This window comes from Pseudomonas koreensis (assembly GCF_012986595.1).
In the GTDB taxonomy this organism is placed as follows: domain Bacteria; phylum Pseudomonadota; class Gammaproteobacteria; order Pseudomonadales; family Pseudomonadaceae; genus Aquipseudomonas; species Aquipseudomonas koreensis.
This window is the reverse complement of the sequence record NZ_JAAQYM010000003.1, coordinates 115344-230686: the sequence shown is the minus strand read 5'-3', so window position 1 is coordinate 230686 and position 115343 is coordinate 115344. Positions and strand designations below refer to the sequence as shown.

The 115343-nt window shown below is 61.0% G+C and carries 96 protein-coding genes, 1 pseudogene and 1 riboswitch (2 of these 98 cut by a window edge); of the genes and pseudogenes, 56 read left to right on the top strand and 41 right to left on the bottom strand.

Annotation, left to right across the window (positions count from 1 at the left end; all coding sequences use genetic code 11):
- The 11 genes from HBN98_RS10545 to madM form a co-directional block, all read left to right on the top strand.
- A protein-coding gene (locus HBN98_RS10545) for an Hpt domain-containing protein (RefSeq protein WP_083367668.1) crosses the window boundary here: on the top strand, window positions 1-3024 show its 3' portion. The gene continues 2889 nt to the left of window position 1, outside the view; the window shows 3024 of its 5913 coding nt (coding positions 2890-5913); its start codon lies off the left edge, out of view; it ends in the stop codon at window positions 3022-3024.
- Window positions 3017-3487, top strand: coding sequence for a chemotaxis protein CheW (locus HBN98_RS10540; protein ID WP_083367669.1), 471 nt, complete (start codon window positions 3017-3019; stop codon window positions 3485-3487). The genes HBN98_RS10545 and HBN98_RS10540 overlap by 8 nt, the downstream gene beginning before the upstream one ends.
- 740 nt (window positions 3488-4227) lie before the next feature.
- On the top strand, window positions 4228-5898 hold the full coding sequence (mdcA, locus tag HBN98_RS10535; protein WP_083367670.1) for a malonate decarboxylase subunit alpha: 1671 nt from the start codon (window positions 4228-4230) through the stop codon (window positions 5896-5898).
- Entirely contained in the window at window positions 5898-6770 is an 873-nt protein-coding gene (locus HBN98_RS10530; protein ID WP_083367671.1) for a triphosphoribosyl-dephospho-CoA synthase, read from the top strand. The genes mdcA and HBN98_RS10530 overlap by 1 nt, the downstream gene beginning before the upstream one ends.
- Window positions 6770-7069: a malonate decarboxylase subunit delta gene (locus HBN98_RS10525; protein WP_003229075.1), complete on the top strand. Its 300-nt coding sequence runs from the start codon at window positions 6770-6772 to the stop codon at window positions 7067-7069. The genes HBN98_RS10530 and HBN98_RS10525 overlap by 1 nt, the downstream gene beginning before the upstream one ends.
- Window positions 7062-7913, top strand: a complete 852-nt coding sequence (locus tag HBN98_RS10520) for a biotin-independent malonate decarboxylase subunit beta (RefSeq protein WP_083367672.1) — start codon at window positions 7062-7064, stop codon at window positions 7911-7913. Before HBN98_RS10525 ends, HBN98_RS10520 begins: the two co-directional genes overlap by 8 nt.
- Window positions 7910-8695, top strand: coding sequence for a biotin-independent malonate decarboxylase subunit gamma (mdcE, locus tag HBN98_RS10515; protein ID WP_083367673.1), 786 nt, complete (start codon window positions 7910-7912; stop codon window positions 8693-8695). The genes HBN98_RS10520 and mdcE overlap by 4 nt, the downstream gene beginning before the upstream one ends.
- Window positions 8689-9309, top strand: a complete 621-nt coding sequence (locus tag HBN98_RS10510; protein ID WP_083367674.1) for a malonate decarboxylase holo-ACP synthase — start codon at window positions 8689-8691, stop codon at window positions 9307-9309. Before mdcE ends, HBN98_RS10510 begins: the two co-directional genes overlap by 7 nt.
- Window positions 9306-10226: a malonate decarboxylase subunit epsilon gene (mdcH, locus tag HBN98_RS10505; protein ID WP_083367675.1), complete on the top strand. Its 921-nt coding sequence runs from the start codon at window positions 9306-9308 to the stop codon at window positions 10224-10226. Before HBN98_RS10510 ends, mdcH begins: the two co-directional genes overlap by 4 nt.
- A 66-nt stretch (window positions 10227-10292) precedes the next feature.
- Window positions 10293-10709 carry a malonate transporter subunit MadL gene (madL, locus tag HBN98_RS10500; RefSeq protein WP_003229065.1) on the top strand — a complete coding sequence of 139 codons (417 nt, stop codon included), beginning with the start codon at window positions 10293-10295 and terminating at the stop codon, window positions 10707-10709.
- A gap of 1 nt (window position 10710) precedes the next feature.
- On the top strand, window positions 10711-11475 hold the full coding sequence (gene madM / locus HBN98_RS10495; protein ID WP_083367676.1) for a malonate transporter subunit MadM: 765 nt from the start codon (window positions 10711-10713) through the stop codon (window positions 11473-11475).
- Window positions 11476-11665: 190 nt separating this feature from the next.
- On the opposite strand, the gene HBN98_RS10490 is transcribed toward madM, so the two are convergent.
- Entirely contained in the window at window positions 11666-12586 is a 921-nt protein-coding gene (locus HBN98_RS10490) for a LysR family transcriptional regulator (protein WP_083367677.1), read from the bottom strand.
- A gap of 212 nt (window positions 12587-12798) precedes the next feature.
- Between HBN98_RS10490 and trhA the strand changes: the two genes are divergently transcribed.
- Entirely contained in the window at window positions 12799-13416 is a 618-nt protein-coding gene (trhA, locus tag HBN98_RS10485) for a PAQR family membrane homeostasis protein TrhA (RefSeq protein ID WP_083367678.1), read from the top strand.
- A 93-nt stretch (window positions 13417-13509) separates the two neighbouring features.
- Here the strand turns inward: trhA and HBN98_RS10480 are convergent, their stop codons facing one another.
- Together HBN98_RS10480 and HBN98_RS10475 are read right to left on the bottom strand one after the other, a co-directional pair.
- Window positions 13510-14229: a 16S rRNA (uracil(1498)-N(3))-methyltransferase gene (locus tag HBN98_RS10480; RefSeq protein ID WP_083367679.1), complete on the bottom strand. Its 720-nt coding sequence runs from the start codon at window positions 14227-14229 to the stop codon at window positions 13510-13512.
- A 152-nt stretch (window positions 14230-14381) separates the two neighbouring features.
- Window positions 14382-15788, bottom strand: a complete 1407-nt coding sequence (locus tag HBN98_RS10475; RefSeq protein WP_083367680.1) for an adenosylmethionine--8-amino-7-oxononanoate transaminase — start codon at window positions 15786-15788, stop codon at window positions 14382-14384.
- Window positions 15789-16011: 223 nt separating this feature from the next.
- On the opposite strand from HBN98_RS10475, the gene HBN98_RS10470 reads away from it, so the two are divergent.
- The 3 genes from HBN98_RS10470 (at window position 16012) to HBN98_RS10460 (ending at window position 19353) form a co-directional block, all read left to right on the top strand.
- On the top strand, window positions 16012-17799 hold the full coding sequence (locus HBN98_RS10470; protein ID WP_083367681.1) for a flavin monoamine oxidase family protein: 1788 nt from the start codon (window positions 16012-16014) through the stop codon (window positions 17797-17799).
- A 391-nt stretch (window positions 17800-18190) separates the two neighbouring features.
- Window positions 18191-18742 (top strand): cytochrome b, encoded by a 552-nt coding sequence (locus tag HBN98_RS10465; protein ID WP_025109173.1) that lies wholly within the window; start codon window positions 18191-18193, stop codon window positions 18740-18742.
- Window positions 18743-18774: 32 nt separating this feature from the next.
- A complete protein-coding gene (locus HBN98_RS10460) occupies window positions 18775-19353 on the top strand; it encodes a YceI family protein (RefSeq protein ID WP_083367682.1) in 579 nt (192 codons plus the stop codon).
- A gap of 332 nt (window positions 19354-19685) precedes the next feature.
- Here HBN98_RS10460 and HBN98_RS10455 read toward each other — a convergent pair whose 3' ends face one another.
- The 4 genes from HBN98_RS10455 to ahcY form a co-directional block, all read right to left on the bottom strand.
- The gene (locus HBN98_RS10455) at window positions 19686-21560 is read right to left on the bottom strand and encodes an RNA helicase RhlE2 (protein WP_083367683.1); all 1875 of its coding nucleotides are present in this window, start codon (window positions 21558-21560) and stop codon (window positions 19686-19688) included.
- A gap of 222 nt (window positions 21561-21782) precedes the next feature.
- On the bottom strand, window positions 21783-22595 hold the full coding sequence (locus HBN98_RS10450; protein WP_083367684.1) for a substrate-binding periplasmic protein: 813 nt from the start codon (window positions 22593-22595) through the stop codon (window positions 21783-21785).
- A gap of 169 nt (window positions 22596-22764) precedes the next feature.
- On the bottom strand, window positions 22765-23610 hold the full coding sequence (gene metF, locus HBN98_RS10445; protein WP_047297145.1) for a methylenetetrahydrofolate reductase [NAD(P)H]: 846 nt from the start codon (window positions 23608-23610) through the stop codon (window positions 22765-22767).
- A 189-nt stretch (window positions 23611-23799) separates the two neighbouring features.
- Window positions 23800-25209 (bottom strand): adenosylhomocysteinase, encoded by a 1410-nt coding sequence (gene ahcY / locus HBN98_RS10440; RefSeq protein WP_064589610.1) that lies wholly within the window; start codon window positions 25207-25209, stop codon window positions 23800-23802.
- A 23-nt stretch (window positions 25210-25232) separates the two neighbouring features.
- A riboswitch (S-adenosyl-L-homocysteine riboswitch) is annotated at window positions 25233-25331 on the bottom strand.
- Window positions 25332-25527: 196 nt separating this feature from the next.
- Here ahcY and HBN98_RS10435 point away from each other — a divergent pair.
- Window positions 25528-25935: an acyl-CoA thioesterase gene (locus tag HBN98_RS10435; RefSeq protein ID WP_003229043.1), complete on the top strand. Its 408-nt coding sequence runs from the start codon at window positions 25528-25530 to the stop codon at window positions 25933-25935.
- Between the two features lie 198 nt (window positions 25936-26133).
- Window positions 26134-27039, top strand: a complete 906-nt coding sequence (locus tag HBN98_RS10430) for a formate/nitrite transporter family protein (protein ID WP_064589609.1) — start codon at window positions 26134-26136, stop codon at window positions 27037-27039.
- Here the strand turns inward: HBN98_RS10430 and HBN98_RS10425 are convergent, their stop codons facing one another.
- Complete coding sequence (locus tag HBN98_RS10425; protein ID WP_064589608.1) at window positions 27040-28305, bottom strand: cation:proton antiporter; 1266 nt, start codon at window positions 28303-28305, stop codon at window positions 27040-27042. It abuts the gene before it with no gap.
- Window positions 28306-28462: 157 nt separating this feature from the next.
- Between HBN98_RS10425 and HBN98_RS10420 the strand changes: the two genes are divergently transcribed.
- Complete coding sequence (locus tag HBN98_RS10420; RefSeq protein ID WP_064589607.1) at window positions 28463-29296, top strand: EamA family transporter; 834 nt, start codon at window positions 28463-28465, stop codon at window positions 29294-29296.
- A gap of 40 nt (window positions 29297-29336) precedes the next feature.
- On the top strand, window positions 29337-29720 hold the full coding sequence (locus tag HBN98_RS10415) for an MAPEG family protein (RefSeq protein WP_064589606.1): 384 nt from the start codon (window positions 29337-29339) through the stop codon (window positions 29718-29720).
- 116 nt (window positions 29721-29836) lie between these two features.
- Here HBN98_RS10415 and mltA read toward each other — a convergent pair whose 3' ends face one another.
- Window positions 29837-31015 carry a murein transglycosylase A gene (gene mltA / locus HBN98_RS10410; RefSeq protein ID WP_083367685.1) on the bottom strand — a complete coding sequence of 393 codons (1179 nt, stop codon included), beginning with the start codon at window positions 31013-31015 and terminating at the stop codon, window positions 29837-29839.
- A 128-nt stretch (window positions 31016-31143) separates the two neighbouring features.
- Here mltA and HBN98_RS10405 point away from each other — a divergent pair, with 128 nt between their 5' ends.
- The gene (locus HBN98_RS10405; RefSeq protein WP_083367686.1) at window positions 31144-31593 is read left to right on the top strand and encodes a c-type cytochrome; all 450 of its coding nucleotides are present in this window, start codon (window positions 31144-31146) and stop codon (window positions 31591-31593) included.
- Window positions 31594-31770: 177 nt separating this feature from the next.
- Here HBN98_RS10405 and HBN98_RS10400 read toward each other — a convergent pair whose 3' ends face one another.
- The 4 genes from HBN98_RS10400 to HBN98_RS10385 all read right to left on the bottom strand — a co-directional run bounded on the left by HBN98_RS10400 (window position 31771) and on the right by HBN98_RS10385 (window position 36372).
- Entirely contained in the window at window positions 31771-32166 is a 396-nt protein-coding gene (locus HBN98_RS10400; RefSeq protein ID WP_064589603.1) for a DUF1090 domain-containing protein, read from the bottom strand.
- Between the two features lie 95 nt (window positions 32167-32261).
- Window positions 32262-33938, bottom strand: coding sequence for an NAD-dependent DNA ligase LigB (ligB, locus tag HBN98_RS10395; protein WP_083367687.1), 1677 nt, complete (start codon window positions 33936-33938; stop codon window positions 32262-32264).
- Between the two features lie 229 nt (window positions 33939-34167).
- Entirely contained in the window at window positions 34168-35358 is a 1191-nt protein-coding gene (gene metK, locus HBN98_RS10390) for a methionine adenosyltransferase (RefSeq protein WP_003229025.1), read from the bottom strand.
- 18 nt (window positions 35359-35376) lie between these two features.
- Window positions 35377-36372, bottom strand: coding sequence for an ArsR/SmtB family transcription factor (locus HBN98_RS10385; protein WP_083367688.1), 996 nt, complete (start codon window positions 36370-36372; stop codon window positions 35377-35379).
- Between the two features lie 257 nt (window positions 36373-36629).
- Between HBN98_RS10385 and tkt the strand changes: the two genes are divergently transcribed.
- The 8 genes from tkt (at window position 36630) to HBN98_RS10345 (ending at window position 44458) form a co-directional block, all read left to right on the top strand.
- A complete protein-coding gene (gene tkt / locus HBN98_RS10380) occupies window positions 36630-38627 on the top strand; it encodes a transketolase (protein WP_027610623.1) in 1998 nt (665 codons plus the stop codon).
- Between the two features lie 151 nt (window positions 38628-38778).
- Window positions 38779-39837, top strand: a complete 1059-nt coding sequence (epd, locus tag HBN98_RS10375) for an erythrose-4-phosphate dehydrogenase (RefSeq protein ID WP_064589599.1) — start codon at window positions 38779-38781, stop codon at window positions 39835-39837.
- Window positions 39838-39863: 26 nt separating this feature from the next.
- Complete coding sequence (locus HBN98_RS10370) at window positions 39864-41027, top strand: phosphoglycerate kinase (RefSeq protein ID WP_083367689.1); 1164 nt, start codon at window positions 39864-39866, stop codon at window positions 41025-41027.
- A 34-nt stretch (window positions 41028-41061) separates the two neighbouring features.
- Window positions 41062-41283, top strand: a complete 222-nt coding sequence (locus HBN98_RS10365; protein ID WP_064589597.1) for a hypothetical protein — start codon at window positions 41062-41064, stop codon at window positions 41281-41283.
- 57 nt (window positions 41284-41340) lie between these two features.
- Window positions 41341-41673: an MliC family protein gene (locus tag HBN98_RS10360; RefSeq protein WP_083367690.1), complete on the top strand. Its 333-nt coding sequence runs from the start codon at window positions 41341-41343 to the stop codon at window positions 41671-41673.
- Between the two features lie 306 nt (window positions 41674-41979).
- Window positions 41980-43044: a class II fructose-bisphosphate aldolase gene (gene fba / locus HBN98_RS10355; protein ID WP_003177554.1), complete on the top strand. Its 1065-nt coding sequence runs from the start codon at window positions 41980-41982 to the stop codon at window positions 43042-43044.
- A 300-nt stretch (window positions 43045-43344) separates the two neighbouring features.
- On the top strand, window positions 43345-43758 hold the full coding sequence (locus tag HBN98_RS10350) for a hypothetical protein (RefSeq protein ID WP_083367691.1): 414 nt from the start codon (window positions 43345-43347) through the stop codon (window positions 43756-43758).
- Between the two features lie 172 nt (window positions 43759-43930).
- Window positions 43931-44458, top strand: coding sequence for a hypothetical protein (locus HBN98_RS10345; RefSeq protein ID WP_151101625.1), 528 nt, complete (start codon window positions 43931-43933; stop codon window positions 44456-44458).
- Window positions 44459-44519: 61 nt separating this feature from the next.
- Here the strand turns inward: HBN98_RS10345 and HBN98_RS27900 are convergent.
- Window positions 44520-44788, bottom strand: a pseudogene (locus HBN98_RS27900) (hypothetical protein).
- A gap of 125 nt (window positions 44789-44913) precedes the next feature.
- Window positions 44914-45582 (bottom strand): polysaccharide lyase family 7 protein, encoded by a 669-nt coding sequence (locus HBN98_RS10340; RefSeq protein ID WP_083367693.1) that lies wholly within the window; start codon window positions 45580-45582, stop codon window positions 44914-44916.
- Window positions 45583-45904: 322 nt separating this feature from the next.
- On the opposite strand from HBN98_RS10340, the gene HBN98_RS10335 reads away from it, so the two are divergent.
- The 3 genes from HBN98_RS10335 to HBN98_RS10325 are packed head-to-tail and all read left to right on the top strand — an operon-like array spanning window position 45905 to window position 48908.
- Window positions 45905-48028, top strand: a complete 2124-nt coding sequence (locus HBN98_RS10335; protein ID WP_064589593.1) for a putative bifunctional diguanylate cyclase/phosphodiesterase — start codon at window positions 45905-45907, stop codon at window positions 48026-48028.
- Window positions 48029-48071: 43 nt separating this feature from the next.
- Window positions 48072-48560 (top strand): M48 metallopeptidase family protein, encoded by a 489-nt coding sequence (locus HBN98_RS10330; RefSeq protein ID WP_007969689.1) that lies wholly within the window; start codon window positions 48072-48074, stop codon window positions 48558-48560.
- Window positions 48561-48611: 51 nt separating this feature from the next.
- Window positions 48612-48908 carry a winged helix-turn-helix domain-containing protein gene (locus HBN98_RS10325; protein ID WP_003229005.1) on the top strand — a complete coding sequence of 99 codons (297 nt, stop codon included), beginning with the start codon at window positions 48612-48614 and terminating at the stop codon, window positions 48906-48908.
- Window positions 48909-49005: 97 nt separating this feature from the next.
- On the opposite strand, the gene HBN98_RS10320 is transcribed toward HBN98_RS10325, so the two are convergent.
- On the bottom strand, window positions 49006-49458 hold the full coding sequence (locus tag HBN98_RS10320) for a GNAT family N-acetyltransferase (protein WP_083367694.1): 453 nt from the start codon (window positions 49456-49458) through the stop codon (window positions 49006-49008).
- Between the two features lie 257 nt (window positions 49459-49715).
- On the opposite strand from HBN98_RS10320, the gene HBN98_RS10315 reads away from it, so the two are divergent.
- Window positions 49716-50453 carry a substrate-binding periplasmic protein gene (locus HBN98_RS10315; protein ID WP_083367695.1) on the top strand — a complete coding sequence of 246 codons (738 nt, stop codon included), beginning with the start codon at window positions 49716-49718 and terminating at the stop codon, window positions 50451-50453.
- Between the two features lie 177 nt (window positions 50454-50630).
- On the opposite strand, the gene yccS is transcribed toward HBN98_RS10315, so the two are convergent.
- From yccS to betI, 9 genes are all read right to left on the bottom strand, one after another.
- Complete coding sequence (yccS, locus tag HBN98_RS10310) at window positions 50631-52823, bottom strand: YccS family putative transporter (RefSeq protein WP_083367696.1); 2193 nt, start codon at window positions 52821-52823, stop codon at window positions 50631-50633.
- Window positions 52824-53052: 229 nt separating this feature from the next.
- Window positions 53053-54231 (bottom strand): BaiN/RdsA family NAD(P)/FAD-dependent oxidoreductase, encoded by a 1179-nt coding sequence (locus HBN98_RS10305; RefSeq protein ID WP_064589588.1) that lies wholly within the window; start codon window positions 54229-54231, stop codon window positions 53053-53055.
- A 136-nt stretch (window positions 54232-54367) separates the two neighbouring features.
- The gene (gene dbpA / locus HBN98_RS10300) at window positions 54368-55753 is read right to left on the bottom strand and encodes an ATP-dependent RNA helicase DbpA (RefSeq protein ID WP_064589587.1); all 1386 of its coding nucleotides are present in this window, start codon (window positions 55751-55753) and stop codon (window positions 54368-54370) included.
- Between the two features lie 231 nt (window positions 55754-55984).
- Window positions 55985-57412: a multidrug transporter subunit MdtD gene (gene mdtD, locus HBN98_RS10295; RefSeq protein ID WP_083367697.1), complete on the bottom strand. Its 1428-nt coding sequence runs from the start codon at window positions 57410-57412 to the stop codon at window positions 55985-55987.
- A 187-nt stretch (window positions 57413-57599) separates the two neighbouring features.
- Window positions 57600-58937, bottom strand: coding sequence for a TldD/PmbA family protein (locus tag HBN98_RS10290; RefSeq protein WP_064589585.1), 1338 nt, complete (start codon window positions 58935-58937; stop codon window positions 57600-57602).
- The gene (locus HBN98_RS10285; protein WP_083367698.1) at window positions 58937-60379 is read right to left on the bottom strand and encodes a TldD/PmbA family protein; all 1443 of its coding nucleotides are present in this window, start codon (window positions 60377-60379) and stop codon (window positions 58937-58939) included. Before HBN98_RS10285 ends, HBN98_RS10290 begins: the two co-directional genes overlap by 1 nt.
- A gap of 283 nt (window positions 60380-60662) precedes the next feature.
- Window positions 60663-62366 carry a choline dehydrogenase gene (gene betA, locus HBN98_RS10280; protein WP_064589583.1) on the bottom strand — a complete coding sequence of 568 codons (1704 nt, stop codon included), beginning with the start codon at window positions 62364-62366 and terminating at the stop codon, window positions 60663-60665.
- Between the two features lie 223 nt (window positions 62367-62589).
- On the bottom strand, window positions 62590-64062 hold the full coding sequence (betB, locus tag HBN98_RS10275; RefSeq protein ID WP_083367699.1) for a betaine-aldehyde dehydrogenase: 1473 nt from the start codon (window positions 64060-64062) through the stop codon (window positions 62590-62592).
- 89 nt (window positions 64063-64151) lie between these two features.
- Entirely contained in the window at window positions 64152-64745 is a 594-nt protein-coding gene (gene betI / locus HBN98_RS10270) for a transcriptional regulator BetI (RefSeq protein ID WP_025108530.1), read from the bottom strand.
- Between the two features lie 428 nt (window positions 64746-65173).
- Here betI and betT point away from each other — a divergent pair, with 428 nt between their 5' ends.
- Entirely contained in the window at window positions 65174-67171 is a 1998-nt protein-coding gene (gene betT, locus HBN98_RS10265; RefSeq protein ID WP_064589582.1) for a choline BCCT transporter BetT, read from the top strand.
- Window positions 67172-67386: 215 nt separating this feature from the next.
- On the opposite strand, the gene choV is transcribed toward betT, so the two are convergent.
- From choV to HBN98_RS10250, 3 genes are all read right to left on the bottom strand, one after another.
- Entirely contained in the window at window positions 67387-68565 is a 1179-nt protein-coding gene (gene choV / locus HBN98_RS10260) for a choline ABC transporter ATP-binding protein (protein WP_064589581.1), read from the bottom strand.
- Entirely contained in the window at window positions 68562-69407 is an 846-nt protein-coding gene (choW, locus tag HBN98_RS10255) for a choline ABC transporter permease subunit (protein WP_007962645.1), read from the bottom strand. Before choW ends, choV begins: the two co-directional genes overlap by 4 nt.
- Before the next feature lie 66 nt (window positions 69408-69473).
- The gene (locus HBN98_RS10250; RefSeq protein WP_064589580.1) at window positions 69474-70421 is read right to left on the bottom strand and encodes a choline ABC transporter substrate-binding protein; all 948 of its coding nucleotides are present in this window, start codon (window positions 70419-70421) and stop codon (window positions 69474-69476) included.
- A gap of 436 nt (window positions 70422-70857) precedes the next feature.
- Between HBN98_RS10250 and HBN98_RS10245 the strand changes: the two genes are divergently transcribed.
- Window positions 70858-72234, top strand: a complete 1377-nt coding sequence (locus HBN98_RS10245) for an L-serine ammonia-lyase (protein ID WP_083367700.1) — start codon at window positions 70858-70860, stop codon at window positions 72232-72234.
- Between the two features lie 607 nt (window positions 72235-72841).
- Window positions 72842-73945: a choline metabolism transcriptional regulator GbdR gene (gene gbdR, locus HBN98_RS10240; protein ID WP_064589578.1), complete on the top strand. Its 1104-nt coding sequence runs from the start codon at window positions 72842-72844 to the stop codon at window positions 73943-73945.
- Between the two features lie 153 nt (window positions 73946-74098).
- Here gbdR and HBN98_RS10235 read toward each other — a convergent pair whose 3' ends face one another.
- From HBN98_RS10235 to HBN98_RS10210, 6 genes are all read right to left on the bottom strand, one after another.
- Window positions 74099-74362, bottom strand: coding sequence for a hypothetical protein (locus HBN98_RS10235; protein ID WP_064589577.1), 264 nt, complete (start codon window positions 74360-74362; stop codon window positions 74099-74101).
- Between the two features lie 350 nt (window positions 74363-74712).
- Complete coding sequence (locus HBN98_RS10230; protein WP_083367701.1) at window positions 74713-75876, bottom strand: gamma-butyrobetaine dioxygenase; 1164 nt, start codon at window positions 75874-75876, stop codon at window positions 74713-74715.
- 24 nt (window positions 75877-75900) lie between these two features.
- Entirely contained in the window at window positions 75901-76377 is a 477-nt protein-coding gene (locus HBN98_RS10225) for a thioesterase family protein (protein WP_083367702.1), read from the bottom strand.
- 179 nt (window positions 76378-76556) lie between these two features.
- Complete coding sequence (locus HBN98_RS10220; protein WP_083367703.1) at window positions 76557-77522, bottom strand: L-carnitine dehydrogenase; 966 nt, start codon at window positions 77520-77522, stop codon at window positions 76557-76559.
- A gap of 156 nt (window positions 77523-77678) precedes the next feature.
- On the bottom strand, window positions 77679-78566 hold the full coding sequence (cdhC, locus tag HBN98_RS10215; RefSeq protein ID WP_083367704.1) for a 3-dehydrocarnitine:acetyl-CoA trimethylamine transferase CdhC: 888 nt from the start codon (window positions 78564-78566) through the stop codon (window positions 77679-77681).
- Between the two features lie 107 nt (window positions 78567-78673).
- Complete coding sequence (locus tag HBN98_RS10210) at window positions 78674-79618, bottom strand: choline ABC transporter substrate-binding protein (RefSeq protein ID WP_083367705.1); 945 nt, start codon at window positions 79616-79618, stop codon at window positions 78674-78676.
- 207 nt (window positions 79619-79825) lie between these two features.
- Between HBN98_RS10210 and HBN98_RS10205 the strand changes: the two genes are divergently transcribed.
- A complete protein-coding gene (locus tag HBN98_RS10205) occupies window positions 79826-80770 on the top strand; it encodes a GlxA family transcriptional regulator (protein ID WP_025108540.1) in 945 nt (314 codons plus the stop codon).
- A 138-nt stretch (window positions 80771-80908) separates the two neighbouring features.
- Here HBN98_RS10205 and HBN98_RS10200 read toward each other — a convergent pair whose 3' ends face one another.
- From HBN98_RS10200 to HBN98_RS10190, 3 genes are all read right to left on the bottom strand, one after another.
- Window positions 80909-81325 (bottom strand): DUF3010 family protein, encoded by a 417-nt coding sequence (locus HBN98_RS10200; RefSeq protein WP_064589572.1) that lies wholly within the window; start codon window positions 81323-81325, stop codon window positions 80909-80911.
- Between the two features lie 28 nt (window positions 81326-81353).
- Window positions 81354-81677 (bottom strand): helix-turn-helix domain-containing protein, encoded by a 324-nt coding sequence (locus HBN98_RS10195; RefSeq protein ID WP_064589571.1) that lies wholly within the window; start codon window positions 81675-81677, stop codon window positions 81354-81356.
- Between the two features lie 103 nt (window positions 81678-81780).
- Window positions 81781-82182: a lysozyme inhibitor LprI family protein gene (locus HBN98_RS10190; protein ID WP_047596500.1), complete on the bottom strand. Its 402-nt coding sequence runs from the start codon at window positions 82180-82182 to the stop codon at window positions 81781-81783.
- Between the two features lie 233 nt (window positions 82183-82415).
- Between HBN98_RS10190 and HBN98_RS10185 the strand changes: the two genes are divergently transcribed.
- The 11 genes from HBN98_RS10185 to HBN98_RS10135 all read left to right on the top strand — a co-directional run bounded on the left by HBN98_RS10185 (window position 82416) and on the right by HBN98_RS10135 (window position 99539).
- Window positions 82416-83393, top strand: a complete 978-nt coding sequence (locus HBN98_RS10185; protein WP_007962626.1) for a dipeptidase — start codon at window positions 82416-82418, stop codon at window positions 83391-83393.
- A 78-nt stretch (window positions 83394-83471) separates the two neighbouring features.
- Complete coding sequence (locus HBN98_RS10180; RefSeq protein WP_064589570.1) at window positions 83472-84002, top strand: DUF5943 domain-containing protein; 531 nt, start codon at window positions 83472-83474, stop codon at window positions 84000-84002.
- Between the two features lie 15 nt (window positions 84003-84017).
- The gene (gene dgcA / locus HBN98_RS10175) at window positions 84018-86078 is read left to right on the top strand and encodes a dimethylglycine demethylation protein DgcA (protein WP_064589569.1); all 2061 of its coding nucleotides are present in this window, start codon (window positions 84018-84020) and stop codon (window positions 86076-86078) included.
- Between the two features lie 199 nt (window positions 86079-86277).
- The gene (dgcB, locus tag HBN98_RS10170; RefSeq protein WP_083367706.1) at window positions 86278-88227 is read left to right on the top strand and encodes a dimethylglycine demethylation protein DgcB; all 1950 of its coding nucleotides are present in this window, start codon (window positions 86278-86280) and stop codon (window positions 88225-88227) included.
- Entirely contained in the window at window positions 88227-89447 is a 1221-nt protein-coding gene (gene etfA / locus HBN98_RS10165; protein WP_083367707.1) for an electron transfer flavoprotein subunit alpha, read from the top strand. Before dgcB ends, etfA begins: the two co-directional genes overlap by 1 nt.
- 15 nt (window positions 89448-89462) lie before the next feature.
- On the top strand, window positions 89463-90233 hold the full coding sequence (etfB, locus tag HBN98_RS10160) for an electron transfer flavoprotein subunit beta (protein WP_064589566.1): 771 nt from the start codon (window positions 89463-89465) through the stop codon (window positions 90231-90233).
- A 1049-nt stretch (window positions 90234-91282) separates the two neighbouring features.
- A complete protein-coding gene (locus HBN98_RS10155) occupies window positions 91283-94735 on the top strand; it encodes an alpha/beta fold hydrolase (protein WP_083367708.1) in 3453 nt (1150 codons plus the stop codon).
- A gap of 197 nt (window positions 94736-94932) precedes the next feature.
- Window positions 94933-96801, top strand: a complete 1869-nt coding sequence (locus tag HBN98_RS10150; protein WP_083367709.1) for a c-type cytochrome — start codon at window positions 94933-94935, stop codon at window positions 96799-96801.
- A gap of 25 nt (window positions 96802-96826) precedes the next feature.
- Window positions 96827-98071: a metallophosphoesterase family protein gene (locus tag HBN98_RS10145; RefSeq protein WP_083367710.1), complete on the top strand. Its 1245-nt coding sequence runs from the start codon at window positions 96827-96829 to the stop codon at window positions 98069-98071.
- A gap of 525 nt (window positions 98072-98596) precedes the next feature.
- Window positions 98597-99223: a hypothetical protein gene (locus HBN98_RS10140; RefSeq protein WP_064589562.1), complete on the top strand. Its 627-nt coding sequence runs from the start codon at window positions 98597-98599 to the stop codon at window positions 99221-99223.
- A 28-nt stretch (window positions 99224-99251) separates the two neighbouring features.
- Window positions 99252-99539, top strand: coding sequence for a hypothetical protein (locus HBN98_RS10135; RefSeq protein WP_064589561.1), 288 nt, complete (start codon window positions 99252-99254; stop codon window positions 99537-99539).
- A 69-nt stretch (window positions 99540-99608) separates the two neighbouring features.
- On the opposite strand, the gene gbcA is transcribed toward HBN98_RS10135, so the two are convergent.
- Window positions 99609-100904: a glycine-betaine demethylase subunit GbcA gene (gbcA, locus tag HBN98_RS10130; protein WP_083367711.1), complete on the bottom strand. Its 1296-nt coding sequence runs from the start codon at window positions 100902-100904 to the stop codon at window positions 99609-99611.
- 284 nt (window positions 100905-101188) lie between these two features.
- On the opposite strand from gbcA, the gene gbcB reads away from it, so the two are divergent.
- Window positions 101189-102289, top strand: coding sequence for a glycine-betaine demethylase subunit GbcB (gene gbcB, locus HBN98_RS10125; protein WP_064589559.1), 1101 nt, complete (start codon window positions 101189-101191; stop codon window positions 102287-102289).
- A 108-nt stretch (window positions 102290-102397) separates the two neighbouring features.
- On the opposite strand, the gene HBN98_RS10120 is transcribed toward gbcB, so the two are convergent.
- On the bottom strand, window positions 102398-103222 hold the full coding sequence (locus HBN98_RS10120) for an SDR family oxidoreductase (RefSeq protein ID WP_083367712.1): 825 nt from the start codon (window positions 103220-103222) through the stop codon (window positions 102398-102400).
- A 279-nt stretch (window positions 103223-103501) separates the two neighbouring features.
- On the bottom strand, window positions 103502-104542 hold the full coding sequence (locus tag HBN98_RS10115) for a threonine aldolase family protein (protein ID WP_064589557.1): 1041 nt from the start codon (window positions 104540-104542) through the stop codon (window positions 103502-103504).
- A 126-nt stretch (window positions 104543-104668) separates the two neighbouring features.
- Here HBN98_RS10115 and HBN98_RS10110 point away from each other — a divergent pair, with 126 nt between their 5' ends.
- The 8 genes from HBN98_RS10110 (at window position 104669) to fdhA (ending at window position 114752) form a co-directional block, all read left to right on the top strand.
- The gene (locus HBN98_RS10110; RefSeq protein WP_083367713.1) at window positions 104669-105388 is read left to right on the top strand and encodes a TraX family protein; all 720 of its coding nucleotides are present in this window, start codon (window positions 104669-104671) and stop codon (window positions 105386-105388) included.
- Window positions 105389-105636: 248 nt separating this feature from the next.
- Entirely contained in the window at window positions 105637-106890 is a 1254-nt protein-coding gene (gene glyA / locus HBN98_RS10105) for a serine hydroxymethyltransferase (protein ID WP_027610662.1), read from the top strand.
- A gap of 20 nt (window positions 106891-106910) precedes the next feature.
- Window positions 106911-108161, top strand: a complete 1251-nt coding sequence (locus HBN98_RS10100) for a sarcosine oxidase subunit beta (RefSeq protein ID WP_003206307.1) — start codon at window positions 106911-106913, stop codon at window positions 108159-108161.
- A gap of 14 nt (window positions 108162-108175) precedes the next feature.
- On the top strand, window positions 108176-108505 hold the full coding sequence (locus HBN98_RS10095; protein ID WP_083367714.1) for a sarcosine oxidase subunit delta: 330 nt from the start codon (window positions 108176-108178) through the stop codon (window positions 108503-108505).
- Window positions 108502-111519, top strand: a complete 3018-nt coding sequence (locus HBN98_RS10090; protein WP_064589554.1) for a sarcosine oxidase subunit alpha — start codon at window positions 108502-108504, stop codon at window positions 111517-111519. Before HBN98_RS10095 ends, HBN98_RS10090 begins: the two co-directional genes overlap by 4 nt.
- 143 nt (window positions 111520-111662) lie before the next feature.
- The gene (locus HBN98_RS10085; protein ID WP_034155013.1) at window positions 111663-112295 is read left to right on the top strand and encodes a sarcosine oxidase subunit gamma; all 633 of its coding nucleotides are present in this window, start codon (window positions 111663-111665) and stop codon (window positions 112293-112295) included.
- 199 nt (window positions 112296-112494) lie between these two features.
- Window positions 112495-113352 carry a formyltetrahydrofolate deformylase gene (gene purU / locus HBN98_RS10080; RefSeq protein WP_064589552.1) on the top strand — a complete coding sequence of 286 codons (858 nt, stop codon included), beginning with the start codon at window positions 112495-112497 and terminating at the stop codon, window positions 113350-113352.
- 200 nt (window positions 113353-113552) lie between these two features.
- A complete protein-coding gene (gene fdhA / locus HBN98_RS10075; RefSeq protein WP_064589551.1) occupies window positions 113553-114752 on the top strand; it encodes a formaldehyde dehydrogenase, glutathione-independent in 1200 nt (399 codons plus the stop codon).
- A 198-nt stretch (window positions 114753-114950) separates the two neighbouring features.
- Here fdhA and HBN98_RS10070 read toward each other — a convergent pair whose 3' ends face one another.
- Window positions 114951-115343 carry the 3' portion of an anti-sigma factor gene (locus tag HBN98_RS10070; RefSeq protein WP_083367715.1) on the bottom strand. It continues 282 nt past the right edge of the window, so the window shows 393 of its 675 coding nt (coding positions 283-675); its start codon lies off the right edge, out of view; it ends in the stop codon at window positions 114951-114953.

The following is a 115343-nucleotide window of genomic DNA, read 5'->3' as shown; positions in this document are numbered from 1 at the left end:
GCCGATCTGTTGCCGGTGGACGTGTTGTGCGAGGCCTTGCTCGACCTCTATGGCGCGGTGGAAGAAAGCAGCCTGGCGGTCAGCGAACGGTTTTTCCAGGAGGCGCAGAAGGCCCACGAAGCGCTGATCAACATGCTCGACGAACTGGCCGCCGGCCAGGAAGTCACGCCGCAGCCGCAGCGCATCCGCGCCTTGCACGAACTGCTCGACGAAAGCCTCGACCCGACGGCCATGGGGCTGATCCGCAGCGACGGCAGCCGCACCTTGAGCATCCATGAACTGGGCGCCGCAACCGCCGAACTCGCCCAAGCCAATACCGAGACCGCGCCGGACGACGAGATTGTCGAGATCTTCCTCGAAGAGGCGGTGGACATTCTCGACAGTGCCGGCCAGGCCTTGCAGCGCTGGTTGAACGACCCGGACAACAGTGCGCCGCTGTCGTCGTTGCAGCGCGATTTGCACACGCTCAAGGGCGGCGCGCGGATGGCCGAAGTCGATGCCATTGGCGATCTGGCCCACGAACTGGAAGGTCTTTACGCAGGGCTGGTGGATCGTCGCTACAGTCACAGCGAGACCTTGGGTCGTTTACTGCGCAAGAGCCATGACCGCTTGGCGGTGTTGCTGGAGCAGTTGCAGGCGCATCAACCGCTGATCCCGGCGCTGGAGCTGATCGAGGCGATCCGCCAGTTCCGTCAGGGCGCATCCGCGACTGCCGAAACGGCGCAACCGGCCGCCGATCACGACAGCGCCGCGCATGACCCGGAGCTGCTGGAAATCTTCCTCGAAGAAGGTTTCGACATCATCGAAAACTCCGGCGCGGCGTTGCTGCGCTGGCAGGCCGAGCCGGGCAATCGCCAGGAAGTCGAAACCCTGCTGCGCGATCTGCACACCCTCAAGGGCGGCGCGCGGATGGTCGAGATCGGGCCGATCGGCGACCTCGCCCATGAGCTGGAATACCTGTACGAAAGTCTCTCCACCGGGGCGTTGCAGCCATCGGCGGAACTGTTTGCGCTGGTGCAGCGCGGGCATGATCGGCTGGCCCAAATGCTTGATGGCGTGCGCGCCGGGCAACCGTGCCCGCCGGCGGACCGGCTGATCAATGCGATCCAGAATTTCAGTCATCCGGCGACGGTAGAAACGCCGCCAGTGCTAGCTGTTCCGGTCAAAACTGACGCGGCGCCGCCGGCTGCCGACGCTGGCGCGGACATGGTCAAGGTCTCCGCTGAACTGCTCGATGAACTGGTCAATCTGGCCGGCGAAACCTCGATCTTCCGGGGGCGTATCGAACAACAGGTCAGCGATGCACAAACCGCGCTGAACGAGATGGAAACCACCATCGAACGCATGCGCGATCAGTTGCGCCGGCTCGACACCGAAACCCAGGGGCGGATTCTCAGCCGCCAGCAGGTCGATGCCGAACGCCTCGGTTATGAAGAATTCGATCCGCTGGAAATGGACCGCCATTCACAGTTGCAGCAACTGTCGCGGGCGCTGTTCGAATCGGCCTCCGACCTGCTCGACCTCAAGGAAACCCTCGACCGTCGCAACCACGACGCCGAGAACCTGTTGCAGCAGCAGGGGCGGATCAACACCGAATTGCAGGAAGGCCTGATGCGCACGCGCATGGTGCCGTTCGAACGCATGCTGCCGCGGCTCAAACGCATCGTGCGGCAAGTCGCCGAAGAGCTGAACAAGGACGTCGCGTTCATCATCGACAATGCCGAAGGCGAGATGGATCGCAACGTGCTGGAGCGCATGGCCGCGCCGCTGGAACACATGCTGCGCAACGCCGTCGACCATGGCCTGGAGTCTGCCGAGGTGCGGCTGGCGGCGGGCAAACCGGCGCAGGGCACGATCACCCTCGACCTGTCCCGCGAGGGCGGCGACATCGTTTTCGATATCCGCGACGACGGCGCCGGGGTGCCGCTCGACGCAGTGCGGCGCAAGGCGATCAAACGTGGTTTGCTCGCGCCGGACGCGGAGATCAGCGATCGCGATGTGCTGCAATTCATCCTGCAGCCGGGGTTCTCCACGGCGGAAAAGATCACCCAGATTTCCGGACGCGGCGTCGGCATGGACGTGGTTCACGAAGAAGTCCGTCAGCTCGGCGGCACCATGAGCATCGACTCGGTGCCGGGGCAGGGCGTGCATTTCCGCATTCGTCTGCCGTTCACCGTGTCGGTCAACCGTGCGCTGATGGTGCAGTGCGGCGAGGATCAATACGCGATTCCGCTGAACACCATCGAAGGCATCGTCCGCGTCCTGCCGAACGATCTGGAAGGGCACTTTCGCAACGATCCACCGAGCTACCACTACGCCGGCCAGCGCTATGAGTTGTGCTACCTGGGCGAGCTGCTGAAAACCGCGCCACGCCCGAAATTGCTCGGCCAGAGCCTGCCGCTGCCGGTGCTGCTGGTGCAGTGCAACGACCGGCGCGTCGCGGTGCAGGTCGACGCGATGGCCGGCACCCGCGAGATCGTGGTCAAAAGCCTCGGCCCGCAGTTTGCGGCGGTGCAGGGGGTGTCCGGGGCGACGATTCTCGGCGATGGCCGGGTGGTGCTGATTCTGGATCTGCTGGCGCCGATCCGCGCGATGCAGGCGCGGGTTGCGCAGCGCCCGGCCCCTGCGGAAATCGACAGCGAACCGCAGAAACCGCTGCTGGTGCTGGTGGTCGATGACTCGGTGACCGTGCGCAAGGTCACCAGCCGTTTGCTCGAACGCCACGGCATGAACGTGCTGACCGCCAAGGACGGGGTCGATGCCATGTTGCTGCTCGAAGAACACATGCCCGATGTGATGCTGCTCGACATCGAAATGCCGCGCATGGACGGCTTCGAAGTCGCCACTCAGGTGCGCCACGACGAACGCCTGCAACACCTGCCGATCATCATGATCACCTCGCGCACCGGGCAGAAACATCGCGACCGCGCGATGGCCATCGGCGTCAACGACTACCTCGGCAAGCCGTATCAGGAATCGGTGCTGCTCGAAAGCATTGCCCACTGGAGCAAGAAACATGCATGAGCGCCGCCACAACGCGCGCACCAGCCAACTCACCGGCCTGCTGCTGCCACTGGCCGACCGCAACCTGATCCTGCCCAACGTCGCTGTGGCCGAGCTGATCGACTACCAGGCCAGCGCCTTCGATCTGGACACACCGCCTTGGTATCTGGGGCGGGTGAGCTGGCGTGAACGGCAGATTCCGCTGCTGAGTTTCGAGTCGGCGTGCGGGCAGAAAATCGTCATTGGCGAGCGCGCGCGAATCGTGATTCTCAATGCGCTGGGCGGGTTGCCGGAGCTGAAATTCATTGCGCTGCTGGTGCAGGGGATACCGCGTTCGTACAAGCTCGACAGCCAGTTGAGTTATGTCGATGTGCCGTTGTGTGCGCTGGAGCAGGCGGCGGTGCAGGTCGGGGAGCAGGTGGCGAAGGTGCCGGATTTGTTGGGGCTGGAGAAGTTGTTGGTGGAGGCTGGCCTCGCTCACTGATCCAGCCTTTGGGGTGCTCTGACTGGCCTCATCGCGAGCAGGCTCACTCCTACAATTGGAATGCGTTCCCCCTGTAGGAGTGAGCCTGCTCGCGATAGCGCCAGTCGCTACACTCCAATCCGACAGACAAATCCTCAATCTCTGTGCGAAATAAACGCCTTTCAGTCGCGTTGTTTAAAGACACCCGGTGTTACGGCTCCCTAGCCTACAAATCCTTGCGCCGCTGCCTACGCATGCACCAGAATCCGCCGGCTTGTGCGCCCTTGGCAGGCTGCGTAACTTGATCCCGTCACTGACTCCCAGTGATCGGGTTTAGCAGCCCGTGGTTAATCTAAGGGTGCACATACATCATCGTCAGGCTCAGTGCCTGCATTCGATGGCGGCTGTGCGCAGGGCGCTTCGGCGCGCCGGCTTCCTTAGGTTCCCCGGTCTGCTAACCTGCGTTCAGCTGCCACCCCTTCTTTTAGCAGCGGTGAATCGGGTGTTGGACAAATTGGTGCCCACAGACTGATTGATGCGGTGTTCTGACTGGCCTCTTCGCGAGCAGGCTCGCTCCTACATTGGATCTTCAGTGAGCCGGGATTTTGAGCACGACACAGAACCTTTGTGGGAGCGAGCCTGCTCGCGAATGCGGCAGTGAACGTTACGCTGAGCGTAATGATTCACCACCGCGCTTGATTGATGCCCTCCACCCCACGCGCCTACCTTAGCTCCACGACAGCGAACCCCGTGGAGTGAGCATGACAACAACAATTTCCCCCGACTCGCGCTGGACGCGGCGGCGTGACGAGAAGCAGCGGCGTCTCGACAAGGTGCGCGGGCTGGCCGACGGTGTGGTGTTGCCCACCGAGAAGATCGTCGCCGCGCTCGAAGCGCTGATCCATCCCGGTGACCGTGTGGTGCTGGAGGGCAACAACCAGAAGCAGGCGGATTTCCTTTCCCGCTCGCTGGCCAAGGCCGATCCGCAAAAACTCCACGACCTGCACATGATCATGCCCAGTGTCGGTCGCTCCGAGCACCTGGACCTGTTCGAACGCGGCATCGCCCGCAAGCTCGATTTCTCCTTCGCCGGCACCCAGAGCCTGCGCATCAGCCAGTTGCTCGAAGACGGCCTGCTGGAAATCGGTGCGATTCACACCTACATCGAACTCTACGCCCGGCTGGTGGTGGACCTGATCCCCAACGTTGTGCTCTCGGCCGGGTTCATGGCCGACCGCGCCGGCAACATCTACACCGGCCCCAGCACCGAAGACACCCCGGCACTGATCGAACCGGCCGCCTTCAGCGACGGCATCGTCATCGTTCAGGTCAACCAGTTGGTCGACGACGTCAGCGACCTGCCGCGCGTTGATATCCCAGCGTCGTGGGTGGATTTCGTGGTGGTGGCCGACAAGCCGTTCTACATCGAACCACTGTTCACCCGCGACCCACGGCACATCAAACCGGTGCACGTGTTGATGGCGATGATGGCGATTCGCGGGATCTACGAAAAACACAACGTGCAGTCGCTCAACCACGGCATCGGTTTCAACACTGCCGCCATTGAACTGATCCTGCCGACCTACGGCGAATCCCTCGGCCTCAAGGGCAAGATCTGCCGCAACTGGACGCTCAACCCGCACCCGACGCTGATCCCGGCGATCGAAAGCGGCTGGGTCGAAAGCGTGCATTGTTTCGGCACCGAACTGGGCATGGAAAACTACATCGCCGCCCGCCCCGACGTGTTCTTCACCGGCCGCGACGGCTCGCTGCGCTCCAACCGGATGTTCTGCCAACTGGCCGGGCAGTACGCGGTGGATCTGTTTATCGGCGCGACGTTGCAGGTCGATGGCGATGGCCATTCCTCGACCGTCACCCGTGGTCGTCTCGCCGGTTTCGGTGGTGCGCCGAACATGGGCCACGACCCGCGTGGCCGGCGTCACGGCACCCCGGCATGGCTCGACATGCGTCACGACGACTCGCAGCAACCGATGCTCGAGCGCGGCAAGAAACTCGTGGTGCAAATGGTCGAGACCTTCCAGGATGGTGGCAAACCGACCTTCGTCGAAACCCTCGATGCGGTGGAAGTGGCGAAGAAAAGCGGAATGCCGCTGGCGCCGATCATGATCTACGGCGACGACGTCACCCACCTGCTCACCGAAGAAGGCATCGCCTACCTGTACAAGGCGCGCTCGCTGGAAGAACGCCAGGCGATGATCGCTGCGGTTGCGGGCGTGACTGCCATCGGCCTGCGCCACAGCCCGAAAGACACCGAACGCATGCGCCGCGAAGGCCTGATCGCCTTGCCCGAAGACCTCGGCATCCGCCGCACCGACGCCACCCGCGAACTGCTGGCGGCGAAAAGCGTGGCCGATCTGGTCGAGTGGTCCGGCGGCCTCTACAACCCGCCCGCCAAGTTCAGGAGCTGGTAATGCACGCACTCAACCTGCAAGCGAAACCCCTCAGCCTGAGCGAACGCCTGGCCGATCTGGCGGTGGATGCGCTGATCGACGAAGCCGACCTGTCGCCGAAACCGGCGCTGGTCGACCGGCGTGGCAATGGCGCGCACACCGATTTGCACTTGGGCCTGATGCACGCCTCGGCGTTGTCGTTGTGGCCGGCGTTCAAGGAAATGGCCGAGGCTGCACTGGCCATTGGCGAAGTCGGATTACCGCTACGCGAAGCGATTGGCCGGATCGGCCGTGAAGGCGAACAAGCCATGCTCGCGACCACCAACGGCGTGAACACTCATCGCGGGGCAATCTGGGCATTGGGTCTGTTGGTGACGGCCGCTGCGCTGGAACCGCAATCCTCCAGCACCAATGCCGTAACCCTGCGCGCCGCACGTCTGGCCTTGCTGGATGACCGCTACGCACCAAAACCCTTGAGCCATGGCGCGCAAGTCGCCCTGCGTTACGGCGCACGTGGCGCCCGTGAAGAAGCGCAACTCGGCTTCCCGTCCGTGCTGCAACGCGGCCTGCCACAACTCAAGCGCAGCCGCGCCAACGGCCACGGCGAGCAGAACGCCCGGCTCGATGCGCTGCTGGCGATCATGACCGATCTGGCCGATACCTGCGTGCTCTACCGCGCTGGTGAACAAGGCCTGCACGCCATGCAAAACGGCGCGCAAGCGGTGCTCGACGCCGGCGGCAGCGCCAGCCTCAGCGGGCGTCGGTGCCTGCACGAACTGGATCAACAACTCATCGCATTGAATGCCTCGCCCGGTGGCGCCGCCGACTTGCTCGCCGCCACGCTGCTGCTCGACCGAATCGAGCGCGACGGCATCCTTCAGGGAGCGTTTTGATGGAAACCTTATCCTTTGAATTCCCCGCCGGGCAGCCGCCACGCGGGCGCGCGCTGGTCGGTTGTGTCGGCTCGGGCGATCTGGAAGTGCTGATCGAACCGGGTCTGGCCGGCAAGCTGACGATCAACGTGCAGACCTCGGTCAACGGCGCGCAGCAGCGCTGGCAGCATTTGTTTGCGCGGATGTTCGATGGCACCACGCCGCCGGCGATGGCCATCGATATTCACGATTTCGGCGCCACGCCGGGTGTGGTGCGCCTGCGTCTGGAACAAGGGTTCGAGGAGATCGGCCATGACTGACAGCGCAGCGTTGCTCAACAAACACAGCTTCGTCGAACTCGGTGCGCGGCAACGGGCGAAAGCCTTGCTCGACGCCGGGACCTTCCGCGAATTGCTCGACCCGTTTCAACGGGTCATGTCGCCATGGCTCGAACGCCAGGGCGTGGTGCCGCAAGCCGATGACGGCGTGGTGATCGCCAAGGGCAGCCTCGACGGTTTGCCGGTGGTGATCGCGGCGATTGAAGGCGCGTTTCAGGGTGGCAGCCTCGGCGAAGTCGGCGGGGCGAAGATTGCCGGTGCGCTGGAACTGGCCGCCGAAGACAACCGCAAAGGCATTCCGACCCGCGCCATCCTGCTGCTGGAAACCGGTGGTGTGCGCTTGCAGGAAGCCAACCTCGGGCTGGCGGCGATTGCCGATATTCATGCGGCGATTGTCGATTTGCAGCAATACCAGCCGGTGGTGGGTGTGGTGGCGGGCAGCGTCGGTTGCTTTGGCGGCATGTCGATTGCCGCCGCGCTGTGCAGCTATTTGCTGGTGACCCAGGAAGCACGCCTTGGCCTCAACGGCCCGCAAGTGATCGAGCAGGAAGCCGGGCTCGAAGAATACGACTCCCGCGACCGGCCCTTCATCTGGAGCCTGACCGGTGGCGAGCAACGTTTCGCTAGCGGTTTGGTGGATCGTTATGTCGCCGATGACGTGGCGCAGATCCGCCAGCAGGTCGGTGAACTGTTGCAACAAGGCTTGCCAAGCCAACCGCGCAGTCAGCGTGCCGAATGGTTCCTGCAACGTCTGACGAGCCTGAACACCGACCCGCAAATCGAGCCTTCGGTGGTTCGCGATCTGTATCAAGGAGAGCGCTCATGAGTGGTTATTCCGTGCGCGGTTTGAACTGGTTCAACGCCCTGAGCGCTGGTGCGCAAGCCGTGGAAGGTTTGCCGCCGTCGTTGCAAGTGGCCGATGGCGAACTCGGGCGGTTTATCGCTGTGGTCGCTGACCCGGACAACCGTTTCCCACGTGCCCGCAATGGCGAAGTCGGATTGCTCGAAGGCTGGGGCTTGGCCAAGGCTGTGGATGACGTGATCAGCGCTGACCGTGACAAAACGCAGAAGCGCCCGATCATCGCCATCGTCGACGTGCCGAGCCAGGCTTACGGTCGCCGCGAAGAAGCCCTCGGCATTCATCAGGCCCTGGCCGGTGCGGCGGACAGCTATGCCCGCGCGCGTCTGGCCGGGCATCCGGTGATTGCGCTGCTGGTGGGCAAGGCGATGTCCGGGGCGTTTCTGGCTCATGGTTATCAGGCCAACCGCTTGATCGCGCTGCGCGATCCGGGGGTGATGGTGCATGCGATGGGCAAGGCGTCGGCGGCGCGGGTGACCTTGCGCAGTGTCGAGGAACTGGAGGCGCTGGCCGCCAGCGTGCCGCCGATGGCCTATGACATCGACAGCTATGCCAGCCTCGGACTGCTTTGGGAAACCCTGGCGGTGCAACAGATCGAGCAGCCGACAGCGGAGGATCTGGCGCGGGTCAGCGAATGCCTGAAGCAGGCCATCGGCGATGTCTGCGCGACTGATTTGAGCAATCGACTCGGTGCGAAAAATCGCGAAGCATCCAGCCGCGTGCGTGAACTGTTGAGGGCGCAGTGGTGAACATGCCGCTGGCCCACGACCTGCTGTGGGGCATGACCCCTGCGCAGCTGCCGGTGGGTGCGCCGCAGTGGGCAATCGAGTCGCTGGCCGCCGGGCAACCGGTGGTGGTGCGGCGGGCGGTGAGCGCTGAAGGTCTGGTCGCGGTGGGCATTCGCGGAGTGTCGCGCGAGCAGCGCCTGGCGGCGGTCATGGAACTCGACACGATTGCGCGTCGGGTCAGTCCCGAGGCGCTGTGTCAGGTCGACAGCGCGCGTGAGTTGCCAGTGGTTCACGCGCTCAAGCAACTGCGGCCAATGCTCGATGACTGCGGTTGGGTCTGGGGTGTCAGCGGCAGTGCCGGGTTTGAACTGGCCAGCGGGGTTACCGCGATGCATACGGCCAGTGATCTTGATCTGATCTTGCGCACGCCGCAGCTGCTGACGCGCAATCAGGCGCGCAAACTGGTCGAGCGTTTCGATCAGGCGGTGTGCCGGGTCGACATGCAATTACAGACGCCGTTCGGTGCGGTCGCGTTGCGCGAATGGGCCAGCGGGTCTGCACGCGTGCTGCTGAAAAACCAGCATCAGGCGTGTCTGGTGGCTGATCCGTGGAACCCGCAGGAGCAGGCAGCGTGAGCAGCCTGTTGGTGTTTCCCGGCCAGGGCGCGCAGCAGCCGGGCATGCTCCAGCGTTTGCCTCGGGAAACCGTGGTCGAGGCCAGCAACGTGCTCGGAGAAGATGTCTCGCTGCTCGATTCGCCCGAAGCGTTGCGCAGCACCCGGGCGGTTCAGCTGTGCCTGTTGATCGCCGGGGTCGCGGCGTCTCGGCAATTGTTGCAGGACGGACTCACGGCGGATTACGTCGCCGGCCTGTCCATCGGTGCCTATCCGGCAGCGGTGGTCGCCGGGGCCTTGAGCTTCAGCGATGCCTTGCATCTGGTCAGCCTGCGCGGTGAGTTGATGCAGCAGGCTTATCCACAGGGCTATGGCATGACCGCAATCATCGGTCTGCAGTTATCCACCGTCGAAACGCTGCTGGCGCAGGTGCACAGCGCGCAGTCGCCGGTGTACCTGGCCAACATCAACGCCGATAACCAGGTGGTGATTGCCGGCAGCGACCAGGCCATGCAAGCGGTGGCCGAACTGGCGCGCAGTCGTGGCGCCGGTCTGGCGAAACGCCTGGCGGTGAGCGTGCCTTCGCACTGCCCGTTGCTGGAGGCACCCGCCAACTCGCTGGCCGCAGCCTTCACCAAGGTTGAACTGAAGACCCCGAACATCGCTTACCTGAGTGGCAGTCGCGCACGTCCGATGCTCAAGCCTGACGCCTTGCGTGACGACCTGGCTTTCAACATGTGCCGCGTGGTGGACTGGCGCGGCACCGTGCAAAGCGCCTACGAGCGCGGCGTACGGTTACAAATCGAACTGCCGCCCGGTGCGGTGCTGACCGGGCTGGCGCGCCGGGTGTTCGAATCGGGCACGGTCACTGCCTTCGACAGTGCGCGACTCGACACCTTGCAGGCGCTGTTGCGTGAGGAGGGGAACCGCCGACCATAAACCGCCGCGACTCAGGCTTCGAACAACAAAAACAACATTCGACGATGCACTTTGAGGACTACAACAATGATTATTTACGGTGTGGCGCTGTTGGCGATCTGTACGCTGGCAGGGGTGATCATGGGCGACATGCTCGGTGTGCTGCTGGGCGTCAAATCCAATGTCGGCGGGGTTGGCATCGCCATGATCCTGCTGATCTGCGCGCGGTTGTGGATGCAGAAACGCGGCGGCATGACCAAGGATTGCGAGATGGGCGTCGGCTTCTGGGGCGCGATGTACATTCCGGTGGTGGTGGCGATGGCTGCGCAACAGAACGTCGTCACCGCCCTGCACGGCGGACCGGTGGCGGTGCTGGCGGCAATCGGTTCGGTGGTGGTGTGTGGTTGCACGATTGCCTTGATCAGCCGCACCCACAAGGGCGAACCGTTGCCCGACGAACCGGTGGAAGTCACTCCGGTCGGCACCCCGGTAGGAGGTCGCTGACATGTGGGCACTCATTGAAAACGGTCTGGAACACAACGGTCTTGTCACTGCCTTCGCCTTCGTCGGCGTGATCATGTGGGTCTCGGTGGTTCTCTCCAAACGCCTGACCTTCGGACGCATTCACGGCTCGGCGATTGCCATCGTCATCGGTCTGGTGCTGGCCTGGGTCGGCGGCACCATGACCGGCGGGCAGAAAGGCCTGGCCGATCTGACGCTGTTCTCCGGCATCGGCCTGATGGGCGGGGCGATGTTGCGTGATTTCGCGATTGTCGCCACCGCGTTCGAAGTGCAGGCGACCGAGGCGAAGAAAGCCGGGTTGATCGGAGTGATCGCGCTGCTGCTCGGGACGATCCTGCCGTTCATTGTCGGCGCGAGCATGGCCTGGGCGTTCGGTTATCGCGATGCGGTGAGCATGACCACCATCGGCGCGGGCGCGGTAACTTACATCGTCGGCCCGGTGACCGGCGCGGCGATTGGCGCGACCTCGGATGTGATGGCGCTGTCGATTGCCACCGGGTTGATCAAGGCGATTCTGGTGATGGTCGGCACCCCGGTCGCAGCGCGCTGGATGGGCCTGGATAACCCGCGTTCGGCGATGGTGTTTGGTGGTCTGGCCGGGACGGTGAGCGGGGTGACGGCGGGGCTGGCGGCGACGGATCGACGGTTGGTGCCTTATGGGGCGTTGACGGCGACGTTCCACACCGGGCTTGGGTGCTTGCTGGGGCCTTCGCTGTTGTTCTTCATTGTTCGCGGGATTGTGGGCTGAAAATCAAAAGCCCCTAACCCTCTCCCGGGGGGAGAGGGGACTGACCGAGTTGGATGCTGGAGGTATGCCGACTTGAAAGTCCTGAGTCGGACTCAGGTCTTGAAACGCATGAAGATCTGCTCCCTTTCCCCCTCTACCCCTTGGGGGAGAGGGCTGGGGTGAGGGGGTAGCTCTTGATCTTGATTTTGCTCTAAATCCCAACCTGTCGATTGGCATACATCCGACACTCCGCCAACAACGCCAGCAAGTTCGGATCCCTCTCCTTGGCCTTCAAGAACACCACGCCAATGTGCTGCTGCAGTCGATACTTCTCCTGCAACGGAATCAGCTTCACCCGGTTCTCATAGACCGCCGCAATCCTTCCCGGCAGCAACGCATAACCGACCCCGGAGCTGACCATGCTCAGCAGGGTGAAGATGTCGTTGACCTGCATCGCCACCTTCGGCTCGAACCCCGCCTGTTTGAACACCCGGTTGCCGTCCTGATGGGTGGCAAAGCCCTGGGTCAAGGTGATAAATGTTTCATCGCGGACCTCGGCCAGATCGACTTCGCTGCGTTGCGCGAACTTTGAATCCGCCGGGGTGGCGAGGAAGATGTCGTCGGAGAACAGCGGGATCTGCTCGCAGTCCGGGTCGTTGATGCTGTCGTCCAGCGACACCAGGATCGCGTCGACTTCCATGTTCTTCAGCTTGTAGAGCAGGTCGATGTTCGAACCGAGGATCAGGTCGATGTTGAGTTCGCTGCGGCGGATCTTCAGGCCCATGATCAGTTGCGGTACGGTTTTCACCGTCAGCGAATACAGCGAGCCGAGCTTGAAGCGTTCAGCGGAGAATCCGGCAGCTTCGCGGGTCAGGCGCACGCTCTCGACCACGTCCTGGATCAGCTTCTGCGCCCGCTCTTCGAGCACGTAGGCGCTTTCCAATGGCGTCAGGTTGCGGCCTTCGTGCTTGAACAGCGGGCAGCGCAGGGCGCTTTCCAGCGAATGGATCGCCCGGTGCACGCTGACATTGCTGGTCTGCAACTCGGCAGCGGCCCGCGCCAGATTGCCGGTGCGCATGAAGGCGAGGAACACCTCGAGTTTTTTCAGGGTCAATTCTTCGTCGATCAGCATGGCGCGGACTCTTTTTTATGTCGGCCGATTGTGCCCGGTATGCGCCGCTCTTTGTAGGAGCTGCCGAAGGCTGCGATCTTTTGATCTTGATAAACAAAGATCGCAGCCTTCGGCAGCTCCTACAGGGATCGTGTTTAACGGAAACATTGCGCTTTTACGCTCAAGGCCCGAGCCTTGCGCGCTGCGGTAACGAATAACGAGGTGAGTGACACATGTATCACGGGGAAAGACTCAACGCCTGGACGCATCTGGTCGGGGCAGTGGCAGCGTTTATCGGCGGCGTATGGATGCTGGTGATTGCCAGCCTCGACGGCAGTCCGTGGAAGATTGTCAGCGTGGCGATCTACGCCTTTACCTTATTGGTGCTCTACAGCGCCTCGACCGTGTACCACAGCGTGCGCGGGCGCAAGAAAGCGATCATGAAGAAGGTCGATCACTTTTCGATCTACCTGCTGATTGCCGGCAGCTACACGCCGTTCTGTCTGGTGACCCTGCGCGGGCCGTGGGGCTGGACGCTGTTCGGGATTGTCTGGGGGCTGGCGCTGATCGGCATCCTGCAAGAGATCAAGCCGCGCTCGGAGGCGCGGATTCTGTCGATCGTGATTTACGCGGTGATGGGCTGGATCGTGCTGGTGGCGGTCAAGCCATTGATTGCGGCGCTGGGCACCATCGGGTTTGCCTGGCTGGCCACGGGAGGCGTGTTGTACACCGTGGGGATCATCTTTTTTGCCCTGGATCACCGGTTGCGCCATGCGCACGGGATCTGGCATCTGTTTGTGATCGCGGGGAGTCTGCTGCACTTTGTGGCGATTCTGTTTTATGTCCTCTGAAGCAAGATCAAAAGATCGCAGCCTGCGGCAGCTCCTACAGTTGAAACGCGATCCACCTGTAGGAGCTGCCGCAGGCTGCGATCTTTTAGCGCTTTAGAAGTCCCCCCAAAGTTGCTGAGCCACCGCCAGTGCAACCACCGGCGCGGTCTCGGTGCGCAACACTCGCGGGCCGAGGCGGGCAGCGTGGAAGCCATTGCCCTTGGCCTGCTCAACCTCGGCATCCGACAAGCCACCCTCCGGCCCGATCAGAAACGCCAGGGTCGCCGGTTTGGCATGACTCACCAGCGGCTCGGCGACCGGATGCAGCACCAGTTTCAGATCAGCTTCAGTCTGCTTGATCCAGTCCGCCAACAGCACTGGCGGATGAATCACCGGCACCCGCGAACGTCCGCACTGCTCACAGGCGCTGATCGCCACCTGACGCCAGTGCAGCAGGCGTTTGTCGGCGCGTTCGTCCTTCAGGCGCACTTCGCAGCGGTCGCTGAAGATCGGGGTGATTTCGCTCACGCCCAGCTCGGTGGCTTTCTGAATCGCCCAGTCCATGCGCTCGCCCCGGGACAGGCCCTGGCCGAGGTGGATCTGCAACGGCGATTCGACCTGGCCGGCCAGTTGCTCGTCGATCTGCACCACCACGCGTTTCTTGCCGACTTCCACCAACGATCCGCGGAACTCATGGCCGGAGCCGTCGAACAACTGCACCGCATCGCCCTCGGCCATGCGCAGCACGCGGCTGATGTAATGCGCCTGGGCTTCCGGCAGTTCGTGTTCGCCGGTGCTCAGGGGGGCGTCGATAAAGAAGCGGGACAGTCTCATTTCGGGTCTCTGGAAAGATGTGAATCAGTTGGATAGGTGTCGACTTCATTCGCGAGCAGGCTCGCTCCCACACTTGAAATGCATTCCCCTGTGGGAGCGAGCCTGCTCGCGAAAGCGGCAGTCCAGACACCGCAAATCTCAAGTAAGCCGAATCAGCCCGGATCGCGGAACCCCGGGTGGAAATCCTTCGGCACTGCCACGCTGACGCTGTCACGGGTGGCGATGTCGATGCCTTCGCTGGCGACTTCGGCGAGGAAGTCGATCTGCTCCGGGGTGATCACGTACGGCGGCAGGAAATACACCACGCTGCCCAGCGGCCGCAGCAACGCGCCGCGCTCCAGCGCATGCTGGAACACCTTCAGGCCGCGTCGCTCCTGCCAAGGGTAGGCCTCTTTGGTGGCTTTATCCTTGACCATCTCGATGGCCAGCACCATGCCGGTCTGGCGCACCTCAGAGACGTTCGGGTGATCGACCAGATGCGCGGTGGCCGAGGCCATGCGCTGGGCCAGGGCCTTGTTGTTCTCGATGACGTTGTCCTGCTCGAAGATATCCAGGGTCGCCAGCGCCGCCGCACAGGCCAGCGGGTTGCCGGTGTAGCTGTGCGAATGGAGGAAGGCGCGCAGGGTCGGGTAGTCGTCGTAGAACGCGCTGTAGACCTCGTCGGTGGTCAGGCACGCGGCCAGCGGCAGGTAGCCGCCGGTCAGGGCCTTGGACAGGCAGAGGAAGTCCGGGCGGATGCCGGCCTGTTCACAGGCGAACATGGTCCCGGTACGGCCGAAGCCGACGGCGATTTCGTCGTGGATCAGGTGCACGCCATAGCGGTCGCAGGCTTCGCGCAGCAGCTTGAGGTACACCGGGTGATACATGCGCATGCCGCCGGCGCCCTGAATCAGCGGCTCGACGATGACGGCCGCAACACTGTCATGATGCTCTGCCAGGGTTTGTTCCATGGCCGCGAACAGGTTGCGCGAGTGTTCTTCCCAGCTCATGCCTTGTGGGCGCCCGTAGCAATCCGGGCTCGGCACCTTGATGGTGTCCATCAGCAGCGCTTTATAGGTTTCGGTGAACAGCGGCACGTCGCCGACCGCCATCGCCGCCATGGTTTCGCCGTGGTAGCTGTTGGTCAGGGTGACGAAGCGTTTCTTGTTCGGCTGACCACGGTTGAGCCAATAGTGAAAGCTCATTTTCAGCGCCACTTCGATGCAGGACGACCCGTTATCGGCGTAGAACACCCGGTTCAGGCCCTCGGGCGTCATCTTCACCAGACGCTCGGACAGCTCGATCACCGGCTGATGGCTGAAACCGGCGAGGATCACGTGTTCCAGTTGATCGACCTGATCCTTGATGCGCTGGTTGATGCGCGGGTTGGCGTGGCCGAACACGTTGACCCACCAGGAGCTGACGGCGTCGAGGTAGCGCTTGCCTTCGAAGTCTTCGAGCCACACGCCTTCACCGCGCTTGATCGGGATCAGTGGCAGCTGTTCGTGGTCTTTCATCTGGGTGCAGGGATGCCACAGCACCGCGAGGTCGCGTTGCATCCACTGATTATTCAGGCCCATTTACAGTCTCCTCGAGGCGGCTCGCGTCAGGCGCGGGCAAACAATCGCGCAAGCCTATGAGATGCATCGCGCGGGGACAACCCATTGTGTCGATTGAGCTACTTTGTATAGGCCGATAGACGTCGCTGGCGGCGTTTTGATGGCTGACGTATTCTTCGCGGTTCTTTGGGTCGTCTGATCCGCAAAACTGCTTTTTCCTACGTGTATTTCCGGAGTTCGCTGAATGTCTGTCGGTTGGCTGCGCGCCTGTGCGCTGGTGATGTTGGGGCTGTTCAGCGTTACGGCGCTGGCCAAGGATAAAACCGCAATCGTGATCGGCGGCGGCCTGTCGGGCCTGACCGCGGCTTACGAGCTGCAGAACAAGGGCTGGCAGGTCACCCTGCTGGAAGCCAAACCGAGTCTGGGCGGTCGCTCCGGCATGGCCACCAGCGAGTGGATCGGCAACGACAAGACCCAGCCGGTGCTGAACAAGTACGTCTCGACGTTCAAGCTGAGCACCACGCCAGCCCCTGAATTCGTGCGTACACCGGGTTATCTGATCGACGGCGAGTATTTCTCCGCTGCCGATCTGGCGACCAAGCAGCCGGCCACCGCCGAGGCCTTGAAGCGCTACCAGAAAACCCTCGACGATCTGGCGCGCTCGATCGACGACCCGCAGAACCCGGCCGCGACCAACACGCTGCACGCGCTGGACCAGATCAACGTGTCGAACTGGCTCGACAAGCAGAACCTGCCGGCCACGGCGCGTCAGTTGATCAACCAGGACATCCGCACCCACTACGACGAGCCGTCGCGTCTGTCGCTGCTGTATTTCGCCCAGCAGAACCGTGTCTATCGCGGCATCTCCGACCGTGACCTGCGCGCCTCGCGTCTGGTCGGCGGCAGCCAGGTGCTGGCCCAGGCCTTCGTCAAGCAGATCAAGACCATCAAGACCAACTCGCCGGTCTCGGCGATCACTCAGGACAAGGACGGCGTGACCGTCAAGGTCGGCAGTGTTGGCTACCAGGCCGACTACGTGGTGCTGGCCGTGCCATTGCGCGCGCTGAACAAGATTGCCCTGACCCCGGCGCTGGACGCTCAGCACCTGGCAGCGATCAAGGGCACCAACTACGGCTGGCGCGACCAGATCATGCTCAAGTTCAAGACGCCGGTCTGGGAAAGCAAGGCGCGCATGTCCGGCGAGATTTACAGCAACGCCGGCCTCGGCATGCTCTGGATCGAACCGGCGCTGAAGGGCGGCGCCAACGTGGTGATCAACCTGTCTGGCGACAACGCTCGCGTGATGCAGGCGTTCGGCGACAAGCAGATGGTCGATCAGGTGCTGATCCGTCTGCACGCGTTTTATCCACAGGCCCGTGGCTCGTTCACCGGTTATGAAATCCGTCGCTACAGCACCGACCCGTCGATGGGCGGCGCCTACCTGGCTTACGGCCCGGGTCAGATCAGCAAGTTCTGGCGCATGTGGGAGCGTCCGCTGCAACGCGTAGCGTTCGCTGGCGAACACACCGACACCCTGTACCCGGGCACCCTGGAAGGTGCGCTGCGCACTGGTCAGCGTGCGGCCAGTCAGGTTGAAGACCTGGCAGCCGGCAAGTCGTTTGAACCGGTCAAAGTGGTTCCGGCAGCAGCAGCGGCAGGCGCGGCGGGTGCCGTGGCGGCGAAGAAGGGCAACTTCTTCAGCAACCTGTTTGGCGGTTCGGATGACGAGAAGAAACCAGAGCCTGTGAAGGCGCCAGAGCCAACTCCAGCACCAGCGGCACCTGCGCCGGCATCGGCTCCAGCCCCTGCGCCAGCTCCGGTGGAAGCGCCGAAACCCGCTGCCCCGGTGAAAGCTGAACCGGCGAAGAAAGCGCCAGCCAAGCCAGCGGCGAAGAAACCGGCGGCCAAAACCGAGGCGAAGAAAGCCGCGGCCAAGCCAGCAGCGAAAAAGGCTGAGCCGGCGAAGAAGCCAGCAGCAAAACCCGCTGCAACTCCGGCTCCGGCGGCAAGCACCGACAGCAAAGCGCAGTAAGGCTTTGCGGTGAACGAAAAAGCGCGGCTCAGGCCGCGCTTTTTTTTGCCTGAGCACCACCTCTGTGGCGAGGGAGCTTGTCGATCGTCGCCCGTCCCGCTCGGCCGCGGAGCGGTCGTAAACCCAGGCAGCCCGGTATTTCCCATTCACCGCGCAGGCTGTATCGGGAGTCCTTCGGCCTCCGGCGGGAGCAAGCTCCCTCGCCACAAGTGCGTATTTTATTGCGCAAGCCTTATCCACATCCCGCCACACTTTTTCCGTTTAATCTTTCCTTAACCACCATGCTCAAGACTCTTGATCGTATTTCTCGATATTTCAAAGCAAAATTTTCCGCTTTAATTCGATAGATAACTCGCTAGTCTTGGTTCGCAGTTCTCACAGGATTTGGGCAATGCAGCTACGTAACTCTTCTTCGCGCTATGGTTGGGTCAGCATCTTCATGCACTGGGGCGTGGCGCTGGCGGTCTTCGGGCTGTTCGCGCTGGGTCTGTGGATGGTGGGGCTGGATTACTACAGCAGCTGGCGCAAAGACGCGCCGGATCTGCACAAGAGCATCGGTCTGGTGCTGTTGGGTGTGATGGTGTTGCGGGTGCTCTGGCGCTTTATCAGCCCACCACCGCCGACACTGCAAAGCTACAGCCGCATGACCCGCATCGGCGCCAAATTCGGCCACGGGTTTCTGTACCTCGCGCTGTTCGCTGTGATGATTGCCGGTTACCTGATTTCCACCGCAGACGGTGTCGGGATTCCGGTGTTTGGCCTGTTTGAAGTTCCTGCACTGGTTTCCGGGCTACCGGATCAGGCAGATACCGCTGGGGTGATTCACCTGTGGCTGGCGTGGGCGCTGGTAATTTTTTCCGGCCTCCATGCGTTGGCAGCATTGAAGCACCACTTTATCGATCGTGATGCGACCCTGACGCGAATGCTGGGTCGCAAAGCCTGATGTTCAACCTCGACTCCAAAGGAAAAGAAAGCATGTTGAAAAAGACTCTGGCCGCTCTGGCAATCGGTTCTGCACTGCTCTCGGCTGGTCAGGCCATGGCTGCGGATTACAAAATCGACAAGGAAGGCCAGCACGCCTTCGTTGACTGGAAAATCAGCCACCTGGGTTACAGCTTCATCCACGGTACGTTCAAAGACTTCGACGGTACGTTCTCGTGGGATTCGGCCAAGCCTGAAGCCAGCAAGATCTCCGTGGACGTGAAAACTGCCAGCCTGTGGTCGAACCACGCTGAGCGTGACAAGCACATCGCCAGCAAAGACTTCCTGGACGTGGGCAAATTCGCTGACGCCAAGTTCGTCTCCACCGCCGTCAAATCGACTGGTGACAAAACTGCCGACGTGACCGGTGACCTGACCCTGCACGGCGTGACCAAGCCTGTGACCTTCAAGGCCACGTTCAATGGCGAAGGCAAGGATCCATGGGGCGGTGAGCGTGCTGGCTTCAACGCCAAGACCACCCTCAACCTGAACGATTTCGGGATCAAGGGCCCAGGCCCTACCTCTCAAACCGCGGATCTGGATATCTCGCTGGAAGGCGTGAAAGTTAAGTAACTTTCGCCTGACACATAAAAAACGCCCCCGGTCGAAAGGCTGGGGGCGTTTTTTATTGCCCTTCACATTACTGGTCCCTGTGGGGATGGGGTTTTGTGGCGAGGGGATTTATCCCCGATGGGTCGCGCAGCGGCCCCATGACCGTCAACTGAAGGGTATCAGGCGTACCGCGTTGAATGGTTTGCGACTGCTTCGCAGCCGATCGGGGATAAATCCCCTCGCCACGGTGTTTGGTGTAAACAGGGGGATTGGAAGGATTCAGGGATATTCTTGGCAGCATAAAAAATGCCCCGGCTCTTTCGAGTCGGGGCATTTTTCATTGCAGCGGCAAATCAGCGATTGCGGGTCAGCAAGGCTGGTTTTTCGCCGCGCGGGCGGGTCGGCAGTTGATCGAGCTGCTCAGGTGTCGGGAAGCGGTCAGCCTTGGACTCCTTGTGCATGATCTTCGGCCCGGTGCTGCGCGGGTTCTGCACGGCTGGCTCGGTACGTGGTTGATCATCACGGGCCGGACGGCGGTTGCGCGACGAGGACGACGATTCGTCACGACGGCCCTGGCCGTCACGCGGAGCACCGTTGCGCGGGCCGTTGCGTTTGGCCGGCGGGGTGCCGGTGCTCGAACCGTTGCTGTTGCGCGGACCGTTCTGGCGACCCTGCGGCTGACCGCCGCGTGGCGCGCCGGCACCAGCACCCTGACCTGGTGCGCCTGGACGGCGACCACGGCCACCGGCCGGGGCAGCTTTCGGCACGTAGTCAACGCGGTTACCGAAGTTATCGATATCGTCGTCGAGGAACTCGTCCGGTGCACGATCAGCAGCGGCGCGTGGTGGCTGGCTCGGACGTTGTTCGCGGGCCGGGGTGCCTTCGCGTGGCTTTTGCTGGCGGGCAGGGCGCTCGCCGCGTTCGCCGGCCGGTTTTTCCTTGCCCTTGTCCTTGCCTTTGTCTTTGCGACCGCCGCCACCCCCGCCGCCATTCGGACCGTCACCACGCGGGCCACGGGAATTGCGCGGGTTGCGCATGTCCGGACGCTCACGCACTTCAGGCTTCTCGGCCTCGATGGTGCTGGAATCGAAGCCCATCAGATCGCCATCGGCGATTTTCTGCTTGGTCATGCGTTCGATGCTTTTCAGCAGTTTTTCTTCGTCCGGGGCCACCAGCGAGATCGCCTCGCCCGAACGACCGGCACGGCCCGTACGGCCGATACGGTGCACGTAGTCTTCATCGACGTTCGGCAGTTCGAAGTTGACCACGTGTGGCAACTGGTCGATGTCCAGACCGCGAGCGGCGATGTCGGTCGCTACCAGAATGCGCACTTCGCCGGCCTTGAAGTCAGCCAGGGCTTTGGTGCGGGCGTTCTGGCTCTTGTTGCCGTGGATCGCGACGGCGGGCAGGCCGTGTTTGTCCAGGTACTCGGCCAGGCGGTTGGCGCCGTGCTTGGTGCGGGTGAACACCAGCACCTGTTCCCAGGCGCCTGCGGTGATCAGGTGCGCCAGCAGAGCACGCTTGTGGCTGGCCGGCAGACGGAACACACGTTGCTCGATGCGCTCGACCGTGGTGTTCGGCGGCGTCACTTCGATGCGTTCCGGGTTGTGCAGCAGCTTGCCGGCGAGGTCGGTGATGTCTTTGGAGAAAGTCGCCGAGAACAGCAGGTTCTGACGCTTGGCCGGCAGACGCGCGAGGACTTTCTTCACGTCGTGGACGAAGCCCATGTCGAGCATGCGGTCGGCTTCGTCGAGGACGAGGATTTCCACGTGGGACAGGTCAACGCTGCCCTGGCCGCACAGGTCGAGCAAACGACCCGGGCAGGCAACAAGGACGTCAACGCCACGGGACATGGCCTGAACCTGCGGGTTCATGCCGACGCCGCCGAAGATGCAGGCGCTGACGAATTTCAGGTCACGGGCGTAGATCTTGAAGCTCTCGTGAACCTGCGCCGCGAGTTCGCGGGTCGGGGTCAGGACCAGTACGCGCGGTTGGCGCGGGCCATGACGCTGGGATTTGTCCGGGTGACCGTTGGGGAACAACCGCTCCAGGATCGGAAGGGCGAAACCGCCGGTTTTACCGGTACCTGTCTGTGCCGCAACCATCAGGTCGCGACCTTGCAACACGGCGGGAATGGCCCGCTGTTGCACCGGAGTAGGCTCGGTATAGCCCGCATCTTCGATGGCACGGACTAAAGCCTCGGAGAGACCGAGGGAAGCAAAGGACATGAGTAATCCTGTTTTAGTTAGGGCTTGGCCCAATGGGAGTCTTGCCTGGCGCGAATCGCGTTTAAGAGGACGCGATCCCGTCCGGTCCTGCGGCGGTCTCGAAGGCACGTCAGGAGCGCTCGCGCGGGCTGAAAAGCTGCGCTGTAGCGGGTCTAGAGGCCTGTTACGGTTCCGGGCGTCCGGGCGTGAGCCTGGCGGGAACGCCGGAGTATAACAGAGCAATCACTGCGCGCTGCTTTCCTGCTGCTCAACGGTTTTGCTGCTGGCCGACGCGTTGCTCAGCGGCGCGGTGCCAGCCGGGGCTGCGCCGTAGCGTGCGCTGAGCTCGGCGTAGGCCGGTTCACGCTTGAAACGTTTGAGTTCGGCGCCGAAACGCTGCACCAGCAGATCCATCCCGGCATTGCGTCGAACTGCAAGATATTGGCTCTGACGACTGATGACGGTGGGGTTTTCGGTGATTTGATCGCGGATATTCAGCTGATCAAGCAAGTGCTGACCGACGCGGCGATCGGTGATCAGCAAGTCGATGCGTCCGCGCAGCAGTTTGCCGAAGTTGGCCTCGTGGGTCGGTGCCGGCTCGCGGGTAAACAGCGTCGATTCGCTGAAGTCCGGGCTGTACAGATACCCCGGCGAAGTGCCAATGGTCAGGCCTTTGAGGTCTTCGAGCTGATGGAACGGGTGCGGGCGGTCCTTGGCGTAGAACATCACGAATTCGACGTCCGACAGCGGTTCGCTGGGATAGAGCAGGGTGGCGTCGCGTTCGACGCTGTGAAAGATGTCCAGCGCGCCGTCGGCCTGGCCGGTTTCGAGCATCGACAGGCAGCGCTTCCACGGCAGGAACTGCCATTCCACCTCGATGCCCAGGCGTTTGAACACGATGGCGGTGGTTTCGTAGTCCAGGCCGAGTTTCTTGCTGTCCTCTTCGTAGACGTAAGGTGCCCACGGCTCGGTGACAATACGCAACTTCTCGCCCCGAGCGGCAAAGCTCAGGCAAGCAAAAACCAGCACCGTGAATAATTGCGCGATCAAAGGCATGGCTTGAGATTACGACGAGAAACGCGAAAGAGCCAGAAAGTGGCTGCACAAGCTCTAATTCGGGCATTTAAAAGCAAAAGATCGCAGCTGCGACACCCCTGTAGGAGCTGCCGAAGGCTGCGATCTCTTGATCTTGCTTGTCGCTTTCAGCTTGAAGCTTGCAGCTGCCTCAACGCGGCAACTTCAGGTTATTCCAGATTGCCAGGCTCGGTTCGGCCTGGTTCATGGAATAGAAGTGCAGCCCTGGGGCGCCACCCTGCAGCAGGCGTTCGCACATTTCGCTGACGACTTGCTCGCCAAAGCGCTGAATGCTCTGGCTGTCATCGCCGTAGGCTTCCAGTTGCTTGCGGATCCAGCGCGGGATTTCCGCACCGCAGGCATCGGAGAAGCGCGCGAGTTTGCTGTAGTTGGTGATCGGCATGATCCCCGGCACCACTGGAATGTCCACGCCCAGTGCCTGCAAACGATCGACGAAGTAGAAGTAGCTGTCGGCGTTGAAGAAATACTGGGTGATCGCGCTGTCGGCGCCGGCGCGAGCCTTGCGCACGAAGTTGGCGAGATCGTCTTCGTAGTTGCGCGCTTGCGGATGCATCTCCGGGTAAGCGGCGACTTCGATGTGGAAGTGATCGGCGGTTTCTTCACGAATGAATTCAACCAGCTCATTGGCGTGTCGCAGCTCGCCGCTGGTCATGCCCATGCCGGACGGCAGGTCGCCGCGCAGGGCAACGATGCGCTTGATGCCGGCCGCCTTGTACTCGTTCAGCAGGCCGCGCAGGTCGTCCTTGCTGTCGCCGACGCACGACAGGTGCGGTGCGGCCGGTACTTTGACTTCGCTTTCCAGTTGCAGAACGGTGTTGAGGGTGCGATCACGGGTCGAACCCCCGGCGCCATAGGTGCAGGAGAAGAAATCGGGATTGTACGTTGCCAACTGACGGGCAACGTTGAGCAGCTTTTCATGCCCAGCATCGGTCTTGGTCGGGAAGAACTCGAAGCTGTAGCGACGGTCTTGGGACATGGTCATACCCTTGAAAACACGTAAGCCTGCGGTATGTTTCATCTGTAGGAGCGAGCTTGCATGTGGCGAGGGAGCTTGCTCCCGCTGGAGCGCGCAGCGCTCCCAAAATCCTGGGGTCGCTTCGCAACCCAGCGGGAGCAAGCTCCCTCGCCACAACAAGTCATTCCAGCAAATGAAGCAGCCGGTTACTTAGTAGCGGTAAGCGTGCGGCTTGAACGGGCCTTCGACGGTCACGCCGATGTAGTCAGCCTGTTGCTTGGTCAGTTGAGTGACCACGCCGCCGAAGCCGCGAACCATTTCCAGGGCCACTTCTTCGTCGAGTTTCTTCGGCAGTACTTCAACGGTCAGGCGCTCGGCTTTCTGGGCTGGCGACAGGTCGGCGTACTTCTGGCCGAACAGGAAGATCTGCGCCAGTACCTGGTTGGCGAACGAACCGTCCATGATGCGGCTCGGGTGACCGGTGGCGTTGCCCAGGTTCACCAGACGGCCTTCTGCCAGCAGGATCAGGTAGTCGTCGTTCTGTGCGTCGAATGCGCCAGGGCCGGTACGGTGGATCTTGTGTACCTGTGGCTTCACTTCTTCCCATGCCCAGTTCTTGCGCATGAAAGCGGTGTCGATTTCGTTGTCGAAGTGACCGATGTTGCAGACAACAGCACGCTTTTTCAGCGCTTTGAGCATGTTGGCGTCGCAAACGTTGACGTTACCGGTGGTGGTCACGATCAGGTCGATCTTGCCCAGCAGCGCTTTATCAATGCTGGCTTCGGTGCCGTCGTTGATCCCGTCGATGAACGGCGAAACCAGTTCGAAACCGTCCATGCAGGCCTGCATGGCGCAGATCGGGTCAACTTCGGAAACCTTGACGATCATGCCTTCCTGACGCAGGGACTGCGCGGAGCCCTTGCCCACGTCACCGTAACCGATGACCAGCGCTTGCTTGCCGGACAGCAGGTGGTCGGTACCGCGCTTGATTGCATCGTTCAGGCTGTGACGGCAGCCGTACTTGTTGTCGTTCTTGGACTTGGTCACCGAGTCGTTGACGTTGATGGCCGGGATCTTCAGCTCGCCCTTGGCCAGCATGTCCAGCAGGCGGTGAACGCCGGTGGTGGTCTCTTCTGTCACGCCGTGAACGCGGTCCAGCACTTGCGGGTACTTGTCGTGCAGCAGCTGAGTCAGGTCGCCGCCGTCGTCGAGGATCATGTTGGCGTCCCATGGCTGGCCATCCTTGAGGATGGTCTGCTCCAGGCACCACTCGTACTCTTCTTCAGTCTCGCCTTTCCAGGCGAAAACCGGGATGCCGGCAGCGGCGATGGACGCAGCAGCCTGATCCTGAGTCGAGAAGATGTTGCAGGACGACCAGCGTACTTCGGCACCCAGGGCAACCAGGGTTTCGATCAGCACGGCGGTCTGAATGGTCATGTGGATGCAGCCGAGGATTTTCGCGCCCTTGAGCGGTTGCTCGGCAGCGTATTTGCGGCGCAGACCCATCAGGGCTGGCATTTCCGATTCGGCGATGATGGTTTCGCGACGACCCCAGGCAGCCAGGGACATATCGGCAACTTTGTAATCGTTAAAATCTGCAGGCGTGATAACAGCGCTCATGAAGAGCCTCCATTCGTAATGTATGCGAATGGGCGCCGTTGTGCGTTTAGTGTCCGGCCGTGGCCAGTCAACGCCCCATCCGAGCCTGACAGGTTGAACCTGCTGCAGCGCCCCTCGGACAGGTGGCGGGAAAACGGTAGCAAGTGAACGTTACCGTTTTGAAACGGGGGCGATTATAGCCGTCTAGACTGATCTTCCAAAGGGTTTCTGTCGGCCAGATGAAGATCGCTAATGGCGACCATAGTAGAAGGCTCATGGAGCATGACCGCTCGGTCTGCCAAGATGACGCCATCTTTCGGCAAACGCTCAGGAGTGAACATGAATTTCCACACCCGCAAATGGGTAAAACCCGAAGACCTGAACCCCAACGGCACCCTGTTCGGCGGCAGCCTGCTGCGCTGGATCGACGAAGAAGCGGCGATCTACGCCATCGTCCAGTTGGGCAATCAGCGCGTGGTGACCAAGTACATTTCCGAAATCAACTTCGTCAGCGCCTCGCGCCAGGGCGACATCATCGAACTGGGCATCACCGCTACCGAGTTCGGTCGCACCTCGATCACCCTGACCTGCGAGGTGCGCAACAAGATCACCCGCAAGAGCATCCTCACGGTCGAGAAAATGGTCTTCGTGAACCTGGGCGAGGACGGCCTGCCGGCACCGCACGGGCGGACCGAGATCAAGTACGTCAAAGACCAGTTCAAGGAAGATGAACTCGTTACCAAATGACATCAGGGGTATGGCTATCGCTGGCAGGCTAGCTCCCACAGGGTTGACTCTGGACCTGTAGGAGCTGCCGAAGGCTGCGATCTTTGACGGTGTTCGGGTAGAGCAAAATCAAAAGATCGCAGCCTTCGGCAGCTCCTACAGAACGTATTCCAATGGGCATAGGTCGTAGCTGAAAGCCCCCCACCTGGTTCCCGCGCCATGAGCACCCCGACAGACGGCAAGACCCCCAACCTCTCGACCGATGAAAAACATGAAGTCGAGAAAAGCCAGCCGCCTCGCGCGGCGGTTCTGCATGAAATCATCCGCACCCAGGGCGACCAGGAACTGGAGCGCAGCATCGCCGCGTTGTGGTGGTCGGCGTTGGCGGCAGGGCTGACCATGGGCCTGTCGCTGATGGGCATGGGCCTGCTCAATTCGCGCCTGCCCGAAGGCGATGAATTCAAGGTGATCGCCAGCTTCGGCTACTGCGCGGGTTTCCTTGCGGTGATCCTCGCGCGCCAGCAACTGTTCACCGAAAACACCCTGACCGCCGTCCTGCCGGTGATGTCCAAACCGACCCTGGCCAATTTCGGCCGGTTGATCCGCTTGTGGGGCGTCGTCCTGTTCGGCAATTTGTGCGGCACAATTCTGGTGGCGTACGTGATGCTCGAGTTGCCGATCTTCGACACCAAGACCGATCACGCCTTCCTCGAAATCGGCCGCAAGGTCATGGAAAACCACGCCAGCCAGATGTTCGCCAAGGGCATCGTCTCCGGCTGGATGATCGCCACCATGGTCTGGATGATCCCGTCCATGGAAAGCGCCAAGATGTGGATCATCATCCTCATCACTTACCTGATGGCGCTGGGCGACTTCACCCACATCGTGGTCGGGTCGGCGGAAGTGTCGTATCTGGTGTTTGCCGGCGAGCTGCCGTGGAGTGATTTCTGGATGGTGTTCGCCGGGCCGACGCTGGCGGGCAATATCATCGGCGGCAGCTTCATCTTCGCCCTGATCAGCCATGCGCAGATCCGCAGCGAGAGCGGCGTGCCGAAAGAGACAGGCAAGGCGAAACAGTCTGCGGATCAGGCCGACAAGCCTGACCCGCAGCAGATCAGAAAATGATCAGTGGTGTGCGGGCTCGGCCGCAGTGGCCGGCTCGTCACGGGTGGCATGCTTGACCAGTTTGCCGATGGTCAGACCCTGCAACAGGATCGACGACAGCACCACGATGTAGGTGATGCTCAAAAGCAGATCGCGCTCCGGACCCAATGGCAGGGCCAGCGCCAGTGCCACCGACACACCGCCGCGCAAACCGCCCCAGGTCAGGATGCGGATGGTGCCGCGCGGCACTGTGCGCCAGCGCCGCAGCAGGACGATGGCCGGGGCCACGGTGAGCAGGCGCGACAGCAGAATCGCCAGCGCCAGCAAACTGGCCGCCGCCACGTGCGCCCAGTTGAACGGCAGCAGCAACAGCTCCATGCCGATCAGCGCGAACAGCAAGGCGTTGAGCATGTCATCGAGCAGCTCCCAGAAGCCGTCGAGGTATTTGCGGGTCATGTCGTTCATCGCCAGGTTGCGCCCCAGGTTACCGATGATCAGACCGGCCACCACCATCGCAATCGGCGCCGAGACGTGCAGCTCGGTGGCCATCGCCGAACCGCCGATCACCAGCGCCAGGGTCAGCATCACCGTGATCTGATGCTGCTGGACGCTTTTGATCATCCGGTACACCCCATAACCGATCAGCCCGCCGAACAGCACGCCGCCGATGGCTTCGTGAACGAACAGCATGGCCGTGGCGCTGATCGTCGGCGTCTCGCCCAGTTGGGCGATGCCCAGCAGCACGGTAAACACCACCACCGCAGTACCGTCGTTGAACAGCGACTCGCCGACGATCGTGGTTTTCAGCGGCTTGGAGGCATTGGCCGTACGCAAAACGCCGAGCACCGCAATCGGGTCGGTCGGCGAAATCAGCGCGCCGAACAGCAGGCAGTAAAGGAAGCTCACGTGCCAACCGAACAGGGCAAAAATGTAATAGGCGAGGCTGCCGATCACGACGGTGGCAATCAGCACACCGAAGGTCGCCAGCAGGCCGATCGGCCAGCGATAGCTGCGCAGGTCGTTGAGGTTGACGTGCAGGGCGCCGGCGAACAGCAGGAACGACAGCATCCAGTTCATCAGCAGATCGCCGAAGTCGATCTGGCCGATCAGTTGCTGTACGCGTTCCTCCAGGCCGGGGTAGCCGAGCAGGCTCAGGCCTTGCAGCAACAGGGAGAACATCAGCGCGGTGACCATCACGCCGATGGTCGGCGGCAGGCCGATGAAGCGGTAATTGACGAAGGTGAGGAGGGTGGTGAGGCAGATGAATGCGGCTACGAGTTCAAGCATCCGGGGTCCTTTGGATGGGGGGTGGAAAGACAGCGCCCCGATTCTTCGGTGCAAAGGTTGGATGGGCTGATCCGGGGTGGGGACACAATCATCTCCCCTCGGTTGGTCAGCCGCAGACATTGGTGTAGGGTCAACCGCAAAAAACAAGGAGTAGAACATGCTGGCGACAGTTCTGGTGTTGATAGCGGCGCTGTTGCATGCGGCGTGGAATACCCTGATCAAGTTCAGCGCCGAGCGGCTGCTGGTGGTCGCGTGCATGGACACGGTGGCGCTGTTGTTTGTGGCACTGGCGTTGCCCTTCATCAGCCTGCCGCCGCTGGATATCTGGCCGTGGATTCTGGCTTCGGCGGCGTTCGAGCTGCTGTATCGCTATCTGCTGATTCAGGCCTATCGGGTCGGCGACCTCGGGCTGGTCTATCCGCTGATGCGCGGCTTGTCGCCGCTGGTGGTACTGGCGCTGACCCTGATCTTCGCCGGCGAAGTGCTGACCGCGCAGCAGATCTTCGGGATCATGCTGATTCCATTGGGCATGGCCTGCCTGCTCTGGCAGGGCGGCGGCGGGAAGCATTTGCCCTGGTCGATGCTGCCGGTGGTGGCGCTGATCGGGCTGTGCATCGGTTGCTACACCTACATCGACGGCCAGGCTTTGCGGCGCTGGTCGCATCCGCTGGATTACCTGGTCTGGGTTACGCTGCTCAGCGCCTGGCCGTTTCCATTGCTGGCGTGGGTCGCCAAACGTCCGGCGTTCCTGGTGTTCTGGCGCGAGCAGTGGAAGCTCGGGCTGGCGGTCGGGTTCTGCGTGTTGTTCAGCTACGCTCTGGTGCTGTGGGCGATGCAGCTGGGCTCGATTGCCGAGGCAGCGGCCTTGCGCGAGATCAGCGTGATTCTGGTGGTGCTGTTTGGCATGCGCTATCTGAAAGAACCTTTCGGCAAGCCGCGGCTCTTAGCCTGTGGGTTGGTGCTGATCGGCATGCTGGTGATGAAGTTCTGACTGCCCGCGATTCCGATAAATCAGAAGAAAGGACGGCGTTATGACAGTGGCTTTGTGGTGTGTGTTGATCGCGATTTTCCTGCCGTATCTGTGCACGATCGTGGCCAAGGCCACTGGCGGTTTCAGACTCAGGGACAACCATGATCCCCGGGATTTTCTTGAAAGCGTGGGGGGCGTGGCGCGACGGGCGCATGCGGCGCAACTGAACAGTTTTGAAGTGACCCCGGCCTTTGCGGCGGCGGTGATCGTTGCGCACCTGGTGGGCACGGCACAGTTGGTGACAGTGAACGTGCTGGCGGTGATGTTCATCACCAGTCGCCTGCTGTACATCATCTGCTACCTGGCGGACTGGGCGATCCTGCGTTCAGTGGTGTGGTTTATCGGGATGGGGTTGATTGCTGCGTTCTTCTTTGTGTCGGTCTGATTATTGTTGCTGATGGCTTCATCGCGAGCAGGCTCACGCCTACAGGGGGACGCATTCCAAATGTAGGAGTGAGCCAGCTCGCGATGGCTATCTAACAGTCACCGATGATCTAGTAGTTACTTCTTCTCCGTATCGGCAACCTGAGGCACTTGCGGCAATGCCGCGCCTTTGGGCCAGAGCATCCAGATCTGCCCCTGCTGTTTCATGTACCCGGCCAGTTGCCCGGCCGCATCGCCAGTGCCCCAGAACAGATCCGCACGAACCTCACCGGCAATTGCGCCACCGGTGTCCTGCGCCGCGACCGGACGAACCAGCGCCGTGCCATCCGGGCGGGTGGTCGACAGCCACAACAGGCTGCCCAGCGGAATCACCTTGCGGTCTACCGCCGCGCTGTAACCAGCAGTCAGCGGCACGTTCAGCGAGCCGCGCGGACCTTCGTTGCTGTCCGGGTTGCGGGTGAAGAACACGTAGCTCGGGTTGCTGCCTAGCAGTTCCGGAATGCGCGACGGGTTGGCCTTGGCCCAGTTGCTGATCGCGCTCATGGTCACGTCTTCTTTCTTTAACTCGCCCTGTTCCACCAGCCAGCGGCCGATCGGTCGGTACGGGTGGCCGTTCTGGTCGGCGTAGGCGATACGCAGTTGTTTGCCGTCCGCCGTCTGAATCCGCCCGGAGCCCTGAATCTGCAGAAATTGCAGATTCATCGGGTCGGTCAGGTACGCCACCACCGGGGCTTTGACGCCTTTGGATTCGATGGTTGCGGCGTCGTCGTACGGCTTGAGCACCCGACCTTCAAGGCGACCGCGCAGGCGCTTGCCCTTGAGTTCGGGGTAAATGCTGTCCAGCGACACGATGATCATGTCTTCGGGCACGCCGTACACCGGCACGTTGGCCACGTCGGTGGGCGTCAGGCTGCCGGGGTAGACCGGTTCGTAGTAACCGGTGATCAAGCCGTTGGGGTTGTCGTTCTCGGCGCGCAGACCGAACACGTCGAGGTTCTGCTTGAGGAATGCGCGGATCTCGTTGGCGCTCTGCGGCACGTTGGCTGCGGCGGCGCAGGTGCCGCCCCAGACCGGATCGGCCTTGAGTCGGGTGCAGGCGCTGCGCCATGAGCCGAAGCCGGCGACCAGATCGCTGTCGGACACGGCCGGCAAGGCTTCCCAAGTGGCGCTGGAATACGTGGCCAAGGCATGGGTTTTTGGTTTGGCAGTGTCGCCGCCGGTACAGCCGGCAAGGATCGCCAGCAGTGGCAGGGTTGCGATCAGTGGGTGACGCCAGGCCTTGGAGCGGCTGTTCATGGAGTGATTCCTGTGGCGGTTGTCCGAGTGCTCCATGCGCTCCGGCAACCCGTATTTTTAATAGGGCTATTGGTGTTTGTCGGTGACGCGAGGATACTGGCCGCCGAATTCCGTGACCTGAAGCCACCATGACTCTTAAAAGAATTTCTGTTGTATTGCTGGCCTGTCTGACCTTGTCCGCCTGCGGCGGTGTCGATCCGGATTCCCCGCTGGGTCAGCGCAAAGCGATCTTCAAGCAGATGCTCAAGACCGGCGAAGACCTGGGCGGCATGTTGCGTGGACGCATTCCGTTCGACGGGCCGAAATTCGCCGACGGCGCGGTGAAGCTTGATGCGTTGTCCCATGAGCCGTGGAAGCATTTCCCGCAGGTGCGCGAAGAAGATCACACCAGTGCCAAGGATGATGTCTGGTCGCGTCAGGCCCGCTTTCAGGAATTGGCCCGTAACCTTGAAGCCGCCACCGGTGAATTGGTGATCGCCAGCAAGGTCCAGCCATACAAGGTCAGCAACCTGGGGCCGGCGGTGCAGAAAGTTGAAGATGCCTGCAGCGCTTGCCATAAAGAGTTTCGGGATCATTGATTGTGAGGCTGCCGGACAACTGAAGACTGTGGCGAGGGAGCTTGCTCCCGCTGGGCCGCGAAGCGGCTCCAACCCCATTCAACCGAACAGACTCAACTCGATTGAATGGGTTTGCGACGGCGGCGGCGCCGAGCGGGAGCAAGCTCCCTCGCCACAGGAAATCTCCTTCAATACGGGTTACTTGTCGATCTGATCCAGCGCGTCCTGCAGCTCTTTGCGCGACTCGGCGAGCTTGTTCTTGCGCTTGTCGATCTTCTCCGGATCGCCTTTCTTCATTGCCTTATCGAGATCAGCCTGGCGCTTGCTGACTTCGTGCTTGGCTTCCAGCACCTTGTTTTCGCGTTCTTTCTTCAGGCCGGCATCGGTGCAGTTCTTGGTCACTTCATCCAGAGCGGTTTGCAGACCGGCCTGCTGCTCGGCGTTGCCACGGGATTTGGCCTGTTCGATCTGATTGATGATGCCCTGCTTCTTGGCGGCACAACCGGTCAGGCCCGGGGCGTCTTCGTCGGCCATCACAGGAGCGGCCAGGACGCCACAGAGAGTCAGCAAGGCGAGCGGTGCAAGAAATTTCATAAAAGCTCCATGTGCAAAGGCAGTCGGGTCGGGGGCACTGCGCTGTTTGAGCGTCTGACGGCCCTTGGGTTCCCGGCTGCCAGGGGATTGCGTGATCAGAAACCGTCGATTCCGGCGGCGCGTAATGTTTCACTCAAGGCCAGCACCTGCGGGTCGCGGAAGAATGCGCTCAATTGCGCCGCGCGGCCCGGGCCGATACCGGCGTGTGCCTGCCATTGTTCGGTGTCGCGTTGTGCCAGCGCCTGCCATGAATCAGCCAGTTGAGCCCCACCTGTCGGCGGCAGACCCAACGCTTTGAGCCACTGCGTGAATGGCCGTTGGCGGGCGCTGTGGAAACTGTGTATCAGGCGTGCACTGCTGCGTTCGCCGAAGCCGGCAATGTTAGCAAGCTCTGGCTCATCGAGGGTCAACCAATCCAGCAGGTTGTTCAGGCGGCCTGTTTCCAGAAGTTTCTCCCAGGTGCCTTTGCCCACATGGGGCATCGCCAGCCCTTGCTTGCTGCTGAGCCAGGTCAGGCGCGCGAGAAACTGGCTTTCGCAGCCGGGTGTCGGCTGCCAACAGCTCAAGGCGTGGAAATCACTGGCGTCGGGAATGTCGATGGCGGCGCGTTCGGTGGTGCGCAATACCACATTGTCGAGCCGTGGAATGGTCAGCCCGGCCAGACTGATTGCCACCTGGTCGCCGGGGCGGACATCCAGCGCCTGCCAGCGCTTGAGCGAACTGGCACTGACCCGTTTGATCTCCCGGTCATCGAGCATGACTGGCGTGAGCTCCAGCACCGGGGTGATGCGACCGGTGCGACCGACCTTGAAATGCACTTTGCGCACCTCGGCCAGCGCCCGGGCAAACGGGTATTTCCAGGCCACGGCCCAGTAGGGCGCGCTCGCCTGCCAGCGCTCAGCCGGTGGACGCTGGCTCTGGCGCAGGACAATGCCGTCGCTGGCGAATGGCAGCGGTGATCGATACCAGTGCTCACGCCACTTTTGAGCGTCTTCAAGGTTGGCGATGGCCTGAGTGAATGGCGCTATCGTGGCGAAACCCAAGGTCGCCAGCGTCGCTGTTCTTTCGGGCAGGCTCGCCGGGCCTTGCGGCCAGTCCCAGACGAACAGGCCGATCCCGGCTGCCTGCTCGGCGCTCAGGGTTTTACGGCTCATCAGCCCGGCAACCGTGGCGCGGGCGTTGACGCTGCCGGCTCGGACTTGCACATGTTCGGTCAGGCGCCAGTAGAGTTCGCCCTGCACCAGCAGATCAAGAGGCTGTGTAAGTTGTTGTGGAATGGCGCTGATCTTGTGCGCCGCTGCTGTCCAGTCCTGACCGCTGATGCCGTCGCCACGACTGATCGCTTGCTGCAACAGGCCGCGACGGTAGATCAGGGTCACTGCCACACCATCGACCTTGGGTTGGACCCAGACATCCCGGCGGTCCCGTAACCAGGCTTGCACCGCCGCTGCTTCGTGCAGTTTATCCAGACCGGTGTGCGCGATCGGATGGGCGACTGAACCAGATGCGCTGCGTAAAGATTCGGGTGCGGGTGGTTGCTGGAAACATTGGCGCCATTCGTTGAGCCGCAATCTGGCCTGATCATAGAGCTCATCGGCAATCAGCGAGCGGCCCTCGCGGTGATAGGCGTCGTCCCACTGGTCGATCTGTGTTTGCAGGGCGCTGATCTGGTTTTGCGCGATGGCGGCGGACCAGTCCGGGCAGGCACCGAAAGCGAGCAGGGGGGTGAAACTCAGCAGAAAAATTGAAAACAGGCGCAGCGTGGCAAGCATGATGAGCGTCCTTGCTCAGGGGAATGCTTGAAGGCTAGGTGAGGATGGCGGGTCAGGTCGCCTGGGTGTTTTACGGGGTGTTGCGCAGCGTTAAAGTCAAAAGATCGCAGCCTTCGGCAGCTCCTGCAGAATGCATTCCCATGCAGGCTGCGATCCTTTGATCTTTGCAAACATGAAAAAGCCCCGCACGGCGCGAACCGTGCGGGGCTTTTTGTAACGCCTGGGAGTCTTACAGACCGGCAGCGGAACGCAGAGCGTCGGCGCGGTCGGTTTTTTCCCAAGTGAAGGTGGTGAAGGTGTCTTCGCCAACCGTCTTGGTCTGCGGAGCGCGACCGAAGTGGCCGTAGGCTGCAGTTTCCTGGTACATCGGGTGCAGCAGATCCAGCATGGTGGTGATTGCGTATGGACGCAGGTCGAACACTTCACGCACCAGTTTGATGATCTTGTCATCGCTGATCTTGCCGGTACCGAAGGTGTTCAGCGAGATCGAAGTCGGCTGGGCCACACCGATCGCGTAGGACACCTGGATCTCACAACGCTCGGCCAGGCCGGCCGCGACGATGTTCTTGGCCACGTAACGGCCAGCGTAGGCCGCCGAACGGTCAACCTTCGATGGATCTTTACCGGAGAACGCGCCACCGCCGTGACGGGCCATGCCGCCGTAGCTGTCGACGATGATCTTGCGACCGGTCAGACCGCAGTCACCTACCGGGCCGCCAATGATGAACTGGCCGGTCGGGTTGATGTGGAACTGGGTGTCCTTGCTCAGCAGTTCGGCAGGCAGCACGTGCTTGACGATCAGCTCCATCACGCCTTCGCGCAGGTCTTTGTACGACACTTCAGGGTTGTGCTGGGTCGACAGAACCACGGCGTCGATACCCACCACCTTGCCGCCTTCGTAACGGCAAGTCACTTGCGACTTGGCGTCCGGGCGCAGCCAAGGCAGCAGACCCGATTTACGGGCTTCGGCCTGACGCTGCACCAGCTGGTGCGAGAAGGTGATCGGTGCAGGCATCAAAACGTCGGTTTCGTTGCTGGCGTAGCCGAACATCAGGCCCTGGTCGCCGGCGCCCTGATCTTCAGGCTTGGCACGGTCAACACCCTGGTTGATGTCAGGGGACTGCTTGCCGATGATGTTCATCACGCCGCAGGTGGCGCCGTCGAAGCCGACTTCGGAGCTGGTGTAGCCGATGTCGCAGATCACGTCACGAACGATCTGCTCCAGGTCGACCCAGGCGCTGGTGGTCACTTCACCGGCAACGATGGCAACACCGGTCTTGACCAGGGTTTCCACAGCAACGCGTGCGTGTTTGTCCTGGGCAATAATGGCGTCCAGCACCGCATCGGAAATCTGGTCGGCGATTTTGTCCGGATGTCCTTCAGACACGGACTCGGAGGTGAAGAGGGAGTATTCGCTCATCTCGATGTTTTCCTGAATTTACCGATGGTGAGTGTCGCCAGCCGGTCGCTGAAAGTGGCGAACCTGGATCTGGAAACCATTACGTAAGCCTACATAGAGGCTGTCCCCGGGAACGAGTCCCGCAGCGGTGGCCCAACGGGCCAAATCGTCCTGTTCAAACCCCAACCACAGATCACCGCAGGCCTCCCTGGCCCAACTCTGGTTGTGGCTACATAACTCTGTCACGAGCAGGCTACCGCCCGGTTGCAGCAGGCCGGCCATGTGCTTGAGCGCTTCGGCCGGCGCGGCGAAATGGTGCAGCACCATGTTCAGTACTACGCAATCGGCCTGAAGGCTGGTGCCATTCAATGCATCGGCCAATTGCAGGCTGACGTTAGCCAGCTGTTCACGTTCACATACCTGACGCGCCAGTTCGAGCATCGCCGGGCTGTTGTCCAGCGCGGTTACGGTGCCGAAGCGGCGGGCCAGTTCCGGCAGAAAAGCACCATCGCCGGGGCCGACTTCAATGGCCGTGGCAGCACCATTGAAGTTCAGTTTGTCGAGCAGGGCCAGCACGCTGTCACGGTACTGCGGCAGGCCTGCAATCAAGTCTTGCTGGGCGCGAAATTTCTCCGCCACCCGTGAGAAAAAGTCCTGGCTGGCAGCTTCACGTTGCCCGTGGACCTGGGCGATGCGCGCCTGCACGTCGTCCGGCAGCGCCAGATTGTCGACTTCTTCTAACAGTGCCGCATGCAACTTGCCCCCCAGCAGTTCAGTGTGGGGCAGGGCGCGGCGGTAGAAAATCGCGTTGCCTTCGCGGCGTGTCGCCACCAGATCAGCCTGGGCCAGCACCTTTAGATGGTGGCTCATGCCGGACTGACCAATGCCGAAGATCTGCGCCAGTTCCAGTACGCCGAACGAGTCGTTGGCCAGCGCGCGCAATACGTTCAGGCGCAGCGGATCGCCACCGGCCTTGCAAAGGGCCGCCAGCTCGTCGCAGTCGTCATGGCGAATGGAAGGCACGCGTAAGTTCATGGGGCAGCAGTCTAGTGATGGCGGGAAATCGCTGCAAGGTCAATATCAAAAAGTTTTGATATTGCTCGATAGATGGCACTTCTCACTGGCTGGTTAACTCTACAAACGAACAGCGGAAAGGTTTCACCTACAGAATCCACTGTTAACCACGGGAAAAACGCCTCCGTATGACTATCTGTCATTGCCCCGAGGCGCTCCGGTGAGGGAAAATGCCCTCCTTTTTTCCGTTTCAATTATTCACACCCAGGAGATCAGCGATGCCTAGCCGTCGTGAGCGTGCCAACGCCATTCGTGCCCTCAGCATGGATGCCGTGCAAAAAGCCAACAGCGGCCATCCCGGTGCCCCTATGGGTATGGCAGATATCGCCGAAGTGCTTTGGCGCGACTACCTCAAGCACAACCCGAGCAATCCTTCGTTCGCCGACCGTGACCGCTTCGTGCTGTCCAACGGCCACGGCTCGATGTTGATCTACTCGCTGCTGCACCTGACCGGTTACGACCTGTCGATCGACGACCTCAAGCAGTTCCGTCAACTGCACAGCCGCACTCCGGGTCACCCGGAATTCGGTTACACCCCGGGCGTCGAGACCACCACCGGTCCACTGGGTCAGGGTCTGGCCAACGCCGTGGGCTTCGCCCTGGCAGAAAAAGTCCTGGGCGCGCAGTTCAACCGTCCTGGCCATAACATCGTTGATCACCACACCTACGTGTTCCTGGGTGATGGCTGCATGATGGAAGGCATTTCCCACGAAGTGGCGTCCTTGGCCGGTACTCTGGGCCTGGGCAAGCTGATTGCTTTCTACGATGACAACGGCATCTCCATCGACGGCGAAGTCGAAGGCTGGTTCACCGATGACACCCCGAAGCGTTTCGAATCCTACAACTGGCAGGTGATCCGCAACGTCGACGGTCACGATCCGGAAGAGATCAAGACCGCCATCGAGACCGCGCGCAAGAGCCCGCTGCCGACCCTGATCTGCTGCAAGACCACCATCGGTTTCGGTTCGCCGAACAAGCAGGGCAAGGAAGACTGCCACGGCGCCCCACTGGGTGACGCGGAAATCGCCCTGACCCGTCAGGCGCTGAACTGGAACTACGGTCCGTTCGAAATCCCGGCCGACATTTATGCCGAGTGGGATGCCAAGGAAAAAGGTCGCGCGGCCGAAGCCGAGTGGGATCAGCGTTTCGCTGCCTACTCCGCCGCGTTCCCGACCGAAGCCAACGAGCTGATCCGTCGTCTGAGCGGCGAGCTGCCGGCTGACTTCGCCGAAAAAGCCTCGGCCTACATCGCTGAAGTGGCGGCCAAAGGCGAAACCATCGCCAGCCGTAAAGCCAGCCAGAACACCCTGAACGCCTTCGGCCCACTGCTGCCGGAACTGCTCGGCGGTTCGGCTGACCTGGCCGGCTCCAACCTGACCCTGTGGAAAGGTTGCAAAGGCGTCAGCGCTGAAGATGCCAGCGGCAACTACATGTATTACGGCGTGCGCGAATTCGGCATGACCGCGATCATGAACGGCGTGTCCCTGCATGGCGGCCTGGTGCCTTACGGCGCGACCTTCCTGATGTTCATGGAATACGCCCGCAACGCCGTACGCATGTCGGCACTGATGAAGAAGCGCGTCATCCACGTCTACACCCACGACTCCATCGGTCTGGGCGAAGACGGCCCGACGCACCAGCCGATCGAGCAACTGACCAGCCTGCGCACCACACCGAACCTCGACACCTGGCGTCCAGCCGATGCCGTTGAATCGGCCGTGGCCTGGAAAAACGCTCTGGAGCGTAAAGACGGCCCATCGGCGCTGATCTTTTCGCGTCAGAACCTGCAGCACCAGGAACGCGATGCCGGCCAGATCGCCGACATCAGTCGCGGTGGCTACGTGTTGAAGGACTGCGCAGGCGAGCCTGAGCTGATCCTGATTTCCACCGGTTCGGAAGTCGGTCTGGCCGTCCAGGCCTACGACAAACTGACCGAGCAGGGCCGCAAGGTGCGCGTGGTTTCCATGCCTTGCACCAGCGTGTTCGACGCTCAGGACGCTGGCTACAAGCAATCGGTTCTGCCGTTGCAGGTCAGCGCACGTATCGCGATCGAAGCGGCACACGCCGACTTCTGGTTCAAGTACGTGGGTCTGGAAGGTCGCGTGATCGGCATGACCACCTACGGCGAATCGGCACCGGCTTCGGCACTGTTCGAAGAGTTCGGCTTCACCCTGGAAAACATCCTGGGTCAGGCTGAAGAGCTGCTGGAAGACTAAGTCCGACAGTTGCGTCGTCTGAACCGACGCCTTCGCGAGCAGGCTCGCTCTCACATTGGAACGCGTTTCCCTGTGGGAGCGAGCCTGCTCGCGAAAGCGTTGGTTCGGGCAATATCGCACTGCCTGATTCACCACGGTAATCGAGAACCCCATGCCTCAACCGCGTCCTTACAAAGTTGCACTCAACGGCTACGGCCGGATTGGTCGTTGCGTCTTGCGTGCGTTGTTCGAGCGAGGCTCGACGGCAGGGTTTGAAATTGTCGCGATCAACGATCTGGCTGACATGGCCAGCATCGAATACCTGACACGCTTCGACTCCACCCACGGTCGCTTTCCCGGCGAAGTGCGAGTAGAAGGCGATTGTCTGCATATTAATGGCGACTGCGTGAAGGTCCTGCGCAGTGCCACCCCCGAAGGCATCGATTGGGCCGCTCTTGGCGTCGATCTGGTGCTGGAGTGCTCCGGCGCTTATCACACCCGTGAAGACGGCCAGCGTTTCCTCGACGCCGGCGCGCCACGCGTGCTGTTCTCGCAGCCGATGGCCAGCGAGGCGGATGTCGACGCCACCATCGTCTACGGCGTCAATCAGGACTGCCTGACCGGCGACGAACTGCTGGTGTCCAACGCCTCCTGCACCACCAACTGCGGCGTGCCGCTGTTGCGCTTGCTGGACAAGGCGATCGGCCTGGATTACGTGTCGATCACCACGATTCACTCGGCGATGAACGATCAGCCGGTGATCGACGCCTATCACCACGAAGACCTGCGCCGCACCCGTTCGGCGTTCCAGTCGGTGATCCCGGTGTCCACTGGTCTGGCACGCGGCATCGAGCGCCTGCTGCCGGAACTTGCCGGGCGAATTCAGGCCAAAGCCGTACGCGTGCCGACGGTCAATGTGTCCTGCCTCGACATCACGATGCAGACCGCCACGGCGACCGATGCCAACGAGGTCAACCGGATCCTGCGCGAGGCCGCTACCAACGGCCCGCTCAAAGGTCTGCTGGCCTACACCGAGTTGCCGCACGCCAGTTGTGATTTCAACCATGACCCACATTCGGCCATCGTCGATGCCAGTCAGACCCGTGTTTCCGGCCCGAAACTGGTGAACATCCTGGCCTGGTTCGACAACGAATGGGGTTTTGCCAACCGAATGCTGGACGTTGCAGAACACTATCTGCAAACAGCGATTTCAAAAAAACCTGCTCTCTAAGAACAGCTACTCAGGAAGTGCGACCCATGACCGTGTTGAAGATGTCCGACCTCGATCTGCAAGGTAAGCGCGTATTGATCCGCGAAGACCTCAACGTCCCAGTCAAGGACGGTGTTGTCACCAGCGATGCGCGTATCCTGGCTTCGCTGCCGACCATCAAGCTGGCCCTGGAAAAAGGTGCGGCAGTGATGGTGTGCTCGCACCTGGGCCGTCCGACCGAGGGCGAGTTCTCCGCCGAGAACAGCCTCAAGCCAGTCGCCGACTACCTGAGCAAGGCCCTGGGCCGCGAAGTGCCGCTGGTGGCCGATTATCTGGGCGGCGTTGACGTCAAGGCCGGCGACATCGTGCTGTTCGAAAACGTGCGCTTCAACAAGGGCGAGAAAAAGAACGCCGACGACCTGGCCCAGCAATATGCCGCCCTGTGCGACGTGTTCGTGATGGACGCCTTCGGCACCGCGCACCGCGCCGAAGGTTCGACCCACGGCGTGGCCAAGTTCGCCAAAGTCGCCGCTGCTGGCCCGTTGCTGGCCGCTGAACTGGACGCACTGGGCAAGGCGCTGGGCGCACCGGCCAAGCCGATGGCGGCCATCGTTGCCGGCTCCAAGGTCTCGACTAAACTCGACGTGCTCAACAGCCTGAGCCAGATCTGCGATCAACTGATCGTCGGCGGCGGCATTGCCAACACCTTCCTGGCGGCTGCCGGTCACCCGGTCGGCAAATCCCTGTACGAGCCGGACCTGCTCGACACCGCGCGCGCCATCGCTGCCAAAGTCAGCGTGCCATTGCCGGTTGACGTAGTAGTCGCCAAAGAATTCGCCGAAACCGCAGAGGCTACCGTCAAGCTGATCGCTGACGTTGCCGCTGATGACATGATTCTGGACATCGGCCCGCAAACCGCCGCCAACTTCGCCGAACTGCTGAAGTCGTCGAAAACCATTCTGTGGAACGGCCCGGTCGGCGTGTTTGAATTCGACCAGTTCGGCAACGGCACCAAAGTGCTGGCGCAAGCCATCGCTGAAAGCTCGGCGTTCTCCATTGCTGGCGGTGGCGACACCCTGGCCGCTATCGATAAATATGGCGTGGCTGAGCAAATCTCCTACATTTCCACCGGGGGTGGCGCGTTCCTCGAATTCGTCGAAGGCAAGGTGCTGCCGGCCGTTGAAGTCCTGGAAAGCCGGGCCAAGGCCTGAGGCCGCCCGTTTGACCAGGCAAAGGAGTGGTCACATGGTCAAGTCGTTAGCGCTGTTGCTGCTGACCGGTACGCTGGCGGCCTGCGGGAGTAACCCGAAGGCCGAGGCGACGCCTGCGCCGGGTGCGGTGCAGAAGGGCTGCTATCAGGCCGACTGGCAGGCCGAAACCAACCCGGTGCTGAACAAGCGCTCGGGGCCGGACGGCCTGGACAAATACGAGACGCAAACCCCGGCCAAGGAACATGGTTGTCCTTGACCGGTCTGACTCTTTAACTCAGGGCTGGCGGCGTTGGCTGTCAGTCGAGGAACACGGATGAAAGGCTTGATCGCCATTGCGGCGTTGGCATTGTTGGGTGGTTGCGCACAGATGAACCTGTTTCAGTCGTCTGCCCCTGCGGATAGCTGGACAACCTGGACCTGCGACAGCCAGGCCAAAGTGCTGTGGCGCTATACCGATGCCAGCCAGAAAGAAGTCGATGTGCGGCTGGGCGGCGGTGATCAGGTCTATCGCCTGAAAGAAGAGCCGGGCGCCTCGGGCGTGCTGTACAGCGATGGCATGCTGGCGTTTCACGTCAAGGGTGACGAAGGCCTGGTGTACTGGGTTGCCACCAATGACCTGATCGGCCGCGGCTGCAAGGCGCAGTAAACGAATACGCTACAGATTCATTGTGGCAATGGCCTTTGTGGCGAGGGAGCTTGCTCCCGCTGGAGCGCGAAGCGGTCCCAAAACCTTGCGGCCCGGTGTTTCAGAATGACCGTGTTTGCAGGTTTACGGCTGCTGCGCAGCCGAGCGCGAGCAAGCTCGCTCGCCACAGGTTGGTACACATACAGGTTTTGCTTTATCGAATCACCAGACCGGGCCTCGACCCCCGATCTGCAATCACTTGAATAGCCGCCGCCGCTCCGGCAGGCTGGCACGATTAACGACCCTCAACCGGGAGAGACACACACAATGGCACTTATCAGCATGCGCCAGATGCTGGACCACGCAGCCGAGTTCGGCTACGGCGTTCCAGCCTTCAACGTCAACAACCTTGAGCAGATGCGCGCCATCATGGAAGCCGCTGACAAGACTGACTCCCCGGTGATCGTCCAGGCTTCGGCCGGCGCCCGTAAATACGCTGGCGCGCCGTTCCTGCGTCACCTGATCCTGGCCGCGATCGAAGAATTCCCGCACATCCCGGTGTGCATGCACCAGGACCACGGCACCAGCCCTGACGTCTGCCAGCGCTCGATCCAACTGGGCTTCAGCTCGGTGATGATGGACGGCTCCCTCGGCGAAGACGGCAAGACCCCGACCGACTACGAATACAACGTCCGCGTTACCCAACAAACCGTAGCCATGGCTCACGCCTGCGGCGTTTCGGTTGAAGGTGAGCTGGGCTGCCTGGGTTCGCTGGAAACCGGCATGGCCGGTGAGGAAGACGGTATCGGCGCTGAAGGCGTTCTGGATCACAGCCAGATGCTGACCGACCCGGAAGAAGCCGCTGACTTCGTCAAGAAGACTCAGGTTGATGCCCTGGCCATCGCCATCGGCACCAGCCACGGCGCCTACAAGTTCACCAAGCCACCTACCGGCGACGTGCTGGCGATCGACCGCATCAAGGAAATCCACAAGCGCATCCCGAACACCCACCTGGTGATGCACGGTTCCTCGTCGGTGCCACAAGAGTGGCTGGCGATCATCAACCAGTACGGCGGCGACATCAAAGAAACCTACGGCGTACCGGTTGAAGAAATCGTCGAAGGCATCAAATACGGCGTACGCAAGGTCAACATCGACACCGACCTGCGTCTGGCATCCACCGGCGCAATGCGTCGCCTGATGGCCACCAACCCGAGCGAATTCGACCCACGTAAATTCTTCGGCGCCACTGTGACTGCAATGCGTGACGTATGTATCGCTCGCTACGAGGCTTTCGGTACTGCCGGCAACGCTTCGAAGATCAAGCCGATCTCCCTGGAAGCGATGTACCAGCGTTACCTGAAGGGTGAGTTGAACGCCAAGGTTAACTAAGCCTGAGCGTTAGACTGCGTTAATAAACCCGCCGAAAGGCGGGTTTTTTATGGGCGATTACAAAGTAAGAATTTAATGTTTTTTGCCTTTGTTTCAGTTCGTATGCATGTGTGCTGTTATGAATGTCTGACGTGTTAGCTACCAAAGCGCATAGGAAGGTGTCTGAAGTTACGTAGGAGTGTGTACGGATTGATGAAGTATCTTTCTGTATTTTCCTGTCGTGTTGACAAGCGCTCGCGCGATTTATTTCAATGCTTTCGTTTGTTGGTAAGTTAAATTCATGGATGAAGGAATGCTTTAATGCTCTATAGGCGAAATGTACTGATCAGATTGATTGCTGGTGGCTTGCTGTTGGCGTCTGGCCATAAGGTTTCAGCCGAAGCTGCGAACTTCAGTTATACCGCTTTAATCACCAGTCAAGGAAAAGTGCTTGCGCAATCGCCCGTCTGGATTTCCTACGTGAATCACGCTCCGCGAGCGGGCTACTTTTCGGATTATAAAGTTGTATTGAAAGAAGGTGTCTTTGAAGGGTCTCCGGGGTTCTGTGCAGTGTCTGTAGTGGATGTAGATACCCTGGATGATGTTTTTTATGCCCAGGCGAAATTGTCGGGGACGCCTACGCGCCATAGTGTGAAAGTCATTACGCACCAGATTGGTAGTGCGGATCCTCAAGCGAATGCTTCCAAAAGCTTCATGTTGATGTGCGCGAAGTAGGGGGCTGACACGTGTCCCCTGCGCCATGCGATTCCCCTCGCTGCGGTCTCATCACGTCCAACGTTTCTACTCTGGGAAATAACGCTTGGCATGCTCTGTCGGCGGATGACAATGACATTTTGATCAAAAGCGCCCGGGGTCCTAACTAACTCTTATCAAGGGGCAGGTGCTGATGCCGAAAGGGTATAAGTACCTGTCAGATGTTACAGGTGTGGGGAAACTAATAAGCGAATATCGTGTGATTTCACTTATTTTCCGGATAAAAGAAATGGTTGAGAAGACTAGTAGTGAGTCGTTTTATGGTTACTTGAAAATCACATATAGTCATCCTGACTTTGGTGATCATACTTTTACAGCTGAGGACGAGTATGGGTATTTGTTAGGGGATGAGGATTTTTTTCGTATCAGTCCAAGGACTCAGAAATTGGGAGGGCGTGATTATTATTTGGTGGTTAAATTTAGAAAGGGTCTTAATGTTGGTGAGCTTTACAGGCTAGATAAAACAGGTGAGACAGTGAGTGCTCATTTGGAGCTTGATGGTATCGAAGGTGATAAAAATGCCAGCGGTACGTTTCTTTTGAAAAAAGGAGGGGATTACCCGGTGGGAGAATTTAAAATCTTTGAAGAAGGCGTTTTTTCAGCATCGGGCGAATTTGAGTATAAAGAGGTCAAAGATAAGTTGAACGCTAAGGTCAATTAAGCCTGTGCGTTAAGCTACTGACTCAAGAAACCCGCCGTGAGGCGGGTTTTTTTGTGGCCGGCTATTCCTTCAATTCGACATGATCCAGTGCCTGATTCACCGCCAGTTCTCCGAGCATGACCACCTGTGCGATGCCCAGCGCTTGGCGAGGTACATGGACTCGGGCTCGCAGGTGCTGGCCATGATCTGCGCGGCCGGGTTGAGTTAGCGGCCAAGGGCGCGCTCGGCGGCGTCGTGGAGTTTGCTTGAGTCGAGGGATTCGTAGGGGGAGGCCAGGTCGGTGGCCGACCGATCTGAACAACACCGTTTAAAGGACGTCTGACTGGCAATAAATAACCCTGTGGCGAGGGAGCTTGCTCCCGCTGGGGCGCGCAGCGGCCCTGAAAAAGCGAGGCCTGCTGCGCAGTCCAGCGGGAGCAAGCTCCCTCGCCACAGGGGTTTGTGCCCATATAGCGTTATTTGTCGTGGTCGATGTCGAGTTTGCTGAAGGTCACCTGCCCACCCTCACTGGTGTACCCGGTGTTGTCCTGCACATACACCCCGGCCTTGAAGTACAGCGGCTTGTCGCGCCAGGTGGCGCTGATCTGTGAGTCCCACTGATAACCCGCCGCGCTTACACCCAGTGCGCCGCCGGGGCTTAAGTGGATCAGGTAGTTGAATTCGCGATCCAGCTTGAGGCCGGTGGCGAGGGTGATGACCCGGCCTTCGTCGTCATCCGGGTGCATGCGCACTTTGATCACCAGGTTGCCGGTTTCGGTTTTGGTCTTGTACTGGTATTCGAGTTTGATCAGCGGTTTCTGGCTTTCATAGGCGTGTATCTGGCCGATGACGATTTTGCCCGAGCTCGGCACCTTGTTCACCGCGAGGGTGGCACGCAGCAGGTTGTCGGCGTCCGGGTAATACCAGTTGCGCAAGCTGCCGTTGCTGTAGGTTTCGCGCAGTTCGGTGCGCGGGTAGATGGCGTTTTCGGTCTTGGAACCGGTGACCGGCGACCAGAAAAACAGGGTGCCGGTGTCGGAATGGAAGTATTGGTCCTTGAAGCCGTTCACCAGTTTGGAGGTTTCGACAGTGTATGGCGGGCTGCCAACGGGAACGCTGAGGTTCCAGGTTGCGAGATCGATCATGTCGGTTCTTCCACTCGATTCATCCTGCACGCGGGTACCAGAAGCTCTAGCCCGCGCCTTTTGGGGCGGCCTTTATAAGCGTAGAGGATGATTTTGTTAACGCCCGTTTGGCGGATGATTGACGTCAACATCCTGTCGAAATGCCATCTTTCCCGGTTTCAGAGGGCTGCAGGCCCGACCGTTAGTCGGCTAGACGTCGCTTTGATTAAATGATGGCGTGATGACAGCTTCTGCTTTTACCGATCCGCGACTAGAGTGAACGCTCAGTACGTGTACGGTTTTTGTCCGGAAACCGGCCTGAAGTCCCGATAAGAGAAGCAGCATGGAATGCGCGCAACCCCAGCCAGGTGAAGGCAGCTCTGTCCTTTTGATCGTTGATGATTACCCTGAAAACCTGATCAGCATGCGCGCGTTGCTGCAGCGTCAGGATTGGCACGTCATGACCGCAGCCTCCGGCTTCGAGGCGCTCAATCTCTTGCTCGAACACGACGTCGACCTGGTGCTGCTGGATGTGCAGATGCCAGGCATGGACGGCTTTGAAGTGGCGCGGCTGATGCGCGGCAGCCAGCGCACGCGTCTCACCCCGATCATTTTCCTCACCGCCAACGAGCAATCCCAGGACGCCGTGATCAGGGGTTATGCCAGCGGCGCGGTGGATTACCTGTTCAAGCCGTTTGATCCGCAAATTCTCAAGCCCAAGGTGCAGGCGCTGCTCGAGCATCAGCGCAATCGCCGCGCCCTGCAACGCCTGACCCATGATCTGGAAGTCGCCCGCGCCTTCAATGCGTCGGTGCTGGATAACGCGGCCGAGGGGATTCTGGTGCTGGGCGAGGATGGCTTGATTCGCTTCGCCAATCCGGCGATTTCGCGTTTGCTCAATGCCCCGGTGAAAGAGCTTGAGGGCAAGGAGTTTCTGGATTACCTGCAGAAACCGCACATTCCCATATGGGCCGATTCCGAGCTGTACGCCGGCTATAAGCGTGGCGAGACTCTGCGTCTGCACGACGCACTGTTACGCACGGCACCCGGCCAGCAGGTGCCGGTGGCGCTGTCTTGCGCGCCGCTACCGGCGGAGCAGCGGGCGATGGTGGTGACGGTGCTGGACATGTCGGTGGTGCGGCATCTGCATCAGCAACTGGAATTTCAGGCGGTGACCGATCCGCTGACCGGCCTGCTCAACCGCCGTGGCTTCTATCAGACGGTAGAAAATCTGCTGCTGCGCGGTGAGCGCAGTGACAGCAGTTGGGTATTGTTGTACCTCGACCTCGATGGCTTCAAGCGGGTCAACGATTCCCTGGGGCACGATGCCGGCGATCGGGTGCTGCGCTGGGTCTCCGAACAGTTGAAGGCCTGCCTGCGACCCTTCGATATTCTGGCGCGTATGGGCGGCGATGAGTTTACGGCGCTGCTCGATCTGGAGTTTCCCGAGCAGGCGGCGAAGATTGCCGAGAAGCTCATCGAGCGGGTGTCGATCTGTCAGCAGATCGAGGGCCTGGACATCGCCCTTGGCGCCAGTATCGGCATTGCCACCTACCCGGACTGCGGCTCGAACCTCGACGGATTGCTGCGCGCGTCCGACATCGCCATGTACGAAGCCAAGCGCGCCGGGCGCCAGCAATATCGCTTTTACGATCACGACATGAACGGCCGCGCCCGCTCGCGCCTGATGCTCGAAGAAAGCGTGCGCACGGCGATCGAAAACCGGGATTTCAATCTGGTGTATCAACCGCAAGTGGCGATCGGCAGCGGGCAGATCCGCGGCTTCGAGGCGTTGTTGCGCTGGCAGCATCCGAGTGTCGGCGATGTGCCGCCGGGGCTGTTCCTGCCATTGCTCGAAGAAGCGCGGCTGATCAGCCGTCTCGGCAGCTGGATCTATCACCGCGGCGCCGGTCAGCGCAAAGCCTGGGAAACCCTGTTTGCCGAAGACCTGGTGCTTGGCGTAAGCCTGAGCAACACCCAGTTCGGCCTGCCCAATCTTGCCACCGAATTGCGTCAGGTGCTGGAGCGGCATGCCTTGCAGCCACGCCAGCTGGAAGTCGAAGTCACTGAAGAAGCGTTGATGCACAACCCGGATGAAACCCGTAAGCAGTTACGTCTGCTGCACAATCTGGGGGTGCGGGTGGCGCTCGACGATTTCGGCTCGGGGCCGTGTTCGCTGGCGCATCTGCGTGATCTTGAACTCGACACGCTCAAGCTGGATCGGCATTTGATCGCCCGCCTGCCGGACTCGGCCCGGGACGCCTCGCTGGTGAGCACGGTGATCAGCCTGTGCAAGCAATACGGTTTGCTGGTGATCGCCGAAGGTGTGGAAACCATCGAGCAGTATCAGTGGCTGCAGGCCCATGGTTGCGAATACGTGCAAGGCTTCCTGGTGGCGCGGCCGATGATGGCCGATGACGCTGCCAGCTTCGTCGAACCGTTTGACTGGAGCGCGCTGCCCGGTTGAATTCGCTACACTGGCGCTCTTTGCGAACCGTGCTGCCGTGTCCATGACTGCGTTGAAATACCTCCAGGCCTATCCCGCGCAATTGCAGGATCAGGTGCGCCAACTGATCGCCGAACAGCGTCTGGGTGATTACCTGAGCCAACGTTATCCCGGGCGACACGATGTGCAGAGCGACAAGGCGCTGTACAGCTACGCACTGGACCTGAAGCAGGAATACCTGCGCAACGCGCCGGCCATCGACAAGGTGCTGTTCGACAACCGCCTCGACCTGACGCACCGCGCGCTGGGCCTGCACACCACGGTGTCGCGGGTGCAGGGCGGCAAGCTCAAGGCCAAGAAAGAAATTCGCATCGCTTCACTGTTCAAGGAGGCGGCGCCCGAGTTTCTGAAGATGATTGTTGTGCATGAACTGGCTCACTTCAAAGAGTCGGACCACAACAAGGCTTTCTACAAATTGTGTGAACACATGCTGCCAGGGTATCACCAGGTCGAGTTTGACCTGCGGGTGTACCTGACGTGGCGGGACCTGTAGAAGCTGCCGAAGGCTGCGATCTTTTGATCTTTTAATTAACGGAGCCCATGCATGGACGTCAGCAAGACCAAGAGCAGTTTCTACCGTCGCCTGTACGTGGCCTACCTGATCGACAGCGGCCTGGCTCCCAGCGTCCCGGCGCTGACCGAGGTCACCGGCATGCCACGGCGCACGGCGCAGGACACGATCGCCGCGCTGGCGGATCTGGATATCGTCTGTGAATTCGAGCAGGAAGAGGGCGCGCGCAACCATGCCGGGCGCTATCGGATTCGCGAGTGGGGGGCGATTGATCGCGGGTGGATCGAGCGGAATTTGCGGCAGATCAAGGCTGTTCTGGAATATCCCTGAGCCCTGCATTGATAGCGATGACGCCATCGCGAGCAGGCTCACTCCTACAGTGGAATGCATTGCAAATGTGGGAGCGAGCCTGCTCGCGAAGGGGCCTTCAAGCGCGGCGCATTCCGATGTGCGGAATGTCATCCTCCAGGTATTCCTCACCCGCCACCACAAACCCGTACCTGCCGTAATAGCCCTGCAAATGCGCCTGGGCCGACAGATAGATCGGCACCTGCGGCCAATGCTTCGCAGCCTGTTCCAAGGCGTGTTCCATCATCGTGTGCCCCAGCCCTTTGCCACGACCCTGCGGGGCAATGATCACGCGGCCGATCACCACGTCGCCGCCCTGGGACTCGGGATCCAGCAGGCGCAGATAGGCCATCAACTGGTCGTCTTCCCAGCCCATCAAGTGATGGGTGTCGCCGTCCAGATCCTGACCATCGAGGTCCGGGTAGGCGCATTTCTGTTCGACCACGAACACCTCTGAGCGCAGCTTTAACAGTGCGTACAACTGCTCTTTGCCCAGATCGCTGTGATGCTTGCAGATCCACTCGATTGTCATCTTCCGGCTCCTTGAACACTGTCTCCCGATACTAAGCGCACAGGCTCCGGATGTCTGTATGGCGTAAGAGTCTGTGATAAAGGTCAAAATGCCATCATTCCTTTCTCGCGGCGGCGGCTGCTTTGTGTAATCTGCTGGAAAGCGCTGTGCACTGGCTTCAATGAGCTAATGTTAGGGCCTGGGTTTCGCCGGTAAGGGGCCTTGGGGTTTTGACTGGAAAACGCGCCGGGCCGCCCGCCCGCTAAGGATTTTCAAGCATGCCGCGACTGCATCGAGCCTTTGCTTTGATCGGATTGCTGTTGCTGGCCCAACCCGCCGCAGCGGACAAGCTGCGACTGGTGTTTGATATCTGGCCGCCCTTTACCGACGACACGCTGGTCAACGGCGGCCTGGCCACCGACATCGTCAGCACCGCGCTGGCCCGGGCCGGCTATGCCAGCGACTATGAGCAGGTGCCGTGGGCGCGGGCGCTGCTGGGGGTTGGCGAAGGGCGTTATGACGTGCTGGTCAACGCCTGGTACAACGACGAGCGCACCAGAATCGGCCAGTTCTCTGGCGAATACCTGCTCAACCGCATCCGTTTTCTCAAGCGTAAGGACACGCCGCTGGAGTACGGCAACCTGGAGCAACTGCACACGTACCCGATTGCCGTGGTGCGCGGTTATGCCTACTCACAGGCGTTCGATGGCGATACCGCGCTGCAGAAAGTCCCTGTGCATAACTTTGCGATGGCGGTGCGCATGTTGGCGGCGGATCGGGTCAAGCTGACCCTGGAAGATGAATACGTCGCGCGGTATTACCTGGCGCGCGAATCATCCAAGGTGCGCAACGCCGTGGAGTTCCTCCCCAAGCCGTTGAGCGAGAACAGCCTGCATATTCTGGTGAGCCTGAAGAATCCACAGCATGAGCAGATTGTGGCGGGGTTTGATAAGGCGATTGCGGCGATGAAGGCGGATGGCAGTTATGAGCGGTTGATGCACCAGCATGGAATGTGAGGGCTGATCCAGATTCTTTGCTGTGGCCGATGGCCGCTTCGCGAGCAGGCTCGCTCTCACATGGGTTCTGTGTCATGCACACACTCACTGTGGGAGCGCCCTGTCGCGAGCAGGCTCACTCCTACAGTTTGAAATGCGTTCCCCTGTGGGAGCGAGCCTGCTCGCGAAGGCGTGCTTTCAGCCAGCGCTAATCTCATGGGTGTCTTTGATCAAATGTGCCGCCAACGTACGCAGCGGCCCCAGCTGCCGGCAGATCAGCGCCAGTTGCGTCTGCACCAGCCGCTGTCCTTCATCGATCTCGTCCGGCATCTGCTCCAGCTCATTGGCCAGCGCTTCCTCTTCGTCACTCTGGATCGCCACCGGCTGCTTGTTCGCCAGCCCCTGGGCGATGTCGTCGATGCTCGCGGCCAGTTTCACTCCGGCGCCGTCGATCAGCTGTTCGCGCACCTCGGCCGGTAGCTGCGTTTCGCGATGCGCGCCCAGCCCGGACAGGTAGCTGAGCAGGGTGTGCGACAGCACCAGGAAGCGGAACCCGACATCCGCTTCCTTACGGAAATGCCCGGGCTCCATCAGCATGTTCGCCAGGGTGGTCGACAGCGCCGCATCGGCGTTGTGCGCGTTGCGCCGCGCCAGGCGATAGGCGAGGTCGTCGCTCTTGCCGGCGGCGTATTGCTGCATGATCTGGCGCAGGTAAATGCTGTTGCAGGTCAGGGTGTTGGCCAGCACCTTGTTCAGGCGTCGGCCCTGCCAGTCCGGCAAGAACAGGAACACCGTCAGGCCCGCGATCAGGCTGCCGAGCAGGGTATCGAACAGGCGTGGCAGGAACAGCCCGTAGCCGTCGCCGATCTGGTTGAAGCAGAACAGCACCATGATCGTGATCGCCGCCGTTGCCACGGTGTAGCGCGTGGTGCGGTTGGTAAAGAACACCACCCCGGCGGCGATGGCGAAGCACGACTGCACCAGCGGGCTCGGGAACAGATCGAACAGCGCCCACGCCACGGTCAGGCCGATGGCCGTGCCGAGAATCCGCTGACCGAGCTTGCGCCGCGTTGCGCCGTAGTTCGGCTGACAGACGAACAGCGTGGTGAGGATGATCCAGTAGCCTTGCGACGGGTGAATCAGGTGCACCATGCCGTAACCGATACTCAGCGCCAGCGGCAGGCGCAGGGCGTGGCGGAACAGCAAGGAGGTCGGCGTCAGTTGCGTGCGCAGGCGCACCCAGACGTCCTTGAGGTTGCGCGGCGAGCGGTCGAGCAGGCTGCTGTCGGTGGCATCGGCCAGGGCATCCGGGTTGCTCGCGTCGCTGAGCAAACGATCGAGGGTGCCGAGGTTGGCCGCCAATGCGCGCAGCGAGCGCAGCAGGCCGCGCCACGCCGGGTTGCTCTGGATGCGCAGGTGTTCGAGGGAGGCGTCGAGGTCCGTCAGGGCTTCGGCAAAACTGGCGTCGTAGACGAACGGCTGGCGCATCTGGATCGATTCGGCCAGCGCGCGGCAGGCCTTGCCCTGCTGGCGCAGCAGGCGCTGGCAGCGGAACAGCACGTCGCTGTGGAAGAACGCATCGGCCAGCGCGTTGTACGGATAGTGCGAGGAGCTGGCGCGTTCGTGGATGTCCTGGGCGAGGAAATACAGCTTCAGATAACGGCTGACTTTCGACCCCGGGCGACCGTTGCCGACCCGATGCAGAATGATTTCCTTGGCACTGTTTAGTGCTGCCACCACGCGGCCGTTCTGCTGCGCCAGTTCCAGGCGCCGCGCTTCGACGTCCAGTTGGCGGATTGGCTCGAACAGCGAGGCTTTGAGCTTCAGGTAAAAACCCAGTTCACGGAACAGTCGCGCCAGACTCTGCTGCACCGGCTGGTTGGAAAACAGCGCCTGCCACAGCACCGAGAGCAGGCCGTACCACGCGGCGCCGGCCACCAGCAGCATCGGTTCATGCCAGAAATCGGTGACCGCGCCGCCGCGCTGGTCAACGCCAATCATGGTGTACACGGACAGAATCAAAGTGGCCGAGGCGATGGCGCCATAACGCTCGCCGAGCGCACCGAGCATGGTCAGGCCGAAGCTGGCCAAGGCCAAAGCGATGGCAAACATGATGGGGTAGGGGAAGAGCAGTTCCACCGACAGCGCGGCGATACTGAAACACACCAGTGTGACAGCCAGGGCATTGAGGCGGCCCTGCCAACTGTCGTCGGTCTCGGCCAGGGCGCTGGCGATGATCCCCAGAAACAACGGGATCAGCAGGCCCATTTCATCCTGATACCAACACAGCGCCATGCTGCCGGTCAGGGCGATGAACACCCGCAGGCTGTAGCTGAATTTATCCAGCGCCCACAGGCGCCGCAAAGACTGACGAAACGAGGTCGAGGACATGAAGTGCGAAGGCCTTCCGAGGCGATGCCGCTAAATTGAGCCAGTAATGACGCCGACGCAATGGCGCCGATCACATCTGACAGCAAAAAGTGTTCCTTACTGCATCACGCATAACCCCTGTAGGAGTGAGCCTGCTCGCGATAGCGGTGTGTCAGTCACCAGATTATTGACTGACAGGTTGCAATCGCGAGCAGGCTCACTCCTACAGGGTTTTGTGTTTGGCTCTGGCTCAGACGTACTGCGCAGCCGCGTAACCCGAGGCCCATGCCCACTGGAAGTTGAAACCGCCCAGATGCCCGGTGACGTCGAGCACTTCACCGATGAAATACAGACCAGGGCTTTTCAGCGATTCCATGGTCTTGGACGACACTTCGCGGGTGTCGACGCCACCCAGCGTCACTTCGGCGGTGCGATAGCCTTCGGTGCCGGCCGGCACGACTTTCCAGCTGCCCAGCTTGTCGGCGATCTGCGCCAGTTCGGCGTGGGTGTACTGCTTCATCGGTTTGGAGACGAACCAGTTGTCCGCCAGCAGGTTGGCCATCTTCTTGGTGAAGATTTCGCCGAGCAGGGTTTTCAGTTCGCTGTTCGGACGTTCGGCTACTTGCTGTTGCAACCATGCGGCGGTGTCGTGATCCGGCAGCAGGTTGATTTCCACGGTGTCACCCGGCTCCCAGAACGACGAGATCTGCAGAATCGCCGGGCCGCTTAGGCCACGGTGGGTGAACAGGATGTTTTCGCGAAAGCTCTGGTCGTTGCAACTGACCAGACAATCCACCGAGGTCCCGGAGAGCTCGGTGCACAGTTCCTTGAGCTGATCGGTGATGGTGAACGGCACCAGGCCGGCGCGGGTCGGCAGCAGTTCATGGCCGAACTGCTTGGCGACCTGATAACCGAAACCGGTGGCACCCAGCGTCGGGATCGACAGCCCGCCGGTGGCGATCACCAGCGACTGGCACTGCAGCTGACCGAGGGTGGTGTCGAGCAGGTAACCGCTTTCGACCTTCTCGATGGTCTGGATCGAGGTGTCCAGGTGCAGCTCGACGCCGACCTGATCGCACTCATCGAGGAGCATGCCGAGGATGTCGCTGGATTTGTTATCGCAGAACAACTGGCCGAGTTTCTTCTCGTGATACGGCACGCCGTGCTTGCCGACCATGCCGATGAAATCCCACTGGGTGTAGCGCGCCAGTGCCGATTTGCAGAAATGCGGGTTGTGCGAGAGGAAGTTGCCCGGCTCGGTGTACATGTTGGTGAAGTTGCAGCGGCCACCACCGGACATCAGGATTTTCTTGCCGGCCTTGTTCGCATGGTCGAGCAGCAACACTTCACGCCCACGTCCGGCGGCGGTCAGTGCACACATCAACCCTGCGGCGCCAGCGCCAATGATCACGACTTCGGTTGAGCGCAAAACGGTGTCCTCACAAATGTCACCACAAAACGAACTGTAGGAGCTGCCGCAGGCTGCGATCTTTTGATCTTGCTCTTTAAAAACAAAGTCAAAAGATCGCAGCCTGCGGCAGCTCCTACAGGGGAGTTACGTTGTCTTACAGGACACGCACGCGCAGCGAACGGCCCTTGATCTTGCCGTTGTTCAAACGCTGCAGCGCCTGCATGACCACGGTGCGTTCAACCGCCACATACGACTGGAAGTCGAAGATCGCGATCTTGCCGACCTGCGCACCCGGAATGCCGGCATCGCCCGTCAGCGCGCCGAGGATGTCGCCCGGACGCACTTTGTCCTTGCGCCCGCCAGCGATGCACAGGGTGCTCATCGGTGGCTGCAGCGGGGCGCCGCCCTGGGACTTGAGGTTGTCTACCTGATCCCAGTTAAGCGGCGCTTTCTGCAGCTGTTCGATGGCTTGCGCGCGATGCGCTTCGGACGGTGCGACGAGGCTGACTGCGATGCCTTTCTCGCCAGCGCGGCCGGTACGGCCAACGCGGTGAATGTGGATTTCCGAATCGCGTGCCAGCTCGACGTTGATCACCATGTCCAGCGCATCAATGTCCAGACCACGGGCGGCGACGTCGGTGGCGACCAGTACCGAAGTGCTGCGGTTGGCGAACATCGCCAGCACTTGGTCGCGGTCACGCTGTTCCAGGTCGCCGTGCAGGCCGACGGCGGAAATGCCTTTGGAGGTCAGGTAATCGACGGTTTCCTGCACTTGCTGCTTGGTGAAGCAGAACGCCACGGTGGAGGCCGGGCGGAAGTGGTGCAGGACTTTGGTCACTGCGCTCATGCGTTCTTCCGGGGAAATCTCGTAGAAGCGCTGTTCGATCTGCGTGTCGTCGTGGAACGCTTCGGCTTTCACCGTTTGCGGGTCACGCATGAATTTCGACGCCAGCTGCTTGATGCCCACCGGGTACGTGGCGGAGAACAGCAGGGTCTGACGGCGCGACGGGGTCTTCTCGATGATGTCTTCGATGGCGTCGTAAAAGCCCATGTCGAGCATGCGGTCGGCTTCGTCGAGGATCAGCGTGTTCAGGCCGTCGAGCACCAGCGAACCCTTGCGCAGGTGTTGCTGGATACGCCCCGGGGTGCCGACGATGATGTGCGCGCCGTGCTCCAGCGAAGCGATCTGCGGGCCGAACGACACGCCGCCGCACAGGGTCAGGACCTTGATGTTGTCTTCGGCACGGGCCAGACGCCGGACTTCCTTGGCGACCTGGTCGGCCAGCTCACGGGTCGGGCAGATCACCAGCGCCTGGCAACCGAAGTAGCGCGGGTTGATCGGGTTCAGCAGGCCGATGCCGAACGCGGCGGTCTTGCCGCTGCCGGTCTTGGCCTGGGCGATCAGGTCCATCCCTTTGAGGATCACCGGCAAGCTCTGCGCCTGGATCGGCGTCATCTGGGCATAACCGAGGGATTCGAGGTTAGCCAGCATGGCGGCGGACAGCGGCAGAGTATTAAAAGCGGTGGCGATGGTGGTCACGGGACTGGCCTGCAAAACAAAATGTCGCGCAGTGTAGCAGCCCCTTGCCACTTTCCTCGAAAGTTCTGGACGAACAGTGACTAAAAACCGAGGCGAGGTGATTCATCTGTGGTGAGGGAGCTTGCTCCCGCTGGGGCGCGAAGCGGCCCCGCTTTTCTACTCAAAAAGCAGGGCCTGCTGCGCAGTCCAGCGGGAGCAAGCTCCCTCGCCACAAAAGCGCTTCATCACACATCAGTGTTCAATGTGTTCTTCCGGACGCTTGGCCCGCCGGCCGTCCTCTTTCGACAGTTGCGAGAAGATCGTCGCGGCCAGCATCGCCATCACGCCGACGGTGACGAAGGTCAGCTGGAACGCGCCCAGCACGGTTTCCACGCCATCATTGCCGATCTGCGCGGTAAAGCCGCCGAGCAATGCACCGGCGCAGGCCACACCGAGGCTCAACGACAATTGCGCCACCACCGACAACAGGCTGTTGCCGCTGCTGGCGCTGGCGTCGTCGAGGTCGATCAGGGTCACGGTGTTCATCGCGGTGAATTGCAGCGAGTTGATCGCGCCCAGCACGGCCAGTAGGCACAGCAGCAGCCAGTACGGCGTCTGCTCGCTGACCAGGCCCATGCTCGCCAGCATGATCCCCAGCGCCAGGGTGTTGCCGGTGAGCACGATGCGATAGCCCAGGCGTTCGATCAGCGGGCGCGCCATCCACTTGGCGAACATCGCGGCGGCGGCCAGCGGCAGCATGCTCATCCCTGCTTGCGACGGCGAATAACCCAGCGCCACTTGCAGGAGCAACGGCACCAGAAACGGCAGGGCGCCACTGCCCAGTCGGGCGAACAGGTTGCCGAGAATGCCGACGGCGAAGGTCCGGGTCTTGAACAGCGACGGGGCGAACAGCGGATTTTCCACGTGCCCGGCGCGCAGCCAGTACGCCGCCAGACAGGCCAGACCGGCGAACAGCAGCAACATCACCCGCAGGTGTGGCAGGTGCAGTTCGCCCAGGCCTTCCATGGCGATGGTGATCAGGATCATCGCCGCGCCAAACAACAGGAAGCCCAGGCTATCGAAACGTGTGCGCTCGCTGCCTCGCAGGTCGGGGATGAACTTCCATACCGCGTAGCAGCCGAGGACGCCGACCGGCAGATTGATCAGGAAGATCCAGTGCCATGTCAGGTATTGCACCATCCAGCCACCCATGGTCGGGCCGATCAACGGACCGAGCAGGCCGGGAATGGTGATGAAGCCCATGATCCGCACCAGCTCCGAGCGTGGATACGCGCGCAGCACCACCAGGCGTCCGACCGGCAGCATCAGCGCACCGCCCAGGCCCTGAATCACCCGCGCGCCGATCAGCATGCTCAGGCTGCTGGACAACGCGCAAAGCAGCGAGCCGAAACTGAACAGCAGAATCGCGCCGAAGAAGATCTTCTTGGTGCCGAAGCGGTCGGCGATCCAGCCCGAGGCCGGGATCAGCAACGCCACGGTAAGCATGTAGGCGATGATCACGCCCTGCATGCGCAACGGGTCTTCGGCCAGGTCCCGGGCCATGGCTGGAAGGGCCGTGTTGAGGATGGTCCCGTCGAGGGACTGCATGAAGAAAGCGATGGCGACGACCCACGGCAACCAGCGGGCGGTGATGGCGTCGAGAGGCGGGCGTGTGGGCATGGAACCTCTTGTGGGTTATTGATCCGAATGCTTGTCCTGGCTTGAAGCCCTTGTGGCGAGGGAGCTTGCTCCCGCTCGGCTGCGCAGCAGTCGTAAATTCAGCCAACCCGGTATTACAGGAACACCGAGTTGGCAGGTTTTGGGGTTGCTTCGCAACCCAGCGGGAGCAAGCTCCCTCGCCACAGTGTTACAGCGTTAGTGTGAGTCGACTCACCAGCGCCCCCGGCAGCAACGCCGACGAGGTATTGCGCTGGCTGTACGTGCTCGCCGACAGCAGCAACTCACGCTCGGCGGTCAATGCTTCCAGCTGCGAACCCAGCAGGCTGTAGGCGCTGTCGTCGAAACGCATGGTGCTGACCGGCGCCTGAATCTCGCCGTTCTCGACCCAGAACGTGGCAAACCGGGTCATCCCGGTCAGACGCGCGGCCGGCTGATCGGAGAAGTTCAGGTACCACAGGTTGCTGATGTACAGGCCGGTGCCCAGTTGTTTGAGAATCTCTGCCTGTGACAGATTCCCCGCCGCCATGTTCAGCGCGCTCGGCGATTCGCCGCCGCTGGCGCCGTTGGCGGTCAGGCCGTATTCCGCCGCGCTGCGCGAACCGACCAGTTGATCGCCGGCCTTGCCTTCGATGACCAGCCGCAGATCGCTGCGCGGATAGCCCTCGCCGGAAAACGCCGGGCTCAACGAGCCGCTGACTTTTTCCTCCAGCGACACCAGCGGGCTGAAGGCCTGATCACCGACATACAGCTTCTGCAGCGGGCTGCTCTTGCTGGCGATCGACTGCGCGGAGAACCCGCCCCAGCTGAGCATGCCCATGATTTCTTCCAGCGCGGCCGGCGCCAGATACGCCCGGTATTGCCCCGGTGCCAGGGTGCGCAACGGTCGACCGAGAAACGCCAGTTGCTCGCGCGCCTGCTGGAAGCGCCGGGCGAAGCCTTCGCTGCTCCATGCGTGCCCGGCGTAGCTGGCCTTCACCGCTTCGCCGTTTTCGTGGAACAGGCTGAAGTCGAAGTTGAAGCTGTTGGCCTGATGCCAGCCAAACGCCCCCGAGGAGCTGGCGAAACCGCGGCTGATCGGGCCTGCGGCGTAGAAGCCGACCAGATCCAGACCTTCAGCGGCGGCGCAGATCTCCTCGACCACTTGCTCGGTGTCCGGCAGCGGATGGTCCTGCACGTTGTCGCTCTGCCAGCCGTTGTGGTTGAGCAGCAGGTACGGATCCTGCGGCAGCAGCGGCAGGGTTTCGCGCAGTTGTTGCAGGCCCTCGGCGAGGCGTTGCAGGTCGGCTTCCTGATCACCGGACAGGGTGATGTGCAGGTCGGCGTGGCGGCCGTCGTTGATCAGCTTCAGCCCGACATCGGCCTGCTGCACCTGACCGGCCTGACGCACCTTGGCGTGGTTGAAGCGCACGAACGCCGAGGATTCGGCGGCATAGCTGAGGGTGAATTGTTCCGGCTCGCGCACGCTGTCGCGCAGCCAATTGACCATGACCTTGAAGGCGTCGGACTGACTCTTCGAAATGCTCATCAGGCGTCTCCCCCAAACACATCAACGTTGCTGAATACGCAGGCCGGCGAAGCGTGGCCGACGCGGATCACCTGGTTCGGCTCGCCCTTGCCGCAGTTTGGCGTGCCCAGCACCCTGCGGGTACCGGCGTCGCCGACCGCGCGCAGACTCTTCCAGAAGTGCGCGGAAATGCCCCGGTAGTTCGGATTTTTCACCACACCCTTAAGTTCACCGTTTTCGATCAACTGACCCCACTCGCAGCCGAACTGGAATTTGTTGCGCGCATCGTCAATCGACCATGAGCGGTTGGTGCTCATCAGAATGCCGTGCTCGATGCCGCTGATCAGTTGCGTCAGCGACTGATCGCCCGGTTCGATGTTGAGGTTGGCCATGCGGTCGATCGGCGGTCGGTTCCAGCCGCAGGCGCGGCTGTTGGCAACCCCGTCGAGGCCGGCGCGGAACTGCGACAGCGCGCCGCCCAAGGGCCGCAGCAACAGGCCATCGCGAATCAGGAATTGCTTGCTCGCCTGGGTGCCGTCGTCATCGTGGCCGTAACTGGCGAGTTCTTCGGGAATGTCCGGATCGAAGGTCACGTTGAGCAGCTTCGAACCGTATTGCAGGCTGCCGAAGTCGCTGGTTTTGACGAAGCTGGTGCCGGCGTAGTTGCGCTCGTCACCGAGGATCCGGTCGAGCTCCAGCGGGTGACCGATGGACTCGTGGATCTGCAGCATCATCTGGTCCGGCATCAGCAACAGGTCGCGCGGGCCTTGCGGGGTGTTCGGCGCGAGCAGCAGTTGCAGGGCCTGATCGGCCACTTGCGGTCCGGCGCCGACCAGGCCGCAACGGCTGATCACGTCCGCACCCCCCTGCTGGCCGAAGTTTTCGCGGCCGAGGGAGCGGGTCTGGCTGTCGTTGCCGTCATAAGCGGTGACGTCGAGGCTCGGGTAGACGAAGCGCTGGGCCTGGCGCAATTCGGCACCGGCGCTGCTCAGGTAGATCTGCTCGACGTGGGTGATGCCGATGCTCGCTTCCCAATTCACCAGGCGCTCATCCTTTGGCACCGAGGCGGATTCCGCGCCGAGCAGCTCGAAGCATTCGCTCAGGGACGGGAAGGGTTGCTCGAGATTGGGCGAAAAGTAATCAGCGCGGTCGCTTGAGACTGGCTGGTCGCGCAGGTCGAGCAAGGCGTGGTGCTTGAGCCGCCGGGCCTGCTGTTCGGCACGTTCAAGGGCGGCTTGCAGGCCTTGCTGCGACAGGTCGTTGGTGGCGGCGTACGCCTCGACACCGTTGACGCGCACGGTGAGCATTGCGCCTTCGTCGCGGCTCAGGCTCGGCGGCTCGGCGACGTTCTTGCGCACCGACAGATATTGGCCGGACTCGCGCACATACCGCAGGGAAAAGAACTCGGCGCCCGTGCGCAAAGCAGCGAAGCGCTGCTTGAGCTGGGGATGGAAATCAAACATTCGGGAACCTCCTTGTTATGGAGTTGCGGGGTAAAGCGATTCGGCGGGGAGGGGTGAAACGATTGCGCGAGGACTAGAGTAGGCCTGCGTGGGGGTAGGATCAAGTGAAGAGGGGGTGTAGGAGGATTTACTTGAAGCAGAGGGATTTGTGCTGAATGTGAGGGCCCCTTCGCGAGCAGGCTCGCTCCCACATTGAATCCTGAGTGTTCACACATTTTGTGTTCACTGGAGATCTATTGTGGGAGCGAGCCTGCTCGCGAAGGCCGCGCCTCGGTATTACGTCTTATTGAGCAACAGGCGTGATATCACGCATCGGCTTGCCCTTCACTGGCGCACCGCCAGCCACGTAGTAGGCAGCATTGCTACGCGGCAGTGGCTTGCGGCCACGGATCTTGTCGGCGATTTTCTCGGCCATCATGATCGTCGGCGCGTTCAGGTTGCCGGTGGTGATGATCGGCATGATCGAGGCATCGACCACACGCAGGCTCTGCATGCCGTGCACGCGACCTTCGCCATCCACGACCGCCATGTCGTCGGTGCCCATCTTGCACGAGCAGGACGGGTGGAACGCGGTTTCGGCGTGTTCGCGGATGAACTTGTCCAACTGCTCATCGGTTTGCACGTCGATACCCGGGCTGATTTCGCGGCCACGGAAGGCGTCCAGTGCAGGCTGTTGCATGATTTCGCGGGTCAGGCGGATGCCGTCACGGAATTCCTGCCAGTCCTGCTCGGTGGCCATGTAATTGAACAGGATGCTCGGGTGCTGGCGCGGATCCTTGGATTTGACCTGGATGCGGCCACGGCTCGGCGAACGCATGGAACCCATGTGTGCCTGGAAACCGTGCTCTTTCACACCGTTGCTGCCGTTGTAGTTAATCGCCACCGGCAGGAAGTGGTACTGGATGTTCGGCCATTCGAACTCTTCACGAGTACGGATGAAACCGCCGGCTTCGAACTGGTTGCTGGCGCCGATGCCGGTGCCGTTGAACAGCCACTCGGCACCGATGGCCGGCTGGTTGTACCAGAGCAGCGACGGGTACAGCGAAACTGGCTGAGTGCACGCGTATTGCAGGTACAGCTCAAGGTGGTCCTGGAGGTTTTCACCGACGCCCGGCAGGTCGTGGACCACCGGGATGTCGAGGCTTTCCAGCAGTTTTGCCGGGCCGACACCGGAGCGCTGCAGAATCTGCGGCGAAGCGATGGCGCCGGAGCACAGCAGGACTTCTTTGCGCGCTTTGGCTTCAACGCGCTCTTCCGCCGAGCCGACCAGGTAACGCACGCCGACCGCACGCTTGCCTTCGAACAGGATCTTGTCGGTCAGGGCGTGGGTGACGATGGTCAGGGTCGAACGCTTCTTGGCGATGTCGAGGTAGCCACGGGCGGTGGAAGCACGACGGCCATTCGGCGTCACGGTGCGGTCCATCGGGCCGAAACCTTCCTGCTGATAGCCGTTCAAGTCTTCGGTGCGCGGGTAACCGGCCTGCACGCCGGCTTCAACCATGGCGTGGAACAGCGGGTTGTTGCCAGCCTTCGGCGTGGTCACGCTGACCGGACCGTCGCCACCGTGGTAGTCGTTCGGGCCGATGTCACGGGTTTCCGCTTTACGGAAGTACGGCAGGCAGTCGAGGTACGACCAGTCTTCCAGGCCTGGCAGTTTCGCCCAGCCGTCGTAGTCCATCGCGTTGCCACGGATGTAGCACATGCCGTTGATCAGCGAGGAACCGCCGAGGCCTTTGCCGCGACCGCATTCCATCCGGCGACCGTCCATGTGTGGCTCTGGATCGGTTTCGTACGCCCAGTTGTAGCGACGACCCTGCAGCGGGAATGCCAGCGCGGCCGGCATTTGCGTGCGGAAGTCGAAACGATAGTCCGGGCCGCCGGCTTCGAGCAGCAGAACGGTGACGCCTTCGTCTTCAGTCAGACGGGTCGCCAGGGTGTTACCGGCCGAGCCGGCACCGATGATGATGTAATCGAATTCTTGGGACATTAGATGCACCCTCTTTAGATGTGGTCAGGCTGCCGAGCTGCTTGTTTTGTGGCGAGGGATCTTGTCGGATCGCCGCACCGTCCCGCTCGGCTGCGCAGCAGTCGCAAAACCTGCAACTGTGCTCTGTCTGGATAGCTGCGGTGTCTGCAGTTGGGGCCGCTGCGCAGCCCAGCGGGAGCAAGCTCCCTCGCCACAAGGGCCCCAACTTCAGAGTTGCGTCAGATCAGAACACCGAGACGTAATCGCCCAGCTCGACCTGTACCGATTTGATGCGTGTGTAGTTGGTCAGCGAGCTGATGCCGTTTTCGCGGCCCACGCCCGACTGCTTGTAACCGCCCACCGGCATTTTTGCGTCGGACTCGCCCCAGGCGTTGATCCAGCAGATACCGGCTTCCAGTTGATGAATCACGCGGTGTGCGCGGTTCAGGTCTTTGGTGACGATACCGGCGGCCAGGCCGAAGTCGGTGTCGTTGGCGCGGAGGATCACTTCTTCTTCGGTTTCGTAGGAGAGGATCGCCATAACCGGGCCAAAGATTTCTTCACGAACGATGGTCATGTCGTCGGTGCAATCGGTGAACACGGTCGGAGCAACGAATGCGCCTTTGGCGAATTCGCCGTCGGTCAGACGCTCGCCGCCGCACAGCACGCGGGCACCTTCTTCTTTACCTTTGGCGATATAGCCCAGCACGCTTTCCATGTGCGGGAAGCTGACCAGCGGGCCGAAGTTGGTGTTTTCGTCTTCCGGGTTGCCGATGCGGATGCGCGTAACGCGCTCAACGATCTTGGCTTCGAAAGCGGCTTTCAGGTGGCTCGGCACGAACACGCGAGTGCCGTTGGTGCAGACCTGACCGGAGCTGTAGAAGTTGGCCATCATTGCAGTGTCGGCAGCACGATCGAGATCGGCGTCGTCGCAGATGATCAGCGGGGACTTGCCGCCCAGTTCCATGGTCACGTCTTTCAGCGACGAGGCCGAAGCGCTGGCCATGACTTTCTTGCCGGTGTCGGTGCCGCCGGTGAAGGAGACTTTCTCGATGCGCGGGTGCTCGGTCAGCCAGGTGCCGACTTCACGGCCGCTGCCGGTCAGGACGTTGAACACGCCGTTTGGCAGGCCGGCTTCGGTGTAGATCTCGGCCAGTTTCAGGGTGGTCAGCGAGGTGACTTCGCTTGGCTTGAAGATCATCGCGTTACCGGCGGCCAAGGCTGGTGCGGATTTCCACAGTGCGATCTGGATCGGGTAGTTCCACGCGCCGATACCGGCCACCACGCCCAGCGGCTCGCGACGGGTGTAGACGAAAGACGTGTCGCGCAGCGGGATCTGCTCGCCTTCGATCGCCGGCACCAGGCCTGCGTAGTATTCCAGCACGTCGGCGCCGGTGACGATGTCGACGTATTTGGTTTCGGAGTACGCCTTGCCGGTGTCCAGGGTTTCCAACGCGGCCAGTTCATCGTTGCGCTCGCGCAGGATGTCGACGGCACGACGCAGGATGCGCGAACGCTCCATGGCGGTCATCGCAGCCCAGATTTTCTGGCCCTTTTCAGCGCTGACCACAGCACGCTCGACGTCTTCCTTGGTCGCACGTTGCACTTGGGCGAGGACTTCACCGTTCGCCGGGTTGATGGCTTCGAAGGTGGCATCGCTGCCAGCGTCGGAGTACGCGCCATCGATGTAGAGTTTTTGCAGTTCGAAACGGGCCATAGTGTCCTCGCAAGTGCATTGGTTGTTGGCGTTGACCACCACGATGAAGCTGCGGTGGCGGTTCAGGGGCCGAGCGTTTTCTGTGTGCTCTAGCTCACCTGCTTGGCCAATTGGAAATCCATGTATTCGTAAGCGATCTGTTGCGCCTGCGCCGTGTCGAAAGCGTCTCCCGACAGCGCGCCGCGCAACCACAAGCCGTCGATCAACGCTGCCAGTCCACGCGCTGCGCTGCGCGCATCTTCGAGCGGCAACACACGGCGGAACTCGCAGCACAGGTTGGAATACAGACGGTGATCGTTGATCCGCTGCAACCTGTGCAAAGACGGCTGGTGCATGCTGGTGGCCCAGAAGGCCAGCCAGGTTTTCATTGCCGGGCCATTGACCTGGCTGGCGTCGAAGTTGCCTTCGATGATCACCTGCAGATGCGCCCGTGGGCTGCTGTCTGCCAGCGCCTGACGGCGCGCGGTGACGTTCTCGCTGAGGACGTTCATCAGATACCGCATCGTGGCGGCAATCAGGCCGTTCTTGTCCTGAAAATAGTGACTGATGATGCCATTCGAGACACCGGCCAAACGGGCGATCAGCGCAATGCTGGCGTCCCCCATCCCGACCTGATCGACCGCTTGCAACGTGGCTTCGATCAGTTGTTGGCGGCGGATGGGTTGCATACCGACCTTGGGCATCTTGCACATCTCCTTAGGCCTTCCGACGGGCGAATAACGCCTATCGGATTAAGGGCCAGTCTATTTTGTTTTGATTGAACGTTCAATCAACAAAGAATAAGATCTGCGACAAATCGTCGCTGCCTACAGATTTTTTCTGCTTGTAAATGGCGATAAAACGACATCCGAAAATGCTTGAAACCTGCGTGGGGCATGGCGCGGTTCGCTATTCGATGGACGTGTTGAATGGGCAAGACGCTCGGGGCCAGGTTTCGGATGAACGTCCGCACAGCTTTGGCCACGAAAGCGATTCGCAACGCCATTTCGGCAGGTTCGGGCTTTTTTCGGGGTGTCTTTATATCACCCGCCGGTCGGCTGCCAACTAACCGATTGGTCGGGTTCCGTGTTGCCTTGTGTTCTTCTCTCGCACTGCCTGGAGCATTTGTGCCATGAGTTCTGCCTCGCTTATAAAGACCCCGCCCGAGAAGGTGACGGTCAACGGTTGGGTGTTTTACACCTCTACCGCGTTGATTCTGTTGTTGACCGCCATTCTGATCATCGCCCCGCAAGAGGCCGGCAGATTGTTGGGTATCGCTCAGGCCTGGTTGTCGCGCAGCTTCGGCTGGTACTACATGGTGGTAATCGCCGCCTACCTGGTGTTTGTGGTGGGCCTGGCGTTTTCCTCCTACGGCAAACTCAAACTGGGCAGCAAGGACGACACCCCGGATTTCAGTTACGGCGCCTGGGCGGGGATGCTGTTCTCGTCGGGTATCGGCATTTCGCTGCTGTACTTCGGCGCCTCCGAGCCGCTGGACCACTACTTCAATCCGCCGGAAGGCGCAGCGGCCACCAACATGGCCGCGCGTCAGGCGGTGCAACTGACCTTCCTGCACTGGGGCCTGCACGGCTGGGCGATCTACGCACTGGTCGGTCTGGCCGTGGCGTACTTCGCGTACCGTCATAACCAGCCGCTGGCCCTGCGTTCGGCGCTGTATCCACTGGTGGGTGAGCGTTGGGTCAAAGGCGCGGCCGGTCACGCGGTGGACGGCTTCGGCATGTTCGTGACCCTGCTGGGTCTGGTGACCAACCTGGGGATCGGCTCGCTGCAAGTGTCCTCCGGCCTGGAAAACCTGTTCGGCATGGAACACAGCAACACCAATCTGCTGATCGTGATCATCGTGATGAGCACCGTGGCGACCATCGCTGCCGTCTCCGGTGTGGAAAACGGCATTCGTCGTCTGTCCAACCTGAACATCGTGCTGTTCAGCGGTCTGCTGATTTTCGTCTTGCTGTTCGGCCCGACCCTGCACCTGCTCAATGGCTTCGTGCAGAACATCGGCGATTACCTCAACGGCGTGGTGCTGAAGACGTTCGACCTATACGTCTATGAAGGCGACAGCGCCAAGTCGGACCGCTGGCTGGGCCTGTGGACCCTGTTCTACTGGGCGTGGTGGATTTCCTGGGCACCATTCGTAGGTATGTTCATCGCGCGTATTTCCCGTGGTCGTACCGTGCGTGAACTGGTCGCCGGCGTGCTGCTGATTCCGCTGGGCTTCACCCTGGCCTGGCTGTCGATCTTCGGTAACTCGGCGCTGGATCTGGTGATGAACCAAGGGGCGGTGGAGCTTGGCAAGACGGCGCTGGAACAGCCGTCGATGGCGATCTATCAGTTGCTTGAGCATTACCCGGCGTCGAAAGTCGTCATCGGTGTGTCGATCTTCGTCGGTTTCGTGCTGTTCCTGACCCCGGCCGACTCTGGCGCGGTGATGATGGCGAACCTGTCCTGCAAGGGCGGTAACGTCGACGAAGATGCGCCACATTGGTTGCGGATCTTCTGGTCGGTGGTGATCACCCTGGTGACCATCGGTCTGCTGTTCGCCGGTAACTTCGAAGCCATGCAAACCATGGTGGTGCTGGCCGGTCTGCCGTTCTCGGTGGTGCTGGTGTTCTTCATGTTCGGCCTGCACAAGGCGATGCGCCAAGACGTGCAGATCGAACAAGAGCAGGCGCAACTGGCGGAGCGCGGTCGTCGTGGTTTCAGCGAGCGTCTGACGCAGCTGGACCTGCAACCGAGCCAATCGGTGGTGCAGCGTTTCATGGACAAGCAGGTCAGCCCTGCGCTGGAAGACGCTGCCGCACAAATGCGTGCACAGGGTCTGGAAGTGCAGACGCTGCTGGGCAAATCCAAGCGTTGCATGGGCGTGCGCGTCGAGATGGAAGAGGGCAACCCTTTCGTTTACGAAGTGAGCCTGGACGGCTACCTGGCGACCCCGACCGAATCGGCCCAGTCCGATGAAGCGCGCCAGCGTTACTACCGCGCCGAGGTGTACCTGCACAACGGCAGCCAGGATTACGACCTGATGGGCTTCACGCAGGATCAGATCACACGCGATGTGCTCGATCAGTTTGAAAGCCATCGGCAGCTCCTTGGCCGGGTGTACAGCTAAACCTTGAGGATCGGCGGTGCAGTAAATGCACCGCCGATCCAGTGTGGTGAGGGAGCTTGCTCCCGCTGGGCTGCGAAGCGGCCCCAAGAATTTGTGAGTGCTGCGCACTCAAGCAGGAGCAAGCTCCCTCGCCACAGTTGTCAGTATTCCAGGTCTTTTATGTGCACTAACAAAAACGCCGCGATCCTCTCGCGGCGTTTTTGTGTCCGGGGTTCTTACCCCAGGTTCTTGCCCAGCAACGCGTGATACAGCTCGCTGTCGCCGAGAATCCCCACCACGTGGTTGTTGTCGTGCAGCACCAGTTTGTTGCCGGTCTGGTAGCGAATCTGCAGCGCATCGCGCATGCCGATGTTCGAGTCCACCAGTGTCGGCTTGCGCTCCAGCGCTTCCACCGCTTGCCCCGGGGCCCAGTTCTGCAGGTTCAGCACCGAACCGTTCTGCCGCGCGCCCTTGATGGTGTTGCCTTCGGCGAGGTCCAGCCACGAGTCGCCGCCCGGATCGAGGCACACCGAGCCGTTGATGCGTTTGCAGTTGTCCAGCGTGCGCATCAGGCTTCGGCCGCAGAGCACGTTGAGCGGGTTGGTGTGGGCGACGAAGGTGCGTACATAGTCGTCCGCCGGGTTCAGCACGATCTCTTCCGGCACGCTGTACTGGATGATCCGGCCGTCCTTCATGATCGCGATGCGGCTACCCAGTTTGAGCGCCTCGTCGAGGTCGTGGCTCACAAACACGATGGTCTTGCTCAGCTTGCGTTGCAGTTCCAGCAGTTCATCCTGCAGGCCCTGGCGGATCAGCGGGTCGAGTGCCGAGAACGGTTCGTCCATCAGCAGGATGTCGGCGTCCATTGCCAGCGCCCGGGCCAGGCCCACACGCTGCTGCATACCGCCGGAGAGTTCATCGGGTTTCTTGTTGCGCCATTGGGTCAGGCCCACCAGTTCGAGTTTGTCATCGACCAGTTTGCGCCGTTCCTTTTCCGGTCGGCCCTGCATTTCCAGACCGAAACTGATGTTCTCGCGCACCGTCAGCCACGGCATCAGGGCGAACTTCTGGAACACCATGGCGATGCGTTTGGTGCGCATCATCTTCAGTTCGGCCGGGGTGCAGGAGGCGATGTCGATCTGCTTGCCTTCGTGCTCGACGAACAGCTTGCCGCGGCTCACGGTGTTCAAGCCGTTGATGCAGCGCAGCAGGCTCGACTTGCCGGACCCGGACAGGCCCATCAGTACGCAGATCTCGCCCTTGTTGATGTCCAGGCTGGCCTTTTCCACGCCGACGATCTGCCCGGTCTTTTTCAGGATCTCGTTGCGGGTCATGCCCTGATCCAGCAGCTTGAGTGCCTCGCGTGGATCCTTGGAGAAGATTACGTCGACGTCTTCGAAGCGAATTATGCTCATGCGTCACCCCCTACTTTGGCGTCGGGTTGTTTGCAGATACGGTCGAGCATGATCGCCAGCAGTACGATCGCCAGGCCTGCTTCGAAGCCCAGGGCGATATCAGCAGTGTTCAGTGCGTTGACCACCGGTTTGCCGAGTCCGTCGGCGCCCACCAGTGCCGCGATCACCACCATCGACAGCGACAGCATGATGCACTGGGTGATGCCGGCAGCGATGCTCGGCATGGCGTGAGGCAGTTCGATCCGTGAGAGCAATTGGCGACGCGAGCAGCCGAAGGCCTTGCCGGCGTCCATCAGTTCTTGTGGGACATCGCGGATGCCCAGGTAGGTCAGGCGGATCGGCGCAGCGATGGCGAATACCACCGTGGAGATCAGGCCCGGCACCACGCCCAGCCCGAAGAGGGTCAGGGTAGGAATGAGGTAAACGAAGGTCGGTACGGTCTGCATCAGATCGAGTACCGGACGCATTAACGTGTAGAACATCGGCTTGTGCGCGGCGACGATGCCCAACGGCACGCCGATGACCACGCAGACCAGGGTCGCGAACATGACCTGGGCGAGGGTTTCCATGGTCTCCTGCCAGTACCCCAGGTTGAGGATCAGAAGGAACGAGGCAATCACAAAAACAGTCAGCCCCCATTTGCGCTGGATGAAATGCGCGAGCAGGGCAATGAGGCCGATCAAGACGAAGGGGTTGAACCAGGTGAGCGCAAACGTCACGCCGTGGATCATCGTTTCCAGTGTCACGGCGATTGCGTCGAAGGTGCTGGCGCCGTGTTGCGTCAACCATTCAACGAAGCCCGCGATGTACTGGCCTAAAGGGATTTTCTGATCAATCAGCATGGTAGTGAACGTCCGCATGCAAGGAATAAACAGCCCGGGCGAGCGAACTCGCCCGGCGTAAGGCAATTACTGTGCGAGCTTGGCTTTCACGGCCTCCAGGCCAGGTTTACCGTCAATGGTGGTCACGCCAGCGAGCCAGGTATCGAGCACCTGTGGGTTCTTTTTCAGCCAGGCCTTGGCGGCCGCGTCAGGCTTCATCTTGTCGTCGAGGATGTTGCCCATCAGGGTACTTTCCATGTCGACGGTGAACTCCAGGTTCTTCAGCAACTGACCAACGTTGCTGCATTCGGTGGTGTAACCCTTGCGGGTGTTGGTCGCCACGGTTGCAGCACCGAAATCGGGACCGAAGAAGTCATCGCCGCCGGTCAGGTATTGAATCTTGAAGCGCTTGTTCATCGGGTGCGGCGCCCAGCCGAGGAAGACCACGGCGGTGTCGCGTTTCTGCGCGCGGTCGACCTGCGAGAGCATGCCCGCTTCGGACGATTCGACGACCTTGAAACCGGCGGTTTTCAAGCCGAAGGCATCTTTGTCGATCATGCTCTGGATCAGGCGGTTGCCGTCGTTGCCAGGCTCGATGCCGTAGATCTTGCCGTCGAGCTCTTTCTTGAATTTGGCGATGTCGGCGAAGTCATGCAGCCCCTTGTCGTACAGGGCTTGCGGTACGGCGAGGGTGTACTTGGCACCCTTGAGGTTGGTGCGTACCACTTCGACGGTGCCGGCATCGCGGTAGGCCTTGATGTCGTTTTCCATGGTCGGCATCCAGTTACCGAGGAACACGTCCATGTTCTTGCCGTCGGCCAGCGACTTGTAGGTCACGGGCACGGAAATCATGGTGGTCTTGGTCTTGTAGCCGAGGGCGTCGAGCACCACCGAGGTGGTGGCGGTGGTGGCGGTGATGTCGGTCCAGCCGACATCGGAGAAGTTTACGGTACTGCACTGAGCGGGTTCTGCAGCGTTAGCCAGTAACGGCAGACTCAGCATGGCGGCCAACAACAACGACGGGGAACCTTTCATGGATGGACTCCTTGGTGTTTTTTTTGGCAGTGTTCCGACTGTGGACCACCGCACTTATAGGTTGCGGTTGGATGGCGTTCTGGAGACAGCTCTACCACGGCGCCTTGCAATCGAGTCATAACGATCATGTACCAGTGAAAATCTGACGCCTACAGGGTGCGTCGTATCCAGTACAGGGATGGTCGCATCCAGTGTCAGTGACGTCGTTTACAGCTTTTTTCTGCCCCGATCGGCGCTCTGAACTGCATAAAAACGGCGAAAAACCGGGACGAAAACGGCGCGGCGCTGGTGGGCATGAGTGCGTCGGTGTCAGACGCCGGACGACCTGACAAAAGCCTGATGATGCGGGCATTCCGGCGGATCGCAGCTTGAGCGTAGCAGCTCCGCCAGCGGGCGCTTAACGCCCGGGAACGGCATCCTCAGGAGCTCTGCAGCAATGGCTATCAGCGTTTTCGACCTGTTCAAAATCGGCATCGGCCCGTCCAGTTCCCACACCGTCGGCCCAATGCGCGCCGCCGCCCTGTTTGTCGAATCGCTGCGCGACAGGCACCTGCTCGAACAAGTGCGGCGTATAGAAGTGCAACTGTTCGGCTCGCTGTCGGCCACCGGCATCGGGCACGGCAGCGACAACGCGGTGATCATGGGCTTGATGGGCGAGTGGCCGGACGCTATCGACCCGTCGCAGATCGGCCCGCGAATCCAGGCGCTGCGTGAAACCCACACCCTGCTATTGGATGGCCGCTTGTCGGTGCCGTTTGTCTGGGCGCGCGACATGCGCCTGATCGACGAGAACCTGCCATTTCACCCCAACGCCATGACCCTGATTGCCGAAGGCGATCACGGGGAAATCCATCGCGACACCTACTATTCGGTCGGTGGCGGTTTTGTGGTGGATCAAGCGCAGGCGTCCAGCGGCGTGGTCGATCTGGATCGCACCGAATTGCCTTATGAATTTTCCAGCGCGGTGGAGCTGCTGGAGCTGTGTAAACAGAACAACCTGCGCGTCGCCGAACTGATGATGGCCAACGAAAAGGTCTGGCGCAGCGAAGAGGAAATCCGCGCCGGGCTGATGAAGCTGTGGCGGGCGATGCAGGATTGCGTCGAGCAGGGCCTCAAGCACGAAGGCATCCTCCCGGGTGGCCTGAACGTGCGCCGGCGTGCGGCCAAGTTGCATCGCAGCCTGCAGGAGTTGAACAAGCCCAACGTGATCGGCTCGACCCTCAGCGCGATGGAGTGGGTCAACCTGTTTGCCCTCGCGGTGAATGAAGAGAACGCGGCCGGGGGGCGCATGGTCACGGCGCCGACCAACGGTGCGGCGGGGATCATCCCGGCGGTGTTGCACTACTTTATGAAGTTCAGCGAAGCGGTCACCGACGCCAACGTCGTCGACTACTTTTTGGGCGCGGCGGCGGTAGGCATTCTGTGCAAGAAGAACGCTTCAATCTCGGGTGCCGAAGTCGGCTGCCAGGGCGAGGTCGGCTCGGCCTGCGCGATGGCGGCGGCAGGGTTGGCAGAGATCCTCGGCGCGACGCCGGAGCAACTGTGCAACGCCGCAGAAATCGGCCTGGAGCACAACCTCGGCCTGACCTGCGATCCGGTCGGCGGTCTGGTGCAGGTGCCGTGCATCGAGCGCAATGCGATTGCCGCAGTGAAGGCGATCAACGCGGCGCAGATGGCGTTGCGTGGGGATGGTCAGCACTTTATCTCGCTGGACCGGGTGATCCGCACCATGCGTGACACCGGTGCCGACATGCATGACAAATATAAAGAGACGTCACGTGGTGGTTTGGCGGTCAGCGCCGTAGAGTGCTGACAAATTTTTCTGTGGCGAGGGGATTTATCCCCGATGGGCTGCGAAGCGGCCCCAAATCCTGTAATTGAGTTTTGCCTGACACACCGCGGTGAATGGGTTTACGACTGCTGCGCAGCCGATCGGGGATAAATCCCCTCGCCACAGGATTTATGTTTGATTTGGAAAGATTGGAGCGCCTCAGACCAGTCAAAATTGCTCATCAAGTGAACACTCACGATCAAACGCGCCACCTTTTAGCGCGTCGCAATCAGATAAGAGTCTTTCCCACCTGTAACAGGCAATCAGCACACCCTACCGTCCGTCACCCGTGCCTGCGGTGACACTCCGAAACAACCGTGCGCAAGCCCGTTCCCACAAGTGCTACCGATCTGCTCACAGGCAGCGGGGCAGGGCTTTCACCGCCGCTGATGGCACTTCGAAATACCTTTTGTCGGATGTCTTGAATAGACACGTCGCGACGTCGTTTTCAGGAGTTATTGAACGGCCATTCAATTTTAGGCATGGCAATTGCTCTGTCATAACAAAGCCCGTCTCCCGCATGAGCACGCGGCAATAACAAGAGCCTCCGCCTGAGGCCATCACCCGCTTTGTGTGAGGAGATACCGCGATGACGTCGTTCAACTCCGGGGCCCAACCCCAGAACCGTGCGCCTCAATCCATCGGCTTTTTGCTGCTGGACAATTTCACGCTGATTTCCCTGGCCTCTGCGGTAGAACCGCTACGCATGGCCAACCAATTGTCCGGTCGTGAGCTGTATCGCTGGAGCACCCTCACCGTCGATGGCGGCCAGGTGTGGGCCAGTGACGGTCTGCAAATCACTCCCGATGCCTCCATGCACAAAGCCCCGCCCCTGGATACCGTGATCGTCTGCGGCGGGATCGGCATTCAACGCACCGTGACCCGTGAACACGTCTCGTGGCTGCAAAGCCAGGCGCGTCAGTCCAAGCGTCTGGGCGCCGTGTGCACCGGCAGCTGGGCCCTGGCCTGCGCCGGCCTGCTCGACGGTTTCGATTGCAGCGTGCACTGGGAATGTCTGGCGGCGATGCAGGAAGCTTTCCCGCGCGTGGCGATGAGCACCCGCCTGTTCACCCTCGACCGTAACCGTTTCACCAGCTCCGGCGGCACCGCGCCACTGGACATGATGCTGCACCTGATCAGCCGCGATCACGGCCGTGAGCTGTCCGCCGCGATCTCGGAAATGTTCGTCTACGAACGCATCCGCAACGAACAGGATCACCAGCGCGTGCCACTCAAGCACATGCTCGGCACCAACCAGCCGAAGCTGCAGGAAATCGTCGCGCTGATGGAAGCCAATCTGGAAGAGCCGATCGACCTCGACGAACTGGCGGTGTACGTCGCCGTGTCGCGTCGCCAGCTGGAGCGGCTGTTCCAGAAATACCTGCACTGCTCGCCGTCGCGCTACTACCTCAAGCTGCGCCTGATCCGCGCGCGGCAACTGCTCAAGCAGACGCCGATGTCGATCATCGAAGTGGCTTCGGTGTGTGGATTCGTGTCGACGCCGCACTTCTCCAAGTGCTACCGCGAATACTTCGGCATTCCGCCGCGTGACGAACGCGTAGGTTCCAACACTACGCAGCAAGTGGCGATGATGCCGCTGCCGCAGGCGATCGTGATGTCGCCGCTGTCGGGGCCGATGTCGGCGTTGAGTCAGGCGCGTAACGAGTCGACGTTTGCCAGCGTAAGGCTGTAGACCGGACAGTTTTTGTGGCGAGGGAGCTTGCTCCCGCTCGAGCGCGAAGCGCTCGTAAAACCTGCGCATGCGATTTATCTGGAACAGTGCATCTGCCGGTTTGGGGCCGCTTCGCGGCCCAGCGGGAGCAAGCTCCCTCGCCACAGTTGCTCGTCAGGCGCTGTGGGTCTGTTGGTATTGCGCCAATGCCGGCAACAACTGCTTGTCGATCGCCTGACGCACCGCTGGCTGAATACTCGCGCCGCTGGTGTACATGTCCTTGACCATCTTGCGCAATTCGAATGCGCGAACATTATCCAGACCCCGCACCGCACACTCGCAGGCCTGCTCCGCTGTGGAGCCACTCGGTACCTGAAGTCCCAATGCCTTGAGCTGTCCCAACAGGTCTTCCTGATCGATCAAATCGGCATACATCATGACGCGCATCCTTCTTCGGCAACGGAGGTCGTGGCTCGATTCTGGTAGGCATGGGGAGTGACGGCAAGGGCGATTTGTCGCAGTGGCTGCGACGGCTATGAACAGGTCGTTTTCGGCTAACTCAGTGCAAAGGGGAGTGGGCACACTGGCGCAAGCTCGCTACAGACGGTTTGGTCACCCTCGACTGGCAGCTCCTCAACAGTACCCTCTGCCCCGATCCTGTCACGGCTTGTATCGGGGCTTTTTTAATGCAATGAAAGTCAAAAGATCGCAGCCTTCGGCAGCTCCTGCAGGGAAAAGCATTCCAATGCAGGAGCTGCCGAAGGCTGCGATCTTTTGCTTTTAGCGGATCAGCGTTGCAACACCAATATGCGCGACAACAATTCATCCCGGTCGACATAACAGCCCTGGAAATGCCGGGCCCCGGTGGCCGGGTCAAACGCATTGCGCGCATGCAACGTGCGGCGGTTATCGAAGCACCACAGCTCACCCGGATTGAGCCGCTGCATCAGCCTAAACCGTGGCTCGCGGGTCATCGCGATCAAGCGTCGATAGGCGCGATACAGCAACGGCATCTGCTCCACCGACGTATTGAACGCCCCACGCAGAAAGTTCGCCAGGCGAATCTCCGCAACCCGGCCCGACGCGTCCAGCGCAATGATCGGCGCCAGGCAGCGATAGTCGCTGTGGCGATCCTTGTTGCGAAACTCCACGGGGATCTCGCACAGCGCCTGGAGCGACGCGGGGTCTTCACTGCGCAGCGCATCGGCAATCGCAAAACCATCGACAAAAATACTTTCGCCGCCCTCGGCGTCATTCACCAGGCAATGCAGAAACTGCAGCCCCGGTTGCAGCTCGCGGGTGGGCAAATCGGTGTGCGGCGGCAGGTTGAAAGCGGTGTAGGCATTGCTGTCGGCGTCGGCCTTGGATTGCACATTGAACAGCACGCCGAAGTTGCTTTCACGAATGAACGAGATGCGCTGCGCGATCAGCTTCAACGAACCGGGTTCGGTGGGCACGCCGCGCACCTGGGTCAGGCCGATGTCGCGTACCGCGATCAACCATTGCAGCAGAGCGCCGTTGTCATTCATCAGCGCGGCGTAGTCGAACACCGGCAACTGCAGATCGCTGCGCCACAGCTGAGCCTTGGGTTTGCCGGCCAGTCGCTCGGCCCGGGAGGCATCGTCGTAGGCGTGGGCGCGCAACCAGCCGGGGTCGAATCGGCTGCGGTGGCCGTCCTGCCAGTCGATGCGCAGGCTGCCGTCGCTGTCGATGCGCGCACTGGCGGGGGCGAGGTCCGGCGCGGCATCGACGATCTCGAACACCTGTTCGCGGGTGACGCTGTAGACGCACTGCTCGCACGGGCAGTTGTCCCGCAGCCAGACGTGGTGAAACGGGCTGATCCGGCCATCGGCCCAGGCAATCGAAACGCGATCCGCCAGACTCTGCACGCCGCTCAGCGCGCTGATCAACGGATAAGTACGGAAATCGGCAACAGCGGCAGCGGTGTGCATGGCGGCTCCTTGCGATCGATGAATTTAGCGGGCGGGTGGCAGGGCAATGACGCGGCCGATGTAAGCGGGAGCGGGCAGGTCGGCCTGCTCGGCGACGATGCTTTGCAGACGGCTCAAGGTGTCCGCGCTGAAAGGCGCCGAACGTGGGCCGGCGAGGTCGACGTGCAGCAGCATCTGTTCGTTGCCGGCCAGTTCCTGCTCATCACCGACCTTATGCAGGCTGTGATAGAGGTGCAGGCGTTTGCTGTCGTGGCCGATGATCTGCGTGCGCACTTCCACTTCGGCATCGAGCTTCACTTCGTGCAGATAATTCAGGTGCAGTTCGAGGGTGAACAGCGAGTGACCGCTGGCTTCGCGGTTGCTGCTGTCCATACCGAGGCGGTCCATCAGGGCGTCGGTGGCGTAGCTGAAGATCAGCAGGTAGAAGGCGTCGCGCAGGTGGCCGTTGTAGTCGACCCAGTCGGGGATGATGCGGGTTTGGTAGGTGGTGAGGTGCGGCATGCTGAACTCCATAGGTCGCTGGCGAAATACACACTTGTGGCGATGGAGCTTGCTCCCGCTGGACTGCGCAGCAGTCCCAAAACCTCTTGACGCGGTGTGTCAGTCAGGCCGCACTCGCTGGTTTTACGACCGCTTCGCGGCCGAGCGGGAGCAAGCTCCCTCGCCACAGGGAACGGCGTTTACTCGCTGAAACTCATCCCATGCTTCTCTTTGGTGGTTTTCACCGCCTCAAGCACCGCCAGCAAACAATCATCACGATAGCGCTCCAGCGCCGAAATACTGTGCCGCCCCAGTTGATCGCTGGTGCCATCCACCACATCGTCGATCAACTTGTCGGTCAGTTCCGGTGCCGGCAGATAGGTCCACGGCAACTGCAACGCCGGGCCGAACTGCGACATGAAGTGACGCATCCCCGCGTCACCACCGGCCAGCGTATAGGTCAGGAACGTGCCCATGAACGACCAGCGCAGACCGGCGCCAAAGCGGATCGCGTCGTCGATCTCGCCAGTCGTCGCCACCCCGTCGTTGACCAGGTGCAGCGCCTCACGCCACAGCGCTTCGAGCAAGCGGTCGGCGATGAACCCCGGCACTTCCTTGCGCACATGCAGCGGACGCATGCCGAGGGATTCGTAGACTGTCATCGCCGCTTGAACGGCTTCCGGCGCGGTGTGCTTGCCGCCGACCACTTCCACCAATGGCAACAAGTAAACCGGGTTGAACGGGTGACCGACCACGCAACGTTCCGGGTGGGTCGAGCTCTCGTAGAACTCGCTCGGCAACAGGCCGGAGGTGCTGGAGCCGATCAGAGCATTGGGCTTTGCCGCTGCACTGATCTTGCTGTGCAGATCCAGTTTCAGTTCGAGGCGTTCCGGGGCGCTTTCCTGGATGAAATCCGCATCGCGCACGCATTCTTCAATGGTCGCCACAAAGCGCAGGCGATCCTGCGAAGCGCCCGGCGCCAGACCGTTTTTCTCCAGTGCGCCCCAGGCATTGGCCACGCGTTTGCGCAGCGCGGCTTCAGCGCCGGGCGCCGGGTCCCAGGCCACTACGTCGAGGCCATGGGCGAGGGCACGTGCGACCCAGCCGCTGCCGATGACGCCGCTGCCGAGGGCGGCGAAGGTTTTGATGTTGGTGATAAAGCTCATGGTCACGTCCTAAAAAGTTTGCAGAACCCTGTAGGAGCTGCCGAAGGCTGCGATCTCTTGATCTTGCTTCTAAAAATCAAAGTCAAAGATCGCAGCCTTCGGCAGCTCCTACAGGTGATATCGGGGGCAGTCAGAACCCCATTTTTTTGCTGATGGTTAGCCGCGCTGGGTCAGGCCCATTTTCTTGCGACCTTCCGCGGGGGTGAGCACGCGGGCGCCGAGGCGGCTGAGGATCTCGGTGGCGCGTTCGACCAGTTGGCCGTTGGTTGCCAGCACGCCCTTGTCCAGCCACAGGTTGTCTTCCAGCCCGACCCGCACGTTGCCGCCGAGCAGTACCGCTTGCGCGGCCATCGGCATCTGCATGCGGCCGATGCCGAACCCGGCCCACACCGCGTCGGCGGGCAGGTTGTCGACCATGGCTTTCATGGTGGTGGTGTCGGCCGGCGCCCCCCACGGGATGCCCAGGCACAGTTGGAACAGCGGGTTATCGAGCAAACCTTCCTTGATCATCTGCTTGGCGAACCACAGGTGGCCGGTGTCGAAAATTTCCAGTTCGGCCTTCACGCCCAGCTCGGTGATGCGTTTGGCGCCGGCGCGCAATTGCGCCGGGGTGGAGACGTAAATGGTGTCGCCGTCGCCGAAGTTCAGCGTGCCGCAATCGAGGGTGCAGATTTCCGGCAACAGTTGTTCAACATGGGCCAGGCGGGTCAGCGGGCCGACCAGGTCGGTGTTCGGGCCGAATTCCATTGGGCTCTCGCCAGGGCCGATCTCCAGGTCACCGCCCATGCCGGCGGTGAGGTTGACGATGATGTCGACGTCGGCCTCGCGGATGCGCTCCATCACTTCGCGGTACAGCGCCACGTCACGGCTGAACTTGCCGGTCTGCGGGTCGCGCACATGACAGTGCACCACGGTGGCACCGGCCTTGGCCGCTTCCACCGCCGCTGCCGCGATCTGTTTTGGAGTGACCGGCACGTGGGGGCTCTTGGCGGTCGTGTCGCCAGCACCGGTAAGTGCGCAGGTGATGATGACGTCGTGGTTCATGAGGCGGTTTCCTTCAGGCGTGATGGGTCTGTCCGCAGCCCTTTACGGGCTGCGAAGCGTCGGTCAGTCGCCTCTCCCATCTGGGAGAGGGGCTTTTCAATTGAGGGTTATTTGCTGGTCAGTTGCAGGTTTTCAGCGGCCGGTTTGCCGTCGAAGGTGGTCACACCGTCGAGCCAGCGCTGCTTGTCTTCAGGGTGATCCTTGAGCCATTGCCTGGCCGATTCGAAGGCGTCCTTGTGATCGAGCAGCGGCTGCATCATCCGGCTCTCGTCTTCGGCGGTGAACGTCAGGTTGCTCAGCAGGCGGCCGACGTTCGGGCACTGTTCGGCGTATTTCGGCGCAGTGACCGTCCACACCGTGGCCATGCCTTCGTTCGGGCCAAGGGCGTCATCGCTGCCGGTGAGGTAGGTCATTTTTACGTTGACGTTCATCGGGTGCGGCGCCCAGCCGAAGAACACCACGGCCTCCTTGCGACGCACGGCACGGTCAACGGCGGCAAGCATCCCGGCTTCGCTGGATTCAACCAGCTGGAATTTGCCGAGGCCGAACTGGTTCTTGGCGATCATCGCCTTGATCTGCGTGTTGGCGCCCGAGCCCGGCTCGATGCCGTAGATCTTGCCGCCCAGTTCTTTCTCGAATTTGGCGATGTCGGCGAAGGTTTTCAGGCCCTTGTCGGCCAGATAGGTCGGCACGGCGAGGGTGGCGCGGGCATCCTTCAGGCTCGGCGCCGGCAGGACCTTGACCTGGTTGGCGTCGACGAACGGGGTGATGGTCTGGGTCATCAGCGGGTTCCAGTAACCGAGGAACAGGTCCAGCCGCTGGTCGCGGATCCCGGCGAAGATGATTTGCTGGGACGCGCTGGTTTGTTTGGTGCTGTAGCCGAGGCCGTCGAGCAGGACCTGGGTCATGGCACTGGTGGCGATCACGTCGGTCCAGTTGACCACGCCCATGCGCACGTTCTGGCACGACGCGGGTTCGGCCGCGATGACGCTGGCGCTGAAGAAAGCGGTACCGCTGAGTGCAAGAACACAGCGGCTGATCAGTCGTTTCATGTCGGGTTCCTCGGCAGGTCGTTTATTGTGAGTTCCGGCATCTGGCGTGCCGGTGATGCCAAGTTACGCAGCAATGCCCCTGTAAAAACGCACTGCGGCGACTGGCTCTTGCACTGTAGCGACCTGTGCGCTTGAACGCTGACGACAATCGGCGTATCAACGAGCCACGCTACCCTCCCTCTCGTTACCCGCGAATCGAGTGCGCCCATGTCCCAGGATTTCTACTTTCTGCTGATGCCGGGGTTCTCGGCCATTGGCTTTATTTCTGCGATCGAACCGCTGCGGGTGGCCAACCGCTTTCGCGGCGAGTTGTACCGCTGGCATGTGCTGAGTGCCGATGGCGGGGCGGTGCTGGCGAGCAATGGCATGTCGGTCAACGCCGACGCGGCGCTGGAGCCGCTGAAGAAAGGTGCGACGCTGTTGGTGGTGGCCGGGTTCGAACCGCTGAAGTTCGCCACGCCGACGCTGGAACATTGGTTACGGCGGCTGGACAACGAAGGCGTCACCCTCGGCGCCATCGACACCGGCAGCTTCGTTCTGGCTGAGGCGGGCCTGCTCGATGGCCATCGCCTGACCCTGCACTGGGAAGCCATCGATGCGTTCAAGGAATCTTATCCACAGCTCAGCGTGACCCAGGAACTGTTCGAGATTGACCGCCGGCGCATCACCTCGGCCGGTGGCACCGCGTCCATCGACTTGATGCTCGATCTGATCGCCCAGGCCCACGGCCCGCAACTGGCGATTCAAGTCAGCGAGCAGTTCGTATTGGGGCGGATCCGCCCGCGCAAGGACCACCAGCGCATGGAGGTCGCCACGCGCTACGGCATCAGCAACAAGAAGCTGGTGCAGGTGATTGGCGAGATGGAACAACACAGCGAACCACCGCTGACCACGCTGCAACTGGCGGAATCGATCAAAGTGACGCGGCGGCAGCTTGAGCGTTTGTTTCGGCTGCACCTGAACGACACGCCGAGCAATTTCTATCTGCGCCTGCGCCTGGAGAAGGCCCGGCAGCTGCTGCGCCAGACCGACATGAGCGTGCTTGAAGTCAGCATCGCCTGCGGCTTTGAATCGCCGTCGTACTTCACCCGCAGCTATCGGGCGAAGTTTGCACGGTGCCCCCGTGAAGACCGGCGTACCGCCCAGGCCTGAATTGGATGAACCCAAAACCAATGTGGGAGCGAGCCTGCTCGCGAAGGCGGCGTGTCAGTCAATACAGGATTGACTGATCCACCGCTTTCGCGAGCAGGCTCGCTCCCACATTTGGATCTTCATTGTCTGTAAGAACGCTTACTTCTTCACCAACGCCGAACAGGCCGCCTTGTAAGCCTCATGCTGATACTTGTTCAGCGTTCCCGGCAGCTCGAAATTGTGCTTCTTCGCCTGCGCGTTGATCGTCTGCGGCGACAACAACGTCACCTCACACCCATCGAGCAACTGAAACACACCTTCGATCTTGAACGTCGTCGGCCCACCGGCAAACTCGCCCTTCTTGCTGCGTTTCTTGATCGCAATGCGGTCAATCGAATGTTCGCGCACAAACGAGGCAACCTGCGCTGCGAAGCGTTTGACGTTGGCCGCCTCGTCATCATCATCTAGGGCGATTTTCTTGGTGTTGAGCGCCACATGGCTCAGCGTTGCCCCGTCAAGGGAGGCCACGGCGATGATCGCTTCGCTGCCTTTGATTTCGATGCCGCAGATGTTCATGGGAATTCCTTTGAATGAAGAGGTCAGCCTACAACTCAAGCTGATTGGGCGTGATGCCGAACGCTGCTGCAATTTTCTCGCGGGTTGCCTTGCGTGGCTTCGCTACTGTTTCTTGTTGAGCAAACGCCGGCTGGGAAATTCCCAGACGTTTCGCCACTTCTTCCTGAGTCAGGTTCAGGTGTTCGCGCCAGGCACGGATCGGTGTCGCCCCGTCGACCATTCGACTGACCACCTCATGCGGGATCAGATCGGGCTGCATTTTCTGTGCGACGTATTGAGCGTAGGGAATTACTACGAAGGCGGGGTTGCCCTCGGCATCGTTGATGATTTGGATGTCGGCAGATTGATTCATGGCGCTGGAAATATAAGTCTTTTATAAGATATTCGAATCTTTACTTATATTTTCCAGTCGGCCAATCCACAACGTTTTTCGGCATGTTGCCAAACTTCCAGAATCACTCCTGCCCAATCGACTCCAAAAACTCCGACCGTTCATCACTCATCCGCGCCACGCAGTCATTCTGCGCAATCTTGAACGCCTTGCTGCCTTCGGTGGCCGGGAAGGCTTCCACCGCGCAATCGGCGTCGCGGGTTTTCAGCCATTGTTGTTGGGCGGTCTTGAGTTTGGCGGTGATGTCGGCCAGTTGCGCGGCGTTTTTGCCGTAGGTGGCCTGCATGCGCTCGTTGAGGCTGGCGTAGTTGTCCTTGAGCAGGTCTTCGGCCGTGGTGCGGCTATACGTCGAGCATTCCAAGGTCTGGACGTCGTTTTCCACCGCGTCGCACGGGTTGTTGTCGGTCTCTTCGGCGGCGTGTACGCCGGTCGCAATCAGTGCCAGGGCCAGGAAGATCGATTTCATGTTGTCGCCGCTCTAATCCAGTGGTGTATCCAAGATGCGCCAGATTCTGGCTCAAGCTGGCGGGCTTGAACAGGTAGCTGATCGGAGCGCCTGGCGACCCTTTGTCGCGGATTGACGCTTTCGGCAATTCCCCTGTCGTTTTTGCACCCGGTCGCCCCGGCACCGAGGCATATGCTGGCCCCAAAGCGCCGGCAGACGATTCGGCGCATGAATCGCCAATAAGGGGACGCCTGATGAGCCCAGCCGAATTACACGCCGACAGCATCGTTATCGACGGTCTGATCATTGCCAAATGGAACCGCGAGCTGTTCGAAGACATGCGCAAGGGCGGTCTGACGGCGGCCAACTGCACTGTGTCGGTGTGGGAAGGCTTTCAGGCGACCGTGAACAACATCGCTGCCAGCCAGAAGCTGATCCGCGAGAACAGCGACCTGGTGATGCCGGTGCGCACCACCGCCGACATCCGTCGCGCCAAGGAGCAGGGCAAGACCGGTATCCTCTTCGGCTTCCAGAACGCCCACGCGTTTGAAGACCAGATCGGCTATGTCGAGGTGTTCAAGCAGCTCGGCGTCGGCATCGTGCAGATGTGCTACAACACCCAGAACCTGGTCGGCACCGGTTGCTACGAGCGTGACGGCGGCCTGTCGGGCTTCGGTCGCGAGATCGTTGCCGAGATGAACCGCGTCGGCGTCATGTGCGACCTGTCCCACGTCGGCTCGAAGACCTCCGAAGAAGTCATCCTCGAATCGAAAAAACCGGTCTGCTATTCCCACTGCCTGCCGTCGGGGCTCAAGGAGCACCCGCGCAACAAATCCGATGCAGAACTGAAGTTCATTGCTGATCACGGCGGTTTTGTCGGCGTGACCATGTTTGCGCCGTTCCTGGCCAAGGGCATCGATTCGACCATCGACGACTACGCCGAAGCCATCGAATACACCATGAACATCGTCGGCGAAGACGCCATCGGCATCGGCACCGACTTCACCCAGGGCCATGGTCAGGACTTCTTCGAATACCTGACCCACGACAAGGGCTACGCCCGTCGTCTGACCAGCTTCGGCAAGATCATCAACCCGCTGGGCATCCGCACCGTCGGCGAGTTCCCGAACCTGACCGAAACCCTGCTCAAGCGCGGCCACTCCGAGCGCGTGGTGCGCAAGATCATGGGCGAAAACTGGGTCAACGTCTTGAAAGATGTTTGGGGCGAATAAGCCACCGCACTTCTGAATCCTTTCCCCCGGCCGTCCGCGCCGGGGGCAATACACAAATTTTTCTGGAGTTAAGTTTCCATGGCCAAGATCGCCCCGCAATTGCCAATCGAAGTCGACAGCGAAACCGGTGTCTGGACCTCTGACGCCCTGCCGATGCTCTACGTGCCGCGGCACTTTTTCGTCAACAACCACATGGGCATCGAAGAGGTTCTGGGCGCTGAAGCCTACGCCGAAATCCTCTACAAGGCCGGCTACAAATCCGCCTGGCACTGGTGTGAAAAAGAAGCCGAATGCCACGGCCTGGAAGGCGTCGCGGTGTTCGAACACTACATGAAGCGCCTGTCGCAACGCGGCTGGGGCCTGTTCAAGATCCAGGACATCGATCTCGACAAAGGCACCGCCAGCGTCAAGCTCGAACACTCGGCGTTCGTCTACGTCTACGGCAAGGTCGGGCGCAAGGTCGACTACATGTTCACCGGTTGGTTTGCCGGGGCCATGGACCAGATTCTGCAAGCCCGTGGCAGCAGCATCCGCACCGTTGCCGAGCAAGTCTACGGTGGCTCCGAAGAAGGCCACGACGACGGCCTGTTCACCGTCAAGCCGTTGTAAGTCGAGGAACCCGCCATGGCTTTCGAAGCAATGTTCCAGCCGATCCAGATCGGCAAACTGACCATCCGCAACCGCGTGCTCAGTACCGCGCACGCCGAGGTCTACGCGACCGACGGCGGCATGACCACCGACCGCTACGTCAAATACTACGAAGAGAAAGCCAAGGGCGGCATCGGCCTGGCGATCTGCGGCGGTTCTTCCAGTGTGGCCATCGACAGCCCGCAAGGCTGGTGGAAATCGGTGAACCTGGCGGATGACCGGATCATCCCGCACTTCCAGAATCTGGCCGACGCCATGCACAAGCATGGCGCCAAGATCATGATCCAGATTACTCACATGGGCCGTCGCTCGCGCTGGGACGGCGAGCACTGGCCGACCCTGCTGTCGCCGTCGGGCATCCGTGAACCGGTGCACCGCGCGACCTGCAAGACCATCGAACCGGAAGAAATCTGGCGAGTGATCGGCAACTACGCCACGGCCGCCGCGCGGGCCAAGGCCGGTGGCCTGGACGGCGTCGAACTGTCGGCCGTGCACCAGCACATGATCGACCAGTTCTGGAGCCCACGGGTTAACAAACGCACCGACGAATGGGGCGGCAGCTTCGAGAACCGCATGCGTTTTGGCCTGGAAGTGCTCAAGGCTGTGCGCAAGGAAGTCGGCGACGATTTCTGTGTCGGCATCCGTCTGTGCGGTGACGAGTTCCACCCGGACGGTTTGTCCCACGAGGACATGAAACAGATCGCCAAGTATTACGACGACACCGGCATGATCGACTTCATCGGCGTGGTCGGTTCGGGGTGCGACACCCACAACACCCTGGCCAACGTTATCCCCAACATGAGTTATCCACCGGAGCCGTTTCTGCACCTCGCGGCCGGGATCAAGGAAGTGGTCAAGGCACCGGTGCTGCACGCGCAGAACATCAAGGATCCGAACCAGGCCACGCGCATCCTTGAAGGCGGTTACGTCGACATGGTCGGCATGACCCGGGCGCACATCGCCGACCCGCACTTGATCGCCAAGATCAAGATGGGCCAGGTCGACCAGATCAAACAGTGCGTCGGCGCCAACTACTGCATCGACCGTCAGTATCAGGGGCTGGATGTGCTGTGCATCCAGAACGCCGCGACCTCCCGTGAATACATGGGCGTGCCGCACATCATCGAGAAATCCACCGGGCCGAAACGCAAAGTCGTGGTGGTCGGTGCCGGCCCTGCCGGGATGGAAGCCGCACGCGTGGCGGCCGAACGGGGCCACGACGTGACCCTGTTCGAGAAGAAAGAATTCATCGGCGGGCAGATCACCACCGCGTCAAAAGCGCCGCAACGTGACCAGATCGCCGGCATCACCCGCTGGTTCCAGCTGGAACTGGCGCGGCTGAAAGTCGACCTGCGCCTGGGCACGGCTGCCGATGCAGCGACCATCCTCGATCTGCGTCCGGACGTGGTGGTGCTGGCGGTGGGCGGTCATCCGTTCCTTGAGCAGAACGAACACTGGGGCGCCGCCGAAGGGCTGGTGGTCAGCAGCTGGGATGTGCTCGACGGCAAGGTTGCGCCGGGCAAGAACGTGCTGGTCTACGACACCATCTGCGAGTTCACCGGGATGTCGGTGGCGGACTTCCTCGCCGACAAGGGCAGCCAGGTCGAGATCGTCACCGACGACATCAAGCCGGGTGTGGCCATCGGCGGTACGTCATTCCCGACCTACTACCGCAGCATGTACCCGAAAGAAGTGATCATGACCGGCGACATGATGCTGGAGAAGGTCTACCGCGAGGGCGACAAGCTGGTGGCGGTGCTGGAGAACGAATACACCGGCGCCAAAGAGGAGCGGGTGGTTGATCAGGTGGTGGTGGAAAACGGCGTGCGTCCGGACGAAGAGCTGTATTACGGGCTCAAGGACGGTTCGCGCAACAAGGGCCAGATCGACATTGACGCACTGTTCGCGATCAAGCCGCAGCCTTCGTTGAGCACCACCGGTGACGGCTACTTGCTGTTCCGCATCGGCGACTGCGTGGCGCAGCGTAATACCCACGCCGCGATCTACGACGCCCTGCGCCTCTGCAAGGATTTCTAACGGCATCACCACCATCACCTGTGGCGAGGGAGCTTGCTCCCGCTGGGCTGCGAAGCAGCCCCAAACCTGAAGTCGCGGTACACCGGCGACTGTATTGGGAGCGCTGCGCACTCCAGCGGGAGCAAGCTCCCTCGCCACAGGTAGGTGCGTTGCTCTTGCCAGCGCACAAATGACCCCGAGGTCTTTGGGAGCTTCACCTATGTTGAACACCCTTCTTCCAATCCTGTTGTTCGCAGCCCTGGCCCTCGCGGTGCTGGGCGCGTTGCGGCGGGTAGCGATGTGGCGTCGGGGCCGGGCCTCGAAGGTCGATCTGATCGGCGGCCTGTTCGCCATGCCCAAGCGCTACATGGTCGATTTGCACCATGTGGTGGCGCGGGACAAATACATCGCCAACACCCACGTCGCCACGGCCGGTGGTGCAGTGGCGTCGATTGTGCTGGCGATTCTGGTGCACGGTTTCGGCCTGCATAACCGCATCCTCGGTTACGCGCTGCTGCTGATGACGGCGGTGATGTTCGTCGGTGCGATTTTCGTTTACCGGCGTCGGCTCAACCCGCCGGCGCGGTTGTCGAAAGGCCCGTGGATGCGCCTGCCGAAAAGCCTGCTGGCGTTCTCTGCCTCGTTCTTTCTGGTGACGTTGCCGGTGGCCGGGATCTTGCCGGAAAACTTCGGCGGCTGGCTGCTGGCAGCGATTCTCGGGATTGGCGTGCTGTGGGGCGTGTCGGAACTGTTCTTCGGCATGACCTGGGGCGGGCCGATGAAGCACGCCTTCGCCGGTGCCCTGCACCTGGCCTGGCACCGTCGCGCCGAACGCTTTGGCGGTGGCCGTTCCACCGGTTTGAAACCGCTGGATCTCAACGATCCAAGCGCGCCACTGGGCGTGGAAAAACCCAAGGATTTCACCTGGAACCAGTTGCTCGGTTTTGACGCCTGCGTGCAGTGCGGCAAGTGCGAAGCCGCGTGCCCGGCGTTCGCTGCCGGCCAGCCGCTGAACCCGAAAAAGCTGATTCAGGACATGGTCGTCGGCCTCGCCGGCGGCACTGACGCCAAGTTCGCCGGTAGCCCGTATCCCGGCAAGCCAATTGGTGAGCACAGCGGCAATCCGCATCAACCGATCGTCAACGGTCTGGTCGATGCCGAGACCCTGTGGTCGTGCACCACCTGCCGCGCCTGCGTCGAGGAATGCCCGATGATGATCGAGCACGTCGACGCCATCGTCGACATGCGTCGCCACCTGACTCTGGAAAAAGGCGCCACCCCGAACAAGGGCGCCGAGGTTCTGGAAAACCTGATCGCCACCGACAACCCCGGCGGTTTCGCCCCGGGCGGGCGGATGAACTGGGCGGCGGATCTGAACCTCAATCTGCTCAGCGAAAAGAAATCCACTGACGTGCTGTTCTGGGTCGGTGACGGCGCCTTCGACATGCGCAACCAGCGCACCTTGCGCGCGTTCGTCAAAGTGCTGAAAGCAGCCAAAATCGACTTTGCCGTGCTCGGCCTGGAAGAGCGTGACAGCGGTGACGTGGCCCGTCGGCTGGGCGACGAAGCGACCTTCCAGTTGCTCGCCAAACGCAATATCCAGACCCTGGGCAAGTACAGTTTCAACCGCATCGTCACCTGCGATCCGCACAGCTTCCATGTGCTGAAAAACGAATACGGTGCCTTCGACGGCCACTACCTGGTGCAGCACCACAGCACCTACATGGCGGAAATCATTCAGGCCGGCGCGCTGAACCTCGGTCAGCACAAAGGTAACAGCGTGACCTATCACGACCCGTGCTACCTCGGCCGTTACAACGGCGAGTACGAGGCGCCGCGTGAAGTGCTGCGTGCCCTCGGCATCGAGGTCAAAGAGATGCAACGTTCCGGCTTCCGCTCGCGCTGCTGCGGCGGCGGTGGCGGCGCGCCAATCACCGACATTCCGGGCAAGCAGCGGATTCCCGACATGCGCATGGAAGACATCCGCGAGACCGGCGCCGAGCTGGTGGCCGTGGGTTGTCCACAGTGCACGGCGATGCTCGAAGGCGTGGTCGAACCGCGTCCGATGATCAAGGACATCGCCGAACTGGTGGCCGATGCGCTGCTCGAAGACGCCGCGCCAGGCAAGCCGACTGCACCGGCCAAACGTGAACCTGCGGAGGCCCACTGATGAGCGACATTATCCGCCGCGACCCGCGCGCCGAATGGATTGCCCGTAACCGCCTGCACCCGCTGCACGCGGCGATGCAACCGGCGCAACACAGCTGGATGGGCCCCAACGGCGTCATTCGCAAGAATCTGCACGGCATCGGCTTCATCGGCCCCAACGGCATCAAACGCATCGACCGTAGCGGCGCGCAGCAAGGCGGGGCGGTCAAACGCTCGGCCACGGTTGAAGTGCAGTTGCCGCTGCATCAGGTCGCGGCCCCGGCGTTCTACATCAGCGTGGTGCCGGACATGGTCGGCGGCCGCCTGAGCAGCCACGACCGCGACCTGCTGGGCCTTGCGCATCAACTGGCCGGCAAGGACGGCGCAGTGCTGGCGGTGGTGTTCGGCGAGCACAAGGAAAACGCCTTCGCCACGGCGGGCGTCGATCGCTTGCTGGTGCTCGAGGGCGATGAGTTCAGCGGTTATGCACCGGAGCAACGGGTGCAAGGTTTGCGCGCTGTGGATAACCAGTTCAATCCTCGCCACTGGCTGCTGCCGGACAGCCGCAGCGGTGGCGGCGAGCTCGGCCGCCGTTTTGCCGCTGCACTGGGCGAGCGCCCGGCGACGCGGGTGTGGCAGGTCAAGGATCAGGAATGCATCGGCCGCGCCGGTGCGGGTTTGCAAGACCTTGCCCGTCCGGTCGCACGCTTGATTCTGGCCTCGGCCGAATGCGCCGAACCGGTCAGCGAAACCCGGCACGAAGCCCTGCCAGTGGAGTTATCCACAACGGTGGCGCGCAGCCTGTCGCGGATCGAAGATCTGGGGGCCGTGGCGGTGGATCCGGCGGCAATCCCGATGGCCGAAGCGGAGTTCATCTTCTCCGGCGGCAACGGGGTCAAGGACTGGGCGCTGTTCCACGAGACGGCTGCGGCGCTCGGCGCCACCGAAGGCGCCTCGCGGGTGGCAGTAGACGATGGCTTCATGGCGCGCGACCGTCAGGTTGGTGCGTCCGGCACCTGGGTCACAGCACGGGTTTACGTGGCTGTGGGTATCTCCGGGGCGATCCAGCACCTGCAGGGCATCGGTGCCTGCGACAAGGTGGTGGCGATCAACCTCGACCCGGGTTGCGACATGATCAAACGCGCCGACCTGTCGGTGATCGGCGAGAGCGCGGAGATTCTTCAAGCCTTGATCGCGGCGGTAGCGGCTTACCGCAACGACGCCAAGCGCGATGCGGCTTAAGGGAAGGACACAGTTATGAACACCAATGTCATCAGCCTGGTCTCCATCGGCGCCCATCCGACCTCGGGCCGGCCACGCCGCGCCGAACAGGATGCGCGCGCCGTGGAACTGGGCCTGCAACTGGCTGGGGATAACCTGCAAGTGCTGCATGCCGGGGATGTCGCCGAACCGGCACTGCGCGCCTATCTGGGCATGGGCCTGGAACAGATGCACGTGCTCGAACAACCTGCTGGCGCCGATGCCTTGCCGGCGTTGACGGCATATTTGCGCGAGGCAGGTGCACAGGTGGTGCTGACCGGCAGTCAGGCGGAAACCGGCGAAGGCTCGGGCATGCTGCCGTTTCTGCTCGCTGAAGGACTGGGCTGGCCACTGGTGGTGGGGCTGGCGCAGGTCGAATCGATCAACGACGGTTCGGCGTTGGTGCTGCAAGCCTTGCCGCGCGGGCAGCGGCGGCGGTTGAAGGTGAAGCTGCCGTTTCTCGCGACTGTGGATAACGCTGCGCCGAAACCTCGGCAAAGCGCGTACGGCCCTGCGCGCCGCGGCGTGTTGAACGCCGAAGACGTGGAGGTGCTGGACGATGAACTGCTGGCGGTCGCCACCCTGCAACCGGCCAAGCCTCGGCCGAAGCGCTTGAAAGTGATCAAGGCCAAGAGCGGTGCCGACCGGATGAAAGCCGCGACGGCCAAGGCCAGTGGTGGCGGTGGGCAGGTGCTCAAAGGCGTCACCGCACAGGCTGGCGCTGAAGCGATCCTCAAACTGCTGATCGAAGAAGGCGTCGTCCGCTGACACGCCCACAAATCCCATGTAGGAGCTGCGGCACGCTGCAATCTTTTGATCTTTGAAATCAAGATCAAAAGATTGCAGCGTGCCGCAGCTCCTACTGGAATGTGCAGTTCGACAATATTGTGTTGTTTACCCACAATCCCTGTTGGCGGATCTGTGGATAACGTGTTCGCCCATCCCTGCACCCCACGCCAATCAAGCCCTGCAGACCTCAGATCAAAAAACAACCAGCCTAAGTCACGGTTTTTCCGGGCTTTTCTCCTTGGATAAGGGCACAAGTTGCCCCCAATCTCTGTTGGCGCTTCTGTGGATAAGATGTTCGCTATCCGCTGCGGCCCTTATAAAACGTGCCTTGCACGCGAATGATCAAAAACTGATCAATTGCGCTTTGCCAATGAACAGTTCCAGCGCAAACCGCGATTATTCGCGGCCTGCAGCGCTTTTCCACAGCGCAGGCAAAGTTACCCCCTGAGTCTGTTGGCGCTTCTGTGGATAAGGTGTTCGCCATCCTCTGCAGGCCATGCAATACGTGGCTTGCAAGGATGTGTTCAAAAAACAACCAATTCGTCCTGCAAACCGTACTTCTGGATAAGTCACGATTTTTCTCCACAAATCAGCCACTTATTTTTCCTTTCTTGCACAGTTACCCCCATTTGCTGTGGGTGGCTGTGTGGATAACTTGTTCGTCGAACCCTGCAAGCCCCGCCGGTCATAGTCCAAATGGCAATTGATCACATTTCATACAGTTCTAAGGCGTCGCCTTGACTTCGATTCCGGCGCTGTCTTCACTGCAATGGCATAAGGATAGCCGTCACTTATCCACATCAGGTTCTGGGAGAACGCATGATGGATAGCCGCCCGAATCGTCTGACCCCCTCGCCACGCAAACGCACGTTACGTCGTGCGGCCAATCAACACGCTCGTCTGTAGCGACCCTTCTGTTCCAAACGCTGTGCTGTCGCCGGGCTCGCCCCGGAGGCCAGGTGCCCGTTCGCCCATTGATTGCAGGCAACCGCAGAGTTGCCCCATCTGCCTGAGAGAGGAACACCCTCATGACACGCATCGCAACGCCCATCAGCGAGATCAAGGAACATTACGACGTGATCGTCATCGGCTCCGGCTATGGCGGCGGCATTGCTGCGTCGCGCCTGTCCCGGGCCGGCAAGCAGGTGTGCCTGCTCGAGCGCGGACGGGAAATCCAGCCTGGCGAATACCCCAACACCATGATTGCCGCCACCGAAGAGCTGCAGGTGCATGACCCGGATGGTCATATCGGTTCGCGCACCGGGCTGTTCGATCTGCACGTCAACGCCCAGCAGAACGTGGTGGTCGGTTGTGGCCTCGGCGGTACGTCGCTGATCAATGCCAACGTGGCCCTGGAACCTGAGCCCGGCGTATTCGACGACCCGCGCTGGCCGTTGGCTGTGCGGGAACACCGCGATACCTTGCTCAAGGACGGCTATGCCCGTGCCCGGGAAATGCTCAAGCCCAATCCTTATCCGGACACTTCACCCCATCTGCCCAAGCTCGACGCCAACAAGAAGTCTGCGGACTACCTCAAGCAAGGCGCGCACTTCTACAAGCCACCGATCAACGTGACCTTCGACAAACTGCCGAACAACCTCAATCACGTCGGCGTCGAACAGCTACCGTGCAACCAGTGTGGCGACTGTGTCTCGGGCTGTAACAACAAGGCCAAGAACACCACGCTGATGAACTATCTGCCGGATGCCTGGAACCACGGCGCGGAGATTTTCTGTCAGGCCGAGGTGCGTCATCTGGAACGCGACGGCGATGGCTGGATTGTGCACTTCCAGTACCTCGACAGCGGTCGGGAGAAATTCGACGCGCCGACGTTGTTTGTGAAGGCCGATATCGTCGTGGTCTCCGCCGGCACCCTCGGCTCCACCGAGATTCTCCTGCGTTCGCGGGACAAGGGCCTGGTGATGTCCGGCCAGCTCGGCGAGAACATGAGCGGCAACGGCGACATCCTCGGTTTCGGCCACAACTGTGAACAGACCATCAATGGCATCGGCTTCGGCGCGCATCCGGCCAAGGAACTGCACCCGGTCGGCCCGTGCATCACCTCGGTCATCGACATGCGCACCGAAGGTGACTGGCGCAGCCGCATGGTCATCGAGGAAGGCTCGATCCCCGGCGCCCTCGGCCGGCCGATGGTGCCGGCCATGGCCGGGTTCGCCGAATTGATCGGCAAGCCCACCGACGAGAGTTTCAGCGGCAAGCTTGGCTACAAGGAACGCGAGGCCGAGAGCTTCCTGCGCGGACCCTATTACGGCGCGCTGCACAACATGCAGACCTACCTGATCATGAGCCACGACAGCGGCCAGGGACGGATGATTCTCGACAACAAGGACCAGTTGCGTATCGACTGGCCGGGCGTCGGCGAACAGGAAAACTTCAAGCTCGGCAACGAACGCCTGTACCAGAGCACCAAGGCTTTGGGCGGGATCTGGGTCGAGAATCCGATCTGGACCAAACTGCTCAAGCACAGCATCGTCTCGGTGCATCCGCTGGGCGGTTGCGTGATGGGCGAGGACGCCGGGCAAGGCGTGGTCAATCACAAGGGCCAGGTGTTCAGCGGCGCGGCCGGCACCGATGTCTACGCCAACCTGTACGTGACCGATGGCGCGGTGATCCCGACCTCGCTGGCGGTCAATCCGCTGCTGACCATCTCCGCCGTGAGCGAGCGCAACATGGGCCTGCTCGCCGCCGACCGCGGTTGGCAGATCGACTACACGCTGCCGTCGGCACCGCGCAAACAAGTGGCGCCGCCGACCCTCGGCGTGCAGTTCACCGAAACCATGAAGGGCTATTTCTCCCGGGCCTTCACCGCCGCGCAAAGCACCGATCTGAAAGTCTATGAAGCGGCGGCCAAACGCGGCGAGGCAGACAACTCGCCGATCGACTTCACCCTGACCATCACCGCCAACGACCTCAATCGGATGATCAAGGAACCGGAACACGCCGCGACCATCGTCGGCACGGTCAACGCTCCGGCACTGTCGCCACAACCGCTGACCGCCAGCAACGGGGTGTTCAACTTGTTCGAACAATTCGAGCAGCAGGTCGACACGCGGCACATGAAATACGACATGAAACTGAGCGCCGAGGACGGCAACGACTATTTCTTCAGCGCCTTCAAGACTGTGCCGGAAGACAACGGCGTGCTGAACATCTGGCACGACACCAGCACCCTGTACGTGACGCTGTATCGCGGGCCGGACAAGTCGGGCGAGGTGATCGGCTCCGGGGTGATGCACATTCATCCGACCGATTTCGCCAAGCAGATGACCACCATGAAAGTGCTCAACGCGCGCAACGAGCGCGAGCGCATCGAAGGCCTGGCACGCTTCGGCAAGTTCTTCGCCGGGATCCTCTGGGAGAGTTACGGCGGGGTCTTCGCCGGTGACAAATACTTCAACCCCGACGCGCCGCCGCGGCTGAAACGGCCGCTGGATGCGCCGACCCCGGCGGTGCATTTCTTCCCCACCGAGGACGGCGTCGAGCTGCGCCTGAGCCGTTATCAGGCCGGGAGCAAAGGCCCGGTGATGCTGGTGCATGGCCTGGGCGTCGGTTCGAACATCTTCTCCACCGACACCATCCAGACCAACCTGTTGGAGTATCTGTGCAAACACGATTATGACGTGTGGCTGCTGGACTTCCGCGTGAGCATTCTGTTGCCGGCGAGCAAGAAGGAATGGAACGGCGACCAGATCGCCCAGTACGACTTCAAGGCGGCCATCGCACAGATTCAGCAGCAAACCGGCGCCAAAGACGTGCAGTGCGTGGTGCATTGCTATGGCGCAACGACGTTCTTCATGTCGCTGCTGGCCGGGTTGCAAGGCGTACGCTCGGTGGTCTGCTCGCAGATTGCCGCTGACACCGTGGTTGCCACCGCGACCGGGTTGAAGGCCGGACTGCACCTGCCGGGAATGCTCGATGCGATCGGTATCAAATCGATGACCGCCTACGCCGACAGCAAGGAGAACTGGTTCAACAAACTCTACGACAAGGCGCTGAATGGCTACGCGCGGATCGAGGCGCAGGGTTATTGCACCAACCCGGTGTGTCACCGCATCACCTTCATGTACGCCTCGCTGTATCGCCACGACACCCTCAACGAAACCCTGCACGACAACCTGCACGAGCTGTTCGGCGAGTCGAACATCGAGACCTTCGAGCACCTGGCGCTGATCGTGCGCAAAGGGCATCTGGTGGATTTCAAAGGCAACGATGTGTACATGCCGCACTTCGATCGGCTGACGATGCCGATCTGCTTTATCAGCGGCGCGGAGAACCAGTGTTACCTGCCGGAAAGCACCCTCAAGACTTACCAGCGAGTGTGCGAAGTCCACGGGCCGGAGCGCTACAGCCGGCATGTAGTGCCGGGCTATGGCCACATCGATTGCATGTTCGGCAAGAACGCGGTGGTGGATGTGTATCCGATCATCCTTGAACACCTGGAGAAAACTGCCCTCGGTTGATGAAGTCCCTGTAGCGAGGGAGCTTGCTCCCGCTCGGCTGCGCAGCAGTCGTAAACCCGGCAGATGCGGTGTTGCAGGAAAACCGCATTCGCAGGTTTTAGGGCCGCTTCGCAGCCCGGCGGGAGCAAGCTCCCTCGCCACCAAGGCCGATCAAGCAGTGGATTTCTTTCTCAAGTCTGCACAAGGAAATGGATGATATGGACAGCTACATCCGCTGGTTTCAACGCTTCATCTGGCTCGGCATTGCGATGAACATGGTGTTCGCCATCCCGGCGCTGTTCGCGCCGGGGTTGCTGACATCGGTGGTCGGTCTGCCGCCGCAACTGTCTGACCCGTGGCTGGAAAACGCCGGGATGCTGCTGGTGGGCATCAGCGTGTTTTACATGCCGTCGGGCTTCAACGCGCCGCGTTACGTGGTGCATTCCTGGTTGTGCGTGCTGACGCGGCTGATCGCCGTGGTGTTCTGGATCTACCTGATCAACACCAGCATCCAGGGCTCGGTGTTTGTGCCGATGTTGCTGGGCGATCTGAGCTTCTTCCTGATCCTCGGCATTCTGCTGTACCTCGGCACTGCACCGGCGAACCGGCCATGGGCGCTGCTCTGCGATGGTTGGCGCGAGTGGCGTGCGGCGTGGGCGCGGCAATGGCAGAGCCACGGCTTCAAGGTCGGCACGCTGGTCGTGCTGGCCGTGCTGGGTTTCATCGGTTACGAAACCTGGTACCAGATGCTGCGGGTGGTGCCGGAGCAGGAATACGCCTCCGATGAAGACCACTACAAATACGCCGCCATCGGCCTGGGGATCGAAGCGCGCATCCCGTATTACCTGTTCGCCGTGCTGCCGCAGATGTGCCCGGAAAAAATGCCCAAACCCGGCGGCTGGGAAGTCTTCGGCTTTCTCTATGAGAACGGCAAGGATCTGCCGATCGGCATGGCCAAGCGGCAGATCGGCTACCCGACCGTGGAGCCGAACTGCGCGCTGTGCCACACCGGTTCCTATCGGGCCAATGCCAGCGACGTCGCGGTCAATGTGCCGAGTGCGCCGGCCAACACCCTGCAACTGCAAGCCTTCCAGTGGTACGCCTACGATTGCGCCAGCGATCCGAAATTCACCACCGACGCGGTGATGGCGGCGATCAACAGCAAATTCCAACTGGGTTTTTTCGAGAAGCTTTACAACCGCTACCTGATCATCCCGATGGCGAAAAGCGCCTTGCTCAAACAGAAGCAGGCCTACGCCTGGCAGAAGCTGCGGCCGCAACAAGGCCCGGGCCGCACCGACACCTTCAACCCGACGAAAATGGTGGTGTTCGGCTTCCCGGATGACTCGACCATCGGCACCGTCGACCTGCCGCAAGTGTGGAACCAGAAACCGCGGGAATCGATGTACCTGCACTGGGACGGCAATAACAACAAGATCCACGAACGCAACTACGCCGCCGCGATGGCCGTGGGCGCGACGCCGGAGTCGGTGCTGCCGCCGAGCTTCAACCGGGTGACCAACTGGCTGCTCGGGCACAAGGCGCCGGCGTGGCCGTGGGCACTGGATCAGGCGAAAGTCGCCCAGGGCAAACCGATCTGGGAAGCCAATTGCGCCGCGTGTCACGACTTCGGACGTGCCGACACCGGGCAAGTGACCACCAACATCGATCAACTGGGCACCGACCCCCATCGGCTGGACTCGTTCACCACCGGTCTGGTGAACGCATTCCACACCTTCAAGAAACCGCCGTTCGATTTCGGCGCGTATCGCAAGACCCAGAGCTACAGCAACACGCCGACCGACGGCATCTGGCTGCGCGCGCCGTACCTGCACAACGGTTCGGTGCCGACCTTGTGGGATCTGCTGCAACCGCCGGAAAAACGTCCGCAGGTGTTCATCACCGGCTCCGACGTCTACGACCCGATCAATGTCGGGTTCGTCACCAGCGGCGCGCAAGCCAAAGCCTCGGCCGACTTCAAATACGACACCCGGCTGGAGGGTAACCACAACACCGGTCACTTGTATGGCACGCAGCTGTCGGACGCCGACAAGCGTGCGCTGATCGAATTCATGAAAACCCTGTGAGCCCTTACGGATAGAGGATTACGCCATGTCAGCGGTCGGTCATCTGAAACACGAATACGACAAGGTCAAAGTGCGCATTCACGGGTTGTTCACGCGCATGGAAATGGCCTGGATGAAGCTCATCAGCGAACTTGAACCGAAGGAGTTCGAGGCCATTATCAAGTTGCTCCAGCGTGGTCACGATCAGGCGCAGTACGTGCTGAAAAACGGCGAGTTGCCGGACGACGAGCCGAGCGTACCCTGGGAACTGTCCCACGGTTTGTCGATCCTGCGCATCGGCAATGCCACGCCGTTGCCGCAATCACCCGATCAATTGCAGACCACGGTACTCAAGGACGGCACGCTGTTGGGATGTCGCAAGTGGGAGCTGCTGGATCTGTTGTGGAGCGAGGCGCTGCTCAAGTGGATCGAAAACCTGCGTCATCACGCGACCTTCGGCACTGATCCTGCGCTGGTGCAAATGGACCGCAAAGTGACGCTGGCAATTGCCGGCGACTGGGGCACCGGGCCGTTCAACAGCCATGCGCCAGCGGTGTCGGTGGCCAACCAGATGCAACTGGCCAATGCCGATTTCACCATTCACTTGGGGGATGTCTATTACGCCGGTACACATTCCCAGGAAGACACCGACATGGCCGGCTGGCCGATGGGCACCCACGGCTCGTTCACCCTCAACTCCAATCACGAGATGTACAGCGGCGCCCATGGTTATTTCAAGGAACTGGCCGCGCGTTTTCCCGGGCAGCAGGGCACCAGTTACTTTGCCCTGATCAATGACGACTGGCTGATTGTCGGGCTGGACACGGCCTATGCCTCGGACGTGATGAACCTGTACATGGACGGCACGCTGAACGAGCCGCAGATCGCCTGGATGAAGGCGCTGCCCAAACGCAAAAAACTGATGGTGCTCAGCCATCATCAGGGCTTCGACATCACCGGGCATAACAAGACCGCGCTGTATCAACCGGTGTGCGATGCATTGGGGCGCGAGCCGGATTACTGGTACTGGGGGCATCTGCACAACGGCATCGTCTACGCGCAACAGGGGGGGCTGCATGCGCGCTGCGCCGGGCACGGGGCGATTCCCTATGGCACCACCAGCGAGCTGAACGGGCATTCACGGATACTGTTTTCGGAGACGCAGGATGCGAAGGATCCGGACTATCCGCTAAGGGTTTTGAACGGGTACGCGAAAATCAGGTTGGTGGGGGAGGAGATTTTCGAGGAGTTTATTGGCGAGGACGGCAGTGTGAGGTGGTCATCCACGTGACCGGGCGCCTGCGGTATCTGTACCGCAGGCCTTTTCATGCATTGAAAATATTAAAAATCTTAACGCCGCTTGTGCTGGCTAGTTAAGGGTTTGGTTGTCGGTATATGCCGAATCAAAATAGAAGCAGTTTCCGATAGTTCTATTGGCAAGTTTGACAGGTACGGTGGCTGCGACTTTACTTGGCCGCACGTGAGAAATTGAAAAAATTGTTCAGCAATAAATTCCGTCGGGTTCAATGCAGGATTTTTTTGTAATGGAGTACTTTTAGTCAATTTATTGGCTTTTTATCAAGAAACCCTACTTTGTGATTAATCCATTTCGGGATGGCGCTGCGAAAGCTGTTTAATTCGCGCGTATTTCATGTGGGATGCTGTTTGATAATTGCCGGAATTAAAAAGACAACGAGCAATTGCATGGGCGGAGTATGTTTTTTGACGAGTGCTGCCTGCCGGTTTTATCAGCAGCATTTGTCTGCCGGGGCACAACACCAAGTGCGATAAATACAACACTACAAGGAGTTCCAAAATGTCTGAAGCAGCCAAGTCCAAAGTCAAGTCGGTCGCCGAAGCGGCCGTTCCTCCGTCGAAAGAGGCTTATGTCGAACTGCTGAACGAAATGCGCGTTCATGCCAAGAAACGCTCGTCGGGTGCGGCACGAGGCGTACTGATGGCTTCGCCACGCCTGCAACAGATTCACCTGCGCAGCCTTTATCTGAGCAATGGCGCCAATGATCCAGGTGTGAAAAGGCTGGAAAAAGAAGCCAGGGAAGCAGGAGAAGGACAGTCGAATCAATCGGAAAAAGGGCTGGTGAAAGCCACCGAAGCTTTCCAGAATTCCGGGTCGACCGATACCAAGTCCTACAAGGAAAAACTTGAGGAACTGCGTAAACGTGACCAGAAGGCTGCCGAAGAGCGAATCGACAAAATCTACGACGCGGCCATCAATGAAGTTGACAAATTTCCGGCCAGTGCCGATGCGGTTATTGGTTTTATGGAAAACTTTGGCAATCTCTTCAATGGCGTACTCAACAAGATCGGTGACTTCTTTATCGAGATTGGCCAGAAGATCCTCAGTTGGCTGAAGAATGTCTGGGAGAAAATTACCAATACTTTCAATTCGGTCGTCAGTTGGATTGGAGGCTGGTTCTCCTGAAGCCATTTTATGGTCTGTGAGGTGTTTAATGATCAAACCATTTAAACCCATCGGGCCACCGCCGTTTATCGATCCGATTGAAGGCGAGTGGTGTCGCGCAATCAATCTTGAAGAAAATCGGGCGCTTGATGCAAATAAAGCAAAGCTCGATGCTCTTCGACTTCGCGACAAGAAACGAACCGAAGAAAAGATCGATGGTTTGTACGATGCGCTGCAAAGAAAAATCGACCCGGACTATAAACGTCCGCCGAGTGCCGCTGATGTGAACAATATCTTCGAGGCGGCGCAGAGCATCATCAGATCCTGGAACTGGTAACGGTGCCACGGCTGCAATAAAAAAACCGCGAGCGTGCTCGCGGTTTTTTATTGTCGGCACTGGCGATTTTCAACCCTGAACCGGCACGCCTTTGAGGTACGGCGCAGGCTCGGCGCCGAGGTTGCTCAGCATCCGCTCGCTGTACCAGTCGACGAAGTTGACCACGCCGAACTCATAAGTCTTGGAGTACGGCCCCGGCTGATACGCGGTGGAGTTGATCCCGCGCTGGTTTTCTTCGGCCAGACGGCGGTCCTGATCGTTGGTCGCGTCCCACACCTGGCGCATACGCTCGACGTCGTAATCCACACCTTCCACCGCGTCCTTGTGCACCAGCCATTTGGTGGTGACCATGGTTTCCTGGGCGCTGATCGGCCACACGGTGAAGACGATGATGTGGTCGCCCATGCAGTGGTTCCACGAGTGTGGCAGGTGCAGGATGCGCATCGAGCCGAGGTCCGGGTTCTTGATCCGGCCCATCAGTTTGGCGCAGCCCTGTTTGCCGTCGAGGGTCATCGACACGGTGCCCTTGAGCAGCGGCATGCGCACGATACGGTTGCGCAGGCCGAAGCTGGCGTGGGCGTAAGGGATCTTCTCGGCTTCCCACGCCGCGGCGGAGGCGGCGACGTGATCCTTGAACGCCTGATCGGCACGCGGGTCGGTGACGTCGTCCCATTCCAGCAGGGTTTTCAGCAGTTCCGGGTGCGACGCGTTGCAGTGGTAGCACTCGCGGTTGTTTTCCAGCACCAGTTTCCAGTTGGCCTTTTCCATCAAGGTGGTGGTGATCGCCACCTTGGTGTTCTCCATGTCGTACGGTTCCATGTAGTGGTTCAGCGTCGACAGGAAGTCATCGATGGCCGGCGGATTGTCCGCCAGGCTGATGAAGATGTAGCCGCCGGCGGTCTTCACGTTCACCGGTTTGAGGCCGTATTGCTTCATGTCGAAGTCGGCGCCCATTTCGGTGCCGGCGAACAGCAGGCGGCCGTCCAGCTCGTAGGTCCACTGGTGGTAGTGGCAGACCAGTTTGGCGACCTTGCCTTTTTCACTGGTGCACAGGCGCGAGCCACGGTGGCGGCAGACGTTGTGGAAGGCGTGGACTACGCCGTCAGCGCCACGGATGACGATGATCGGGTTCTTGCCGACCTGCAGGGTCAGGTAGTTGCCCTTGGCCGGGATCTCGCAGGTCATGCCGGCGATCAACCACTCTTTCTGGAAGATCTCCTGCATGTCGATATCGAACAGACGCTCATCGCTGTAGAACGGTTGCGGCAGCGAAAAGGTGCGCTCGCGCTCTTGCAGCATCTGTGCGGTGGCCTTGCGTGCGGGTTCCAGCGGATCGCCCAGGCTGATTTTTGCGGTGACGTCCATCGATGTGATCCTCGAGGCCATTCTGTGTGGCCGATGAAAAGTGGCTGATCAGGGGTGCTACGCAAGGTGTAAAGGATTCGTCTTGGTGTGAGGCGAGTGTGGGGCCGGCGCTGCCGTGAACCTTATCCATGGGCGACATGGTGCAATCTGTTCCCGACGCGCAACCCCCGGTGGTTGGGGGCTGGTCGCGATAAGTATGCCGATGTCGCGGATAGGTAAACGGGCGGTTCACGCTATACGCAGAATCGCCACATGAAGGCCGACAGTCGGCCGTGGAGAACAGCATGTCCAACAGCTTCCTGAATCCGGTCACCACCCAGACCTGGGCCAATGGCCGACACATCGTCCGTTGCGTCAAAGTCATCCAGGAAACCTGGGACGTGCGCACCTTCTGCTTCATGGCCGACCAGCCGATCCTGTTCTTCTTCAAGCCCGGGCAGTTCGTGACCCTGGAGCTGGAAATCGACGGCCAGCCGATCATGCGTTCGTACACCATTTCCAGTTCGCCGTCGGTGCCGTACAGCTTCTCGGTAACCATCAAGCGCGTGCCGGGCGGCAAGGTCTCCAACTGGCTGCACGACACCCTTCACGAAGGCCAGGAGCTGGCGGTGCACGGGCCGGTGGGGCTGTTCAACGCCATCGACTTCCCGAGCCCGAAAGTGCTGTATCTCAGCGGCGGCGTGGGGATCACCCCATGCATGTCGATGGCGCGCTGGTTTTACGACACCAACGCCAACGTCGACATGACGTTTATCCACAGCGCCCGTTCGCCGAAAGACATCATTTACCACCGCGAGTTGGAACACATGGCGTCGCGCATCGACAACTTCAGCCTGCACCTGATCTGCGAGAAGCACGGGCTGGGCGAGCCGTGGGCCGGCTATCGCGGCTATCTGAATCACAAGATGCTGGAGCTGATGGTTCCTGACTTTTTAGAGCGCGAAGTGTTCTGCTGCGGCCCGACGCCGTACATGACCGCGGTCAAGCGCCTGCTCGAAGCCTCCGGTTACGATATGTCGCGTTATCACGAGGAATCCTTCGGCGCCACGCCACCGGAAGCCCGCGCCGACGCGGTGGAACAAGCCGAACAGGCCGCCGATGCGCCGGAAATCGATGCGGCGGATCTGCATCAGGTCGAATTCACCGCGTCCGGCAAAAGTATTCGTGTGGCACCGGGTGAAACCGTGCATGCGGCGGCAGCCAAGCTGGGGCTGATGATTCCGAAAGCCTGCGGCATGGGGATTTGCGGGACGTGCAAGGTGCTGAAGCTAGGGGGCGAGGTGGAGATGGAGCACAACGGCGGGATTACCGAAGACGACGAGGCGGAAGGATTTATCTTGTCGTGCTGCAGCGTGCCTAAAGGCGACGTGCGTATCGAATTCTGACGAAATTACCCCTGTAGGAGCTGCCGAAGGCTGCGATCTTTTGATCTTGATCTTAAAAACAGGATCAAAAGATCGCAGCCTTCGGCAGCTCCTACAGGGGGCAGTGTTTCAATTGACGAAAAGGTCAGGCATCAGTGCTGCGTCGCTGTCCGGTTCGAAGCGGTAATGATCGAACTCGGTCACACCGCTTTCTCGCAAAATCTCCTCATCAATGAGCAAGCGCCCCGTGATCTGCCGTTGACGGCTGCGCAAAATCACATGCGCCGCATCCGCCATGATCGCTGGCGTGCGCGCCTGTTTGAACGACTCCCGATTGCCCAGCTGAAACTCGATCGCCGCCGTGGCAATCATCGTCTGCGGCCACAGCGAATTGACGCTGATCCCGTAACTGGCAAATTCCTCGCTCATGCCCACCGTCAGCATGCTCATGCCGTACTTGGTCACCGTGTAAGGGCTGAACTGGGCGAACCACTTGCTCGCCAGATTCAGCGGCGGTGACAGGTTGAGAATGTGCCCGGCGGACTTTTTCAGATAGGGCAGGGCCGCCTGGCTGCACAGCAGCACGGCGCGGGTGTTGATCTGGTGCATGAGGTCGAAGCGCTTGAGTTCGATGTGTTGCACACCGGTGAGTTTGATGGCCCCGGCGTTGTTCACCAGCGCATCAATGCCGCCGAAATGCTCGCTGGCCCGGGCCAGCGCCTGGCGGACGGCGTCGTCATCACGCACATCCAGTTGCAGCGCCAACGCTTGACCACCGACGGCTTCGACTTCCGCCGCGACACTGTGAATGGTGCCGGGTAACTTGGCGTGGGGTTCGGCGCTTTTGGCGGCGATGACGATATTGGCCCCGTCCTTCGCGGCCCGCAGCGCGATCTCACGGCCAATGCCACGGCTGGCGCCGGTGATGAACAGGGTTTTGCCTTGTAACGACATGCCGATGCTCCTGCTTATTGTTATGTGAGCGGAGGCTCGACAGACAATGTAGACCAAGCAGCTGTCGCGATAGCGATGGGCGGAGATGATTTGTGGTGAGGGGATTTATCCCCGATGGGTTGCGCAGCAGCCCCAAAACATATGAACGCGATCTACCAGTAAGACCGCGTTCTCAGGATTTACGACTGCTGCGCAGCCGATCGGGGATAAATCCCCTCGCCACAGGGGATCACCTCATCACAGGAAACCCCCTCATCCATGCGTTCATTCGCCAAGGAATCAGGCCGACATGACCTCGCGGATGTCGCGGGCCAGTTCGCGTACGCGCTCTTCTTCGGTGTCCCACGAGCACATGAAACGTGCGCCGCCCTTGCCGATGAAGGTGTAGAAGCGCCAGTTCTTTGCAGTCAGGGCGGCGATGGCCGGCTCGGAGAGTTGCAGGAACACGCCGTTGGCCTGCACCGGGAACATCAGTTCGACGCCGGGGATGTCGCTGACCAGTTCAGCCAGCAGCTGCGCGCAGTGGTTGGCGTGGCGGGCGTATTTGAGCCAGGCGTCATTTTCGAGGATGCCGACCCACGGCGCCGACAGGAAGCGCATCTTCGACGCCAGTTGCCCGGCCTGCTTGCAGCGGTAGTCGAAGTCTTCGGCCAGTTTGTGGTTGAAAAACAGGATCGCTTCACCTACCGCCATGCCGTTCTTGGTGCCGCCGAAGCACAACACATCGACGCCGGCCTTCCAGGTCAGATCGGCTGGCGAGCAGCCGAGGAACGCGCAGGCGTTGGAGAAACGCGCGCCGTCCATGTGCAGGTGCAGGCCCAGTTCCTTGCAGGTGGCACTGATGGCGCGGACTTCTTCCGGGGTGTAGACGCTGCCGACTTCGGTGGCTTGGGTCAGGGTCACCACGCGCGGTTTCGGGTAATGAATGTCCTGGCGCTTGAGCGCGACTTCACGGATCGACTGCGGGGTGATCTTGCCGTTTTCAGTGCCGGCGATCAGCAGTTTCGAGCCGTTGGAGAAGAATTCCGGTGCGCCGCATTCGTCGGTTTCGACGTGGGCGGTTTCCGAGCAGATCACGCTGTGGTAACTCTGGCACAGCGACGACAGCGCCAGCGAGTTGGCGGCGGTGCCGTTAAAGGCGAAGAACACTTCGCAGTCGGTTTCGAACAGTTTGCGGAAATCGTCGGACGCGCGTGCGGTCCATTCATCGTCGCCATAAGCGCGCTGGTGGCCGTGGTTGGCCTGTTCCATGGCAGCCCAGGCTTCAGGGCAGATACCGGAGTAGTTGTCGCTGGCGAATTGTTGGCTCTTGTCGGTCATGGCCGGCTTCCGTGGTCGAGACTCTTGTGAAGGCTCGTGGTCAATGAGGGTGCGCACTTTACCGAAGATCTTCCGGGGAGCACACGGGATGTCGCTGTCAGAAAATTACCAGTTTGTGGCCCGATTATGCACGTGACTAAACGCGACGGCGCGCTGGATTTGCTCAAGTGGCTGGCGCTGTTGAGCATGCTGCTCGATCACCTGCGATATGTCGGGATCAGCGCCGATTGGCTGTATGTTCCGGGGCGAATGGCATTCCCGTGGTTCTGCCTGGCGATGGCGGCGAATCTTGCCCGCGCCGGGGCGCAGCAGACCGAGTGGCGCTATCTGGGCTGGCTGTTGCTGTTCAGCGCGGTGAGTGAAATTCCCTACCGCTTGTACATTCCTGATCCCGACACCTTGAACGTGATGCCCACGCTGGCGCTCGGTTTGCTGGTGGCGCGAGGGTGGCAGGATCGAGCGTTGGTATCGCGACTGCTCGGCGCAGCGAGTCTGTTGCTCGCGGTGCTGTTCCCAGAGCGACTGATGTTCGGTTTCTTCGGTGTGCTGTTGCCGCTGGCGCTGCTGCTGGTATTCCGTCGCCCCTGGTACTTCGGCCTGCTGCCGGGGCTGGTGTGTCTGGCGGGCAATCAGTGGCAGGTGCTGTATGAAGCGGCGGCGTTTGGCAACTACGTGGCGGTGTTCGGCATCGCGGCGTGTCTGATGGCGCCATTGCTCGGGATGTACGTGTTGCGACACTCCAGTTCTATCCATCCGTTGCCTATGCGCCGCTGGGCGTACGCGCTCTATCCCGCGCATTTCCTCCTGTTGCTCGGCATTCGCCACTTGATCGCATATCCCCTGTAGGAGCTGCCGAAGGCTGCGATCTTTTGATCTTTAAGCGTCAAGGTCAAAGGATCGCAGCCTTCGGCAGCTCCTACAGGGGAATGCATTCTCCGAGTCATTTCCCGCCATGTCGTAAACGCACCTTTGCGTGGCGTCCGTAGGCATTTGAGCTGTCTGCGCCGGTCATACCATCGCATCAAAGGGCACCGTCGCAAGCCGCGTGCCTGACCAAGACAAAATGGCGCACCGCCGCCGCTGGGAGAGACGCGATGTTCAGCAAGCAAGACCAGATCCAGGGTTACGACGATGCACTGCTGGCGGCGATGAATGCCGAGGAGCAACGTCAGGAAGATCACATCGAGCTGATCGCGTCGGAAAACTACACCAGCAAACGCGTGATGCAAGCGCAAGGCAGCGGCCTGACCAACAAGTACGCCGAAGGTTATCCGGGCAAGCGCTACTACGGTGGCTGCGAGCATGTGGATAAAGTCGAAGCGCTGGCCATCGAACGTGCCAAGCAACTGTTCGGCGCCGATTACGCCAACGTCCAGCCGCACTCCGGTTCTTCGGCCAACAGCGCCGTGTACCTGGCGCTGATCCAGCCGGGCGACACCATTCTGGGCATGAGCCTGGCCCACGGCGGTCACCTGACCCACGGCGCGAAAGTGTCGTCCTCGGGCAAGCTGTACAACGCGGTGCAATACGGAATCAACACCGACACCGGGCTGATCGATTACGACGAAGTCGAGCGTCTGGCCGTCGAGTGCAAGCCGAAGATGATCGTTGCCGGCTTCTCCGCTTATTCCAAGACCCTGGACTTCCCGCGCTTCCGCCAGATCGCCGACAAGGTCGGTGCGCTGCTGTTCGTCGACATGGCCCACGTCGCGGGTCTGGTGGCTGCCGGTCTGTACCCGAACCCGCTGCCGTATGCCGACGTGGTCACCACCACCACCCACAAGACCCTGCGCGGTCCGCGTGGCGGGCTGATCCTGGCCAAGTCCAACGAAGAAATCGAGAAGAAGCTCAACGCCGCGGTATTCCCCGGCGCCCAGGGCGGCCCGTTGATGCACGTCATCGCCGGTAAAGCGGTGTGCTTCAAGGAAGCGCTGGAGCCAGGCTTCAAGGCCTACCAGCAACAAGTGATCGACAACGCCAAGGCCATGGCCAGCGTGTTTATCAAACGTGGCTACGATGTAGTGTCCGGCGGGACCGACAACCACCTGTTCCTGGTCAGCCTGATCCGTCAGGGCCTGACCGGCAAAGATGCCGACGCCGCCCTCGGCCGTGCCCACATCACCGTCAACAAGAACGCGGTGCCGAACGACCCGCAATCGCCGTTCGTGACCTCGGGCCTGCGCATCGGCACCCCGGCCGTCACCACCCGTGGCTTCAAGGTCGCCCAGTGCGAAGTGCTGGCCGGCTGGATCTGCGACATCCTCGACAACCTCGGTGACGCCGACGTCGAAGCGAATGTGGCCAAGAACGTCGCGGCACTGTGCGCCGACTACCCGGTTTATCGCTGAGCGGTTTGGAGTAAATGACTATGCAACGCTATTCGGGCTTCGGCCTCTTCAAACACTCCCTCAGCCACCACGAGAACTGGCAGCGCATGTGGCGCACGCCAACGCCGAAGAAGGTCTACGACGTGGTTATCGTCGGCGGTGGCGGGCACGGTCTGGCGACTGCCTATTACTTGGCGAAAGAGCACGGCATCACCAACGTGGCCGTGGTCGAGAAAGGCTGGCTGGGCGGCGGTAACACCGCGCGCAACACCACCATCGTGCGCTCCAACTACCTGTGGGACGAGTCGGCGCACCTGTACGAACACGCGATGAAATTGTGGGAAGGCCTGTCGCAGGACTTGAACTACAACGTGATGTTCTCCCAGCGTGGCGTCTACAACCTGTGCCACACCCTGCAGGACATCCGTGATTCCGAGCGTCGGGTCAGCGCCAACCGCCTTAACGGCGTCGACGGCGAACTGCTCAACGCCAAGCAAGTGGCCGACGAGATCCCGTACCTCGACTGCTCGAAAAACACCCGCTACCCGGTAATGGGGGCGACCGTTCAACGTCGCGGCGGCGTCGCGCGTCACGATGCCGTGGCCTGGGGCTTTGCCCGCGCGGCGGATGCCCTCGGCGTGGACTTGATCCAGCAGACCGAAGTGATCGGTTTCCGCAAGGAAAACGGCGTGTGCATCGGCGTTGAAACCAACAAGGGTTTCATCGGTGCCAAACGCGTCGGCGTGGTCACCGCCGGTAACTCCGGGCACATGGCCAAGCTCGCCGGTTTCCGTCTGCCGATCGAATCCCACCCGCTGCAAGCGCTGGTGTCGGAGCCGATCAAACCGATTATCGACAGCGTGATCATGTCCAACGCCGTGCACGGTTACATCAGCCAGTCCGACAAGGGCGACCTGGTGATCGGTGCCGGTATCGACGGCTACAACGGCTACGGCCAGCGCGGCTCGTACCCGGTGATCGAGCACACCATCCAGGCCATCGTCGAGATGTTCCCGGTGCTGTCGCGGGTGCGCATGAACCGCCAGTGGGGCGGCATCGTCGACACCACGCCGGACGCCTGCCCGATCATTTCGAAAACTCCGGTGCCGAACATGTTCTTCAACTGCGGTTGGGGCACCGGTGGTTTCAAGGCCACGCCTGGCTCGGGCAACGTGTTTGCCGCAAGCCTGGCCAAGGGTGAAATGCACCCATTGGCTGCACCGTTTTCCATCGACCGTTTCCACAACGGCGCACTCATCGACGAACACGGCGCTGCTGCCGTCGCCCACTAACAGGAGAAATCCCCATGTTACATATCTTCTGTCCTCACTGCGGCGAACTGCGCTCCGAAGAGGAATTCCATGCATCCGGCCAGGCGCACATCCCGCGCCCACTGGATCCTGCCGCCTGCACTGATGAAGAGTGGGGCGACTACATGTTTTTCCGCGACAACCCGCGCGGTCTGCACCACGAGTTGTGGGACCACGTCGCCGGTTGCCGCCAGTACTTCAACGTCACCCGCGACACCGTGACCTACGAGATTCTCGAAACCTACAAGATCGGCACCAAGCCGCAATTCACCGACAAGGCTGATGCTGCGAAAACAGCCTCGACGGCGCTGGGAGAGAAGGTATGAGCCAGACCAATCGCCTGTCCAACGGTGGACGGATCGACCGCAATAAAGTGCTGAGCTTCACCTTCAACGGTCAGAGCTACAAAGGCTTCGAGGGTGACTCGCTGGCCTCCGCGCTGATCGCCAACGGCGTCGACATCATCGGTCGCAGCTTCAAGTATTCGCGTCCACGCGGGATCTTCGCCGCCGGTGCCGAAGAGCCGAACGCGGTGCTGCAGATCGGTGCGACCGAAGCCACGCAGATTCCCAACGTGCGTGCCACGCAACAGGCGCTGTATCAGGGCCTGGTGGCTACCAGCACCAACGGCTGGCCGAGCGTCAACAACGACATGATGGGGATTCTCGGCAAGGTCGGCGGCAAGCTGATGCCGCCGGGTTTCTACTACAAAACCTTCATGTACCCGCAATCGTTCTGGATGACCTACGAGAAGTACATTCGCAAGGCTGCCGGCTTGGGCCGTTCGCCGACCGAAGTCGATCCGGATACCTACGACTACATGAACCAGCACTGCGACGTGCTGATCGTCGGTGCCGGCCCTGCGGGTCTCGCCGCTGCCCTGGCCGCGGCGCGCAGCGGTGCCCGAGTGATCCTCGCCGATGAACAGGAAGAGTTCGGCGGCAGCCTGCTCGACTCCCGCGAAAGCCTCGACGGCAAGCCTGCGATGGAGTGGGTGGCCAGCGTCATCGCTGAACTCAAGGACACCCCGGACGTGCTGCTGTTGCCGCGCGCCACGGTCAACGGCTACCACGACCACAACTTCCTGACCATTCACGAACGCCTCACCGATCACCTCGGCGACCGTGCGCCGATCGGTCAGGTGCGTCAGCGCATCCACCGCGTTCGCGCCAAGCGTGTGGTGCTGGCGACCGGAGCGCACGAGCGTCCGCTGGTCTACGGCAACAACGACGTGCCGGGCAACATGCTCGCTGGTGCAGTCTCGACTTATGTGCGCCGTTACGGCGTGGCACCGGGCAAAAAACTGGTGCTGTCGACCAACAACGACCACGCCTATCGCGTGGCGCTGGACTGGCTCGACGCCAGCCTGCAAGTGGTGGCCATCGCTGACGCCCGCAGCAATCCGCGTGGTGCACTGGTGGAAGAAGCCCGTGCCAAAGGTATCCGCATCCTCACCGGCAGCGCCGTGATCGAGGCCCGTGGCAGCAAGCGCGTGACCGCTGCCCGCGTCGCTGCGATCGACGTCAAGGCGCACAGCGTGACCAGCCCGGGCGAATGGCTCGACTGCGACGTGATCGCCAGTTCCGGCGGTTACAGCCCGGTGGTGCACCTGGCTTCGCACCTCGGCGGCAAGCCGGTCTGGCGTGAAGACATCCTCGGTTTCGTACCGGGCGAAGCACCGCAGAAGCGTGTGTGCGTCGGTGGTATCAACGGTGTGTATGGCCTCGGTGATTCGCTGGCCGATGGTTTCGAGGGTGGCGCTCGCGCTGCCAGTGAAGCCGGGTTCGGTGTGGTCGAAGGCACGCTGCCCAAGGCCCTGAGCCGTCTCGAAGAAGCGACCCTGGCGCTGTTCCAGGTGCCGCATGAGAAGGGCACCGCGCGCGCGCCGAAGCAATTCGTCGACCTGCAGAACGACGTCACCGCCGCCGCCATCGAACTGGCGACCCGCGAAGGTTTCGAGTCGGTCGAACACGTCAAACGCTACACCGCGCTGGGCTTCGGCACCGATCAGGGCAAGCTCGGCAACGTCAACGGCTTGGCGATTGCCGCCCGTTCGCTGAACGTGACCATCCCGCAGATGGGCACCACGATGTTCCGCCCCAACTACACGCCGGTAACGTTCGGCGCGGTAGCCGGCCGTCACTGCGGGCACATCTTCGAACCGGTGCGCTACACCGCGCTGCATGCCTGGCATGTGAAGAACGGCGCCGAGTTTGAAGACGTTGGTCAGTGGAAACGTCCGTGGTACTTCCCGAAAAACGGGGAAGACATGCACACCGCGGTCAAGCGCGAATGCAAAGCCGTGCGCGACAGCGTCGGCCTGCTCGATGCCTCGACCCTGGGCAAGATCGACATTCAAGGCCCGGATGCCCGCGAGTTCCTCAACCGCGTGTACACCAACGCCTGGACCAAGCTCGACGTGGGCAAGGCCCGTTATGGCCTGATGTGCAAAGAAGACGGCATGGTCTTCGACGACGGGGTGACGGCGTGCCTGGCCGACAACCATTTCGTCATGACCACCACCACCGGCGGCGCGGCCCGCGTGCTGCAATGGCTGGAGCTGTACCACCAGACCGAATGGCCGGACATGAAGGTCTACTTCACTTCCGTCACTGACCACTGGGCGACCATGACCCTGTCCGGGCCGAACAGCCGCAAGCTGCTCAGCGCCGTGACCGACATCGATTTGAGCAACGAAGCCTTCCCGTTCATGACCTGGAAAGAAGGTCTGGTCGGCGGTGTGCCGGCGCGGGTGTTCCGCATCTCGTTCACCGGTGAACTGTCGTACGAAGTCAACGTCCAGGCCGACTACGCGATGGGTGTTTTGGAGAAGATTGTTGAGGCGGGGAAGGCGTTCAACCTGACGCCATATGGCACTGAAACCATGCACGTTCTGCGGGCCGAGAAAGGTTTCATCATCGTCGGCCAGGACACCGACGGCTCGATGACCCCGGACGACCTGAACATGGGCTGGTGCGTCGGTCGCACCAAACCGTTCTCGTGGATCGGCCAGCGGGGCATGAACCGTGAAGACTGCGTGCGTGATCAGCGCAAACAACTGGTGGGCCTCAAGCCGATCGATCCGAACGTCTGGCTGCCGGAAGGTGCTCAGCTGGTGTTCAACACCAAGCAAGCGATCCCGATGACCATGGTCGGCCACGTGACTTCCAGCTACGCGCACAACTCCCTCGGCTATTCGTTTGCCATGGGCGTGGTCAAGGGCGGTCTCAAGCGCATGGGCGAGCGGGTGTTTGCACCGCTGGCCGATGGCAGCGTGATCGAGGCGGAGATTGTTTCTTCGGTGTTCTTCGATCCGAAGGGTGATCGCCAGAACATTTGACGGCCTCAAGAACTGTGGGCGGGCGGCTATTCGCGAGCAGGCTCGCTCCCACATTCGACCGCGTTCCCCTGTGGGAGCGAGCCTGCTCGCGAAAGCGACAGATTAGCCACCGCAGGAACCAACAGAATTCAGGAAGGTGTTTTATGACCACAGCCAACGTGTATCAACAACGCCCGACCACCGGGGCCCGTGCCGAGTCGTCGCTGCACCATGCCGACCTCGCCAGCCTGGTCGGCAAAGGTCGCAAGAACGCCGGCGTGATCGTGCGTGAAAAGAAACTCCTCGGTCACCTGACCATCCGTGGCGATGGCCACGATGCCGCCTTCGCCGCTGGCGTACACAAGGCCTTGGGCATCGAATTGCCCGGTGCCCTGAGCGTGATCGTCAAAGGCGAAACCAGCCTGCAATGGATGGGCCCGGATGAGTGGCTGCTGATCGTGCCCAGCGGCGAAGAGTTCGCCGCCGAGCAAAAGCTGCGCGAAGCGCTGGGCGATCTGCACATCGCGATCGTTAACGTCAGCGGCGGCCAGCAAGTGCTCGAGCTGAGCGGGCCGAACGTGCGTCAGGTGCTGATGAAATCCACCAGCTACGACGTGCACCCGAACAACTTTCCGGTGGGTAAGGCGGTCGGCACGGTGTTCGCCAAGTCGCAGCTGATGATCCGCCACACCGCCGAAGACACCTGGGAACTGCTGATCCGCCGCAGCTTCTCGGATTACTGGTGGTTGTGGTTGCAGGATGCTTCGGCCGAGTACGGTCTCAGCGTCCAGGCCTGACCCCGTTTGGCGCATGACTGCATTTGTGGCGAGGGAGCTTGCTCCCGCTCGACTGCGAAGCAGTCGCAAATCGCTACCCGCATTCTCCTGGAAAAATGCGGTCGCTGATTTTGGGGTCGCTGCGCAACCCAGCGGGAGCAAGCTCCCTCGCCACAGAGTTCACTCTGCTAACAGATGTTGAAACAGGAGTCACCGCACCATGAGCCGCGCCCCAGACACATGGATTCTGACCGCCGACTGCCCCAGCGTGCTCGGCACGGTGGACGCGGTGACGCGTTTTCTGTTCGAACAGGGTTGCTACGTTACCGAGCACCACTCGTTCGATGACCGGCTCTCCGGCCGCTTTTTCATTCGCGTGGAATTCCGTCAGCCTGACGGCTTCGACGAACAGTCCTTTCGCGCCGGCCTCGCCGAACGTGGTCAGGCCTTTGGCATGGTTTTCGAGCTGACCGCGCCAAATTACCGGCCGAAAGTGGTGATCATGGTCTCCAAGGCCGATCACTGCCTTAACGATTTGCTCTATCGCCAGCGTATCGGCCAGTTGTCGATGGACGTGGCGGCGGTGGTGTCCAACCATCCGGATCTCAAGCCTTTGGCCGACTGGCACCAGATTCCCTACTACCATTTCCCCCTCGACCCCAACGACAAGCCGTCGCAGGAGCGTCAGGTGTGGCAGGTGATCGAAGAGTCCGGCGCCGAACTGGTGATCCTCGCCCGCTACATGCAGGTGCTGTCGCCGGAACTGTGCCGCAAGCTCGATGGCAAGGCGATCAATATCCATCACTCGCTGCTGCCGGGGTTCAAGGGTGCCAAGCCGTATCACCAGGCCTACAACAAGGGCGTGAAGCTGGTCGGTGCGACGGCGCATTACATCAACAACGACCTCGATGAAGGGCCGATCATCGCCCAAGGCGTCGAGGCCGTGGATCACAGTCATTACCCGGAAGATTTGATTGCCAAGGGGCGGGATATCGAGGGCCTGACCTTGGCCCGGGCCGTTGGTTATCACATTGAGCGCAGGGTGTTTCTCAACGCTAATCGCACGGTCGTTCTCTAGATCGCCATCGCTGGCAAGCCAGCTCCCACAAGGATTTGGGTCGTATACAAAATCTGAATCCAACCCGAATCCTGTGGGAGCTGGCTTGCCAGCGATGAGGCCATAACAGGCAACACAACAATCAGCATCTGTACCCGAGCACTTAACGCGCTGCCTGCCTGGGCAACGCGGTTCCATAAAAACAACAGCGAGGTGAAAGCATGTCTGGCAATCGTGGTGTGGTGTATCTCGGCGCTGGCAAGGTCGAAGTGCAGAAAATCGACTATCCGAAAATGCAGGACCCGCGCGGTCGCAAGATCGAGCACGGGGTCATTCTCAAAGTGGTTTCCACCAATATCTGCGGCTCCGACCAACACATGGTGCGCGGCCGTACCACGGCGCAGACCGGTCTGGTGCTGGGCCATGAAATCACCGGCGAAGTGATCGAAAAGGGTTCCGACGTCGAGAACCTGAAAATCGGCGACCTGGTCTCGGTGCCGTTCAACGTGGCTTGCGGGCGCTGCCGTTCCTGCAAGGAGCAACACACCGGCGTCTGCCTGACCGTCAACCCGGCCCGTGCCGGCGGCGCATACGGTTACGTCGACATGGGCGACTGGACCGGCGGTCAGGCTGAATACGTGCTGGTGCCCTACGCCGACTTCAACCTGCTGAAACTGCCGGACCGCGACAAGGCCATGGAGAAAATCCGCGACCTGACCTGCCTCTCCGACATTCTGCCGACCGGCTATCACGGCGCGGTCACGGCGGGCGTTGGCCCGGGCAGCACCGTGTACATCGCCGGCGCTGGCCCGGTCGGCCTGGCCGCTGCTGCTTCGGCGCGTCTGCTGGGCGCTGCGGTGGTGATCATCGGCGACGTCAACACCATCCGCCTGGCTCACGCCAAGGCTCAGGGTTTTGAAGTGGTCGACCTGTCGCAAGATACGCCGCTGCACGAGCAAATCGCTGCATTGCTGGGTGAACCGGAAGTCGATTGCGCGGTGGACTGCGTCGGTTTCGAAGCGCGCGGTCACGGTCACGACGGCGTCAAAGCCGAAGCCCCGGCCACGGTGCTCAACTCACTGATGGGCGTGGTGCGCGTGGCGGGCAAGATCGGTATCCCGGGCCTGTACGTCACCGAAGACCCGGGCGCTGTCGATGCTGCGGCAAAAATGGGCAGCCTGAGCATCCGCTTCGGTCTGGGCTGGGCCAAATCCCACAGCTTCCACACCGGCCAGACCCCGGTGATGAAGTACAACCGCCAACTGATGCAAGCGATCATGTGGGACCGCATCAACATCGCCGAAGTGGTCGGCGTGCAGGTCATCAGCCTCGACCAGGCGCCGGAAGGTTACGGCGAGTTCGATGCGGGCGTGCCGAAGAAGTTTGTGATCGATCCGCACAAGTTGTTCAGTGCGGCGTAACGCTTAAGCGCAATACAAAACGGCGACCTCAGGGTCGCCGTTTTTCATGGCGCAATGAACACGAACACCGTGGCGAGGGAGCTTGCTCCCGCTGGGCGCGAAGCGGCCCTGAATTCCGGGAGGGTGATTTTCAAACCGAGTTCGCCGCCGAGCGGGAGCAAGCTCCCTCGCCACACATGCTTGGTGTGCTCAGTTGCACTAAAGGGCAGCCAAAGCCCCCTGGTAAAGAACCGGCCCCGTCGGCTGCCCGGTCGGCGAACCACCCTTGGGCTCCAGACTCACCGCCAGCGCAATCGGTTTGCCGATCAAGGCTTGCTGCGCCTCGCTCAACTCAACCTTGCCTTTGCCTCCCGCTGGAATAACCCCGAGCGAAATCGGTTTGCCGTCCGCCGGAATCGCCCACAACTCCAGGCTACGATTCGCATCAACGGGCGCCAGCGTCAGCGGCTCCACTTGCAGATAATCCGCATGCGCCTCGACCTTCAGCGCCGGTTGCGCGTCGGCGGTCAGCAGGGTGGCGCGGTAGCGGGCGTCGTCGCGGTTGTACAGGGAGCCGAGGAACACCAGCACCACGATCGAGCAGGCTGCGAC

What these genes read in the sequence shown, in the direction of transcription:
- betT (WP_064589582.1), top strand. Translation starts at nt 65,174, where the DNA reads ATGAGTTCTGCCTCGCTTATAAAGACCCCGCCCGAGAAGGTGACGGTC.
- HBN98_RS10185 (WP_007962626.1), top strand. Translation starts at nt 82,416, where the DNA reads ATGAGCCCAGCCGAATTACACGCCGACAGCATCGTTATCGACGGTCTG.
- HBN98_RS10315 (WP_083367695.1), top strand. Translation starts at nt 49,716, where the DNA reads ATGCCGCGACTGCATCGAGCCTTTGCTTTGATCGGATTGCTGTTGCTG.
- ligB (WP_083367687.1), bottom strand. Translation starts at nt 33,938, where the DNA reads ATGCTTGCCACGCTGCGCCTGTTTTCAATTTTTCTGCTGAGTTTCACC.
- metF (WP_047297145.1), bottom strand. Translation starts at nt 23,610, where the DNA reads ATGTCCCAAGACCGTCGCTACAGCTTCGAGTTCTTCCCGACCAAGACC.
- etfB (WP_064589566.1), top strand. Translation starts at nt 89,463, where the DNA reads ATGAACACCAATGTCATCAGCCTGGTCTCCATCGGCGCCCATCCGACC.
- HBN98_RS10150 (WP_083367709.1), top strand. Translation starts at nt 94,933, where the DNA reads ATGGACAGCTACATCCGCTGGTTTCAACGCTTCATCTGGCTCGGCATT.
- HBN98_RS10425 (WP_064589608.1), bottom strand. Translation starts at nt 28,305, where the DNA reads ATGCTTGAACTCGTAGCCGCATTCATCTGCCTCACCACCCTCCTCACC.
- choV (WP_064589581.1), bottom strand. Translation starts at nt 68,565, where the DNA reads ATGAGCATAATTCGCTTCGAAGACGTCGACGTAATCTTCTCCAAGGAT.
- mdtD (WP_083367697.1), bottom strand. Translation starts at nt 57,412, where the DNA reads ATGCCCACACGCCCGCCTCTCGACGCCATCACCGCCCGCTGGTTGCCG.
- dgcA (WP_064589569.1), top strand. Translation starts at nt 84,018, where the DNA reads ATGGCTTTCGAAGCAATGTTCCAGCCGATCCAGATCGGCAAACTGACC.
- HBN98_RS10115 (WP_064589557.1), bottom strand. Translation starts at nt 104,542, where the DNA reads ATGACCGACAAGAGCCAACAATTCGCCAGCGACAACTACTCCGGTATC.
- HBN98_RS10385 (WP_083367688.1), bottom strand. Translation starts at nt 36,372, where the DNA reads ATGAACTTACGCGTGCCTTCCATTCGCCATGACGACTGCGACGAGCTG.
- HBN98_RS10095 (WP_083367714.1), top strand. Translation starts at nt 108,176, where the DNA reads ATGTTACATATCTTCTGTCCTCACTGCGGCGAACTGCGCTCCGAAGAG.
- HBN98_RS10470 (WP_083367681.1), top strand. Translation starts at nt 16,012, where the DNA reads ATGTCTGTCGGTTGGCTGCGCGCCTGTGCGCTGGTGATGTTGGGGCTG.
- mdcE (WP_083367673.1), top strand. Translation starts at nt 7,910, where the DNA reads ATGAGTGGTTATTCCGTGCGCGGTTTGAACTGGTTCAACGCCCTGAGC.
- HBN98_RS10195 (WP_064589571.1), bottom strand. Translation starts at nt 81,677, where the DNA reads ATGAATCAATCTGCCGACATCCAAATCATCAACGATGCCGAGGGCAAC.
- epd (WP_064589599.1), top strand. Translation starts at nt 38,779, where the DNA reads ATGCCTCAACCGCGTCCTTACAAAGTTGCACTCAACGGCTACGGCCGG.
- HBN98_RS10290 (WP_064589585.1), bottom strand. Translation starts at nt 58,937, where the DNA reads ATGAGCATTTCGAAGAGTCAGTCCGACGCCTTCAAGGTCATGGTCAAT.
- HBN98_RS10400 (WP_064589603.1), bottom strand. Translation starts at nt 32,166, where the DNA reads ATGAAATTTCTTGCACCGCTCGCCTTGCTGACTCTCTGTGGCGTCCTG.
- HBN98_RS10370 (WP_083367689.1), top strand. Translation starts at nt 39,864, where the DNA reads ATGACCGTGTTGAAGATGTCCGACCTCGATCTGCAAGGTAAGCGCGTA.
- betI (WP_025108530.1), bottom strand. Translation starts at nt 64,745, where the DNA reads ATGCCCAAGGTCGGTATGCAACCCATCCGCCGCCAACAACTGATCGAA.
- HBN98_RS10230 (WP_083367701.1), bottom strand. Translation starts at nt 75,876, where the DNA reads ATGCACACCGCTGCCGCTGTTGCCGATTTCCGTACTTATCCGTTGATC.
- HBN98_RS10155 (WP_083367708.1), top strand. Translation starts at nt 91,283, where the DNA reads ATGACACGCATCGCAACGCCCATCAGCGAGATCAAGGAACATTACGAC.
- HBN98_RS10220 (WP_083367703.1), bottom strand. Translation starts at nt 77,522, where the DNA reads ATGAGCTTTATCACCAACATCAAAACCTTCGCCGCCCTCGGCAGCGGC.
- HBN98_RS10520 (WP_083367672.1), top strand. Translation starts at nt 7,062, where the DNA reads ATGACTGACAGCGCAGCGTTGCTCAACAAACACAGCTTCGTCGAACTC.
- madL (WP_003229065.1), top strand. Translation starts at nt 10,293, where the DNA reads ATGATTATTTACGGTGTGGCGCTGTTGGCGATCTGTACGCTGGCAGGG.
- metK (WP_003229025.1), bottom strand. Translation starts at nt 35,358, where the DNA reads ATGAGCGAATACTCCCTCTTCACCTCCGAGTCCGTGTCTGAAGGACAT.
- HBN98_RS10210 (WP_083367705.1), bottom strand. Translation starts at nt 79,618, where the DNA reads ATGAAACGACTGATCAGCCGCTGTGTTCTTGCACTCAGCGGTACCGCT.
- HBN98_RS10330 (WP_007969689.1), top strand. Translation starts at nt 48,072, where the DNA reads ATGACTGCGTTGAAATACCTCCAGGCCTATCCCGCGCAATTGCAGGAT.
- HBN98_RS10225 (WP_083367702.1), bottom strand. Translation starts at nt 76,377, where the DNA reads ATGCCGCACCTCACCACCTACCAAACCCGCATCATCCCCGACTGGGTC.
- HBN98_RS10525 (WP_003229075.1), top strand. Translation starts at nt 6,770, where the DNA reads ATGGAAACCTTATCCTTTGAATTCCCCGCCGGGCAGCCGCCACGCGGG.
- HBN98_RS10235 (WP_064589577.1), bottom strand. Translation starts at nt 74,362, where the DNA reads ATGATGTATGCCGATTTGATCGATCAGGAAGACCTGTTGGGACAGCTC.
- gbcA (WP_083367711.1), bottom strand. Translation starts at nt 100,904, where the DNA reads ATGGACGTCACCGCAAAAATCAGCCTGGGCGATCCGCTGGAACCCGCA.
- yccS (WP_083367696.1), bottom strand. Translation starts at nt 52,823, where the DNA reads ATGTCCTCGACCTCGTTTCGTCAGTCTTTGCGGCGCCTGTGGGCGCTG.
- cdhC (WP_083367704.1), bottom strand. Translation starts at nt 78,566, where the DNA reads ATGAACCACGACGTCATCATCACCTGCGCACTTACCGGTGCTGGCGAC.
- HBN98_RS10540 (WP_083367669.1), top strand. Translation starts at nt 3,017, where the DNA reads ATGCATGAGCGCCGCCACAACGCGCGCACCAGCCAACTCACCGGCCTG.
- HBN98_RS10420 (WP_064589607.1), top strand. Translation starts at nt 28,463, where the DNA reads ATGCTGGCGACAGTTCTGGTGTTGATAGCGGCGCTGTTGCATGCGGCG.
- dgcB (WP_083367706.1), top strand. Translation starts at nt 86,278, where the DNA reads ATGTTGAACACCCTTCTTCCAATCCTGTTGTTCGCAGCCCTGGCCCTC.
- betA (WP_064589583.1), bottom strand. Translation starts at nt 62,366, where the DNA reads ATGTCCCAAGAATTCGATTACATCATCATCGGTGCCGGCTCGGCCGGT.
- gbcB (WP_064589559.1), top strand. Translation starts at nt 101,189, where the DNA reads ATGTCCAACAGCTTCCTGAATCCGGTCACCACCCAGACCTGGGCCAAT.
- HBN98_RS10285 (WP_083367698.1), bottom strand. Translation starts at nt 60,379, where the DNA reads ATGTTTGATTTCCATCCCCAGCTCAAGCAGCGCTTCGCTGCTTTGCGC.
- betB (WP_083367699.1), bottom strand. Translation starts at nt 64,062, where the DNA reads ATGGCCCGTTTCGAACTGCAAAAACTCTACATCGATGGCGCGTACTCC.
- HBN98_RS10205 (WP_025108540.1), top strand. Translation starts at nt 79,826, where the DNA reads ATGTCCCAGGATTTCTACTTTCTGCTGATGCCGGGGTTCTCGGCCATT.
- etfA (WP_083367707.1), top strand. Translation starts at nt 88,227, where the DNA reads ATGAGCGACATTATCCGCCGCGACCCGCGCGCCGAATGGATTGCCCGT.
- madM (WP_083367676.1), top strand. Translation starts at nt 10,711, where the DNA reads ATGTGGGCACTCATTGAAAACGGTCTGGAACACAACGGTCTTGTCACT.
- ahcY (WP_064589610.1), bottom strand. Translation starts at nt 25,209, where the DNA reads ATGAGCGCTGTTATCACGCCTGCAGATTTTAACGATTACAAAGTTGCC.
- HBN98_RS10365 (WP_064589597.1), top strand. Translation starts at nt 41,062, where the DNA reads ATGGTCAAGTCGTTAGCGCTGTTGCTGCTGACCGGTACGCTGGCGGCC.
- HBN98_RS10480 (WP_083367679.1), bottom strand. Translation starts at nt 14,229, where the DNA reads ATGAGACTGTCCCGCTTCTTTATCGACGCCCCCCTGAGCACCGGCGAA.
- HBN98_RS10140 (WP_064589562.1), top strand. Translation starts at nt 98,597, where the DNA reads ATGTCTGAAGCAGCCAAGTCCAAAGTCAAGTCGGTCGCCGAAGCGGCC.
- HBN98_RS10460 (WP_083367682.1), top strand. Translation starts at nt 18,775, where the DNA reads ATGTTGAAAAAGACTCTGGCCGCTCTGGCAATCGGTTCTGCACTGCTC.
- HBN98_RS10085 (WP_034155013.1), top strand. Translation starts at nt 111,663, where the DNA reads ATGACCACAGCCAACGTGTATCAACAACGCCCGACCACCGGGGCCCGT.
- tkt (WP_027610623.1), top strand. Translation starts at nt 36,630, where the DNA reads ATGCCTAGCCGTCGTGAGCGTGCCAACGCCATTCGTGCCCTCAGCATG.
- HBN98_RS10360 (WP_083367690.1), top strand. Translation starts at nt 41,341, where the DNA reads ATGAAAGGCTTGATCGCCATTGCGGCGTTGGCATTGTTGGGTGGTTGC.
- HBN98_RS10340 (WP_083367693.1), bottom strand. Translation starts at nt 45,582, where the DNA reads ATGATCGATCTCGCAACCTGGAACCTCAGCGTTCCCGTTGGCAGCCCG.
- HBN98_RS10530 (WP_083367671.1), top strand. Translation starts at nt 5,898, where the DNA reads ATGCACGCACTCAACCTGCAAGCGAAACCCCTCAGCCTGAGCGAACGC.
- trhA (WP_083367678.1), top strand. Translation starts at nt 12,799, where the DNA reads ATGTATCACGGGGAAAGACTCAACGCCTGGACGCATCTGGTCGGGGCA.
- HBN98_RS10455 (WP_083367683.1), bottom strand. Translation starts at nt 21,560, where the DNA reads ATGTCCTTTGCTTCCCTCGGTCTCTCCGAGGCTTTAGTCCGTGCCATC.
- HBN98_RS10490 (WP_083367677.1), bottom strand. Translation starts at nt 12,586, where the DNA reads ATGCTGATCGACGAAGAATTGACCCTGAAAAAACTCGAGGTGTTCCTC.
- HBN98_RS10415 (WP_064589606.1), top strand. Translation starts at nt 29,337, where the DNA reads ATGACAGTGGCTTTGTGGTGTGTGTTGATCGCGATTTTCCTGCCGTAT.
- purU (WP_064589552.1), top strand. Translation starts at nt 112,495, where the DNA reads ATGAGCCGCGCCCCAGACACATGGATTCTGACCGCCGACTGCCCCAGC.
- mdcA (WP_083367670.1), top strand. Translation starts at nt 4,228, where the DNA reads ATGACAACAACAATTTCCCCCGACTCGCGCTGGACGCGGCGGCGTGAC.
- HBN98_RS10250 (WP_064589580.1), bottom strand. Translation starts at nt 70,421, where the DNA reads ATGAAAGGTTCCCCGTCGTTGTTGTTGGCCGCCATGCTGAGTCTGCCG.
- fdhA (WP_064589551.1), top strand. Translation starts at nt 113,553, where the DNA reads ATGTCTGGCAATCGTGGTGTGGTGTATCTCGGCGCTGGCAAGGTCGAA.
- choW (WP_007962645.1), bottom strand. Translation starts at nt 69,407, where the DNA reads ATGCTGATTGATCAGAAAATCCCTTTAGGCCAGTACATCGCGGGCTTC.
- HBN98_RS10100 (WP_003206307.1), top strand. Translation starts at nt 106,911, where the DNA reads ATGCAACGCTATTCGGGCTTCGGCCTCTTCAAACACTCCCTCAGCCAC.
- HBN98_RS10190 (WP_047596500.1), bottom strand. Translation starts at nt 82,182, where the DNA reads ATGAAATCGATCTTCCTGGCCCTGGCACTGATTGCGACCGGCGTACAC.
- HBN98_RS10475 (WP_083367680.1), bottom strand. Translation starts at nt 15,788, where the DNA reads ATGGGCCTGAATAATCAGTGGATGCAACGCGACCTCGCGGTGCTGTGG.
- HBN98_RS10345 (WP_151101625.1), top strand. Translation starts at nt 43,931, where the DNA reads ATGCCGAAAGGGTATAAGTACCTGTCAGATGTTACAGGTGTGGGGAAA.
- HBN98_RS10090 (WP_064589554.1), top strand. Translation starts at nt 108,502, where the DNA reads ATGAGCCAGACCAATCGCCTGTCCAACGGTGGACGGATCGACCGCAAT.
- HBN98_RS10180 (WP_064589570.1), top strand. Translation starts at nt 83,472, where the DNA reads ATGGCCAAGATCGCCCCGCAATTGCCAATCGAAGTCGACAGCGAAACC.
- mltA (WP_083367685.1), bottom strand. Translation starts at nt 31,015, where the DNA reads ATGAACAGCCGCTCCAAGGCCTGGCGTCACCCACTGATCGCAACCCTG.
- HBN98_RS10450 (WP_083367684.1), bottom strand. Translation starts at nt 22,595, where the DNA reads ATGCCTTTGATCGCGCAATTATTCACGGTGCTGGTTTTTGCTTGCCTG.
- HBN98_RS10465 (WP_025109173.1), top strand. Translation starts at nt 18,191, where the DNA reads ATGCAGCTACGTAACTCTTCTTCGCGCTATGGTTGGGTCAGCATCTTC.
- HBN98_RS10435 (WP_003229043.1), top strand. Translation starts at nt 25,528, where the DNA reads ATGAATTTCCACACCCGCAAATGGGTAAAACCCGAAGACCTGAACCCC.
- HBN98_RS10120 (WP_083367712.1), bottom strand. Translation starts at nt 103,222, where the DNA reads ATGTCGTTACAAGGCAAAACCCTGTTCATCACCGGCGCCAGCCGTGGC.
- HBN98_RS10110 (WP_083367713.1), top strand. Translation starts at nt 104,669, where the DNA reads ATGCACGTGACTAAACGCGACGGCGCGCTGGATTTGCTCAAGTGGCTG.
- HBN98_RS10200 (WP_064589572.1), bottom strand. Translation starts at nt 81,325, where the DNA reads ATGAACATCTGCGGCATCGAAATCAAAGGCAGCGAAGCGATCATCGCC.
- HBN98_RS10135 (WP_064589561.1), top strand. Translation starts at nt 99,252, where the DNA reads ATGATCAAACCATTTAAACCCATCGGGCCACCGCCGTTTATCGATCCG.
- HBN98_RS10245 (WP_083367700.1), top strand. Translation starts at nt 70,858, where the DNA reads ATGGCTATCAGCGTTTTCGACCTGTTCAAAATCGGCATCGGCCCGTCC.
- HBN98_RS10350 (WP_083367691.1), top strand. Translation starts at nt 43,345, where the DNA reads ATGCTCTATAGGCGAAATGTACTGATCAGATTGATTGCTGGTGGCTTG.
- glyA (WP_027610662.1), top strand. Translation starts at nt 105,637, where the DNA reads ATGTTCAGCAAGCAAGACCAGATCCAGGGTTACGACGATGCACTGCTG.
- HBN98_RS10145 (WP_083367710.1), top strand. Translation starts at nt 96,827, where the DNA reads ATGTCAGCGGTCGGTCATCTGAAACACGAATACGACAAGGTCAAAGTG.
- HBN98_RS10405 (WP_083367686.1), top strand. Translation starts at nt 31,144, where the DNA reads ATGACTCTTAAAAGAATTTCTGTTGTATTGCTGGCCTGTCTGACCTTG.
- HBN98_RS10325 (WP_003229005.1), top strand. Translation starts at nt 48,612, where the DNA reads ATGGACGTCAGCAAGACCAAGAGCAGTTTCTACCGTCGCCTGTACGTG.
- gbdR (WP_064589578.1), top strand. Translation starts at nt 72,842, where the DNA reads ATGACGTCGTTCAACTCCGGGGCCCAACCCCAGAACCGTGCGCCTCAA.
- HBN98_RS10320 (WP_083367694.1), bottom strand. Translation starts at nt 49,458, where the DNA reads ATGACAATCGAGTGGATCTGCAAGCATCACAGCGATCTGGGCAAAGAG.
- fba (WP_003177554.1), top strand. Translation starts at nt 41,980, where the DNA reads ATGGCACTTATCAGCATGCGCCAGATGCTGGACCACGCAGCCGAGTTC.
- HBN98_RS10430 (WP_064589609.1), top strand. Translation starts at nt 26,134, where the DNA reads ATGAGCACCCCGACAGACGGCAAGACCCCCAACCTCTCGACCGATGAA.
- HBN98_RS10335 (WP_064589593.1), top strand. Translation starts at nt 45,905, where the DNA reads ATGGAATGCGCGCAACCCCAGCCAGGTGAAGGCAGCTCTGTCCTTTTG.